84 protein-coding genes and 1 tRNA gene (2 of these 85 only partly in view) are annotated in these 115,343 nt (G+C 44.1%); 50 read left to right on the top strand and 35 right to left on the bottom strand.

Features of this window, described 5'->3' with window-relative positions; genetic code table 11:
* Positions 1-6,980: the 5' portion of a S8 family serine peptidase gene (locus H8744_RS09670; RefSeq protein ID WP_262434632.1), read on the bottom strand. The gene continues 772 nt to the left of window position 1, outside the view; only the first 6,980 of its 7,752 coding nucleotides appear in the window; its start codon is at positions 6,978-6,980; its stop codon lies off the left edge, out of view.
* A gap of 1,134 nt (positions 6,981-8,114) precedes the next feature.
* Here H8744_RS09670 and H8744_RS09665 point away from each other — a divergent pair.
* The 3 genes from H8744_RS09665 to nadD all read left to right on the top strand — a co-directional run bounded on the left by H8744_RS09665 (position 8,115) and on the right by nadD (position 10,209).
* Positions 8,115-8,993 carry a YicC/YloC family endoribonuclease gene (locus H8744_RS09665; RefSeq protein WP_262434631.1) on the top strand — a complete coding sequence of 293 codons (879 nt, stop codon included), beginning with the start codon at positions 8,115-8,117 and terminating at the stop codon, positions 8,991-8,993.
* Between the two features lie 75 nt (positions 8,994-9,068).
* Entirely contained in the window at positions 9,069-9,638 is a 570-nt protein-coding gene (gene gmk, locus H8744_RS09660) for a guanylate kinase (protein ID WP_262434630.1), read from the top strand.
* Positions 9,631-10,209, top strand: a complete 579-nt coding sequence (nadD, locus tag H8744_RS09655; RefSeq protein WP_262434629.1) for a nicotinate (nicotinamide) nucleotide adenylyltransferase — start codon at positions 9,631-9,633, stop codon at positions 10,207-10,209. Before gmk ends, nadD begins: the two co-directional genes overlap by 8 nt.
* 42 nt (positions 10,210-10,251) lie before the next feature.
* Here the strand turns inward: nadD and H8744_RS09650 are convergent, their stop codons facing one another.
* From H8744_RS09650 to mutA, 5 genes are all read right to left on the bottom strand, one after another.
* Positions 10,252-11,292: a linear amide C-N hydrolase gene (locus H8744_RS09650; RefSeq protein ID WP_305067476.1), complete on the bottom strand. Its 1,041-nt coding sequence runs from the start codon at positions 11,290-11,292 to the stop codon at positions 10,252-10,254.
* Between the two features lie 151 nt (positions 11,293-11,443).
* Entirely contained in the window at positions 11,444-13,420 is a 1,977-nt protein-coding gene (gene porE / locus H8744_RS09645) for a PorE family type IX secretion system protein (protein ID WP_262434627.1), read from the bottom strand.
* 470 nt (positions 13,421-13,890) lie between these two features.
* On the bottom strand, positions 13,891-16,005 hold the full coding sequence (locus tag H8744_RS09640) for a DNA topoisomerase 3 (protein WP_262434626.1): 2,115 nt from the start codon (positions 16,003-16,005) through the stop codon (positions 13,891-13,893).
* Positions 16,006-16,257: 252 nt separating this feature from the next.
* Positions 16,258-18,405, bottom strand: coding sequence for a methylmalonyl-CoA mutase (scpA, locus tag H8744_RS09635; protein ID WP_262434625.1), 2,148 nt, complete (start codon positions 18,403-18,405; stop codon positions 16,258-16,260).
* A 1-nt stretch (position 18,406) separates the two neighbouring features.
* Positions 18,407-20,305, bottom strand: coding sequence for a methylmalonyl-CoA mutase small subunit (mutA, locus tag H8744_RS09630; protein WP_262434624.1), 1,899 nt, complete (start codon positions 20,303-20,305; stop codon positions 18,407-18,409).
* Positions 20,306-20,532: 227 nt separating this feature from the next.
* On the opposite strand from mutA, the gene H8744_RS09625 reads away from it, so the two are divergent.
* The 4 genes from H8744_RS09625 (at position 20,533) to H8744_RS09610 (ending at position 27,668) form a co-directional block, all read left to right on the top strand.
* Complete coding sequence (locus H8744_RS09625) at positions 20,533-22,200, top strand: putative transporter (protein ID WP_262434623.1); 1,668 nt, start codon at positions 20,533-20,535, stop codon at positions 22,198-22,200.
* Positions 22,201-22,568: 368 nt separating this feature from the next.
* The gene (locus H8744_RS09620) at positions 22,569-23,891 is read left to right on the top strand and encodes a T9SS type A sorting domain-containing protein (RefSeq protein ID WP_262434622.1); all 1,323 of its coding nucleotides are present in this window, start codon (positions 22,569-22,571) and stop codon (positions 23,889-23,891) included.
* 20 nt (positions 23,892-23,911) lie between these two features.
* Positions 23,912-25,846, top strand: coding sequence for an Omp28-related outer membrane protein (locus tag H8744_RS09615; protein ID WP_262434621.1), 1,935 nt, complete (start codon positions 23,912-23,914; stop codon positions 25,844-25,846).
* A 52-nt stretch (positions 25,847-25,898) separates the two neighbouring features.
* Positions 25,899-27,668 (top strand): choice-of-anchor J domain-containing protein, encoded by a 1,770-nt coding sequence (locus H8744_RS09610; RefSeq protein WP_262434620.1) that lies wholly within the window; start codon positions 25,899-25,901, stop codon positions 27,666-27,668.
* A 114-nt stretch (positions 27,669-27,782) separates the two neighbouring features.
* Here H8744_RS09610 and H8744_RS09605 read toward each other — a convergent pair whose 3' ends face one another.
* Positions 27,783-28,412 (bottom strand): cytidylate kinase-like family protein, encoded by a 630-nt coding sequence (locus tag H8744_RS09605; protein ID WP_262434619.1) that lies wholly within the window; start codon positions 28,410-28,412, stop codon positions 27,783-27,785.
* Between the two features lie 110 nt (positions 28,413-28,522).
* On the opposite strand from H8744_RS09605, the gene H8744_RS09600 reads away from it, so the two are divergent.
* Both H8744_RS09600 and H8744_RS09595 read left to right on the top strand, forming a co-directional pair.
* Positions 28,523-29,905 carry an MATE family efflux transporter gene (locus tag H8744_RS09600; RefSeq protein WP_305067475.1) on the top strand — a complete coding sequence of 461 codons (1,383 nt, stop codon included), beginning with the start codon at positions 28,523-28,525 and terminating at the stop codon, positions 29,903-29,905.
* Positions 29,892-30,470 (top strand): Crp/Fnr family transcriptional regulator, encoded by a 579-nt coding sequence (locus tag H8744_RS09595; protein ID WP_262434617.1) that lies wholly within the window; start codon positions 29,892-29,894, stop codon positions 30,468-30,470. Before H8744_RS09600 ends, H8744_RS09595 begins: the two co-directional genes overlap by 14 nt.
* An 8-nt stretch (positions 30,471-30,478) precedes the next feature.
* Here H8744_RS09595 and H8744_RS09590 read toward each other — a convergent pair whose 3' ends face one another.
* Both H8744_RS09590 and H8744_RS09585 read right to left on the bottom strand, forming a co-directional pair.
* Entirely contained in the window at positions 30,479-31,789 is a 1,311-nt protein-coding gene (locus H8744_RS09590) for a serpin family protein (protein ID WP_262434616.1), read from the bottom strand.
* A gap of 150 nt (positions 31,790-31,939) precedes the next feature.
* A complete protein-coding gene (locus tag H8744_RS09585; RefSeq protein ID WP_305067474.1) occupies positions 31,940-33,301 on the bottom strand; it encodes an MATE family efflux transporter in 1,362 nt (453 codons plus the stop codon).
* Positions 33,302-34,138: 837 nt separating this feature from the next.
* Here H8744_RS09585 and lysS point away from each other — a divergent pair.
* The 3 genes from lysS (at position 34,139) to H8744_RS09570 (ending at position 38,337) form a co-directional block, all read left to right on the top strand.
* Complete coding sequence (lysS, locus tag H8744_RS09580) at positions 34,139-35,866, top strand: lysine--tRNA ligase (RefSeq protein WP_262434614.1); 1,728 nt, start codon at positions 34,139-34,141, stop codon at positions 35,864-35,866.
* Positions 35,867-35,974: 108 nt separating this feature from the next.
* Positions 35,975-36,970: an NAD(P)H-dependent glycerol-3-phosphate dehydrogenase gene (locus H8744_RS09575; RefSeq protein ID WP_262434613.1), complete on the top strand. Its 996-nt coding sequence runs from the start codon at positions 35,975-35,977 to the stop codon at positions 36,968-36,970.
* Positions 36,971-36,999: 29 nt separating this feature from the next.
* Positions 37,000-38,337 (top strand): glucose-6-phosphate isomerase, encoded by a 1,338-nt coding sequence (locus tag H8744_RS09570; RefSeq protein ID WP_262434612.1) that lies wholly within the window; start codon positions 37,000-37,002, stop codon positions 38,335-38,337.
* A gap of 117 nt (positions 38,338-38,454) precedes the next feature.
* Here the strand turns inward: H8744_RS09570 and H8744_RS09565 are convergent, their stop codons facing one another.
* The gene (locus H8744_RS09565) at positions 38,455-41,607 is read right to left on the bottom strand and encodes a T9SS-dependent choice-of-anchor J family protein (protein ID WP_262434611.1); all 3,153 of its coding nucleotides are present in this window, start codon (positions 41,605-41,607) and stop codon (positions 38,455-38,457) included.
* A 160-nt stretch (positions 41,608-41,767) separates the two neighbouring features.
* On the opposite strand from H8744_RS09565, the gene H8744_RS09560 reads away from it, so the two are divergent.
* Entirely contained in the window at positions 41,768-43,549 is a 1,782-nt protein-coding gene (locus tag H8744_RS09560) for a tetratricopeptide repeat protein (RefSeq protein ID WP_262434610.1), read from the top strand.
* An 88-nt stretch (positions 43,550-43,637) separates the two neighbouring features.
* Here H8744_RS09560 and H8744_RS09555 read toward each other — a convergent pair whose 3' ends face one another.
* A complete protein-coding gene (locus H8744_RS09555) occupies positions 43,638-44,144 on the bottom strand; it encodes a DUF5035 family protein (protein WP_262434609.1) in 507 nt (168 codons plus the stop codon).
* Positions 44,145-44,245: 101 nt separating this feature from the next.
* On the opposite strand from H8744_RS09555, the gene H8744_RS09550 reads away from it, so the two are divergent.
* Positions 44,246-44,956: an inorganic diphosphatase gene (locus H8744_RS09550; RefSeq protein WP_262434608.1), complete on the top strand. Its 711-nt coding sequence runs from the start codon at positions 44,246-44,248 to the stop codon at positions 44,954-44,956.
* A 159-nt stretch (positions 44,957-45,115) separates the two neighbouring features.
* On the opposite strand, the gene H8744_RS09545 is transcribed toward H8744_RS09550, so the two are convergent.
* Positions 45,116-45,187, bottom strand: a tRNA-Arg gene (locus tag H8744_RS09545).
* A 221-nt stretch (positions 45,188-45,408) separates the two neighbouring features.
* Here H8744_RS09545 and asnA point away from each other — a divergent pair.
* Both asnA and H8744_RS09535 read left to right on the top strand, forming a co-directional pair.
* Positions 45,409-46,446, top strand: coding sequence for an aspartate--ammonia ligase (gene asnA, locus H8744_RS09540; protein WP_262434607.1), 1,038 nt, complete (start codon positions 45,409-45,411; stop codon positions 46,444-46,446).
* A gap of 24 nt (positions 46,447-46,470) precedes the next feature.
* Entirely contained in the window at positions 46,471-47,133 is a 663-nt protein-coding gene (locus H8744_RS09535) for a uracil-DNA glycosylase (RefSeq protein ID WP_262434606.1), read from the top strand.
* Positions 47,134-47,374: 241 nt separating this feature from the next.
* On the opposite strand, the gene H8744_RS09530 is transcribed toward H8744_RS09535, so the two are convergent.
* A complete protein-coding gene (locus H8744_RS09530; protein WP_262434605.1) occupies positions 47,375-50,089 on the bottom strand; it encodes a putative LPS assembly protein LptD in 2,715 nt (904 codons plus the stop codon).
* Positions 50,090-50,177: 88 nt separating this feature from the next.
* Positions 50,178-50,714, bottom strand: coding sequence for an HD domain-containing protein (locus tag H8744_RS09525; RefSeq protein ID WP_262434604.1), 537 nt, complete (start codon positions 50,712-50,714; stop codon positions 50,178-50,180).
* 74 nt (positions 50,715-50,788) lie between these two features.
* On the opposite strand from H8744_RS09525, the gene H8744_RS09520 reads away from it, so the two are divergent.
* On the top strand, positions 50,789-51,952 hold the full coding sequence (locus tag H8744_RS09520; RefSeq protein WP_262434603.1) for an exo-beta-N-acetylmuramidase NamZ family protein: 1,164 nt from the start codon (positions 50,789-50,791) through the stop codon (positions 51,950-51,952).
* Positions 51,953-51,975: 23 nt separating this feature from the next.
* On the opposite strand, the gene H8744_RS09515 is transcribed toward H8744_RS09520, so the two are convergent.
* Complete coding sequence (locus H8744_RS09515) at positions 51,976-52,767, bottom strand: hypothetical protein (RefSeq protein WP_262434602.1); 792 nt, start codon at positions 52,765-52,767, stop codon at positions 51,976-51,978.
* A 1,242-nt stretch (positions 52,768-54,009) separates the two neighbouring features.
* Between H8744_RS09515 and H8744_RS09510 the strand changes: the two genes are divergently transcribed.
* The 12 genes from H8744_RS09510 (at position 54,010) to H8744_RS09460 (ending at position 66,264) form a co-directional block, all read left to right on the top strand.
* Complete coding sequence (locus tag H8744_RS09510) at positions 54,010-54,858, top strand: Rpn family recombination-promoting nuclease/putative transposase (RefSeq protein ID WP_262434601.1); 849 nt, start codon at positions 54,010-54,012, stop codon at positions 54,856-54,858.
* A gap of 387 nt (positions 54,859-55,245) precedes the next feature.
* Positions 55,246-56,325 carry an efflux RND transporter periplasmic adaptor subunit gene (locus tag H8744_RS09505; protein WP_262434600.1) on the top strand — a complete coding sequence of 360 codons (1,080 nt, stop codon included), beginning with the start codon at positions 55,246-55,248 and terminating at the stop codon, positions 56,323-56,325.
* A complete protein-coding gene (locus tag H8744_RS09500; RefSeq protein WP_262434599.1) occupies positions 56,322-59,375 on the top strand; it encodes an efflux RND transporter permease subunit in 3,054 nt (1,017 codons plus the stop codon). Before H8744_RS09505 ends, H8744_RS09500 begins: the two co-directional genes overlap by 4 nt.
* Positions 59,376-59,398: 23 nt before the next feature.
* Positions 59,399-60,700: a TolC family protein gene (locus H8744_RS09495; RefSeq protein ID WP_262434598.1), complete on the top strand. Its 1,302-nt coding sequence runs from the start codon at positions 59,399-59,401 to the stop codon at positions 60,698-60,700.
* A gap of 61 nt (positions 60,701-60,761) precedes the next feature.
* The gene (locus H8744_RS09490) at positions 60,762-61,793 is read left to right on the top strand and encodes a sensor histidine kinase (RefSeq protein WP_439649377.1); all 1,032 of its coding nucleotides are present in this window, start codon (positions 60,762-60,764) and stop codon (positions 61,791-61,793) included.
* Complete coding sequence (locus tag H8744_RS09485) at positions 61,790-62,596, top strand: LytR/AlgR family response regulator transcription factor (RefSeq protein WP_262434596.1); 807 nt, start codon at positions 61,790-61,792, stop codon at positions 62,594-62,596. Before H8744_RS09490 ends, H8744_RS09485 begins: the two co-directional genes overlap by 4 nt.
* A 685-nt stretch (positions 62,597-63,281) precedes the next feature.
* A complete protein-coding gene (locus tag H8744_RS19035; protein WP_049702064.1) occupies positions 63,282-63,476 on the top strand; it encodes a DUF6597 domain-containing transcriptional factor in 195 nt (64 codons plus the stop codon).
* A 125-nt stretch (positions 63,477-63,601) separates the two neighbouring features.
* Positions 63,602-64,228, top strand: coding sequence for a Type 1 glutamine amidotransferase-like domain-containing protein (locus H8744_RS09480; RefSeq protein ID WP_004315354.1), 627 nt, complete (start codon positions 63,602-63,604; stop codon positions 64,226-64,228).
* A complete protein-coding gene (locus tag H8744_RS09475; RefSeq protein ID WP_004315355.1) occupies positions 64,225-65,157 on the top strand; it encodes a helix-turn-helix transcriptional regulator in 933 nt (310 codons plus the stop codon). Before H8744_RS09480 ends, H8744_RS09475 begins: the two co-directional genes overlap by 4 nt.
* A 31-nt stretch (positions 65,158-65,188) precedes the next feature.
* On the top strand, positions 65,189-65,428 hold the full coding sequence (locus tag H8744_RS09470) for a hypothetical protein (RefSeq protein WP_004315356.1): 240 nt from the start codon (positions 65,189-65,191) through the stop codon (positions 65,426-65,428).
* Positions 65,382-65,801: an RteC domain-containing protein gene (locus tag H8744_RS09465; RefSeq protein ID WP_008770715.1), complete on the top strand. Its 420-nt coding sequence runs from the start codon at positions 65,382-65,384 to the stop codon at positions 65,799-65,801. Before H8744_RS09470 ends, H8744_RS09465 begins: the two co-directional genes overlap by 47 nt.
* A 130-nt stretch (positions 65,802-65,931) precedes the next feature.
* Positions 65,932-66,264 carry a helix-turn-helix domain-containing protein gene (locus tag H8744_RS09460; protein WP_008997282.1) on the top strand — a complete coding sequence of 111 codons (333 nt, stop codon included), beginning with the start codon at positions 65,932-65,934 and terminating at the stop codon, positions 66,262-66,264.
* A 52-nt stretch (positions 66,265-66,316) separates the two neighbouring features.
* Here the strand turns inward: H8744_RS09460 and H8744_RS09455 are convergent, their stop codons facing one another.
* From H8744_RS09455 to H8744_RS09415, 9 genes are all read right to left on the bottom strand, one after another.
* Positions 66,317-67,036 (bottom strand): hypothetical protein, encoded by a 720-nt coding sequence (locus tag H8744_RS09455; protein WP_004315359.1) that lies wholly within the window; start codon positions 67,034-67,036, stop codon positions 66,317-66,319.
* A gap of 4 nt (positions 67,037-67,040) precedes the next feature.
* Positions 67,041-67,961 carry a relaxase/mobilization nuclease domain-containing protein gene (locus tag H8744_RS09450; protein WP_049702061.1) on the bottom strand — a complete coding sequence of 307 codons (921 nt, stop codon included), beginning with the start codon at positions 67,959-67,961 and terminating at the stop codon, positions 67,041-67,043.
* Positions 67,927-68,310, bottom strand: a complete 384-nt coding sequence (locus H8744_RS09445; protein WP_049702060.1) for a MobC family plasmid mobilization relaxosome protein — start codon at positions 68,308-68,310, stop codon at positions 67,927-67,929. The genes H8744_RS09450 and H8744_RS09445 overlap by 35 nt, the downstream gene beginning before the upstream one ends.
* 145 nt (positions 68,311-68,455) lie before the next feature.
* On the bottom strand, positions 68,456-69,421 hold the full coding sequence (locus H8744_RS09440) for a DUF8464 domain-containing protein (protein WP_049702059.1): 966 nt from the start codon (positions 69,419-69,421) through the stop codon (positions 68,456-68,458).
* A 164-nt stretch (positions 69,422-69,585) separates the two neighbouring features.
* The gene (locus tag H8744_RS09435; protein ID WP_049702058.1) at positions 69,586-70,659 is read right to left on the bottom strand and encodes an AAA family ATPase; all 1,074 of its coding nucleotides are present in this window, start codon (positions 70,657-70,659) and stop codon (positions 69,586-69,588) included.
* 5 nt (positions 70,660-70,664) lie between these two features.
* Entirely contained in the window at positions 70,665-70,952 is a 288-nt protein-coding gene (locus H8744_RS09430; protein WP_005802192.1) for a helix-turn-helix domain-containing protein, read from the bottom strand.
* Between the two features lie 131 nt (positions 70,953-71,083).
* A complete protein-coding gene (locus tag H8744_RS09425) occupies positions 71,084-72,007 on the bottom strand; it encodes a hypothetical protein (RefSeq protein WP_049702057.1) in 924 nt (307 codons plus the stop codon).
* A gap of 111 nt (positions 72,008-72,118) precedes the next feature.
* Positions 72,119-73,312, bottom strand: a complete 1,194-nt coding sequence (locus H8744_RS09420; protein ID WP_004315367.1) for a site-specific integrase — start codon at positions 73,310-73,312, stop codon at positions 72,119-72,121.
* Between the two features lie 178 nt (positions 73,313-73,490).
* Positions 73,491-74,387: a hypothetical protein gene (locus H8744_RS09415; RefSeq protein WP_262434595.1), complete on the bottom strand. Its 897-nt coding sequence runs from the start codon at positions 74,385-74,387 to the stop codon at positions 73,491-73,493.
* 147 nt (positions 74,388-74,534) lie between these two features.
* Here H8744_RS09415 and H8744_RS09410 point away from each other — a divergent pair, with 147 nt between their 5' ends.
* The 3 genes from H8744_RS09410 to dnaA all read left to right on the top strand — a co-directional run bounded on the left by H8744_RS09410 (position 74,535) and on the right by dnaA (position 78,449).
* Positions 74,535-75,773: an N-acetylmuramoyl-L-alanine amidase family protein gene (locus tag H8744_RS09410; protein ID WP_262434594.1), complete on the top strand. Its 1,239-nt coding sequence runs from the start codon at positions 74,535-74,537 to the stop codon at positions 75,771-75,773.
* A gap of 9 nt (positions 75,774-75,782) precedes the next feature.
* On the top strand, positions 75,783-76,676 hold the full coding sequence (locus H8744_RS09405; RefSeq protein ID WP_262434593.1) for an MlaD family protein: 894 nt from the start codon (positions 75,783-75,785) through the stop codon (positions 76,674-76,676).
* 351 nt (positions 76,677-77,027) lie between these two features.
* Positions 77,028-78,449, top strand: a complete 1,422-nt coding sequence (gene dnaA / locus H8744_RS09400) for a chromosomal replication initiator protein DnaA (RefSeq protein WP_262434592.1) — start codon at positions 77,028-77,030, stop codon at positions 78,447-78,449.
* 98 nt (positions 78,450-78,547) lie between these two features.
* On the opposite strand, the gene H8744_RS09395 is transcribed toward dnaA, so the two are convergent.
* Positions 78,548-79,288 carry an NADPH-dependent oxidoreductase gene (locus tag H8744_RS09395; RefSeq protein ID WP_262434591.1) on the bottom strand — a complete coding sequence of 247 codons (741 nt, stop codon included), beginning with the start codon at positions 79,286-79,288 and terminating at the stop codon, positions 78,548-78,550.
* A 286-nt stretch (positions 79,289-79,574) separates the two neighbouring features.
* Between H8744_RS09395 and H8744_RS09390 the strand changes: the two genes are divergently transcribed.
* Together H8744_RS09390 and H8744_RS09385 are read left to right on the top strand one after the other, a co-directional pair.
* Positions 79,575-82,112 (top strand): adenosylcobalamin-dependent ribonucleoside-diphosphate reductase, encoded by a 2,538-nt coding sequence (locus tag H8744_RS09390; protein WP_262434590.1) that lies wholly within the window; start codon positions 79,575-79,577, stop codon positions 82,110-82,112.
* A gap of 178 nt (positions 82,113-82,290) precedes the next feature.
* Positions 82,291-84,990: a 4-alpha-glucanotransferase gene (locus H8744_RS09385; RefSeq protein WP_262434589.1), complete on the top strand. Its 2,700-nt coding sequence runs from the start codon at positions 82,291-82,293 to the stop codon at positions 84,988-84,990.
* A gap of 170 nt (positions 84,991-85,160) precedes the next feature.
* Here H8744_RS09385 and H8744_RS09380 read toward each other — a convergent pair whose 3' ends face one another.
* Positions 85,161-85,475 carry a hypothetical protein gene (locus H8744_RS09380; protein ID WP_262434588.1) on the bottom strand — a complete coding sequence of 105 codons (315 nt, stop codon included), beginning with the start codon at positions 85,473-85,475 and terminating at the stop codon, positions 85,161-85,163.
* Positions 85,476-85,712: 237 nt separating this feature from the next.
* Here H8744_RS09380 and folB point away from each other — a divergent pair, with 237 nt between their 5' ends.
* Positions 85,713-86,081, top strand: coding sequence for a dihydroneopterin aldolase (gene folB, locus H8744_RS09375; RefSeq protein ID WP_262434587.1), 369 nt, complete (start codon positions 85,713-85,715; stop codon positions 86,079-86,081).
* 38 nt (positions 86,082-86,119) lie between these two features.
* Here the strand turns inward: folB and H8744_RS09370 are convergent, their stop codons facing one another.
* Complete coding sequence (locus tag H8744_RS09370) at positions 86,120-87,169, bottom strand: metallophosphoesterase (protein ID WP_305067472.1); 1,050 nt, start codon at positions 87,167-87,169, stop codon at positions 86,120-86,122.
* A gap of 325 nt (positions 87,170-87,494) precedes the next feature.
* Here H8744_RS09370 and H8744_RS09365 point away from each other — a divergent pair, with 325 nt between their 5' ends.
* Positions 87,495-88,388: a 1,4-dihydroxy-2-naphthoate polyprenyltransferase gene (locus H8744_RS09365; protein ID WP_262434585.1), complete on the top strand. Its 894-nt coding sequence runs from the start codon at positions 87,495-87,497 to the stop codon at positions 88,386-88,388.
* A 43-nt stretch (positions 88,389-88,431) separates the two neighbouring features.
* On the opposite strand, the gene rfbB is transcribed toward H8744_RS09365, so the two are convergent.
* Complete coding sequence (rfbB, locus tag H8744_RS09360; RefSeq protein WP_262434584.1) at positions 88,432-89,571, bottom strand: dTDP-glucose 4,6-dehydratase; 1,140 nt, start codon at positions 89,569-89,571, stop codon at positions 88,432-88,434.
* A gap of 22 nt (positions 89,572-89,593) precedes the next feature.
* Entirely contained in the window at positions 89,594-90,457 is an 864-nt protein-coding gene (gene rfbA, locus H8744_RS09355) for a glucose-1-phosphate thymidylyltransferase RfbA (protein ID WP_262434583.1), read from the bottom strand.
* Between the two features lie 153 nt (positions 90,458-90,610).
* On the opposite strand from rfbA, the gene H8744_RS09350 reads away from it, so the two are divergent.
* A complete protein-coding gene (locus H8744_RS09350; RefSeq protein WP_262434582.1) occupies positions 90,611-91,177 on the top strand; it encodes a DUF5034 domain-containing protein in 567 nt (188 codons plus the stop codon).
* A 13-nt stretch (positions 91,178-91,190) separates the two neighbouring features.
* Positions 91,191-92,081, top strand: coding sequence for a hypothetical protein (locus tag H8744_RS09345; RefSeq protein WP_262434581.1), 891 nt, complete (start codon positions 91,191-91,193; stop codon positions 92,079-92,081).
* 2 nt (positions 92,082-92,083) lie between these two features.
* On the opposite strand, the gene H8744_RS09340 is transcribed toward H8744_RS09345, so the two are convergent.
* Positions 92,084-92,575, bottom strand: coding sequence for a metallophosphoesterase family protein (locus H8744_RS09340; RefSeq protein WP_262434580.1), 492 nt, complete (start codon positions 92,573-92,575; stop codon positions 92,084-92,086).
* Between the two features lie 54 nt (positions 92,576-92,629).
* Here H8744_RS09340 and H8744_RS09335 point away from each other — a divergent pair, with 54 nt between their 5' ends.
* On the top strand, positions 92,630-94,708 hold the full coding sequence (locus H8744_RS09335) for an RNA degradosome polyphosphate kinase (RefSeq protein ID WP_262434579.1): 2,079 nt from the start codon (positions 92,630-92,632) through the stop codon (positions 94,706-94,708).
* A 65-nt stretch (positions 94,709-94,773) separates the two neighbouring features.
* Complete coding sequence (locus H8744_RS09330) at positions 94,774-97,017, top strand: inorganic phosphate transporter (RefSeq protein WP_262434578.1); 2,244 nt, start codon at positions 94,774-94,776, stop codon at positions 97,015-97,017.
* A gap of 181 nt (positions 97,018-97,198) precedes the next feature.
* Here H8744_RS09330 and H8744_RS09325 read toward each other — a convergent pair whose 3' ends face one another.
* Positions 97,199-97,609, bottom strand: a complete 411-nt coding sequence (locus H8744_RS09325) for a response regulator (protein ID WP_262434577.1) — start codon at positions 97,607-97,609, stop codon at positions 97,199-97,201.
* Between the two features lie 115 nt (positions 97,610-97,724).
* Here H8744_RS09325 and H8744_RS09320 point away from each other — a divergent pair, with 115 nt between their 5' ends.
* The 5 genes from H8744_RS09320 (at position 97,725) to H8744_RS09300 (ending at position 106,028) form a co-directional block, all read left to right on the top strand.
* Positions 97,725-99,362 (top strand): ABC-F family ATP-binding cassette domain-containing protein, encoded by a 1,638-nt coding sequence (locus H8744_RS09320; RefSeq protein WP_262434576.1) that lies wholly within the window; start codon positions 97,725-97,727, stop codon positions 99,360-99,362.
* 357 nt (positions 99,363-99,719) lie between these two features.
* Positions 99,720-100,130, top strand: a complete 411-nt coding sequence (locus H8744_RS09315; RefSeq protein WP_262434575.1) for a DUF6769 family protein — start codon at positions 99,720-99,722, stop codon at positions 100,128-100,130.
* 114 nt (positions 100,131-100,244) lie between these two features.
* Positions 100,245-101,474: an efflux RND transporter periplasmic adaptor subunit gene (locus tag H8744_RS09310; protein ID WP_262434574.1), complete on the top strand. Its 1,230-nt coding sequence runs from the start codon at positions 100,245-100,247 to the stop codon at positions 101,472-101,474.
* Positions 101,475-101,522: 48 nt separating this feature from the next.
* On the top strand, positions 101,523-104,657 hold the full coding sequence (locus tag H8744_RS09305; protein WP_262434573.1) for an efflux RND transporter permease subunit: 3,135 nt from the start codon (positions 101,523-101,525) through the stop codon (positions 104,655-104,657).
* Positions 104,658-104,849: 192 nt separating this feature from the next.
* Positions 104,850-106,028, top strand: coding sequence for a TolC family protein (locus H8744_RS09300; protein ID WP_262434572.1), 1,179 nt, complete (start codon positions 104,850-104,852; stop codon positions 106,026-106,028).
* A gap of 192 nt (positions 106,029-106,220) precedes the next feature.
* On the opposite strand, the gene H8744_RS09295 is transcribed toward H8744_RS09300, so the two are convergent.
* The 4 genes from H8744_RS09295 to H8744_RS09280 form a co-directional block, all read right to left on the bottom strand.
* Entirely contained in the window at positions 106,221-108,077 is a 1,857-nt protein-coding gene (locus tag H8744_RS09295) for a S8 family serine peptidase (protein ID WP_262434571.1), read from the bottom strand.
* Between the two features lie 25 nt (positions 108,078-108,102).
* On the bottom strand, positions 108,103-109,038 hold the full coding sequence (locus H8744_RS09290; protein WP_262434570.1) for a S8 family serine peptidase: 936 nt from the start codon (positions 109,036-109,038) through the stop codon (positions 108,103-108,105).
* A 67-nt stretch (positions 109,039-109,105) separates the two neighbouring features.
* Positions 109,106-109,627 (bottom strand): hypothetical protein, encoded by a 522-nt coding sequence (locus H8744_RS09285; protein ID WP_262434569.1) that lies wholly within the window; start codon positions 109,625-109,627, stop codon positions 109,106-109,108.
* A 501-nt stretch (positions 109,628-110,128) separates the two neighbouring features.
* Complete coding sequence (locus H8744_RS09280) at positions 110,129-111,604, bottom strand: methyltransferase RsmF C-terminal domain-like protein (RefSeq protein ID WP_262434568.1); 1,476 nt, start codon at positions 111,602-111,604, stop codon at positions 110,129-110,131.
* Positions 111,605-111,709: 105 nt separating this feature from the next.
* On the opposite strand from H8744_RS09280, the gene H8744_RS09275 reads away from it, so the two are divergent.
* The 5 genes from H8744_RS09275 to H8744_RS09255 all read left to right on the top strand — a co-directional run.
* On the top strand, positions 111,710-112,369 hold the full coding sequence (locus tag H8744_RS09275; protein WP_262434567.1) for a DUF6249 domain-containing protein: 660 nt from the start codon (positions 111,710-111,712) through the stop codon (positions 112,367-112,369).
* Complete coding sequence (locus H8744_RS09270; RefSeq protein WP_262434566.1) at positions 112,366-112,914, top strand: RNA polymerase sigma factor; 549 nt, start codon at positions 112,366-112,368, stop codon at positions 112,912-112,914. The genes H8744_RS09275 and H8744_RS09270 overlap by 4 nt, the downstream gene beginning before the upstream one ends.
* On the top strand, positions 112,898-113,224 hold the full coding sequence (locus H8744_RS09265) for a DUF5056 domain-containing protein (RefSeq protein WP_262434565.1): 327 nt from the start codon (positions 112,898-112,900) through the stop codon (positions 113,222-113,224). Before H8744_RS09270 ends, H8744_RS09265 begins: the two co-directional genes overlap by 17 nt.
* A 434-nt stretch (positions 113,225-113,658) precedes the next feature.
* Positions 113,659-114,933, top strand: a complete 1,275-nt coding sequence (cls, locus tag H8744_RS09260) for a cardiolipin synthase (protein WP_262434564.1) — start codon at positions 113,659-113,661, stop codon at positions 114,931-114,933.
* A gap of 386 nt (positions 114,934-115,319) precedes the next feature.
* Positions 115,320-115,343 carry the 5' portion of a thymidylate synthase gene (locus H8744_RS09255; protein ID WP_262434563.1) on the top strand. The gene runs 771 nt beyond the window's last position, so only the first 24 of its 795 coding nucleotides appear in the window; it begins with the start codon at positions 115,320-115,322; its stop codon lies off the right edge, out of view.

Genomic DNA, 115,343 nt, shown 5'->3' with positions numbered 1-115,343 from the left:
GCACTTTCCATCTTGGCGATACCGCTTTCATCATTTAATTTCACACTAAATGCATCCCCGTCACTATCCGTCACAGTAACATTAAGCTTCGTTGTAGCTCCCTCTTTTGCATAAATTTTAGAAGAAGGTACTGAAATCTCCGGGGCACCGTTCTTGTCCAGATAAACCGGGTAATTTACCAGTTGTTTGTCCGGATCATTACTCTTTATAACCAATACCGCCTTATTGTCTCTGTCTAAAGGAGCTGTTTCGGCAGCAAGCTTCACTTTAACCGTCTTACTTGCCCCAATCGCCAGTTCACCGGAAGTATCCGGAGTAAGCATTGTAACCCACGAACTACCGGCCTCCTCTTCGATACAAGACATGATATAGCCTACCGAGCCAACATTCTCCTTGAGCAATGTAGCCACATCAAACCATCCATAGCCATCTTGCCATCCCATATAACGGTTGCTTACAACCGCCTCTTCTTTGGTTACAAGTATTGCAGGAGTAATGTATCCTACGGGGTAAGTCACCACTACATGGAATTTCTCATTCGGATGTAGATAGGCAGCCTTTTCCAATGGAATTGTCATAAATAGTCCGTAATTCGGATCCGGTTGTTTGTCCAAATGGTAACTCCCCGAACCGATCACAACCCCTGTCTCTAAATCTTCTCCTTTTACAATCTCGACCTTAAAATCAACGTTTTCCAAGGTCTTAACAGTAGCTGCGGTATAAACATGCGTCAGATTGAATCCCGTTGCAGGCGCTACATAATAAGTGGCGGCTTTATATTGCCCGAATACCGTACCGCTACCATATTGATATACACCAGCGGACGTTTTCGGCATAGCCGGATAATATAACGATTGGTTATATTCCATGTCAACAGGGACATCCAAAGCGTTCAATTCACCAGCTTTGGCCGCTACTTTCATTAAACCTTGACGATCCATTTCAGTAAGGTTTCGGCTCAAAGACTGTTGCTCTCCGACAGACAAAGCACGGTGCCCCATCTCGCTCATCGGATCGACTCCGCCTCCGCCTTGTTCTTCTTCCACTTCACCTTCACCGGTCGGATCGAGTGATATTTCATACCTCAACGGATATGCACCATTGTTGGTAATGGTCATTTCAGCCTCACCTTCATAATCGCTCGCCACATTGCTGACACGAATTTCAGGTTTATCAAAGTCCATAACTGGAGCATCCGTAATACTAACCTTGAACGGAACTTCCACCTTTTCCTTACCTTCAATTCCAGTCACATTAAATGTAATCGGACATTCATAGGTATTGATCGTATAGTTATCTGTTACTAAAACCTTAAACTCTATCGGTGTGACACCAACGGTTATCGAAGTTCCTTCTTCATAAATTCCCCAGCCGATAGTCGTTTCATCAAACCACGGATCGTAATGTTCACCATAGTACCACAGTTGGAGTACAGGCCCGAAATCGGACATCGGTGCATCCATTTCAATGTTATTGATCATAAATGTGGCTGTACCCTGATTGGCAACCTTGAAGAGAACCTCCGGTACTCCCATTGATCCGGCATTCGTTCCAACAACCCATTCAGTTTCTATCTTTTCCGGGAATACAGGTTTCGGCATACCCGTGATATTTAACTCGATAGGCAGATTGATCTTTTCTTTGCCCGGTACGTTCGTATTCAGGATCAGATTGCTTGTGTAATCTCCAGCCATCTTATTGGCCATCACCTTCATATTCACATTTTTAGCACTACCTGTTGCGATTTCTTCGGTCATTACGGGATAGAACTCGATAGCACGACCGAAAGCAACCGTACGTGCAGGAAGGTTTACCCCTTTCGTACCGCCATCGTTTGCGATACCTGCCCAACCAAACATATTATAGATGTCTGCGTCCGGGAATGCGCCCTTGTATTGGAACTTAAATGAACCGTCCTTATTCATAATAACCTGGAAACAGACTCCGCGATTCATCGTATTGCCATACTCCATGAACGAAACGACTGCTCTGTCTTCAGTAATATAATGGAAAGTTCCGGCTGTTCTGGTCTGATCCATGGAATGCATACCCCAGTAGGGTGCAATCATATTCGTATACAACGTCTCTGTTGTCGGGAATTGTGAAGGAGGCTCCGGCCATATCTTATCGTCCGTCTTTTCATTAAATGAGATAAATCCGGAGTTATAGATATACATCTTATTATAAGTCTTGCCATAGAACGGAAAATCAAAAGGCAAATCGACAGTAGTAAAGTCATGCTGCATATAATAAGTCAGATTGTTTTGCTCTCCCAATCCGTTCGTCTCAATGTCCACCCATTCCGCAGAAACATCTTTATTATCAACAGAAGCAGAATAGATGTAATCCACTGATGATTTTCCGTCTGTTGCCGCAGGAGGAAGTCCGATAAACTCGTTAGGAGTAATGGAATATACCAAAGGCTCGTTACCTTCATTCTTTATTTCAAGTACCTTTTCCATGGTAGTCCCACTCTCCATTGTCTCGGTAATGCCTTCCATATTCAAAGCAATGACAGGCGTACCTATGACCTTCGCTACCAAATTAGCGGTTACGGTTCCAGCAGAAGTGACAACCGTCATCACATCAGCTACTTCACCCTCTTTCTCCGTAGGCAGAGTTACCAGAATGTCTTTTGAAAGTCCCGGTTCAATGCTAATCGGAAGACGGGCTTCAAAATTAAATTTCCCCTCAGCCAACGTTACCGAAGTGACGTTCAAAACATCTTTACCCACATTCTTAATGGTCACCGGAAGTTGCTTCACAGCCGTACGGAACACATTTCCAAAATCCACATCGGAAGATGCAAGTTCTACCAGCGGTTTTAATACATCTCCCTTTACCACTGCACGGAAGGTCACATAGGAAGTAGTATGTTTGGGATCATTGCTGAGCAAAACCAACTTATTGGTCAGTTCACCTGCATACATGTCTTCCGTAGCCGCCATTGTGACAGTAATAACCGATTTTTCACCGGGATTGATCACTCCGTTCGCTGGGATCAGTTTGTTAATAATATATTTATCGGGTGCCAGGAATTTCACAGCCGAGCCCGTCCCAATCTTTTTATATAACTGCCCTTCTTCAGTCGGCTCTTTGCCGGAATACGGATCGTCAGAAATTTCAGTATCCGTAAGGGTCATCGGATCTTTCACCTCTATATCATTCAGACCTACAAACAGATTCGATCCCTCACCGAACACAGAGGCCGGTGTGTAGTCGTCATAGAATATTTCTACGTCCCCGTTGCTTGCCAAGGCCATATGGAAACTGACCGGAATATAGTCATTATCATAAACCACTGCCATTACGTTCGTGAACTTCACAACGAACTTACCATCCTGCTTAGCCCATTCCACTTTACTGTTGGCACCCATGATCAGTTGAGTACCATAAGCCATGATCGCACCCATTCCACCAACACAATCGGCAGATGCGGACGGGAACATGCAGAACCGGCCTGTAGCCATAGCAATACCCCCATGGCTGGTTACATAAACTTTATCGTATGTCTCTCCATAATAGGGGAATGAAAAGCCCAAAGAGATTGCTTTCGACCATACATTATCGTCTGTGAACTGGCTGGTTATATCCGTTGCATTTACCAAAGCAGGATTGTTATCATATTCAAAGTCAGTTGCTCCATCCAAATTGGAAATATAAGTATAGCCGAACTTATGAGAAGCCTTTCCCATATCCGTTATAACCTCGTCCGAGAATTTCGGAAATACATATTCCAACGGATAGCTACCCGTATTTGAAATAGTAAATGATTTTTCTATTGGTGTAGCTCCAACCTCAAGTTCTCCAACCTGAATATCGGTCGGGGCAATGACGATCTCGGCCGGGTCGGCAGCAATTCCACGGATGATGAACTGATACTGTACATTATTGCCATCAGTCAGCGTAACCGTACCGGAGTGACTACCTGCCTTTGTCGGTGCATACGTTATTTCCATTGAAGATACCGAACGAGCCGGAAAACCTCCGCTGATATAAGTCGGTGTAACAAACTGGTCGGAAGAAGACTTGATATTAGATGAGGATAACGAACTGCCATAACTGCCATAAAATCCTCCATAACCATTATTGATCACCTCTATTTTAAGTGTCTTTGTCTGCCCTACCAATAAATCACCAAAATCAATGACCTTGGCTGTTTTTAGTTCGGGCTTGTTACCTTTCACTGTCATTGCCACAGGTATAGCCTGTTCCGTCTTGCCGGTTTCATTGGTTTTCAACTTCAGAGAGAATTTATAAGATCCGTTCACCAGTTTCTGGCCATCATTAGAGATCGTTACTTCCTGTTTCTCATGGGCTTTTACCGTACCATTTTCCGGATTCAACACCATCATTGTACTCCAATCCGGATTGAGACTCTTAGCCGTAATATCCCATACAGCCTTTCCACCCATTTCCTCGTACTTACTGTCTACAAGTGCGTCCTTTAATATCATCCAAGTATTTCCAAGATCATTACTCATATAGCTATACGTCGCATAATCGTCCGTCTCGGCTTCTCCCAGTCCCAAAGGATTGACATTTCCTTTAGCAAAGTGCAGTACAATCCAGAATGATTCACCCGGTGCAAAATATAACTGCTCATCCAACGGGACATCAAAGTAGTAAGCAAAATTCCCGGTAAATCTTTGCACTAATTTACTCTTCGTGATGGTACTTCCCTCATAAATCTCTATAACGGGATCTTTCCCGTAACTGCCTCCCACATTCAAGTGAGTCAGGTTGAATCCATCAGGGTATTTATCCGGATCGACCTTAAACCATTGCGCCTGAGAATTGGGCAGATTCAGATCCACATCACCAATATAGGCTACCAATCCCTTGGAAGCATAATTAATGGATAACGGAAAATCCTCGGTCATGAAGTCGGCAGATACCACCGGGTTCTTTGCATACGAAACGATTGACAGGTTACCGTCATATGCCTTCAGTTTGCCCGGATCGGCTTTCACTAACGAGGCAGGCATCACATTGACTGTACGCGAGTAAGATTCCCATTTCAACAGTCCTTCATCTTCATTGCTGATGGTAAACTTATCAGAAGCAACCAAAGAGGAAGCGGCATCCACCGTCATTGATATCGATTGTTTGTCAAGCACCATTTTAGGACCGGAGTTTGTCGTAGCACTCTTTACAGGAGATAATGCCGCTGCATTTCCCCAACGATCCACCGACTTGATTGCGATAAAATAAGTGGTACGTGCTTCCAATCCTTTCAATTCATAAGTAATTTTATCTCCCGACTTCAGGAATTTTGTATCGATGGTAACTGATTCCAGCTTGGTTAGGTCGCTTCCTGAATTAAATTCCTTGTCGCTATAATAAACGGTATGATGATTGACATTGTTATCCGATGCGCCCGGAATGATCCATTCCATCATAATATTATCCTGCGCGGGCAGAAGCGTGAAATCGCTTACGGGTTCCGGTGCTTCGCCATCACTCATTTGCAATGCTTTCCAAGCATCGATATATCCGCTTCCAGCCAACCCCGCATACCGGGGATTATCCGTATAAAGGTCATTTACAGAAGTAACCAGTTGCTCACGCAATGTCTCGTTTGACAAATCAGGTTTCCCGTATTTAGACAGAATCAGAGCTGCAATACCCGACACATGAGGTGTGGCCATGGAAGTACCTTCGTTGTACCCATACTCATTTCCAGGCAAAGTACTCAATACACCTTGCGATGCATCAAAATCCATAAGGCCACCCGGAGCTGTGACATCCACCCAATCACCGTAGTTTGAATAACTGGAAACTGTTTTGTCATAATTCATCGCACCGACACACAATACCTTTTCATAACACCCCGGATAATAATTACCTGTAGACCCATCATTCCCCGAAGAGAAAATACAGAGTCCGCCTTTCAATTTATCGCCACCGCCTTTTGCAGTAAAATAGTCAATTGCATCCAAGACAGCCTGTTCTATGATATCCGGTGCGGGCCACCCCCACGAGCATTGGGCAATCGAAGCACCCATCTCCGCGGCATATACCAGTGCGGCTGCGAAATTGCCATCGCCTGCCCCGGTACGTGAATCGAATACTTGACAAGAAAGCAATCTCACGCCTCCTTGCCCGTTACCACCTGCAACGCCTGAAACTCCGATGCCGTTGTTGTTGACGGCAGCTACCGTTCCGGCAACGTGAGTACCATGATTGTGCGGATACAGTTCCCCTGAATTGGTCACAAAATTATATCCGTATATATCGTCCACATAACCATTTCCATCATCATCCACACCTTTCGTACCGTTCAATTCGGCCTCATTAATCCACATGTTCTCAGCCAAGTCTTCATGCGTAAAATCTACTCCGCCATCTATTATGGCTATCAATACATCCCTCGAACCGGTAGCGAGCTTCCATGCTTCAAAAAGATTGATATCTGCTCCTTTGACGCTACCCGGCATGGAACCATCATTCTGGTAATGCCATTGCAGAGGCAAACGAGGATCGTTAAAAGGCATATCCGATGACGGAGCCTGTGCGTTCATTGCTGCTTTCTGTGCAGGCGTAAGCTTAACATATCCCCCATTCCCTCCGAGAAGTTCCATCGGTATAATGTTTTCAGCGACTTGGATACCGGGAACGGTACTGTAAATCTGCTTTGCTTCGAGCGGATTGACACCCTCATCGAAAGTTATCTCATACCACCTGTCCAGACCAAATTCTTTCCTTTGAGCCTCGAACTTTTCTACATAGGGGAAAACTCTCTTCATCTGTACAGCCTTTACTTTCTGACCGGCTCGATCCAAAGGGGTAATACCCGTTGAAACAATGCCACCGGCAGTCCGCATTCTGGGAGCAGCGGCTACCTGTGCGGCTACTTCCGGTTGAAGCTTCACACGCAACACACCCTTTTTCGGACTTACCGTGGGATGTTGCGCGAATACTGCGCCACTACACAATACGAATAGCAACAGTATCCATTTTTGTAAATGTTTACTCATAAATCACTTAGGTTAAATTAATAATATAGTAAGAAATAAACGCGCGGAAATTAGAAGGGTACCTCTTCTATGAAAAGATATCCGGCTCTTCTAAATAATATAAAAATATCAAATCGAAATAGGGGAAGCTTTTAGACTAAAAAGTATCAGATAAGCTACATTCTTATTCCTTAGCTCCATTCTGAAGCTAAAAAGATGATTCGGGTTAACAGGTTTACTTTTTTCCATAGAGATGTTTTTTCAAAGATGTTTCTTAATATTGTTTGCAAATATAAAAGATTTATTTCATTCGCAAAGGTTCAAGTTCCGTTTTAAGTTTTTTTAATCATAAGACTTCACTTAACGAACTTATAGTGCCTCATGCCATTATTATTTACTTGTTCATATATTACTTACGGGATAGTTTTGTGCTTTTTAAATGCTTTACGGACAAACTATCTTTTTGACATTTTGCTTTTCTCCTTTGCCGTGAGTAGCAATTTACCGGTCAATGGCAAGCATGATTGGAAAAAACGGATTGTAGGGCAACATCGGTTTTTCACTTTGCCAGTAAAATCATTCAAAGTGCTACATAACATGCCGATTGTTTCCTTATTCTTTCCCAATGCATAGAGAGTATATGATTATCGTTGCCTGGCGTCAAAAAGCAGAGCTTCACATTAAGGCGAGAGATAGAGAAAAGAAAGAGAAAAAAGAGCGCTTTTCCGATAAATTAAAGCTTCGTTTGAGGAAAATAGTGATTTCATCTGATGATAATAGTGATCCCATTTGTTGGAAATAGTGATCCCATCTGTTGGAAATAGCGATTTGATTTGCTGGGAATGCCTATTTCATCCGTCAACAAAGGTAATTACATCGACAGTTTATGGCTATTTTACCCCGAAATCAACCTTACGGAAAGCTGATTCGATCGTATTTCAAAAGTACCCGGTCGGCAATTCGGCAGAAACAAGAGCATATTGCTATCTATTTTCAAACTATACTATAAAAAAGAAATGTCGGTCAAACCGTAATTACAGACCCGCATATGGAATAATGGGGCAATGGGAATCTACATTTCAAGCATATTTTTTATACATTCAAGCCATATTCTTAAAATAAACCTGTATTTTTGCAGAAAACAATTTATACGATATGATACAATCAATGACAGGATATGGTAAAGCCATTGCCGAACTATCTGATAAAAAAATAAACATAGAGATCAAATCGCTGAATAGCAAGGCACTGGATTTATCTACGCGTATCGCTCCGACTTATCGCGAAAAGGAGATAGAAATCCGAAACGAAATCTCAAAGAATCTTGAACGTGGAAAAATAGACTTTAGCCTTTGGATCGAAAAAAAGGAGAGCGCAGAAAGTGCTACTCCCATCAATCAGGCATTAGTGGAGGGATATTACAATCAAATTAAAGATATAGCGGACAAATTAAATATACCGGTGCCGACAGACTGGTTCCAAACCCTGCTCCGTATGCCGGATGTGATGACAAAAACGGAGATACAGGAGCTGACGGAAGAAGAGTGGGAAACGGTACATATGGCTGTCATTGAAGCTATCAACCATCTTGTGGAGTTTCGCAAACAAGAAGGTGCCGCACTAGAAAAGAAGTTCCGTGAGAAGATCACCAATATCTCGGCTCTATTGGAGTCGATCGCTCCATATGAAAAAGAACGGGTAGATAAAGTCAAAGAGCGCATCACGGATGCCTTAGAAAAGACATTAAGTGTAGATTACGATAAAAACCGCCTTGAGCAGGAATTGATCTACTACATTGAGAAACTGGATGTAAACGAAGAGAAGCAACGTCTGACGAATCATTTGAAATACTTCCTCCACACGATGGAAAACGGCAACGGGCAAGGAAAAAAACTAGGATTTATCGCTCAGGAAATGGGAAGGGAGATCAATACGTTGGGCAGCAAGTCGAACCATGCGGAAATGCAGAAAATCGTAGTCCAGATGAAAGATGAACTGGAACAGATTAAAGAGCAGGTACTCAACGTAATGTAACCTGTACGCTGTTTCAAAACAGTATAAGCAAGCAATGTGAAATTCAGACAAGATATTTGAATATCAGAATAAACTATGGAGGGAAAATTAATCATCTTTTCTGCCCCCTCGGGGTCGGGCAAGTCTACCATTATCAACTATTTATTGACACAGGGATTGAACTTGGCATTTTCAATCTCCGCTACCAGCCGTCCGCCTCGTGGTACCGAAAAGCATGGGGTGGAATATTTCTTTCTTACCCCCGATGAGTTCCGTAAACGAATCGACGACAATGAGTTCCTGGAGTATGAGGAAGTATACAAGGATCGTTATTACGGTACTTTGAAATCGCAAGTGGAGGAGCAACTGAAGGCAGGGCAAAATGTCATATTCGATGTCGATGTAGTAGGCGGGTGCAATATAAAGAAATATTATGGAGATAAAGCCTTGTCTTTATTCGTTCAGCCCCCAAGTGTGGAGGAGTTGCGTCACCGTCTCACAGGCCGTGGCACCGATGCCCCGGAAGTCATTGAGAGCCGCATAGCCAAAGCGGAATACGAATTGAGTTTTGCTCCGAAGTTCGACAAAGTTATCATCAACGATGACCTTGAAACGGCAAAGGCGGAAGCACTGCGTATCATCAAAGAGTTCCTGCACCGTGACTAAAATAAAAACCGGCATATACAGCGGTTCATTCAATCCGGTTCATATCGGTCATCTCGTCTTGGCAAACTATCTTTGCGAGTTTGAGGGACTGGATGAAATATGGTTTATGGTCAGCCCACACAATCCCCTTAAGGAGCAGGCTGACCTTTGGCCGGACGATGTAAGGCTTCATCTGGTGGAAGTGGCAATTAAGGATTATCCACGTTTTAAAGCCTCCGATTTTGAATTCCACCTTCCCCGTCCGACATACACCATACATACACTGGATGAATTAAAAAAGAAGTATCCGGAACGGGAGTTCAACCTTATCATAGGTTCGGACAATTGGCTTCTATTTCCGCAATGGTATGAATACAAACGTATTATCACAGAGAATCAACTACTTATTTATCCCCGTCCCGGATTCACCGTCTCTCAGGATCAACTTCCTCCGACTGTACGCATTGTCAATTCACCTACTTTCGACATAAGTTCTACCTTCATCCGAAATTCACTCGCTGCCGGGAAAGACATACGCTACTTCCTTCATCCGAACGTATATCAATACATCCAATCCCTGCGGCTGCCCTAACCTAAACTCCCCTCTCCTCTCTCGATTCTTTCTTCTCGATTCTCAATTCATTTCCGGCAACCTGAACAGGAACGTAAATGTCTTGATATCCTTGAAATCCTTATAAGCATCACCGGTATAAACCTCGCCTCCGGTCAGAAGCAACCTCTTAATACTTGCATTCGGGCTAAAATCCGCTTTCTTGATATCAACCCAAAAGAGATTAGGAGTCAGAGTCGATTCAAAATAGTAAACTTTATCCTTCTGGTCGGAAACAGAACGCCACCGCGTGGAAGAGATATAAGGCTTATCCGGAGTAGAAATGCCGAACGGCACGGACACGTTACGAATTACGCTCAACAAACTGGGGACGGCAATCTTAGGATCGGATATCTGCGGAATGGCATCCACATAGAAGGAGGCCCGCACAAAGCGGTCGCTTGAACGGTTGGTGCCGGGCAGCATCTGCAAACCGCCCACCTCTTTCCAATAATCATTGACAGCCAGTTGTAAGTCATATCTTGGAGAATTAGTCATCACCTTATACTCTTTGCCTTCATGAATCTCCAGATAACCATCGATATACTCGAGAATGGCATTATTGCCCGTCGCATCGGAAATGGACATATGCAAAGTAGCAGGTGAACCATTCGGCAAGTGAGGAGCATCGATGCGGAAAGTCTCTTTTTTCAGTTCCTCCACAGCTTCACGCACCGTGGCGAAATTATCGAGGACATACTGAGTCCAGATGCCAATTCCCATAACCGGCCGCGTGTCGCCCGGACGCACATAAATAGATTCGGGCAAAAAGAGCAGGTTAGCCACAAGCCCTTTCTCATTCATGCCATCGCACACACCGATATCATAGGCCGAAGCAACGATACTGCCGTATTTAGAAGTCCAGGTAAGAAAATCTCCCTGATCAAAGCTTGCCCGTTTTATACCACGGGGGAAAAGATAAAGATTGGACTGTATATCTTCCTTCCAATCCATCGTACGTCCCGTCACTATCATATTGTCCGGACCGGCATACACTGCACGGGTACAGGCTTCCGATTGCTGCACGTTCACTGAGAGCGCAGCAGCCAATGCCAATAGAGGCATCACTTGCTTTTTAAACACCATCATCTTCTTTTAATAAATTAATCGTCCAGTTCAACGACCGACCGGGTGGATCGCTCATTCAACTGGCCTTTGTTGATACTACCCTCAACAACAAATGTAGTGATAATGAAGTTTATAAACGGGAAAGATTTTATTGATAAAGCCCGTAAGTGGTACGCAATACTTGGAATTCGGTACGACGGTTGATGGCATTGCATATCTCTTGCTGGTCGAGTGGCAATGTCTTGATGAACTCTTCGGTCAATACATCTCCGATCTTGAGGAAGGGGGCAGACTTCAGTACGGACTTATTGACCACCTTAGGTTTCGACTCTCCATAACCTTTTGCCGTAAGACGGTCATTAGCAATGCCGCCTTTGATCAGATAGCGTACCACCGACTCGGCACGCCTTTGAGACAAACGCTCATTATATGCATCATTGCCTTTATAGTCACAGTGGGCGGCCAGTTCGATGGTCACGTTCGGGTTGTCATTCAACAGACGGATAAGCTCGTCCAGTGCGGTAGTAGAAGCCGGTGTCAGGTCGGCACGGTCGAATTCATAAAAGATATTCTCTATCAGTACCGGACGCGTGATGGATGCCAACGGAAACTCTGCTTCATAATTGCGATCTACCTGCGCAGTATCGGTAGTCAACTCCTGCTTCCCGTTCAGAAAGCCGCGACAAGAGGCCAACATGACATAACGTTGCCCCGGAGTGAGCTGTTGCACGAAAGAGCCATCCTTCTTTACGTTGATTTTCAAATATGTACCGTCATCACCGACTATAGTCACCAAGGCATCAGGCAAAGGATCGCCTTCTTTATCATACACCCAACCCGTAAGGACGTGATTGACTTCGGGAAGTTCAAAACTGTAGATATGATCCCAACCACGGGCATCCCCCCGGTTGGAGGAGAAGAATCCACGCGGATGTCCCGGCTCGAAGGTCATTCCGAAATCATCACTCGCTGAATTCAGGGGTGAACGCATGTTCTCAACTTTCCATTTCCCTGACAGCGTATCCTGTACAGCCCGGAAGATATCAAGTCCTCCCATACCGGGATGGCCGTTGGAGGAAAAGTACAGTTCCCCTTTCGGTCCGAAAGTAGGGAACATTTCATCTCCGGCAGTATTGATTTCCGGCCCGAGATTATCAACATATCCGAAACCATCTTGCACTACATTGATACGCCAGAGGTCAAGTCCGCCATAGCCTCCGGGCATATCGGAGACAAAATAAAGGAAATCACCGACAGGAGACATGGCAGGGTGGGCAACGGAAGAAAGCGAGTCGTTCAATATGGCACACTTGGTCGGTGTTCCCCAATTGGCTCCCGTACGGGCAGATGAATATATTTCGGCATATACCGGTGATTCGGGAGAGGTACGGCAACGGGTGAAGTACATCGTTTTCCCGTCCGCAGAAAAGGTGCAGGCACCGTCTTCATATTCGCTGTTGACTTCCGACTCCAGCGGTTCGGGCTTCTGCCAGTTCTTCTTCTCGTCAAGCTTCGACTGGAATATATCGGCACTTTTCATGCCGGTTATGCCATTCAGGTCATTCCCTTTTGCTTCGTTTCGGGTAGAAGTGAAGTACAGAATATCCGCATCTTCTCCGGCATACATGGGGGAGTAATCCGCACGACGGGAAAAGAAGATGGGGACACGCTTCACGGTATATCGCGTAGGATGCTCCTTCCATTTCTGCGCCAACTGGCAGGATATCAAACCGTTCAATGCCAGCGTATCATTCGGGCGAAAGTCGAGATAAGTCTTATATGAAGCGGCAGCGGGCTTATATTCTCCGTTTTTCCGTTGGCTTTCAGCGAGATAAAAAAAGGTGATCGAATCGGGATAATTGTAACGGATGGCATTCATATAAGCCCCCTTTGCACGTACTGTATAATTGATAAGGCGGTAACAATCCGCCATCTTATAAGCTATCACACCGCGCTGTTTCCGTTGTTTTGCAGGAGTGGCGGCATAAGCCTTTCTATAATATTTCGCGGCATCAAAATACTCACCGCGTGCATAACTTTGCTCGGCTTTCTTCAGACTACGCCCTGCACCACAGGAAGTAAATAGTAAAAGGACAAGTATATAATAAATGAAATTGCGGAACATACTGAATATATAAACTTAAATAGGCTTGATTTATTGTCAGGAAGAAACATAAAAAGCAGTGGCTAACCCGAAACATGGTTCGTTGAAGGAGGGGATAGAGCATTCTTCTCTCGTCTCTTTAGATCGGATCCAAAGAATAATGTTTACATGGACGAGTGTCCGGCATTCCTGATATTCTCCATCACCGGGGACTACCTTGGAGATCACCGATGAAGGGCGGCTTAGTCACCGATGAAGGGGCTGTTCATCACCGAGGAAGAGGTCGTTGATCACCGAGGTAAAATAGCCATCAATATCATCTGATTATCAATGATTTATTTTTTAGATTATTCAATATTATACAAAGTCTTTGCAAGCCACCCTTCCACAAGGGTGAAGAATAATTCTCAACAGATAAAACACAAAAGTAACCTCAGAATATTCAAACGTACCTGACGAGCAAAAATAGAAGTCGCCCGAAATCGACAATATCAACCTTCCGAATCAAAAGACTGACGGAAAGTACATCCGTTCTTCCATTCCGAACAACCGTAAGCTTTATTCCCTTTCAAAATGACGCCTTTCCCACAGACCGGGCATATTTTTCCTTCCAACGAATCAGCGGAAGAAGCTACCGCCACCCCATCCTTTTTTTTCTCTTTGGGTGCAGACAGTTTCCGAACCCGTTTTTTTGTTTCCTTTTTCTCTTTCTCCGGTGCTGCCTGTACCGCCTCCTGGATCGTGATACGACGGTTGGTATTATCGCTCAAAACACTCATCACGATCTCACCTACCATCTGTTTCAACTCTTCCAAAAACTGGCGAGCATTATATGTTTTCTTTTCTATCTCACGAAGTTTCTTTTCCCAGATACCCGTCAGTTCGGCAGACTTCAGCAGCTCTTCATGAATAAGTCCGATCAATTCCACCCCGGTCGGGGTCGCTATCAAGTTTTTCCTTTCCTTACGGATATAATTGCGTTTAAAAAGCGTCTCAATAATAGCAGCACGAGTAGACGGACGGCCTATACCGTTCTCCTTCAACGCATCACGTAATTCATCATTATCGACCAGCTTACCTGCCGTTTCCATTGCCCTCAGCAAGGTCGCTTCGGTATAAGGACGGGGAGGTTGCGTCCACTTTTCCGCCAGATTAGGTATATGAGGCCCGTTTTCGCCTTTCACAAAAGCAGGCAGTACATTTTCCTCTTCACCCTCTTTCTCGTCTGATGCATCATTCACCTCCTTGGCAAAGACTACACGCCAACCCGGGTCAATAATTTGTTTACCCGTCACTTTAAATTCAATCGCATCGACTTCACCCATCACCGTAGTGGTGGATATCTTACAATCCGGGTAGAACACTGCGATAAACCGCCGGGCAATCAGATCGAAAACCTTGCGCTCCATGTCCGTCAGATTCTGCGGATAAACACCCGTTGGAATGATAGCGTGGTGATCGGTCACTTTCGAACTGTCGAACACCTTTTTAGACTTAGGCAGCTTCGTACCCTCAAGCGATGCCGTATGGATTTCATAATCACGCAATCCTTTTAATATAGCAGGACATTTGGGATAAATATCATCACTAAGGAAAGTCGTATCGACACGCGGATAAGTCGTCACCTTCTTTTCGTATAGCGATTGGATCAGTTTTAAGGTTTCGTCTGCCGAATAAGCGTATTTCTTATTACACTCTACCTGTAGGGAGGTAAGGTCGAACAAACGGGGGGCATATTCCTTGCCATCTTTTTTGGCGACAGAAGTCACTGTGAAAGGCAAGTCTTTGATACGTTCCACCAAAGCGGCTCCTTCCTCGCTGCTGGCAATGGGATCGATACCTGGGTTCTCGGTTCGTTTCACCTTTCCACCTGATTTCTCTTCCTCAGCTGCCAGTTCTTCATCGCTCTTACGAATAAGGGCTGAAAAAGTGGTATCCCGATAGACAGTCTTCAGTTCCCAATATTGCTTGGGTTGAAAATTCTCAATCTCTTGTTGGCGATTCACAATCAATGCTAAAGTCGGTGTTTGTACACGCCCGATGGAAAGCACCTGACGGTTTTGCCCATATTTAACCGTATAAAGACGGGTTGCGTTCATACCCAGCAACCAGTCACCGATGGCACGGCTCATGCCTGCTTCATACAAGGGTTGAAAATCGGACTGATCTTTCAATTTGGCAAATCCTTCCTTGATAGCTTCCTCCGTCAATGAGGAAATCCAAAGCCGCTTTACCGGGCAACGAACTCCCGCTTTTTGCATCACCCACCGTTGGATCAATTCTCCCTCTTGGCCGGCATCACCACAGTTGATGATTTCGTCGGCTTGCTGCATAAGGCCTTCAATGATATGGAATTGCTTTTCGTAGGTTGGGTTTTCAATCAGTTTGATTCCGAAACGTGGCGGAATCATAGGCAAACTGCCCAAACTCCACGACTTCCATCCGGCAGAATATTCGTGCGGCTCCTTCAGTGTACAAAGATGACCGAATGTCCATGTCACTTGGTATCCGTTCCCTTCAATATATCCTTCTTTTTTGGTCCTGGCTCCGAGTATGTCGGCTATATCACGCGCCACAGAGGGCTTTTCGGCAATGCAAACTATCATTCTTTATTCATTATTAAACCGTGCAAAGGTAGATAATTTTAAGGTATGGGCAAAAAAAAAGGAGTACCGCTGTACTCCAACCTTTGTTAACCTTAAATCTAATACTATGAAAAACACATTGCAAAGGTAGGGATTTCTTGCAAATTAGCAAACTATGAGGTCATAAAAGCATCAGATACAACATTCTTTAATAAAGAGGGCGAGGCATTTTACAATACCCCGCCCTTATTTTAACATATTAAAGACTTGTTTTTATTCTTCGTCCATCAGGATTTCAAGAATCTGGCAAGCAGCTTTAGCCACCGGAGTTCCGGGACCAAAGATGGCAGCCACACCAGCTTTATAGAGGAAGTCATAGTCCTGCGCAGGGATTACGCCACCGGCAATAACTACAATATCTTCACGACCTAACTTCTTCAACTCTTCAATGATTTGCGGAACCAACGTCTTGTGTCCAGCAGCCAGTGAAGAAACACCTACTACATGAACGTCGTTTTCCACAGCTTCGCGGGCAGCCTCGGCAGGAGTCTGGAACAACGGTCCCATATCCACATCAAAACCGCAGTCAGCATAACCGGTTGCCACAACTTTGGCACCGCGGTCGTGACCGTCCTGTCCCATCTTGGCAATCATAATACGGGGTTGACGACCCTCTTTCTTCGCAAACTTCTCGGTGAGTTCGCAGGCACGCTTGAAGTCAGCGTCACCTTTGCTTTCTGATGAATACACGCCTGATATCGTTCTGATTATTGCTTTATAACGTCCTACTATTTGTTCGCAAGCAGATGAGATTTCACCCAGTGTAGCACGAACGTGGGCTGCTTCTACAGCCAGTTCGAGCAAATTACCCTTGCCTGTCTTCACACATTCGGTGATGGCAGCCAGCGCCTTGTCTACCTCTGCCTGGTTACGGCCTTCTTTCAAACGTTTCAGGTTCTCAATCTGTTCCAGACGAACAGCAGTATTATCGATTTCAAGAATATCGATCGGAGCTTCTTTCTCCAGACGGTATTTGTTCACTCCGACAATCGTCTGTGATCCGGAGTCAATACGAGCCTGGGCACGAGCTGCTGCTTCTTCGATACGCATCTTTGGAATACCGGTTTCGATAGCCTTTGCCATACCTCCCAGCTTTTCAATTTCCTGAATATGCTCCCAAGCACTATGAGCTAATTCATTCGTCAGGGTTTCCACGTAGTAAGAACCGCCCCATGGGTCAACGTTCTTGCAAACATAAGTTTCTTCCTGAATATAAATCTGAGTATTACGTGCAATACGGGCGGAGAAATCAGTCGGCAGGGCAATAGCCTCATCCAATGCGTTGGTATGCAATGACTGAGTATGTCCGAGCGCAGCAGCCATAGCTTCGATACAAGTACGTCCTACATTGTTGAACGGATCTTGTTCGGTCAGCGACCAACCGGAAGTCTGGCAGTGAGTACGCAATGCCAATGATTTCGGGTTCTTCGGATTGAACTGTTTCACGATCTTAGCCCAAAGCATACGTGCGGCACGCATTTTGGCAATCTCCATGAAGTGATTAGTTCCGATAGCCCAGAAGAATGACAGACGCGGAGCGAAAGCATCGATATCGATACCTGCAGCCGTTCCGGCACGAAGATATTCCAAGCCGTCAGCCAACGTATATGCCAACTCGATATCTGCCGTAGCACCTGCTTCCTGCATGTGATAACCGGAAATGGAGATGGAGTTGAACTTCGGCATCTTCTGTGAAGTATACTCAAAGATATCGGAAATAATCTTCATTGAGAATGCAGGCGGATAGATGTAAGTGTTACGCACCATGAATTCTTTTAAGATATCGTTCTGGATAGTACCTGCCATCTCTTCAAGTTTGGCACCTTGCTCCAATCCTGCGTTGATATAGAATGCCATAATCGGAAGTACGGCACCGTTCATGGTCATGGATACCGACATTTTATTCAAAGGAATGCCATCGAACAAAACCTTCATATTCTCAAGCGAACAGATAGACACACCGGCTTTACCTACATCACCAACTACACGTTCATGATCTGGGTCGTAGCCACGGTGAGTAGCCAAGTCGAATGCCACTGACAAACCTTTCTGTCCGGAAGCAAGGTTACGGCGATAGAATGCATTTGATTCCTCTGCAGTGGAGAATCCGGCATACTGACGGATGGTCCAAGGACGAAGAGTATACATCACTGAATACGGACCACGCAGATATGGAGGAAGTCCGGCAGCATATTCCAAATGCTCCATTCCTTCAAGGTCTTCTTTTGTATAAACAGGCTTCACGCAGATGTGTTCCGGAGTCTTCCAGTTAGCTTCGATTCCGTTAGCCTTTTGCCATTCAGCTCCGTTGGCGGGCTGGAATGCTGCGTAGATATCTAAGTTTTTAAAATCTTTTCTCATCTTACTTCAATAATTTAGCGTTGAACTCTTTAAGTGTTTCAAGCACGTTGACACGTACATGGATGAAGTTCTCGATACCGGCTGCTTTCAGCTCTTCAGCACATTCAGGATTACCGGCAACGATAAACAAAGCACGGCCGTTCAGAGCGTTGAATGCAGGAATAGCATACTGTGCATATTCATCATCGCTAGAACAAATCACAACGATATCAGCCTTAGCAGCCATCGCTGCTTCTACACCGGCCTCAACGGTTTCGAAACCGAGATTATCAACTACCTCATATCCGGCACAAGCCAAGAAATTGCAAGAATACTGGGCACGAGCCTGGCGCATAGCCAAATTACCGATAGTAAGCATAAATGCTTTCGGACGTTTACCGGATGCTTCGGTTTCAAGACGTAACGCTTCGAATTCACTGGCAGCACGGTCAAAATTCAGTGTTGCGACATCTTTTTCGCAAGTATCGTGTCCGCCACAGCAACATTTCGCCTCAACCGGTCTCTTGTCACCTGCTTTTTCATTGAAGTTCGGGAATTGATTGGTTCCCAATAGTATTTCGCGACGTTGTGCCACTGCTTTATGACGAGCTTTATTGCTCTCGTTTACGGCAGCCTGAACAGTTCCAGCCTTTACAGCAGCATAAAAACCGCCTTTTTCTTCGACAGACAGGAATAATTCCCATGCCTGCTTAGCGATGGATACCGTTAGGTTTTCAATATAATAAGAACCTGCAGCCGGGTCAATCACTTTATCAAAATGCGATTCTTCTTTCAATAACAATTGTTGATTACGAGCCAGACGTTCGGAGAAATCATCCGGAGTCTCATATGTCTTATCGAAAGGAACAACCGTCATGGAATCCACACCGCCTAATGCAGCCGACATGGCTTCAGTCTGTGTACGTAACAGATTAACATGCGCATCAAACAAAGTCAGGTTAAAAGTAGAAGTTTCTGCATGTATCCGCATCTTGGCAGCACAACGGCATTCACCCTTCGGGCCTTTGTTCTCGCAATCGCGTAGACATTCAGGATTGTATGAAGCCACGATATTTGCCCACAACATACGGGCAGCACGGAACTTAGCGATCTCAAGGAAGTAATTGGAACTGATACCGAAATTGAATTTAATCTTCTTGGCAACAAGTGCAGCAGGAAGTCCGGCTTCGGTCAACTGGGTCATATATTCATTTCCCCATGCGAGTGCATATCCCAATTCTTGAGAGATGTAAGCACCGGCATTATTCAACGTCAAGGCATTGACATTCAGCACACGATATTTCGGCAACTGGGCAGTGGCTTCAATCAAAGCTTTCGCTGTCTGTACCATATCACCCTTTTCCTTGCCTTTGGCCAACATCTTATCGAAGTAGTCATAATTGATAGAACCTTGCAGTTTTGTCAAATCATAATCTTTCTTCTGGAAATAAGCAACTAATAGATTAGCCAGTTCAACCACATGCCCCTGACAAGTAGCAAAGTTTAGCTCTACACATTCCGCACAAATATCTTTCAATAAAGTTTCGATGTACTCGGCATTCAGATCGGATGCTTTTACATGGAAGGAAAGAGAATCAATACCTTTATTCAAGATATCCAACGCCTTTGCATTAGCTTCTTTCGGACATTCTACTTTAATTTCCTGACGAACGAACCACTCATTGTTGTTTTTCTTAGTGCCCCTTAAATAAGGAAATTCTCCGGGAAGAGCATCGGTCGTTTTCAGCCCTTCCAAATCTTCCATTCGATAGAAAGGTTTTACCTTGAAGCCTTCGTTTGTTTTCCAAACGAGTTTCTTCTCAAAATCAGCGCCCTTTAGGTCGGCTGTCACTTTCTCCATCCACTGTTCGGTAGAAACGGGAGAAAAATCAGAGAAGAGTTTTTCTTTACTGTCTGCCATAGTTTATTATAAGTTTAAAATAAGATTAGTAATATCTTTATCTTAATGAATCTTTCTAAGTGTTGTTAATAGCAAGGCAAAGATAGACAAATACTTCAAACGAAATACTTTTTTTAGAGAAAATTCGCACTAAAGGCTTACAAGATGTCACAGATAAATAAAAAAGACGTTTTATTTGATTACCTCCACCGTTATAATTAATTTTGCGGCAATTTATAAAAACTACTATGGATTGGATACAAAATTTATTATGGGACTCCAACTCCGTGGCACACATCGTCTTCCTTTATGCTTTTGTGATTGCCGGCGGGGTACTTCTCGGAAAGATCAAGATCTTCGGAGTGTCATTGGGAGTCACCTTTGTCTTATTCACCGGTATCCTGATGGGACACTTCGGATTTACCGGTGATACGCACATTCTGCATTTTATCCGTGAATTCGGATTAATTCTCTTCGTATTTTGCATCGGGCTGCAGGTCGGCCCCGGTTTCTTCTCTTCATTCAAGAAAGGAGGAATGACATTAAACCTGCTTGCCGTAGGTATCGTAGCTCTGAATATTGCCGTGGCCTTGACAATCTATTTTATTGCTAATGGTCGCATAGAGCTTCCAATGATGGTGGGCATCTTATACGGAGCAGTGACAAACACTCCGGGACTTGGTGCTGCACAGGAAGCGTTAACCCAGCTCAACTATAATGGTCCGCAAATAGCGCTGGGGTATGCATGTGCTTATCCGCTCGGTGTAGTCGGCATCATTGGCTCTATCATTGCCATACGCTACATCTTCCGCGTGAACATGGCCAAAGAAGAAGAGGAACTAAGCAATGCAGATGCCGAGCATCTGAAACATAAACCGCATTTGATGAATCTTGAGGTACGTAATGAGTCCATCAATGGGAAAAAATTGATTCAAGTAAAAGAGTTTCTAGGTCGTTCGTTCGTCTGTTCACGTATCCGTCACGAAGGGCATGTCAATATACCGAACCATGAAACTGTATTCCATATGGGAGACCAACTTTACATCGTATGTTCCGAAGAGGACGCGGAAGCGATCACAGCTTTTATCGGAAAAGAAGTTCAAGTAGACTGGGAAAAGCAAGACACCCCGATGGTGTCTCGTCGAATACTGATTACTAAATCAGAGATTAACGGTAAAAAGTTAGGTGAAATGCACTTCCGTAGCATGTATGGTGTGAATGTGACTCGCGTCAACCGTTCAGGTATGGATTTGTTTGCAGATCCCAATCTGACATTACAAGTCGGTGACCGCGTAATGACAGTAGGAGAACAAGATGCGGTAGAACGGTTTGCAAATGTGTTAGGCAATTCTCTGAAACGTCTGGATCATCCGAACATTGTCACTATCTTCATTGGTATCTTCCTAGGAATTTTCTTAGGAAGCCTTCCGATAGCGTTTCCGGGTATGCCGACTCCGGTAAAACTGGGATTAGCTGGTGGTCCGCTTGTCGTAGCTATTCTCATCGGCCGTTTTGGTTATAAGTTACATCTCGTCACCTATACGACTATGAGTGCCAATCTAATGTTAAGGGAAATCGGTATTGTACTTTTCCTCGCCAGCGTGGGCATTGAAGCGGGTGCAAACTTCGTAAATACGGTGGTTGAAGGTGATGGATTATTATATGTAGGATACGGTTTCCTTATTACCGTAATCCCTTTATTGATAATAGGTGCAATTGCCCGTTTATATTATAAGGTTAATTATTATACGCTAATGGGTCTCATAGCAGGAAGTAATACGGATCCACCGGCACTTGCTTATTCAAATCAAGTATCTAACAACGATGCCCCGTCAGTAGGATACTCAACAGTATATCCATTAACAATGTTTTTACGTATTCTCGCAGGACAAATGATACTACTACTAATGATGTAATAAAAGAAGTACTCGAAATAATGCGCCATGATCTTACTTATAACCTAAGATCATGGCGCATTTTATTATAATCAAAACTGCCTTTATTACCCTTTCCATACCTTAACAACCTTTATTTATAAAACTATCTACACGCAATTTCCCGGCTCTTACCAATAAAAAAACATCTTTACAAATAGCAGTAAAAGCGAAGAATCTAATAAGAAACACTTCATCATACTTCTTAAATTTCCACAGTCAGTTCTATAACAAATTATTTTATTTATCAAACACAAAATGTGTTAATTCGCATTTTATTTCAATTATATTAATTATAATTGCACGTATTTTAATAATTAAACAGTAATCACTAAAAACTTAAAAAGCTTATGAAACGATTATTACTTCTTGCTCTTTGTTTTACAATCAGCTTAAATGTTTCCCTTTTGCAGGCACAGGAACAAACAACATTGTATTATTTCGATGAAATAATTGATGATGATATTCTATTGGGAGGAGGGATTCTCAATGTATCCCCAAATGGAAAATATGCGGTGGGCTATGATGACATCTTCATGGAAACAGGATATGTATGGGATGCAACTAGCAAGAAGCTGGCAATGATAGATACAGGAGCAGGAGAAAGCGTACTGGTAAACGATGTGGATGACAATGGAACAATTCTCGGTTCATTCCAAAATGAAGATGGAATATACTCACCCGGATATTTAAAAGATGGAGAATGGCATTCTTTACCCGTTCCTGAAGACATAAAAGAAAGCAGACGAAAGGATTCTGATTATGCACCTATTGCTCAAGCTTTTTCTGCCGATGGAAAAATCATAGGAGGAACTATTTATTATAATGAAGGTAAGTTCCGCCCTGTTCTATGGATCGATGGCAAGCTACAGGAATTTCCCGATTTACAACTTGAAGGGCAAGGCTTTTACCTTTACGATATCAGTAATGACGGAAGCATCATTGCAGGATGGACAGAGTCTTCAATGGGAGATCGCATAGCAGCAATCATAGTAAATGGAGAATTAAAAAAACTTTATGAGCCTGATATGGAAAATGAAGACCGCTTTTTTCTGGAATGTATCGCAAGCCACGTTGACGCGAAAGGAAATGTAACCGGATATATCACTGATGATGACGCTATCTTACACGGATTCATATATAATGAGAAAGACGGATTGAAATATATATCCGAGGGGCCAATTGGTTGTTCACTTAACGACAATTGCGTATTTGGTTCCATCAGTGTATGGGGAGATGCGTCAATCATTAAAGATGGTGAAGAATCGACACTGAAGGAATTCTTGAAACTCGATACAGACAAATTCATAAGTACGGTAACAGCTTGCTCCGCAGACGCTAAGATCCTTGCAGGAAGTGGAATATGCGCAAATGACATGGGGGCATTCAGTGTACCGTATGTAATTGAATTATCTGAAGAAAGCAGAGGTGAAATAACTTCCATTCAGCAACAGAATGTCGATAAAAACAGTGTCAGTCTAAGTTCAGGCGGTCAATTATTCATTACGGGAAGTTATACGGGAGTATGTGTTTATAGTACTACAGGAAGTTGTGTAACCAAAGATAACCAACAAGGTCATATTATAAATTTAAGCCAACTTCCAAGCGGAATGTACATTGTCAAAGTTGTAAATGGCAATCAGTCCCAGTCATTCAAAGTCTTCAAACGATAATCTTGCTTAATAAATAATTGATGCATCCGGTATTATCCCGGTGGGAAATACCGGATGCTCTTTTCGCACATCCTATGTTCACTATGAAATTCACCATGAAATTTACCATTGAAGCTTTCATTCTATTCGCAACTCTTTGCTGCCACAACCCAATTGCGGCACAAACTTCCACATCAGATATCGAAAGAGTTGATTCCCTTATATTAGGAAATTGCAATATCCCCATCGTAGTCTATGAAAACATATATAATAATAGTCTAAGCGGAGGTGCTGCATTATATTATCCTAAATCTACCATGCAAATGTATAAAGACTGCCAAATAAAAGAGTTATACATAGGTATAGCTAATTATAAGTCGATTGAATCACTGCAAATATTTATAACGCATCGGCTAGAAGAACCATACGACTATATTCAATCTTCCACTATTACGAAAAACAATTGGAATCGGATCACACTCGACCAGCCATTCATACCCGATGGAAAGCCTATCTACATAGGCTACATGATAAAAGGAGCCTCCACATTATGCTACACTGAAGCTAAAGAGGATAATGAAGAATGGATTAATCAACGAGATAATACATGGGAAAAATACGTAAACAGATATAGTGCCGCATTATATGCTATTGTAGAAGGCGGAAGCAAACTTCCCAAACATAACATTCGGTTGAAGAAAGTAAAAATGCCATATTATAGCCTCACCAACACCCCAATATCCTTTGAAGGCAAGATCAGCAACCTGGGGACTGAAACCATCCATAGCCTTGAATATATTTATCAAGTAGGTACAGAACAATATAAAGAAGAATTACAAGGTTTGAATATCAAAAGCCACACGGAAGCACCTTTCCATATAAGCGGATTAAAACTAGCAGAAGAGGGAAATCCTGACCTGACCTTATCCGTAGTAAATATCAATGGATACCCCGACCAAGACATGACAGACAATTCAAGTCGTACCGTCACCCTATTGTGTAGAAATGAATTCACAGAAAGGAAGGTTCTGCTGGAAGTATTTTCTACCGAGCGCTGTTCAAGCTGTCCTTCTGCCCACTATTATTTATCGAAAGAACTCGAAGGAGACCAGCGCGTAATAGAATTAGGCCACCATTCCGGCTTTTATGATGATAAATTCACCATTCCTACAAGCGTTGAATATGAATGGTTTTATCGTCCAGACCGGCATCACGCACCGGCAATGATGCTTGATAGAAATAATATGTGGGAGAATTATCCCGAATATTACGATGTTGAAACACCCGTAATAGAAATCAAAGAAAAAGTATTCCCCACTATTTATGCCAATGCTTTAAAAGCTCCGGCTTTTGCATCCGTTCATTTAAACGTAGAGAAGAATAATACATACGAACGCACGATCAATATACACGTCTACGGGACAGAATTATTACCTCTTCCCCCCAAAGGTAACGAACGTTTATTCCTATTTCTTACAGAAGACAGCGTTTTTTCCACATCACAGGTTGGTTCCAACAAAAGCTTTTATCACCGTCACATTGCCCGAAAAGGCATTACCGGCACATGGGGCGACCCGATAAGCATCGCAGAAGGATTTTCAGCTGATTACAGCGTAGATATTCCTGAAACATGGAATACAGACAATATGAATGTCATAGCTTTCATCGGTAATTATGATCCGGAAAACAGAAACAACTGCCACGTATACAATGCAGAGACATTCAGTTTAAGATCACTATTCCCAACCGATCTGCATCAACAAATTACCGAAGAATTACAAATCATCCGTGAAGGAAGTTTTGTTTGTATCCCCACCGGATATGACAAAATAAAGCTTTACTCCATGGATGGTCAATGCCTGCTAAGTGATTCCGGGAATAAGCAACGTATTTCCCTGGAAAAATTCCCCAAAGGAAGTTATGTCTTATACATAAGCTCAAGAAACAGACAAAAAACCTTTAAGTTAAACCTCTAATAGAAGTAAATAGTTAGCCTTGAATAATATTAATCACTTTATATTGAAGAATATGAAATTAAAGAATCTTTTCGTACTTGCAACATTCACTTTGTCAGTGACTGCTCTCGTTATCTCATCATGTAATAATGAAAACGAGCCCCTGCCCTCTCCACCAGAAGAAATAACAGATCCGAACGAGCCCTACAAAGAAGGCGATGAAATCATATTTCTTTGTGACTTTCAAGATATGGACGAGGTCACAAGCCTGGTAACTCCATATAAATTAGACGGTTTAACTCCTTCCTCCGACATGCAGGAGGTTGGCTTTAGTATAGATAAGTCGTGGTTGTTTAAACTACGCGATAGCTATACCTCCAAGAACTATTTTGCCGGATCAACCTCTAAATTCTCACCTGCCGGCCAAGCGAATGCATGGCTTGTAACCATCCCAATAACCATACCGGCAGAAGGAGAAAGATACGTCCTATCATGGAAGTCCGAATCTTTAAGCCTCGATAAAAGAGACGGACTCAAAGTTTTTATATCTACAAAAGGAGGGAACCCCGAATCGGACTTTCCAACTACTCCGGAATGGGAAATCGAAGAGGAGACAGCCGGAAATTCCGAAGTTATCGATGGCGAATGGGCAGAACACGAAATCTCACTGGAAAAATACGCAGGAAAAGATATCCGGATCGCCTTCGTGAATCAAAGTAACGATAAATACGTACTCTGCATTGACGATATTTGCGTAAAAAAGAAAATGGGGTTTGAACTTCTATCCACTGTTGATAAACAAACGACAGAAGATGCCATAACCATAAAAGGTCTACTGACTGCAAAAACAGAAGAAATTACCGAATATACGGTTCACTATGTTACAGCCGATTCCATCGTACATACGGAACACTACCGGAATCTATCCATTCAGCCGGGTGAAAGCCACACATTCGAATTCAAAGACAAAATGGCTATCGGCACCAAAGGAGAATACGTATCCTACAAGATATGGGCGAGCGTAAAGGATATGGATAAAATAGGTTTGGCAGATTCAATCGCAGCCTTCACATTCATGCCTCAACATAAAATCGTATTGGAAGAAGGTACCGGAACATGGTGCGGATGGTGCCCGTTAGGCATATTATCTATTGAAAACTTACAGAATCTATATCCAGACAATATGATCGCAATAGCCGTACACAATGACGATGCCATGACTGTTGCAGAATATGACAAAGGGCTTCGTTTCGCAACATTCCCCAATGGCATAATCAACCGTAAATACCAATGCCAACCGATGGATGACTCCGGCAATAATTATTCTTTCGAAGGTAAAACCACTTTCCTGAATATGTTTCAACAAGCAATACAGGAAACTCCTTTTATAGAACCCCGCATCCTTCAAGCACAAATCACTGATAATATTATAAAGGTAAAGTCAGAAGTTAAATTTGCTCTCAATCCCCGATCGAACCATTACAGAGTTATCTACGTAATTACTGAGAATGATGTAGAAACAAAAGCCACACAACACAACTATCTAAGTCCCTATAATCTCCCTATCTTCGGAGAATTCGGCAAAGGAGGAAAATTTGGAACAAGTGTCATTAAAGGATACAAATTTCAAGAAGTGGCAAGAGGGATATACCCTTCTTTCAACGGAGCAGACGGGATGCTTCCGGCAAACATCAATTCCAGTCAGACCTATCCGTTGGAATATGAAATAGCGCTCAGCGATGCAACCATCAATAATATGGAAAAGCTTGATGTCACCATTATGATCACCGATGAAAACAGCGGTGAGATTCTGAATGCCGATCAGATAAAAGTTACCCGGTAGCTCGCATTCGGATACGGAAATTAGGACAAGGGCTTTCTCTCCCAATCATTAATATCCCAATCGTATGAAATCTCTTACGACCACTATAGCCTAAGAGATTTCATACGATTGAAATTACAGTTCCAATTTCTTTGCTACAAAACCTTCAATAAATCTCACGGTTCCATCTACCCCCAATACGGAAGAATCAATGCAAAGATGATAGGTGGCAGCCGCTCCCCACGTTTTATAGCTATAATAATTATAATACTCCGAACGTTTCTTATCGGCTTTATCCATCATTCCCTGAGCTTCTTCCTCGCTGATATTATGAATACTGCAAAGTCGCGCAATGCGGTCTTCCCGAGAAGATGAAATAAAGATATTTGCACAACGGGGATGATCTCTCAAAATATAATCAGCGCAACGTCCCACAAACAAACATGATTTGGAAGCAGCCAAATGTCGGATGACATCACTCTGGATTTTAAACAGAGCATCGTTACTCAAACAGTTGGTACAAGGCATCGCCCCGTCACTGATAAAAGGGAAACGCATTCCAAACAATCCGCCTATGATACCTTGAGATGCCTTTTCATCGGCTTTCTCAAAAAACTCCTTGCAAAGTCCGCTCTCTTCCGAAGCCAGCTTGATCAACTCTTTATCATAAAAGTCAATACCCAAACGGGCAGCCAATTTCTCTCCTATTTCTTTTCCGCCGCTACCTAACTGGCGACCGATATTGACGACATAATTACCATTCATAGTACATTTGCATATTGGTTTGAGAACAAACATACGGATTATTTCCGAAATTACCAAATGGTAATTTTTATCTCCCCAATTCGCCTTAACTTTGCAGCATGAAAAAGGAAATGAAAGATAATATCGATTTCGGAAGTATGGACATTTCCACACTCTTCCGTAAATTACTGATCCCAACCGTCCTGGGAATGGTATTTTCAGCCATATTTGTCATTACAGACGGGATATTCGTCGGCAAAGGAATCGGCAGTGATGCATTAGCGGCAGTCAACATTACCGCCCCACTTTTTATGATAACTACCGGAGTAGGATTGATGTTCGGTGTAGGCGCTTCCGTAGTAGCCTCCATCCATCTGTCACATGGGAAACAGAAAGCAGCGGGCATTAATATCACGCAGGCTCTTGTATTCTCATCGCTGCTCATCCTCCTGCTATCGGCACTCTGTTTCTTCTTTATGGAACCGGTTGCACGGTTACTGGGCAGTTCAGACCGCCTGTTACCGGGCGTAACAGAATATATGAGTTGGTATGTACCATTTCTCGTGTTCTATCTCTTGCTCAATGCCAGCATGTTCTTCGTCCGCCTCGACGGAGCGCCGAACTATGCCATGATGTGTAACGCCATCGCAGCAATCGCCAATATCGTACTGGATTATGTATTCATATTCATACTGGGATGGGGATTGATGGGAGCCGCTTTTGCTACCAGCATAGGTACAATGATAGGTGCCGTCATGACATTGGTCTACCTGTTCCGGTACTCCAAGAATATCATTTTATATCCCATCAAAATGAGCCGTAAAAGCATGCAACTGACCTTCCGTAATATCGGCTACATGGTGAAACTAGGCTCATCCGCCTTTGTCAGCGAGGCTTCTATCGCAAGCATGATGCTATTGGGCAACTATGTCTTTATCCGCTATCTGGGAGAAGACGGAGTTGCGGCTTTCAGCATTGTCTGTTATTTCTTCCCGATCATATTTATGGTTTACAATGCCATCGCTCAATCGGCACAACCCATTATTAGTTATAATTTCGGGGCAGGCAGCAACAGACGAGTACACCAGGCTCTCCGCTTATCAATCAAAACCGCACTTGGTTGCGGGGTATTCTTCTTTGTCATGACGGTATTATGCAACCGGAACATCGTTTCTTTGTTTATCGACCGCAGTTTCGGTGCATATGATATCGCTGTGGCAGGACTTCCTTATTTTGCCATCGGATATGTATTCTTTGCCCTGAACATAGTCGGCATCGGATATTACCAGAGCATCGAACGGGCTCACCGCGCCACCATCATCACGTTGCTTCGCGGAATAGTGTTCATGTTGGCCGGTTTCATCCTGCTGCCCCGCCTGCTGGGAGTACCGGGCATCTGGCTTGCCGTACCTTTGGCGGAATTACTGACTTTGCTCTACATTATCGGAATTTATTTGAAAGACCGTTTTCACTCCCGCCAAAGATGCGTATCTTTGCCGCATGGAGACATTTAAAGAAAAGTTCAGGAATAGATATAACCTTTCAGAAACAGACGTTCAAACCCTGTTGAATCACATGGAAGAGGTGTGTTTCAAGAAACGCGACGTAATTGTACGTGAAGGTGCGCGGAACACCCATCTTTACCTGATCCAAGAAGGCATATGGCGGGGGCACTATACGAAAGACGATGTAGACACCACCATCTGGTTTGCCTCCGAAGGTGAGGCAGCCTTTTCAATTTGGGGGTATGCCGACAATTCCCCTTCGTTGATCAGCATTGAAGCCATGTCCGACGGCAAGGCTTATTGTATCTCGGGAAAAAGTCTGAACGAATTGTGTTCCTCCTGCATCGGGCTGGCCAATCTGGGACGCCGGTTAATGGAACACCAACTACTGAGTATGGAGAATTGGTTAATCACCGCCGGTAGCCCGCGTGCCCGCGAGCGCTACCTAACACTGATCAAAGAGACCCCTGAGTTATTACAGCATGTCCCTTTGAAATACATCGCTTCTTATCTTTGGATCACTCCTCAGTCATTAAGCCGGATTCGTGCCGGAATCAGGACGTACAAAGACTGAGGAAAGGCTTACACCGGTTCCATCTCCTTCATCCTTCCGATAAAAAGAATAGCCCCACTCTTTTTCTCTTTTATCATATAGAGGAACGGACGGTTTACAGAAAAATACACCCCTGAACCACCAACCGATTCATCCATCACCACCGCAGTTGCCGCAGCAGCCTCGGTTCCATCTTCCGTGACCGAAACGAATGTCTTTTGCAACACTTTACTTATAGACAACCCATTTTGACGTTCCACCAGCATGTTAGGAAATTCAGCATCAAGGGAGAAAGCTTTCTTCATGCCTAAGGCTTGCAAATCGCCTGTCAGCTCACGTTTGCATTTAAGCGTAAAACTCGGCATCATAAGTTGCACCTCTTTCTCTTCCATTCCTGCTATCCATTGCCGCCATTGTTCCGTCGCAAGTCCGGCAACCAGCGTATCCAAAGCTTTTCCCCAGGCTGGCACGACAATCACCATACTGAACATTCCGTTGCCATAAGGCAATTCTATTAAACTGACATCTTGCGTTTCCAGATACCTGGCATCCAAACTCTGACGCATCATATTGGTTACCATTTCCTTACCATCCGCATTATAAAAATAGTCAAGGACGGTATCCTCCTTATCGAATTTAGAAGTCCATACGCCATTAAAATAGAGAGCATTAATCAGTATAGCGATCGTTTCCCCATCGATGTTTCCCTCTGTAAGCATCGGATTGATACGTCCGTTCGTATGGTCGGAACACCATTGATTGATAGTTATCAAAGCTTCCGGAGACGCAAAGTCCACAGCCGACAGTTCTGCATTATAATAATTCCAGCTATCACTGACAAATCCGTTTTGCAAATGGTACTCATCTCTCACCCATATAGAGTTTGCTATGTTAAGTTCAGTCTTCGGATCGGCCTTTTGCAATCCCCAAGCCAATTTCCTGCAATACTCATTGATAGCTTCTCTGGAATATTCCTTCCATCCAAGTGTGTTTTGCATTTCGGTAAGCGTTGTTCCGTCCGCTCCATTGGATGTCATTGTCAAAGCCAACGTAGCACTGAGGGGAGAAAGGAAAATGTTCTTCTCTTCCTTGTCACTTGCCACCTGACGTAGCAGATCAAACGCAAAGGCATTGTTCCGGTTGGTCATTTCCTGTTCATCGGAAGTAAAAGAGACTTCGTTCCAGTCGATATTTACAGGTTGGAGGTCGAGTTCTTCCTGAGGCTGTTCACCGGGTTGTTCTTCCGGTTGATCTCCGGACTGTTCGGGCACATTGTTTTCATCGGACTGGCAGGCAGTCATCAACAAGCCAATCGCTGCAATAAAAATAATCCGTTTCATAGTAATACTTATTTTAGTTAAACAATGACCACCAAGTGGCTCTATTTCACAAAGATAAGTATTAAAAAACAGATTACCTATTTAAAACTCCATTAATTTCATGCTGTAGCCCTATTTTACTATTTCCCGCAAGACATCCGCTGTTATCTATCACGCCTTCACCGCCATCTTACGGAACTGCCTGAACTGCCACCATAGCATGATTCCCGCTATCAGACTGGCTAAAAGATCGGATACCGGCATACTAGCCCACACTCCCATCTGGCCATAGAAATGCGGAAGGATTAGCAAACAGGGCACCAAGATCAGCATCTGGCGGGTAAGTGACAAAAAGATTGCTTTTCCTGCCATCCCGATACTTTGGAAAAAGTTGGACGCCACCATCTGAAAGCCGACAATAGGGAAAAACATTACGACAATACGAAATCCTTCGGCAGAAAGATTGATCAGCTCCATGTCGCTGGTAAAGATAGAAACGATCAGTTCGGGCACAATCATACCTAATATAAAGCCGGTAGTGGTCACAACCGTAGCACCGATAATTGTCAGCTTCAACACACGTGTGACACGCGAATACTGACGGGCACCGAAATTATATCCGGCAATAGGCTGCATTCCCTGGTTCAGTCCCAACACTATCATGACCACCACGAACACCAACCGGTTGACGATGCCGAAAGCACCGATAGCCAAGTCACCGCCATACCGTTTCAATCCCTGATTGATAAGAATAACGATGAAGCAAGATGCCAGATTCATCAAAAAAGGAGACATTCCGATGGCCAGGGAGTCGAATACGATTTTACGTTTCAGGCGGAAAATACCACGATGGAAGTGCAGAAGTTCCTCTTTGTTACTGAACAATTTGAATTGCCACATCAACGAGATGACTTGCGCCACAATGGTAGCAATCGCTGCACCACGAATGCCCCAGTCGAATACGAAAATGAAGACCGGATCGAGGATGGTATTGATAATAACCGTAGCAATGGTAGCATACATCGCTTTCTGCGGATGGCCAGCCGACCGAAGTACAGCGTTCAAGCCCAAATAGATATGCGTGATGACATTCCCCCACAAAATAACCTGCATGTATTCACGCGCGTAATACACCGTCTCATCGCTACCACCGAAAAAGTAGAGGATAGGATCGAGAAAAATCAGCGTGACCACCGAGAAAGCCAAACCGATGATGATATTCAGCACCAACACATTGCCAAGCACACGCTGTGCCGTGTCATAGTCGCGTTGCCCCAGCTTCACCGAGATCAAGGTCGCTGCTCCCACACCGACCAACGAACCGAAAGCTGCGGCAAGGTTCATCAAAGGGAAAGTCAGTGCAAGCCCCGAAATAGCCATTCGCCCCACACCGTGTCCGATGAAAATACTATCTACCATATTATAAAGAGAAGAAGCCGTCATGGCGATAATTGCCGGAATGGCATATTGCATTAGAAGTTTACCGATGCTCTCCGTCCCCAACGCTGTGGGCGTTTTTTGTCCTGTCGTCATACTTGTTTTCATAAAATTGAGGGTGCAAAAGTAGTGCTTTTTCACGAAGCGGACAAATGAGAACACTTATAATATTTAAAGAATCTGCGAAGTTCGGTCAAAAGGATAGCATAAAGGCCGATTGCATAACACAAATCTTCCGATAAGCACTTTTTACTTACCTGCATTCTCCAGTAATTCATTCAAATAGGGAAATCAATTCAAGACGACACGTAATAATATGCATCAAACCTCCCGACTAAAGAATATTTATACAGTCCTGTTACTTTAAAACCACCTTCATCCATTGTAATGGTTTCGTTTCCGGTGTAAAACGGTTTATTCCTCGGTGAGTAGCACTGCGTTCATCGGTGAGGAACACTGTGTTCATCGGTGAGAAGCACCTCCTTCATCGGTGAGGAAAGCCATGCACCTCGGTGAGGAAGCATCCGCACACCATAAAAGCGACCGATTGAAAGCTATTTCCTCTTAATAAACAGGCAAGCCGGATATGACACATCAGCACAGAAATGGTTCTATTTATATCTTTCCGAGCAATCAAAAGAAGAAAAGCCGAACACATAGTCCCTTAATCGAGCAAATTGCGAGAATCTTGAACTCGTCTAATACGCCCAGAATCAAAAAATACAGTCCACGCTGCCATCCTCCCGTATTTTCCGCATCCAGAGGAGATTAGAATATGCAAAGTGTCAAAACGTTATTCTTCCGACAGCCATTTCCAATCCACCTTCCGACCGTCCTTCAAACCCCACTTCGGCAAATTAGCAGCCCATTGATGCCGGAATATAAAAAATGTTTCGTATTTTTGTCCCAAATATTGAGTTAATACGTAACGAAATGAACCTATTAGAACTAAGTGAACAGGAAATCATCCGACGTAACAGTCTGAATGAGCTTCGCGCGATGGGCATCGAGCCATATCCCGCAGCAGAGTATGTAACCAATGCTTTCTCCACCGATATAAAACAGGAATTCAAAGACGAAGAAGAACCCCGTCAGGTGTCCATAGCCGGACGAATAATGAGCCGCCGCGTCATGGGCAAAGCTTCTTTCATCGAGCTTCAGGATTCCAAAGGACGCATCCAGGTGTATATCACCCGTGATGACATCTGTCCGGGAGAAGATAAAGAATTGTACAACACTGTATTCAAACGCCTGCTCGACTTAGGAGATTTTATCGGCATCGAAGGCTATGTGTTCCGTACACAAATGGGCGAAATCAGTGTCCATGCAAAAAAGCTGACCGTACTTGCCAAATCGATCAAACCGCTGCCAATCGTTAAATATAAAGACGGTGTGGCTTATGACTCGTTTGAAGATCCTGAACTGCGGTATCGTCAACGTTATGTAGACCTTGCGGTAAACGATGGCATCAAAGAGATATTCCTCAAACGCAATAAAGTGTACAATTCCATGCGCGAGTATTTCAACTCGAAAGGTTATGTGGAAGTAGAAACTCCGATCCTGCAATCCATTGCCGGTGGAGCTGCGGCACGTCCGTTCATCACTCATCACAACGCACTCGACATGCCGTTGTACATGCGTATCGCCAGTGAACTGTACTTAAAGCGTCTGATCGTAGGTGGATTCGAGGGTGTCTATGAAATCGGCAAGAACTTCCGTAACGAAGGTATGGATCGCACACACAACCCGGAATTTACCTGTATGGAAATATACGTGGCCTACAAGGATTACAACTGGATGATGACCTTTACGGAAAACATGATCGAGAAAATCTGCCTAGACGTGAACGGTACGACCGAAGTCAAAGTAGGCGACAACATCATCAACTTCAAAGCTCCGTTCAAGCGTGTCACCATGCTCGACTCCATCAAAGAGTTTACAGGCTATGACCTCAACGGACTCAGTGAAGACGAAATCCGTGAAATCTGCAAAAAGCTGAACATGGAGATCGATGAAACGATGGGCAAAGGCAAGCTGATCGATGAAATCTTCGGTGAATTCTGTGAAGGCAATTACATACAGCCCACATTTATCACCGACTATCCGATCGAAATGTCACCGCTGACCAAACGCCACCGCGACAACCCCGAACTGACCGAACGCTTCGAACTGATGGTAAACGGCAAGGAGCTGTGCAATGCCTATTCGGAATTGAACGACCCTCTCGACCAGTTAGAACGCTTCGAAGAACAGATGCGCCTAAGTGAAAAAGGCGATGACGAAGCCATGATCATCGACAAGGACTTTGTGCGCTCATTGGAATACGGTATGCCACCGACTTCCGGAATGGGTATCGGCATGGATCGTCTCGTAATGCTGATGACCGGGCAGACTACCATCCAGGAAGTGCTGTTCTTCCCACAGATGCGACCGGAAAAAGTAGTGAAGAAAGACCCGGCTGCCAAATATATGGAACTGGGAGTTCCCGCAGATTGGGTGCCAGTCATCCAAAAAGCTGGCTACAACCTCGTTGAGGACATGAAGGATGTCAATCCGCAGAAGCTTCATCAGGACATCTGCGGCATCAACAAGAAATACAAATTGGAGTTGACGAATCCAAGTGTGAACGATGTAACCGATTGGATAAAAAAAATCAATTAGAAACGAAAAGCGAAGAGTGAAAAGTGAATAACGGGTTGCACTGTACTACCCTACCACTTTTCACTCTTCACTCTTCGTTTTTCACTTTTCACTATATATTATAGTAATATGAAACTACCTGGTAAGATAGCGATAATGGGCGGTGGAAGCTGGGCCACAGCCATAGCCAAGATGTTTCTCTCACAAGAGGATTCCATCAACTGGTATATGCGCCGTGACGACCGCATAGCCGACTTCAAACGGCTCGGACACAATCCGGCTTACCTCACGGGCGTGAAGTTCGACATGAAACGCATCAATTTCAGTTCGAACATCAATGACATTGTGAAGGAATCGGATACACTTGTCTTTGTCACCCCCTCCCCTTACTTGAAGGCTCACTTGAAAAAGCTGAAAACCCGCATTAAGGATAAGTTCATCATTACCGCCATCAAAGGAATCGTCCCCGATGACAATCTTATCGTGTCGGAGTACTTCACGAAAGAGTATGGCGTGCCGCCCGAGAATATCGCTGTATTGGCAGGTCCCTGCCACGCAGAAGAAGTGGCTCTGGAACGTCTCTCCTACCTCACCCTTGCCTGCCCCGACAAAGACAAAGCACGCATCTTTGCCCGCCGCCTGGGAAGCAGCTATATAAAAACTTCCGTCAGCGATGACGTTGCGGGAATCGAATACAGCTCCGTACTGAAAAACGTCTACGCCATCGCAGCAGGCATTTGCAGCGGACTGAAATACGGTGATAACTTTCAAGCCGTACTCATCTCCAACGCCATTCAGGAAATGCGCCGTTTTCTCGACACAGTTCATCCATTGAACCGAAACGTAGACGAATCTGTTTATCTGGGGGACTTACTGGTGACGGGCTATTCCAACTTCAGCCGTAACCGCACATTCGGCACCATGATCGGCAAAGGATATTCGGTGAAGAGCGCCCAAATAGAAATGGAAATGATAGCTGAAGGATACTACGGAACCAAGTGCATCAAAGAGATAAACAAGCATCACCATGTGAACATGCCGATACTCGATGCCGTATACAATATCCTGTACGAACGCATTTCACCCATGATCGAGATCAAGTTGCTGACTGATTCATTCAGATAAAAAACTATAAATGCAAAAGACATAGAGTTATGATCAAATTAAACATTGAAAAGACATTCGGATTCATCTCCAAAGAATCTGTAGATGCCTACGCAGCAGAAGTAAAAGCTGCACAGGAAACATTGGAGCAGGGCACTGGCAAAGGGAATGATTTTCTGGGATGGCTGCATCTGCCGTCGTCTATCACTCCTGAACATCTGGCCGACTTGAAAGCGACCGCTCAGGTATTACGCGACAACTGTGAAGTGGTTATCGTTGCCGGCATCGGTGGTAGTTACCTGGGAGCGCGTGCCGTGATCGAAGCTCTGTCAAACAGCTTCACCTGGCTGCAAGACAAAAAGACAGCCCCGGTAATGATCTATGCCGGACACAACATCAGTGAAGACTATCTGTTCGAATTGACGGAATACCTGAAAGACAAGAAATTCGGTGTAATCAATATCTCTAAATCGGGCACTACTACCGAAACCGCCCTCGCTTTCCGCCTGCTGAAAAAGCAATGCGAAGACCAACGCGGCAAAGAAACGGCACGAAAGGTAATCGTTGCCATCACCGACCCTAAAAAAGGTGCGGCACGTATCACAGCCGACAAAGAAGGATATAAATCATTCATCATCCCCGACAACGTAGGCGGGCGTTTCTCCGTACTTACCCCGGTAGGTTTGCTGCCAATTGCCGTTGCCGGATTCGACATCGAGAAATTGGTTGCCGGTGCTGCCGATATGGAGAAAGCTTGTGGCGCACACGTACCGTTCACCGAAAATCCTGCCGCCATCTACGCTGCTACCCGTAACGATCTCTATAAAAACGGAAAGAAGATCGAAATCCTCGTTAACTTCTCTCCGAAGCTACACTACGTAAGCGAATGGTGGAAACAGCTGTACGGTGAATCGGAAGGTAAAGACAACAAAGGTATTTTCCCGGCAGCCGTTGACTTCTCTACCGACCTGCACTCCATGGGACAATGGATTCAGGAAGGCGAACGCACCATCTTCGAGACAGTGATCTCCGTAGAAAAGGTGGAACACAAGCTGGAAGTACCTACAGATGAAGCCAATCTGGACGGCTTGAACTTCCTTGCCGGTAAGCGTGTTGACGAAGTGAACAAGATGGCTGAATTGGGAACCCAATTGGCTCATGTGGACGGTGGCGTACCTAACATCCGCATTGTACTTCCCGAACTAACGGAATACAACATCGGTGGCCTTATGTATTTCTTCGAAAAAGCATGCGGCATCAGCGGCTATCTGCTTGGCGTAAATCCATTCAACCAACCGGGCGTGGAAGCATACAAAAAGAACATGTTTGCATTGCTGAACAAACCTGGATACGAAGAAGAATCAAAAGCCATACAAGCAAGACTGTAAAAGAAGAAAAAAAGAGCTATAGCAAGAACGTCCGGGCAGAATCAAAAAAACGCCCGGACGTTTCTATTTCCGCCCGGACGTTCCATTCGCATGAACCGGTACTACTACCGGTAATTCTTATTTCACTACAATCTTATGAGTTTCAACCGTAGATTCGGTCTTCACCTTCAAGAAATAAACTCCTTTGGCGAATCCCGTCATATCAACTTCCGACATGGATTCATCGATGACTTTTACGGAAGCTCCGTTGATGGAGAACAATTCCGCCTCGGTAAACTCACCTGAGATATGCAATCTATCAACGACCGGATTCGGGTAAACACTTATTCGGTTCTTCTTTTCCGGTGTTTGGATGGAAGAGAGAATCTTACCATTGATTAGCAAAGAAATATTCGGCATTCTGGCACTGTTTCCACTCTCTACGGATGAAGTATAAGGTGCATCTTCACTGATATAATATCTTGTACGTCCCTCTCCAAGTACGTCTTCATCTGTCGTATAAAGGAAATTATTACCTTTGTATTTTGTGAATTCCTCACCGGTACGTTCCACAAACACACACAGATTCTTTCCTGTATACTTGAATGGCTCATCCAAGTCAATTAACAACACATTATTCTGCTGATCCAGCGATACACTTCCATCAAATACTTTCGTAAACTCTTCATCGGGTACATAGGAATCCTTAAGATTATCCATATCCGTATTAGCCAACCATACGCGAATCTTCACATCCTGTGCCGCCACTCCGAAATTAGGAGAAATATAATAATAGTAAACCAGCTTCTCTATGGTACCTTCAGAGAATTTCAAATCAGAAGGCAAGTACAATGTTTGGGAACGGCTGTATGGCATATCGGTGGCAAACGGACAGTTCGGAGAAAATGACATTTCAGCCTTCGAGCCTACATACTCCCAACTCAATTGATCTCCGGATAGGACTTCCACACTCAAAGCCGGTGAAACATCATTGCCCGCATTGGCATCTCCTTCAAGTACTACACGACCATTCAAATGTTTCTGTCCGGTCTGTGGCATGGTAGCCTTTACTTCCACCGTCAGTGTTTGTTGAGGAGCCAATTCACGGTTTACATTGTTTGCTCCCAACACATTCAAGTCTTCGTCCACAACTTCCACCCGATAAGTAGATACATTTTCAAGTCCTTCGTTGCGTACCGTCACTTCATATGAAGTCGCGTCATTCTGCACAGGAGCCGTGAGACCTTTGATTACAATAGCTTCCATATCTTTAGCGAACGATTCCCGTAACGAAATATCCGTAATCTGGATCATCCACTGGTCAGGATCGGAATAACATTGGAACCCGATATGATACTCTCCCGTTTCATCCACCTTGAAACTTGCGGCAACTTCCTGGAAATCTTGATCATTCAAATCTGTATAATCACCGATGACCTTCACCATTGCATCGTGGCGGGCATCCGTACATAAAGTAGCCCTGAATTTCTCCTGTGCCAAATCTCCTCCCAGACGTACCCGGAACTTCAATATGTAGCTTTTACCTGCCTCAAACGTAAACGGAGCAGAGAAGAACCACTCGTCCGCTTGAATATATGGAGGTTCATCATAATTATAAACGTTATATTCGAGGAACCAATCTTTCGTTGCCTTATAATTATTGCCAAACTCCCAAGTATAGCCATCACCGTTTGCATCCTCGATGATCCATAAATTACGTAAATCTTCCGTACTGAAATCACAACTGTAGGGCAGGCTCATTGAAGCATCACCGATAAACAGCTTATTTGTTTCTGCCGGTTTACCCTCTCCGCCAACCGTCTTCGGGATGATCTGGTAATAATAAGCACTGAACTTATTTATAGACTGATCCACATAGGAAGTCTCTGCCAGATCCTTCGCCACTTCTTTCTTATCGGGGTAACGAATTACGTCATATTTAAGGCTTGCTACATCCAACCAACCTCCGTTGACCCCTGTAGTAGGTGCTTTCCAGCTGATATGTGCCTCATTTTTATCATCTTCTTTTATCAGTAACGGTTCTGTAACAGCAACGGGAACATCCTGACCGACAAATGTCTGGTCTGTTTTTACTGCTTTTCCCTCTCCGACTTCATTAAACGGAAGCAATTTATAAGCCACATAACCGTTTTGTTTCAATTGATCCGTCCAATCTGCTTTCGCACCGGGCACAGGATTATCGATGGTATGTACCAGTTCTTCTCCTCTATATATTTCAATTTTAGAAAGAGTGGTCAACTCATCACCTGCAACGGTATATTCCGGGTTTACCCAAGATAAGCTGACCGTCAAGGCACCCTTTTCACCCGGCTCAATCAACAAATCTTTCACAGCTTCAGGCGCATCCGGTTCCACCGAAGCAGTAGGCACATATAAAGCGACTATCTCGGCATTATTTCCCAACGGATCGATAATACGGGTAGCTTCTCCGCTTTCCATGTCGATAGTTGCCAAGAAGCCGTTACCGTCTTCCGTAAAGCCCGCCCAATACAAGGTATTATCTTCCTTGTCAAAATCCATAGACTGCAAATACATGGGAAACTCATTCGTGAAGCCAACACATTCCACATATTTTTCATCTAGCATGATCTGGCACAAATCCCCATCCTGGCTGACACCGAACATATTGCCTTTATTATCTGCCGCCAATGTAATCAAATCATAGCTAAGTGCAAATACTTCTTTGAAATCTCCCGTCTTCAAGTCTATTGTATATAAGAAGGTAGCTTCGGCATCAGAATTATACCCAACAGCATACATTGTTTCAGTAGTATAATTATAAGTCATATCCATGAAAATAGGATCATTTTTCTCATAGGCCTTTAGCTCTTTTTCTTCACCGGTCAACAGATCCACCGAAACAAACGAAATAGGAAAAGTAAAGGACTTATGCTGCATATACATTATCCCATCCACACCTGCACCGGAAGATACATCTACTTCTGAAAAGTAATGGGTGGTAAACTGAGTAGGATTCGTCAAAGGAAATGTCCCCAGACCCGGCACATAATCCTCAGTTTCATCAACGATAAGAAATCCCCATAATTCCTTATTGCCATCGATTTTCATCATTGAAGCACTGGCGTGCTTTCGTTGATGAGTGGAAGAAAGGGTTCTCCAACCTTTCTTTTGCACATCAGAAGCACCCGGGTATTTTAACCCCATCGCATCACGTTTTCCGGTTTTACTTTGCAATTGCGCATATGCGCCAACATTACCCAATGTCACCATCAAAGCAAAAACAATCAAATAAAGATAGTATTTCTTCATAATAATATATATTGGTTTTGTGCCAAAAGTACGCATTTACCGAATAGCACAAACATTTTCTTAGTATACAAAAGGTAACGAAAATGGTAAAAGCATGAAAATAATGCCATTTAATCGAAGAAAATAACGATATTTGCAAAAAGGACATCCGGAAACACTTATGACAACCTACAAAACAATACACATCTATTTTTTCATTTTCTTCTTGCTTCCCATACATCTTTATGGCAAAGAAAAGACACATCAAGACAGTATCAAACGATTTGATTCCCTCTGTGTTGAAATAACCGAGAACCAAAATATAGACATAACCAAGACCGATTCTCTAGTAAATGAATTATCAGCTCTTGCGCAAAATTTAGGAAACGATCCGGAGTTTCGTTCGCGAGTCATTTATCATCAGGTTTCTTCTTCGTACATCTCCGAGCAGATTCCACAACTGGAAACACAAGATATACGCACCGTCATGCAACACTGCGATAGCGTCCATCATCCTTTTGAATACGGTCTGCTGTATTTTTCCTTATCGATGGTCAAAAACCTCTCCAATGAATATCCCGGTGCCTTGAACTGCGGACTGAAAGCATTGGAATTTATGGAAAAGGCAAACAATCAGGAATACATAGCGAAAATCAACTACTCCATCAGTAATCTATTCAAGACAATAGGCGAATACAATAACTCTATCACTTATGCACGCAAATCATTGAACTATTATGAGGCACAGCAAAAAAAGAAAGAATGCCTGAGTACATTACTGGGCATCTATACAACAACGTATTATTTAGGCGAGAAAGAGAAAGCGATCCGCCTCATAACAGAACTTCTCCCTGCAATAGAGGCAACGAATGATACCTATCTCCAATTAGCAGCCTATACTAATCTCGGTTCGTGCCTGGCTCAAAATGAACAAAAAGATTTGTCATTCAAATATTACCGAAAGGCATTGGAACTTTCGAATTCTATAAACAATGAATATGCTAAAATATCAATCCTCCAAAATATAGGTGGCTATTACCTACGTATCAATCAAGCCGACTCCTGCCAGAAATACCTGAAACAGGTAAAAAGATATTATCTCCGGCACAACATACCGAATCGACTGATGGGAACCTATGTGGGACTCGCCCTCTCTTTTTCGCAAAAGCACCAATTCGACAGTGCTTTCCACTATTTTACCGAATATGATTCTATCCGAAACTTATTACTGGACAATGAGCGACTCTCTCTCGTCAACCGGACAGAGGCTAAATATATGTTGGCGAACTATCAGAACCAGCTCAAACTGGCACAAGATGAATATATAATAAAAAAGAAGCAAACAACCATTGTCATACTGTCGGGAACCGGAATTATCCTCGTCATACTGTTGACTTTACTGATTGTCATCAAACAGAAAAAAATCGTATTCCAACAGAAAGAACTGAAAGAGATGGAGAACAGGCAACTGAATGAAAAACTGCTTCATGAAAAGAACCTTTCTCAACTCCAAAAGCAGGAATTCACTCAAACGATCGATTCAAGAAACCGGGAAATCAGTACTTCCCTCTTACTGTTATCCAACAAGAACCTTGTACTGAGTAAAATACTCCAAATGACAGAGAGCTGTGATGGACAAAAAAGCGATATCGAGAAATATAGAAAGGAAGTGGAAGCACTGATTAAAAACTGTTTAAGTTTCGATGAAGAGTGGAATGAATTCAAGCTTCACTTTGAACAGGTACACCCTCTTTTCTTCACAAAGCTCAAACATCTATCGAAAGACATGACAGAAAACGAATTACGGCTTTGCGCCTATATAAAGATAGGAATGAGAGCCAAGGAAATAGCACAACTTCTGTCCGTTTCGCCTGACAGCGTGAAAATGAGCCGTTATCGGCTAAAAAAGAAACTTGACATTGCCGGTGAGACATCCATAGACGATTTCCTTCGCAATCTCTGAAATAAAAGATTATTGCCCCCGTCTATCTTCATCATCGACATAGAACCCGGTATGCACTCAAAAATAAAGCTCCGTATTCCGGCTCGACCTATCTTCCGATTGCAATGAAAGAAGCCTCTTCCACCTCTTCCGTTTTCAATTCTATTTCTTGCTGGGCACCATCACATTCAGCTCTCGAGAACAGATAAAACGAAAGTATGGCATCTTCATCAGTAACCGATTGTACCCGTGCCTTCACCGTCACTTCCACTTGTCGAACACCGTTTTCGAATCCGACAATCCCTTCCTCCAATTTAGTAAAGTTCTTGTCTGAAGAGACACCCTGAACCGGCAACTGGAAATCTTCGATATATAACTGTTCCTGTTCCTCCTTTACGATAAAAGTGTTCAGATCTTCTCCGTTCCCATCCAATTTCAGCGAAACGGTGACTTCATCATTCACTTTTAGTACAGGCAGAACCTCCATCTCACGACTGTAATCAACCGGATTATCATTAATGAAGAACCCCGTTATCTCAATAACAGGACTCTCAGCCGTGTCCGAACATGAAGCTAAGGTCAATGGCAATAGCGATGCAAGAAGTAGTTTTTTCATGTAACACAGTTCTCTTGTTTCCGCTACAAAAATACACATTATATCCGAATTTGCAAAAAAAGCGTAACTTTGCAGTTAGAAAATCAATAGATTCACAGAAGATGTTCCAAAAAGAAATACATTTAAAAGCCGTACTATTCGACATGGACGGCGTTCTATTCAATTCTATGCCTTACCACTCCGCTGCCTGGCATGAAACGATGCAAGCCCACGGGCTCAACCTCAGTCGTGAAGAAGCATATCTGCATGAAGGACGTACCGGTGCAGGCACCATTAATATTGTCTGCCAACGTCAGTTCGGCCGCAACGCTACTCAAGAGGAGATAGAAAATATTTACCGGGAAAAAAGTGAAGTATTCAACCGTTACCCTGAACCTGAACCTATGCCGGGTGCTTGGGAATTATTGCAAAAAATAAAAGCAGCCGGCCTGATACCGATGGTAGTTACCGGTTCCGGACAACGTTCATTGTTAGACCGCCTTGAACATAATTTCCCGGGAATGTTCCACCAAGAACTGATGGTGACCGCTTTCGATGTAAAACATGGCAAGCCCGATCCGGAGCCTTATCTGATGGCATTGGAGAAAGGAGGGTTGAAAGCCAACGAAGCAGTCGTAATAGAAAATGCTCCTTTAGGTGTACAAGCAGGTGTGGCAGCCGGCATCTTTACCATAGCTGTCAACACCGGCCCTTTGGATGACCAAATATTACTGGACGAAGGGGCCAATGCATTATTTCCATCGATGCAGGCACTCTGCAACGGATGGGAAAGCTTCATCGAAAGCATTGAACAGAATATCGATAGGAAGTAATCTCAAAATAACATATAATCAATTTAGACGACCGGAATAACATAAGCAGGCAAATAACGCATGGATGAGATGCACACAGGATACAGAATATGCTTTGCACGGTAGTCATGAAAAAAGCGCTAATGCATTTTATAATAAAATGAATCAGCGCTTTTATTGTAGCCCCGAAGGGAATCAAACCCTTATCTTAGGTACCGGAAACCTACATTCTATTCGTTGAACTACAGAGCCGGGTTACTTTAGCGGGGACAAAAATAGACAAAAACTTCCTATTTTCCTAAATCTTTTCCTTTTTTTTGTTTATATTAGCTCTGTCGATGGAAGGGACTATGTATTATTTTGCAAGCCATAACAGAGAAACATTTATCATATTGACATTATTTCGAAGTATATGCATTACACATATCAATATTATTCCTATCTTTGCCGACAAATAATACAACTAAAGGCTTATGAGTTATCTTATAAAACCACAGAATTACAAACCTCTGTTAGACTTGAAGCAGACCGAACTCGGAATTAAACAGATTAAAGAGTTCTTTCAGATGAATTTATCATCCGAACTGCGTCTGCGTCGTGTCACCGCCCCACTTTTTGTACTTAAAGGAATGGGTATCAACGATGACCTCAACGGTATTGAACGTCCGGTTTCCTTCCCTATCAAAGACCTGGGAGACGCCCAGGCGGAAGTTGTACACTCGCTCGCTAAATGGAAAAGGCTGACACTGGCCGAATATCACATAGAACCCGGGTATGGCATATATACGGACATGAATGCCATCCGTTCGGACGAAGAATTAGGCAATTTACACTCTCTCTATGTGGATCAATGGGACTGGGAACGTGTCATGACAAACGAAGAACGAACTGTAGAGTTCCTGAAAGAAATAGTGAATCGCATCTATGCAGCCATGATCCGAACGGAGTACATGGTATACGAAATGTTCCCACAAATCAAACCTTGCCTGCCTAAAAAGTTGCATTTTATCCATGCAGAAGAATTACGCCAGATATATCCCGACTTGGAACCTAAAGACCGTGAACACGCTATTTGCCAGAAATACCGAGCGGTGTTTATCATCGGCATCGGTTGCAAGCTAAGCGATGGCAAAAAACATGACGGACGGGCACCGGACTACGATGATTATACGACGCAAGGACTCAATGACTTACCCGGACTCAACGGTGATCTTTTGCTTTGGGACGATGTATTAGATCGTTCCATCGAATTATCGTCCATGGGTATCCGTGTCGATAAGGAGGCATTGTTACGTCAAGTGAAAGAGGAAAACCAGGAACAACGCCTGGAACTTTATTTCCATAAACGCCTGCTGAATGACACGCTTCCTCTCTCGATAGGTGGTGGTATCGGACAATCACGCCTCTGCATGTTCTATTTGCGTAAAGCCCACATCGGAGAAATTCAAGCCAGCATCTGGCCTGAGGAGATGCGTAAAGAATGTGATGCACTCGACATACATCTTATATAGACATCTATCTTATACAATTATACTATGAACGTACAAATTGAAGAGAGCTGGAAAGCTCATTTGCAACAAGAATTTGAAAAAGACTATTTCCGTACATTAACCGAGTTCGTTCGAAACGAATATAGTCAGTATGCTATTTATCCTCCGGGAAAGCTGATATTCAATGCTTTCAATCTTTGCCCTTTCGACAAAGTAAAAGTTGTGATTATCGGACAAGACCCTTACCACGGCCCGGGGCAAGCACACGGCCTGTGCTTTTCCGTCAACGATGGAGTACCTTTCCCGCCATCCCTTGTCAATATATTCAAGGAGATCAAGGATGATACGGGCATGGATGCCCCCACAACGGGAAACCTTACTCGTTGGGCAGAGCAAGGTGTATTGTTGCTCAATGCAACGCTGACCGTACGCGCACATCAGGCGGGTTCGCATCAACGTCGCGGATGGGAAGAATTTACCGACGCAGCCATCCGGGCTTTAGCCGAAGAACGGGAAAATCTGGTATTCATACTCTGGGGTGGTTACGCACAACGAAAAGGGGCTTTTATCGATCGTAACAAGCATTTAGTGTTAAGTTCCGCACATCCTTCTCCCCTTTCTGCCTACAACGGCTTCTTCGGAAACAAGCATTTCAGCAGGACGAATGAATATCTAAAGGCTCATGGGCAAACGGAAATTAATTGGTAAATAGCAGGGAAGATCTAAAAGTCTACCACTCATTTGCTTTTACAGGGATTCTACGAATTATATGGCTTTGGAAAATTAAGCGCCATATAATTCGTAGAATCTTTATATATTATATTATAATCCATCATTTCCTACTCAATCTCTTATATAATTATCCAAAAACAGGCTATTTACCAAAGAATAGTATAAACAAACGAGAGGGACTTACAGCTGTCTCCATTAGACTGGACAGCATCTCTTATCAATACCACTGTATATTATTCTGCGTCTGGCTTCTCTGTTCCCACTTCAAATCCTGAAGGATGCTTGCATTGGCACTGATCCTGAAATTGTAGTATTTCCAACGTCCGAAAGGCGACAAACTTGCGGACATACTGAAGCAGTGCAAATCACGGGTAATAGTCATTGAAGTCTGAGTGATTTCCTTCGCTTGGAAATCATATCCCGTGTTAAAAGTAACCTGCCAGTTATTTGATAACTTCACATTACCGGAAGCATTTAAGTTATGCGTATAAGAGAATGGATAACGCATCGAATTCACATTTATCGGTTTAGAACGATCCTCACTGATATTAAACGAATAGTTTATACTCAATGACCATGGCATCTTAAACACCTGATAACCGTCAGCATCAGCTTCAGCCTTCTTTACTGTTTTTTCATTGCTTCCGGAATCCTTTCCAATCACCGAATCATCCTCCTCCCCATCACCGGATTGGCCATCCTCATTTCCCTTCTGGTCTTCATCATCTTTCGACCCGAACAGTTTTTTCCAAGTGTCGTTATTGAAAGTATAGTTAAATGAAGAACCCCATCCGGAGAAACGTCCGAATCGACCATAAGACCATTCAGTACGATTGCCTGTCGTAACATTACCATTCTTGTCGAACGTATAAGCATATGTGGCAAACCGGGCATTCATATTAAAGGTATAACTCTTGGTCAGTTTCAATCGCAGGCGCAAACCTAAATCGCTCCACTGCCTTTCCTTGGCTGCCATATCATATGAAAGAGAAGCACCCAGTTCATCTATCAAACTAATTTTCTTCAGAGAATCCTTCCTGTTCTTATACTTCATCTCAATGTTATTCGACAGGTCGAAGCTTACTATCCCCTGCTTAAGGCGGGGAGCCGAACCGAACTTCTGCTCCGTATAAGGAGAATAATACTGCATGTTTCCATTCCGATCCTCATGCTGTTCCCAATACTTCGAAAAGCCCGGTGCCCCACTGATGCTAATCTGCGGAGTAACGACATGACGAATCTGAATTTCCTTTTTCTTCATAAAAAGAGGTTTGTACATACCATAGAGTTTTGTACTCAACCCAAGAGACATGCTATAATTGGCTACACGATGAAATCCATAAATCGTATCCGTGGGATTCCACCGCCCTTTATCATCATCATATTCTCTTTCGATCTTCTTTGTATACCACCGTTCAGTGTAGTTGAAGGTCGGAGTCAGATTGAAGTATTTGAAAAGGCTGAAAGTCGCACTAATAGGAATTAAATGCTGCATTGCATTTTGCCAGTCTTTGACGAGATTAGATTTAAACAGCAGATTGTCTTTTGTCTGTATCGTGTTTGTCAAATGGCCGGTATATTGGATAGAAATCTTTTCATACCATCTTTCTGCCCCGGTAGCTTTCTTACGCTTGAAAGGAAATCGACGTGTCAGTGAAATATTAAGGTCGGGCAGAGTGACAGCTATTGAAGAGTCCTTCATGTTCTGCGAAATATTGGTAGTACCCGAGAGTGTCAGCCCTATTCCCGGAAATGTGCGGGAATAACTGATACTTGACGATTTCATATTTTGCGTCAATAGCTGAGAATTGTAAAGGTTATTAAGATTAGAACGTTCGTAACTACTGGTTGACAGGTTTACGCTGGCAGAAAACGTAGAGTTAGGATTCGCCTTGGGATCTTGACGATGATTCCAAACAATTTTGAAGTCTTTGGCAACAGTATAGTCCGGCATGTTCTTATCTCCTTGTTTGGTCACCTGATAATCTGCCATCAACGAACCGGAGAATTTATATCGTTTATTATAATTCGTCTCCACTCCCAACCGCCATGATCCTTTGGTAAAGATGTCTCCGGTCAGTCTCAAATCCATCATATCACTGATGGCAAAATAGTATCCACCATCCGACAAGCCGAATCCACGTGCCGAGTCGTCCATATAAGACGGCATGATAAAACCGGAAGAATAACTGCTTGAAAAAGGAAAGAAGAAAAACGGCACTGCCAATGGCAACGGTACGTCTTCCACCACCAGATAGGCGGGTCCCGTAACCACATTCTTTTTAGGGCGTACCTTGGCTTTCGTCAATTGAAGATAAAAGTGGGGATGGTCATGATGGTCACAGGTCGTATAACGCCCGTTCTGCATGAAAAGCTCGTCATCCGCTCCTTTTTTGGCATTGTTACCCGTCACATATCCTTCACCCTGCTGGCTGACCACATTGTTAATGATTCCCTTCTTACTCTTGAAATTATACCGGATGGCTTCCGTATCGTAAGAAGTATCCCCGTCCTTGAATACAGGTTTCCCTTTTTCCACTCCTAACGTATCTTTCACGCCACGTGCATAAACCGTGCTGCTATCCATATTCATGGTAATTATTTCAGCACCGAGTTCTATTTTCTGGTAATTCACCTTTCCATCTCCATACAGATGGGCAAAACCACCCTCCTCAAAAACGATGGAGTCATTAGCTTCGTAGACAACAGGAGAATCAAGTGGCTGTTTTTTCTTCGGGCGGCTTATTACCAGCGAGTCGGTTCTTACTGAATCGGATTTCAAAGAGTCTGAAACCATAGGCTTAGGAGGATTCATATCTTCCCTGCCGGCTTCCCTGTCCCGGCGGCGCTGTGACATGGCATCGTCGGAAAACATCAGTAAGATGAACAGTAGTATGATTGATATTAATGTATTTGCTTTCAATGGCGTCATTCACTAAACGTTTACGCTTGAAGGGGCAAAAGTACACAATCTTCATCAATTATACACTGGAAACTCCCTTTTTAATTATTTTTTAGTGCTATAAAAACAGGTCACACCAATGATTAAAACGCGTTAGACCTTCTTCACCATATTTGGCAATACTCTTGCGGGCACCGTCTACCGTCTTCTCCTTTTCAAGGTGCGTCTTGGAAAAAAACTTATCGGCAAAACATATTACCTGTTCTTCCAGACTGACCGGCAACATGTCACGATGGGGAACCGGCAACTGCTGCCGGAGTATCTCGTCCAGTGACAAACCGGCTCCGGTGTGCCTTTCGCATACAAGCGCATGACGGGGGAAACCGGCCTCCCGAACCAGTTCGGCACCCAAATAACCGTGTGCAATATAAGGTGCTGTTCCAAAGCAAAAGATGGGAGCAGCGTCGGTCAGGAATATACCGATATCATGCAGCATACCGCCTTCATGGAGGAAAACCTCATCCAGATTTAACTCCGGATGCTTACGGGCTATCTCTAAAGCTTTATCAGCCACCGACCGGCTATGGGCTAGCAGAATCTTTTTCAATTCGTTCTCCTGTGGGTAATATTTATCAATTAAATCGAGTGGTCTCATAACTTCATCTGCTATAACTTGTAATAATCAATACAATTGGATATTTTTGTGCAATATTACTAAAAAATACCGAGATGTATCGCAAAATAACTTTCATTCTTGTCTGCTTGTTCGTCACCATCGTTTCTGCATGGGCAGAAGGTGCAGTTACTACCGGAGCCGAACGCACGGAAGAGTATCTCCCCTTGCTAAAAGGAAAAAGAGTGGGACTGGTCATCAACCATACCTCCATCGTTGGTGATGAACAAACCTGCCTGCTGGACACCCTGTTACAACTAAACATCAATGTAGTCAAAGTGTTCGCTCCCGAGCATGGCTTCCGGGGAAACGCTGATGCGGGCGAAACGGTGAAGGATAGTAAAGACACCCGTACGGGAACACCGATCATCTCACTCTATGGGAATAATAAGAAACCTACCGTAGGACAAATGCAGGACATCGACATCCTGGTATTCGACATACAAGATGTAGGAGCGAGATTCTACACCTATATCAGTACGATGTATTACGTTATGGAAGCCTGTGCAGACAATGGAAAAGAACTGGTCATTCTGGATCGCCCCAATCCCTGCGACCATATAGACGGGCCGATATTACGCCCGGCTTTCCGCAGTTTTGTGGGAATGTTGCCTATCCCCGTGCTGCATGGGTGTACGATAGGCGAGCTGGCACGTATGGTCAACGGAGAAGGATGGATCAACAAAAACCCGGAAGCTTGCCGTCTGACGGTAATTCCCATGACCGGTTGGCAACACGGGCAACCTTATTCCCTCCCGGTAAAACCTTCACCAAACCTGCCGAACGACCAATCGATCCGGCTATATGCCTCTCTCTGCCCTTTTGAAGCAACCCGTATCAGCGTAGGCAGAGGAACAACGTTTCCTTTTCAAGTATTAGGCGCACCGGACAAGAAATACGGGTCGTTCACTTTCACTCCACAATCGCTTCCCGGATTCGATAAGAATCCGATGTACAAGGATCAAGCTTGCTATGGGGAAGATCTTCGGAGAGTCAACAATGTGGATGGATTCACATTGCGATATTTCCTCCGCTTCTACTGGAAATCGGGGGAAGGAGCTAGTTTTTTCGACCGTACACGCTGGTTCGATCTACTAATGGGGACGGATACGGTGCGAAAAGCCATCCTTGCCGGAAAAAGCGAAACGGAAATCCGTGCCGCATGGAAAGGAGAATTGCAGAAGTACAAGGAAATGAGAAACAAGTATCTGCTGTACTAGGTTGCAGCAACCAACTTTCACGCTCATATCAGCAAAGCCGCTATCTCCGGGGATAAAACGATGTTTCCGTCTGCCTCAACGACAATAAAATTGGCGTTATACAATGTATTAACGATGTGATTATAAGTGATGCTCCCCATGCCCCGGATGCGTTTCAACCTGTTCCATCCATTTTGAGCGGTATATTGCAGAAGCTCGCGTACCGTTGTAATACCCATTTCCGTATGCAAAACACAGTAAGCATGCGTCTCGAAAAGCTCGGACAGGGGTGTTTTCGTGGGATCGGCCGCATCGTACTTGCTGAACCGGAGCTTCATAAGCTGTTTACGGTAAGAGGAGATTCGTCCCGGATTCTCACCCAAGCGTCGAAGAGTGGAGCTATATATCGACATGGCCTGTGCGTGCGTCATCTGGTAGCGTACGGCTACCCTCGTGATAGGTTCGCCTAAAGAGATGGCAAGAAAAATTTCCCGTTGGCGATCGTCAGTAATGAGTGCGCCCAACTCTTTTATAAGGATGGTGAATAATGGCTGATACAGTTTGTGTGTTTTCAGTAGGAATAGCATATCGTCATAGTCGCTGAGAATTACTTCGCGTTCCCAGTCCTTTTCTTTGATGAGTTTGTCCAAGTACTCGTCGCTCAACTCTTTTGTTCGGTGGGCATTCAATAAGCGGATCACAGTGTCTTCGTCCAGCATCACAGTGTTGTCAATGGTCGATGAAACAATGTAGCCCATGCATTTCCATCCCCGGAGAGTAGATTCGGCAATACCGTGTTTTTCCGACAAGAGTTTCAGACTCATCCAGTTAGCCATAGACTCTCCTTCCTGCTGACGGGGTGCAGAATTTACGCATTCCCCTGATAACGCAGCGTAATGTTCTTTTGTTTGGTTTGTTCATACCTCTTGAATATTTATGAACACCCGCTACCTGAATATACAGCTCTGTATATAAAAGAAGTCGGGCGCTGAGTTCATATTTATCCGGCAAGAGGTAGTACCAATACCCACAGAACTTAATAAATATGTTCACACGCCCGACCCTACGTCGTCCGTGCAAAACAATTTATTGAAGTTCTGTTTTATTGCTTTAATGAAATTTGGTACTTTTCTTGCCGCAAAAAACGTTTCAACGAGCCGCATTTCTCTTCGGCTTTCAAGAGGCAAAGATAGGAAATACTATGGGAACAGCAAAAGAGTTGGCAGAATATTTAAAGTTAGTGATGAATAGGATGAATGTGGGGCTGTCCGTATCCGAAAAACCCTTTTTGTAGTGTGATTATCATATGATAGTGTATCTGTTGCATGAAAATCGACTAACGATCTGTGGTCAATTGCCACAGCAAACACAGCAACACCGAACTTTCTTTTTCATTGCATAATCGGGGAATATACAGCATAATGTTCCCGAATCTGCTTCATGAGTAACCAGTCTCTCTCGGACAAAACTCGTAATAGCATCCTAAAAGGCTGTTTCCGAGGTAAAATGATACTAAAATGCGGATGGAATAGCCTTATCCAACAGATGGAACAACCATTTCCAACGAATGAAATAACCATTTCCAGCGGATAAGATAATAATATCCAGCAAATGAAATAACCATATTCAACAAACAGAGTAACCTTTTTCATTAAATCAAGGCCAAATTCCTTCGGAAGACAGTCTTTTTTCTACTTTTTCTCTCTATTTCCTCTCTTCCGACGAAGCTTTTCTTTTTGACGAAACGAAGCCAAAATCCCATTATATTTACCATTCGAGAAGAGCGGGAGAATATACCTCCCTCCGCGCAGCTTATTCCTTCGTTTTACTGACGAAATGAAAAATCGAGATTGCCCTACAATCCGTTTCTTATGATTCTTCCTACCATCGACCGGAAAATCGCTACTCACGGTAAACGGGAATAGCAATCTGTCAAAAAGACACATGCTTAGATACCACTAACGACACGACAAACAAAGAATGTAACGGTTTATAGTTTTCTCTAAAAATCACGTAGCTTCTGCAACCGTTATCGTAAATAATGCGTATCTTTGTTTCAGTTTAAACAGCAATTGATTATGAAATACTTAGATCCTAAGGCAGACCTGACCTTCAAACGTGTATTCGGTGAACATCCCGACTTGGTAATGAGTTTATTGAACGCCTTGCTTCCGCTTGCTCCTGAAGAGGAAATAACAGATATTGAATACCTTGCCGCTGAAATGGTTCCGGAGAATCCCTTACGTAAGAACAGCATTGTCGATGTCCGCTGCAAAGACAAAAAAGGGCGGCAGTTTATCGTAGAGATGCAAATGATCTGGTCGCCCGAGTTCAAGCAGCGTGTCTTATTCAATGCTTCCAAAGCGTATGTGCGTCAGATAAACGCTGGGGAGCAGTATGAATTATTACAGCCGGTATATTCCCTAAATCTGGTCAATGAGATTTTTGAGCCTGAATTGGAAGGATATTATCACCACTATCAGATGATCCATGTGGAGAATTCGGACAAAGTGATAGACGGCCTACAACTGATATTCGTAGAGTTACCTAAATTCAGCCCGCACAGCTATTCCGAGAAAAAGATGCAGGTTCTTTGGTTAAGGTATCTGACGGAAATCAATGAACGTACCCGCGAAATACCCAAAGAGTTGCTGGACAATCCGGAAGTAAAGAAAGCAGTAAGCGCTTTGGAAGAGTCAGCTTTTACCGAAGCACAATTGCTGGGATATGAAAAATTCTGGGACATTATCAGTGTAGAGAAAACGCTATACAATAGTGCGGAAAGAAAAGGGATGGAAAAGGGGATGGAAAAGGGAAAAGCTGAAGAGCAACTCCTTATTGCCTCCAACATGAAAAAGCAAGGCATTTCAGCCGCAATCATCTCCCAATGTACCGGATTGCCTATAAAAGATATAGATTTAATTTAGAATATCAACATAATTACCGTTTTGTTTCCGAAATGCCTGGAGTGGATTGCAGAAACAAAACGTCTTAGCAGTTTAACGGTTTAGCCCACTAAGAACGAACAGATTGCATCACCTTTCGTGTATAGCATTTGTTCGTTCTTTTTCGTTACCGTTAAGGATTTCCAATATCAGGACTTTACATATTCAACCTCTTAGATTCTGTTTCCGCTTTTCCATTTCAAGCTCGGCTCTTTTATGAAGATACATCCTCTCGCATACACACGGAGCCAATCATAAACAAAGATATCCGGTTTCATCCTCCAATTTTCCGGTTTCAGGAAATAACTCCCTGAAGTACAAAACCACACTACCTATCTTTGAGCTAAATAACTAAAAGAACAACAGATAATGAAAACATTCGCAACGCCTGCATTAATGGCTATTATTATGATTTCTTTATTCTCTTCCTGCAAAAACACAGGAAATAAGGAAACCACTCCGGTTCCCATCGTCTACACATCCCAAGTCACATCTCAAACGGAAGAAGGGCTAAAAGAGTTTTCGTTCATTGCAAAACCGTTCCGCTCGTCCGAACTTTCCTTCCGCGTGGGAGGTCCCATATACCATTTCGATGTATATGCGGGCAATTACTACCGCCAAGGTGAAGTGATCGCAGAAATAGATCCGCGTGATTTCCGTATCCGCAAAGAACGCACGGAAGCTGTTTACCAACAGGCGAAGGCCGAGTATGAGCGAGTAAAGGCTCTTTATGAGAAAAATAATTTGGCCGCAAGCGTTTACGAAAAAGCGCAAGCAGACTACGTGTCCGCCAAAACAGCTTTTGAAACAGCAGTAAACGAACTGGCAGACACACGACTCATTGCTCCTTTCAACGGTTACGTGGGGGAAGTCTTCATCGAAAAATTCCAAGACGTGAAAGCTACCCAACCCGTCATCTCATTCATTGATATCGACCGGTTAAAGATAGAAGCCTACGTGCCGCAGGAAATTGCCTTCCAATCATTTCAGCCCAAAGAGGTAGAGCTATCTTTTGATGCCCGGACTGACACTACTTACAAGGCACAAGTGGAGGAAATCTCCCGCAATACGACACGGAACAACCTTTCTTATCTGCTGACAGCGTTGCTTCCGAATAAGGACGGACAACTATTGGCAGGCATGTCCGGTAAAATTCTCCTTCAGACAGATCCAAGCCAACAAAGGAACCAAGTTGTCATTCCGCAAACAGCGCTCTGCCACCGCCCTTCCATAGGCAACTACGTTTGGGTGGTAGATCAGGAAACAAAGAAAGTAAACCGAAGAATCATCACCTTGAATGAATTGCTTCCCAACGGAAAAGCCTCCGTCTCCGAAGGTCTGAAAGCAGGAGAGACAGTAGCTGTCAGCGGATTACGTTTCCTTTCGGAAGGGACAAGCGTGGAGACAAAAACGAATAGAATAAATGAACCTGCGATAGCTAAAAGATGAAACTAGTCAAATATTTCTTGCAGAAAAAGCCGGTTACGATTCTACTATTAGTACTGATACTGGCGGGGGGACTGTTTTCCTACATCAAAATGGGAAAATTGGAAGATGCCCCTTTTACAATCAAACAGGCTTTGGTGTTGACTCCCTATCCCGGAGCATCACCTTCGGAAGTGCAGACACAGGTGACGGACGTACTCGAAGAGGCCATTCAGTCACTCGGTGAATTATATTATTTGAAAACCGAAAACCGTGCAGGACTCTCTAAGATCACCGTTTACGTGAAGAAAGAGATCCGAGCCGAAGATATGCAACAACTTTGGGACAAACTGCGCCGAAAGGTAAACGATGTCCAAGGAAAACTTCCCGCAGGCGCGGGAACTTCCATCGTCAACGATGATTTCGGTGACGTACTCGGGGTGTTCTACGGACTGACAGGTAGCGGATATACTAACCGGCAATTGGAAGAGCAGGCCAAATTGATAAAGAATGAATTGCTCAAAGTGAAGGACGTGGCGAAGATCGAAATATATGGTGTACAGACACCGACAATCGATATCACGGTCAATCCTTCGATGATGTCGCAAAGCAATATCACGACAGCCGACATCTCCCGCGCTTTTAATGCACAGAACAAAGTGACGGATGCAGGCGGCATTGAAACCAGCGCGAATCGTATCCGTATCGAGTCCACCGGAAATTTTTACTCTTTGGATGATATCCGTAATCTCACCATCGTTTCCCGAACCGGGGAGCATTTTCGCTTGGCGGATATCGCGGACATCCGGGAGAGTTACCAAACTCCGGCAAGCAACCTGATGAAAATAGACGGAGAACCTGGCATCGGAATCGCTATTTCCACCGTTCCTACGGGGAATGTGGTGGATATGGCCGCACTGGTAAAAGAAAAGATCGATTCATTCAGGGAGACGATGCCTGAAGGATTTGAACTGGTATCTATTTACGACCAAGGATATGAATCGGACGTGGCAAACCAGGGATTCATACTGAATCTGATAATCTCCGTAGTTACGGTGGTCGCTATCCTGCTGTTCTTCATCGGCTTTAAAAACGGAATACTGGTAGGCAGCGGATTGATATTCTCCATCTTTGCCACTTTGATCGTAATGTATGCTCAAGGCATAGCACTTCAACGAATGTCGCTGGCGGCCATTATTATTGCTATGGGTATGCTGGTAGACAATGCCATCGTAGTTTCCGATTCTGCTTTGGTGAACATGCAGCGAGGAATGCGCAAACGGGTGGCGATACTTAAGGCTTGTGGGGCTACCGCCTTACCGCTTCTGGCGGCAACGTTTATAGCGATCTTGACATTCCTGCCTATCTATTATTCACCGCATATCACAGGGGAACTGTTATCGTCACTGGTGGTGGTCATCGGTGTTTCGCTCATGTTCAGTTGGGTGTTCGCATTGACCCAAACTCCTTTTTTCATACAAGAATTCGTACGTCGTCCTCGTCCGGAGGAATTAAAAGGCGAATTGTTCTCAGGTAAAGTATACGACCGTTTCCGGCAATCGTTGCGATTCGTCATCCGGCACAAGTCTGTCACGATAAGCTGCCTCGTCGTATTACTCGTTGCCTCGGCTGTAAGTTTCCGGTACATTCCGAAAGTGTTCGTACCCGCACTCGATAAGCAATATTTCACTGTCGATATGTGGTTACCCGAAGGTACACGCATTGAGGAGACTGAACGCATAGCTACAGAAATATCCGATTATATAGAAAAGAAGGAAGAAACGGAAACAGTATCAACCTTCGTAGGACGGACTCCACCACGTTATTACCTGTCGAATGTTGCTTTCGGCCCCCAATCGAACTACGCACAAATCCTGGTGAAATGCGAGACTTCTAAATTATCCCGAAAACTCCATGCCGAACTACAGGAAGAGATACCGGCACAATTTCCCGAACCGTTTATCAAAGTAAACAAATTCGAGTTAAGTCCGCTAACGGAGGCTGTCATCGAAGCCCGTTTTCTAGGACCTGATGCTGCAGTACTCGATTCACTGACCGGGCTGGCACTGGAAGTGATGCGAAACAATCCGAAAGTAGACCATGCACGAAACGAATGGGGCAATATGGCATTGATGATACGTCCGGTATACGATCCGGTGAAAGCAGGCGCTCTGGGCATCACGAAGTCAGCGATGATGGAGTCGGTAAAATCCATCAATGACGGACTTCCCGTGGGCATCTACCGTGACCGGGAAAAACAAGTCCCCGTACTGCTGAAATCTTCAGGGGCAAACGTACAGGATGCCGAATCGCTAGGTGATTTTGCCGTTTGGAACGGAGACCGTTCCGCACCCTTGTCACAAGTCACAAAAGAGATCGAAACAACTTGGGAATATCCGCAGATACGAACCTACAACCGACAATTGTCAATGGCAGCCATGTGTGGTGTCCGCCCGGGACATACGATGGCAGAGGTACATGGAGAAATCCGCAAAGAAATAGAGGCCATCCAATTGCCCGAAGGATATACCTTCTTTTGGGATTCCCAATATAAGGATCAAGGGGAAGCCTTACAGGCGATTGCCAAGTTCTTTCCGCTCGCATTCTTATTGTTAGTGGTAATATTGGTGGCTTTATTCGGTAATTTCCGCCAACCGGTGATCATACTTTGTGTGTTACCCTTGTCGCTTATCGGTGTGGCAATAGGAATGTTGCTGACAGGATTCGATTTCGGATTCTTCCCGATAGCCGGATGGTTGGGATTATTGGGAATGATCATCAAGAATGTGATTGTGCTGATTGACGAGATCAATGCCCTGAAACGTAGCGGAATGCCCGTTTACGAATCCATCATCGAAGCTACCGTGAGCCGTACGCGCCCGGTACTGATGGCGGCAACGACCACCATCTTCGGAATGATCCCGTTGCTATGGGACATCGCTTTCCAAGGAATGGCGGCAACAATCATCTTCGGATTGACCTTTGCCACGCTGCTTACGCTGTTCGTAACGCCAGCACTCTACGCTCTGTTTTATAAAGTAAAACCAAACTCAGCCCCTCTCCCGCGGAGATAGGAAAGAGTTATAATTATACCGATATGAAGAAATTTATCCTATTCAACCTCATACTTCTCTGCTCCCTGTACGTACAGGGGCAGAGCCAACTGCTCGAACAATACAGAGCGATGGCTCTCGACTATAGCCATGACCTGCACGCTGCGGAAAAGAATATTGCCGCCAGTATGGAGGTGGAACGTTCCGCACGTGCCGACCTGAAACCGAAACTCTCTGCCGATGCCAATTTCCAATACACAGGCAATCCGATGGAACTCAATATCGACTTGCCTTCCATGTCGGCTCCCCTCACCTTCCAGGGCCGTGACCTAAAGTACGGGGCATCGCTTACCCTACTGCAACCGGTTTACACCGGAGGACAACTGCTCGAGTCCATCCGTTTGGCACGCCACCGCCAATCACTTGCCAACGGACAAGCTGATGTGCTTCGTTCTTCTGTTTGTTATCAGACAGATATTCAATATTGGAATACCGTAGCACGGAAAGAAATCGTTGGAGTAACCGCTGATTTCCGCGAATCGGTCGCCTCGCTGGCACAAACCATCCGCGAGCGTGTGGATGCCGGGCTGGCAGACCCACAAGATTTACTCATGGCGGAGGTACGCCTCAACGATGCTGATTACCAGTTATTGCAAGCACAAAATAGTTTTGAGACGGGGCGTATGGCATTAAACTCGCTTATCGGAGTGGCATTGGAAGCGCCTACGGAAACAGACACAACCATCCCGCAGGTAAAATGGGCATCGGATTCATTGCTGGCTGCGGATGGAAGCTTCCGTCCTGAACTCCGCATGGCACATGATCAGATACGTATTGCCGAAAGCTCGTTAAAGCTGAACGATGCACGTTTCAAGCCGAAATTCTATGTCGGTCTGGACGGCAGTTATTCCTCACCGGGATATAATTTCAAATCGGATCTCGATCCCAATTATGCTGTCTACGCCAAACTGTCCGTCCCTCTTTTTGAATGGGGAAAACGGCGCAACGAGAAACGTGCCTCAAAGCTTCGTATCGGCATGGCAAACGATAACCTCAACCGCGTACAAGATGACATCCGACTTGAAGTGCAAACCGCACGTGTCTCGCTGATACAAGCATTGGAACGTGTCCGGCTCAGCGAAAGCTCTCTTGAAAAGGCAAAAGAGAACGAACAGAAAGCTTTGGAAAGATATACGGAAGGACGTATTTCCATCGTCGAAGTGATTGATGCGCAGACGTACAGGCAAACGTCACAAGTAAATTATGTGCAGGCACGCGCTGCTGCACAAATCCAATATTCGGCGCTCCTGAAAGCAACAAACCGATATAATATGGCAAGTAGATAGTCCCGTTATTTGCAGCACTCCGATAAAAAAAGTAACTTTGTCCCAAAAGCATCTTTATGATATGAACTTCCGGTTGAAAGAATCTCTACTTTATACAATACTGTTCTCTGGGTTGGGAATATTTTCGTTTCTGTTGTTGGTAAATCATTCCCAACTCTCCGAACGGGTGTCAGACACCGTTTCTTCACTGGGTGCTTTGATCTTTTGCCTGATTGCTTTCAACCTACTGGGCTATTGCACTTTGCGTATCAGTTCATGGGTAGACAGGCAATATGCACTGCACATCCGTAACCGTTGGAAGATTCTTATCGTTTACACCAGTGTGATGCTCCTTTTCCTGTTGGTAAACTATAGCTTGCTGGTTTCCGCCAAACTCTTGGTAGGAGCCGCACATCCTTTCACCTTTCCGAACGGAGGCGGACGGATTCTTACTCTGGTCTGGCTCGTAGAATTGGTTATTCTCGGACTGCTGCTTGCCAATCGCTCCATGAAAAGGACGTTACATCTGCAAATGCAAGCGGCAAAGCTCCAGAAAGAAAACGATGCCGCGCATTACATCGCTTTGCAAAATCAGCTCAATCCACATTTCTTATTCAACAGCCTCAATACGTTGATCGCAGAAATAGAGTATAACCCGGTAAATGCGGCACGGTTCACACGCAAGCTTTCCGATGTCTACCGCTACGTACTGCAGTGCCAGGACAAATCACTGGTGCCCCTATCCGATGAACTGGCTTTCCTGCAAGCCTATCTTTTCCTGCATGAAGTACGCTTGGGATGTTGCATCACTTGTCGTCAGGAACTGGCTCCCGAATACCAAGAGTGCCTGCTACCACCGCTTACACTGCAATTGCTGGTGGAGAACGTCATCAAACATAATTCCATATCGATGGGAAAACCGATGCAAATCAATATTTATACAGAACCGGGCTATCTTGTCATAAGCAATCCGGTTCGCCCCAAGAAGAGCAATATTCCTTCGGGTGTCGGACTAAAAAATCTTTCAAATCGGTATAAACTGATGCTGGGGAAAGATATTGTTATCGATAGCAATCCTGAAATATTTACCGTAAAAGTACCATTGTCATTATGAAGCCAACTATTGATTCCACCGCTTCGAATGCCGCTCTACGAGCCGTTATCATCGAAGACGAATTCCCTGCTGCCCGTCTGCTTGCCTCCACGTTGCGACGTCTGCGTCCGCAATGGAACATCACCACACTTCCCGGGAATATAGAAGACTCCGTACATTGGTTCAATTCGAACCCTCATCCGGAACTTATTTTCCTGGACATCCAACTATCCGATGGAAATTCTTTCGATTTTCTGTCACAGGCACGTCCTACGTCGATTATTATCTTCACTACCGCTTACGATGAGTATGCTGTCAGAGCTTTCAATGTCAACAGCATCGATTACATACTTAAGCCTGTGGATGAATCCCGCTTGTTGGAAGCTATCGTAAAATACGAAACGCTGATTGGAGGTTCGTGTTCTCCCCGGCCTGCCGACTATCTTGAAAACCTCCTTGAAAGTCTGCAAGCACCGGTCAAACGCTATCGCACTCGTTTCCTCATTGCAGGGGCAGATCGTTACCGGCCATTGTCCGTAGACGACATCGCTTATTTCTATAGCGAGAATAAGATCACCTTCGCTGTTACCCATACTGCCCAGGAATACACCATCGATCTTTCACTGAACAAACTTATCGAGCAACTCGATCCCGACCAATTCTTCCGTGCCAACCGGCAAATGATAGTGGGCATTCATTCCATTGCCCACATAGAACCCTATTTCAATGGCAAAATATCCGTTACCGTCAAGCCTCGGCATAAAACACTGGTAACTATCAGTGAAGAAAAAGTAACCGCTTTCAAACTATGGCTCAATTTCTGAGTTTCCTTTATACTTGCAGAATTTGTTTTGGAGTATGTTACCTATACAAATATAGCTATCTGTTTTGTTACTCCAATGAATGCAAGTAACAAAACAAACGCATTTATATTAAACTAAATAAGAAGACAAGGAAAATAAAGGAAATCATACACTACAAAGATAAAGAACTAAGTATAAACACATTATATTTAATATTTCATCTCTTTCTTTCTCCTCTTCCACAACTGCCAAGAATTGATTATGTTTTGCCACATATTATACATACAGCATAATATAACTCTGATTATCAAAGCAAAAGCCCACCTATTACTAATAGTGGGTAACAAAATAGTAACAAAAAAACGAAGAAATCGCTTTGCGGTGGGCTTCATGTGCAAAGGTAACAAAAGCTCTCTAACCATAAAAGCAAAACTGGCGAAAAGAAGAATACTGTTTTTCTTTTCGCCAGCATATATAATTTGCTGTCAATAGAAATTAGTTTAGTCCGTTTTGGATATATAGACAAAAACACAAACTAAACTTGTGTTTATAATAACTTTTTCAACTTATCTATGACATATCTTCCAATGCAGAGAACTTTGAATGATTTAGGCAACAGATATTTGGATGTTTTAATTAGAATGTCCCTTTTTTACACCTAATATCTATCTAAGAAATCTTACTTTTGTTTGATAATTAAAACAGAATGGAGAAAATTCAAGTAATACAACCTACCAAATTGCTCGCTCCTTATATAAAGCAATATTGGTTTTTAAGGATAGATGATGTAAAGCAAGGCTTTCAACGTTCTATCCCGGCAGGTTGTGTAGCACTTGTTTTTCATAAAGGGAACAAAATTATTTCTTCTTTTCATAAGGGAACGCAGCCACATTACAAATAGGGTAAATTTCAATAATGGATTGTTTTGATGAAAAAAACTCTTCAATATTTAGACTTACTGACATAGGGCTGTCATAGAAGACGCTATCTTTGTATCAAAAAGTATTCAACTTAATATTATAGAATATGAAAAGATTATTTTTATGCTCATCATTTGCTGATGTTGCTAATCTATTTGTCGATTGTGCCAAAGAAGATTTGCAAGGGAAAATTATAGCTTTTATACCAACTGCAAGCCTTACAGAACCAATACGATTCTATGTAAAAAAGGGGAAAAAGGCTTTAGAAGAAGCAGGAATGATTGTTGAAGAAGTCGAGATTACCCAACTGCCCAAAGAGGAAATATCTTCTATATTACATAAATGCGATTATATCTACATAACAGGTGGAAATACATTTTTCCTTTTGCAAGAGTTAAAAAGAAAAGGTGTTGATAAAATTATATCTAAACAAGTGAAATTGGGTAAACTGTATATTGGGGAATCTGCCGGAGCAATAATAGCCTCTCCCGATGCAGAATATATGAGAAGTGTGAATTTTGATCCAATAGAAAAGGCTCCTGAATTGAAAGACTGTACTTCTTTAGATTTGGTCGATTTTTATACGATTCCCCATTATGGAAATTTTCCATTCAAGAAAAAAGGTGAAAAGATAGTTCAACTATATAATGAGAAGTTGCAGCTTATTCCTATAAGTAATAAACAAGCTGTTATTATTGAAGATTCAAATATTCAAATTAAAGATGCAAAATGAATAGAATAGACCGTATTTCTGCTATATTGATTCAGTTACAATCGCACTCGTTAGTGAAAGCACAGCAAATTTCAGAACGTTTTAATATAAGCATTCGCACCGTATATCGAGATATAAGAACATTGGAAGAGGCAGGCATTCCTATCATAGGAAATCCCGGTATTGGTTATTCACTTGCAGAAGGATTCAAATTATCTCCTCTAATGTTTACTCAAAAAGAGGCTTTGTCCTTTTTGATTGCAGAGAAATTAGTACATGAACTAACTGATTCAAATAGCAACGAACATTATAAGTCTGGAATAGAAAAGATTAGGTCTGTCATGCGTTTTGCAGACAAAAATATGTTAGAAACAATGGAAAAGTGCATGTCTGTATTGGATACTTATAAATCATCTACCTATAAACCTGATATTCTTTTACTTATTTTACAAAGTATATACCAAAAAAGAATTATTGAAATATCTTATTTGGGAAGTAATGCGTTAAGTGTTTCAGAACGAAAGATTGAAGCTGTTGGAATTTTCTTTTCGAGAACTAACTGGTATCTAATAGGCTTTTATCTTCCCAAAGAAATCTATCTTACATTTCGGATAGATAGAATTCAAAAAATGCACATTCTTAATGAATTACAATCACGGGAGCATCCTCCTTTGGAAAAATTCATACGCGAGTTTTATGATAAAGAAAAATTACATGAAATCGTTATAAGAATAGAAAAGAATAAAACCTCCATAATGAATGATGATAAATATTATTACGGATTAACATCTGAGAAAGAGATAGGGGATATGTTTGAACTTCATTTTCTAACATTTTCAATCAGTAAGTTTGCACATTGGTATCTGTCTTTTGCAGATAGTGCAACTATAATAAGACCAGATTCTTTAAAATATGAAGTTAAAAATATTATCAATAACATTTCTATTTGATTGCTGTCAAATAGTATTTTTAATCGACTCAATGAAAAAAATATTCGACCAAAGATTTTTCCGCTTATTGTCGGAATGCTCACAACGTAAAGTGTCTGCATCTGAATTTGCAGAAGCTATCGAAGAATTGGCGACCCATGTAGCCAATTTTAGTATCAATGAGCAGGATTACAACGTTTTACTACGTTATTTTTCCTTTGGTTTGCACCGTCTTAAATCGTATCGTGTACGGTTTGAGCAAGAAAAAAATGCCCCATCTGCATCTAATTGATGAAGCGATAGGACTTTTGAACACTGAAATACGCCTTATCGAGTGGCGCATCAAATACCCGGAACAGCTACAGCAACGTATCAACAAACAGCCCCTTTCCCCTCTCTATCTCGCAGACAAGACAACCCTTATCAACATCATGGAAATGGTAAGCGGTCTGTTCCTCTCCAAAAACATCGTGTATCAGAACGGCAAGCCCGCCTACTTGGTGGACTTGGCGAAAGCCTTTGAATGGCTGTTCAACATCAAGATAGGCGACTGTTACCAAAAACATGAGGACGTGATAAAACGAAAGCCGGGCAAACTGACCGGGTTTCTTAATGGATTGGTAGAACTTATCAAAAAGGAACATGACAAGAAAGGATATAGATAATCAGTGACTTATGATTTATTTATAGGGGATTCCATTAGTTCCCCCGTAATTTCTTTGCGCCTATTTTCTGAACTTTGCTTCATCAATTGATTGACAGACAAGAATGTATAATCAGAAAAATGAAGCAATCATGTATATAGACAATGACGATTTCAGCGTATGGATGCAGAAGCTGTACGCCAAGCTGGAAGAACTCTGCAAGGATGTACGGGTACTACGCAATGCGGACAAGGTACTACCCGAAGATGACAACCTATTGGATAATCAAGACTTGTGTTTATTATTCAAAGTAAGTATCAAAACTCTGCAACGCTACCGGGCTATCGGTGCGCTGCCTTACTTCACTATCAGCGGAAAAGTGTATTACAAGGCTTCCGATGTCCGGGAGTTTATTAAAGAACGGTTCAGCGTCACCACGCTACGCCAGTTCGAGAAAGAACACTGTACGAAGAAAAAGAAGTGAATCTGAAAAGCCGGAACGGTGAATGTACTTCATCTGTTCCGACTTTCCCCGTTTATGGCTTACCCAACTTATCGGCTTCTTTCTTTAGCTGTTCGGCTTGCTCATTCAACAGCCTTGCACGTTCCAGTGCTTCCGCCTGCTTTTGGATGCGATATTCAAAATCCATCACTGAATCGGTCAAACTTCGGATAAAACCGTTATCCCGTTGCCACTTGAACTTGTTTTCCAGCATATCAAAAGTTTCCCCGTCTGCCTGTCCTTGCATCAGCAAATAGCGGTATTTCATATCGTTGTCCTGCAACTGCTGCATACGTTCAGCCAAACGGACATTCAAGAATATGGAAACGGAACAGACGACCAGCACTGCCGAAAAAACAAACAATCCCGGACGAATCCAAGAAGCGACCTTGTTGTAAATCCGTTGATAGAACGGTAAGGGCGTAGCTTCCTCTTTATCCGTCTTGCAAGAGCCCAAAGTATCAATCATTACCTTGAAACAACGGTAGGTTTCCAATGTTATTTTCTTGGTGTCCTCTATGTTCTTCTGCTGACCTTGCATCCTGCTCCTTATGTCGTCAAGTTGGCTTTGAATAACCCGCAACTTTTCTTCGGGAACAGCCGAATTACTGTGCAGTTCCGACAACGCTTGTTCGATTGCTCCCAGCCGTTCGAGAGTTTCCTCCCGACTGGCTGGCGTTGCCTGTGCTTCCTGCTTCTCTTTCAGTTCCGTAACCATAGAGAGAAGCCCCTCTAAAATCAAATTATCTTCCATGTCTTTACTGTTTAAGTTGTTTTTTCTTTTTCTTCTTCTTTCTCAAATTAAAATTAGGTTCTTCATCCACTGGGGGAGAAGAAGCAGAAAACAGACCGAGTGAACCTGTTATCAACGGACTGTCAGCCTTGTCCGGTGCAGGTGCTTGTTCCCGAACGGGTGCGAAAGTTGTTTGCCGTTGGCTTTCGGCAACATTCATTCCTGCATCCCCGAAACATTTATCCAGTTTGGAAAAACTGAAACTGCGGTCTATCTCCGACCCCTTGAACGTGTATTCGCCTTTGGAAAAGGATATGCCCTGTATCTCGTCAGTCTGTCCCTTTCGTTTGAACTGGATAGTGATACCCTTTTCCGCTAACCTGTGCTGCAACTGCTGCCAGTTACGGGATTTGCCGATTTCATTTTTCACAGCCGTGTAAATCTCGTATTTTGATTTGTCCGGCTCTTTCAATCGGTGCTGCTTCACCTGCTCTTTTCCCTCGGCGAAATAAAGCCCGTGTTTGGCTTTCAGCTTCTTGCATACCTGTTCGTTACGATACATGTCGTTCCTGTCCGAAATGGTCTTGCCGTTATTGTCTATGCGGTTGAACACGATATGCACATGTGGGTGTTCCCGGTCTTGATGGCGCACGATGATATACTGCGTATCGGTGATTTTCATTTCACGCATATACTCCTGCGCAAGCTGTACCATCTTCCCATCTGTCAATTTGGGCGCATCCACTGCCGAATAACTCAACGCAATATGTCCGACAGGCTTTTTCAAGTCGGGATTCATCCCGGTCTGCATACAGAAGCTGTGGATTATATCTCCCCGGCTTTCAGTCAGAACCCCGTCCGCATGAAGCAAAACCGCCTGCTCCTTGCCAAGCACATAGTTCACACAGCCCTTAAACCCGCTTCCCTTTTTTATTTTTCCAATCATCTGACAAATGGTTTATGATTTCAATAATCCGGTTTTTGAGCTTCACCAGTTCCACCGCCACCAGTGCGAAACCTCCGGCATTCGCCCGGTGCGCCAACTGGTTGATGTTGTTGGCTTCCCCTGCCAGTTTGCGGATGGTGTCCGCATCCTGCCTGTTCAGCCGGGGTATGACCTCTACCGAAACAACCGCCTGCCTTACATACTCACTGACACGTAACCCAGCTTCCCCGGCTCGCTTTCTGATGGCGTAATACTGCAACTCGGTCAGTTTCGTACTGACAACCCGTTGCTGCTTCTCTATCCGTTTCTTTGCCGGACGTCCCCCCGGCTTATCCTTTATATTCGTCATAGGTTTTTACATTTAAATGGTATCTTAAAAATTGCGACCAACAGGAGAAATTTTCTTTGCGGTGAGCAAAGCAAGGTAGTTTCGGTTTACCGAAACATAACCTTGCTCTCCAAATAAACCGCCAGCCGTTGGTAGTCCTGCCGGATTAAATGCCCCTGCCTCTCTTTTGTCTTGGGGCGGCACGTTGTCCGGTTTCCTGCTTCGTTTCCTGCACTTGGCTGGCTGCGTTTTTCTGTTCCTGCTTCCTGCCGCACAGATAATCGTTCAAGTCCGAATATCCCCTATAATTGTGCGAGAAGTCACGCACACGGTAGGGGTATTCCAATTCGATAGCCCGTGTCGCTTCATATCCAGCCTTGTCATTGTCAAGCATACAGTGGATGCGTTCATACGGGTACAGCACGTCAATGGCTTTCGACACATTGGCGGTAGAGTTAAGAATGGCATAATCCTGCCTGTCAAGGTCGGGTATGGTCGGACAGTTCCTCATGCGGAGCGTAAGGAAAGAGAGGTAGTCCATGAAACCCTCGAACACCAAACACTTCTCCCTCGGCTCTCCCTGCTGCCGTATATGGGTGATGTCTTTCGGGGCGATGCAGCCTTTGAAAAAGGAATTGCGAACCTCGTAACCTCCTGCCATGTTCGGGAAACCGATAGCAAAGAACGGTCTGCCATTATTGGTAAAATGGAGTTCCTTACATTCTCTTTTTGCCAGTTCGACATTGATACCCCGTCCCTGCAAGTAACGGAGCAATGCCGGATGGGTAAGGTCACGGACTTCCAAATGCTGGAAGCTCGGTTCTGTCCTACGCTGGGGAAAAGAAAAACTGACCGGACGGACGTGCGGTGTCTGTTCCGCTATCCGGTTTAAAAGGTATGGCAGGCTGTCGGAACAATAGAGTTCCTTTGCCAGTGCGATGATGTTACCGCCCTTGCCTGCGCCAAAGTCATACCAAAGGTTGCGGTCAGTGTTCACCTTGAAAGACGGTTCGTGTTCCTCCCTTAACGGTGATTTGTACCATAAACCGTTACCCTGCTGCTTGACAGGAGAGTAACCTAAACTGTGCAGATAGTCTGCGATGGGTATTTGTTTCACATCTTCGATGTTCATAACATTTTCTTTTTTGGGGATAAAAAAAATAGTTGAAAAGTGCGCCAGTCCTGTTTAGTCCGTTATATATACACCCGTACCATACTAAACCTGCCTGTTCCGATACAGGGAAATAGTAAGTCCGTTCCTCTTGTATATACACCCGGACTAAACCAAACTGACTTTTAATAATGGAAATCGGGATTATAGCGGTAGCCCTTGCCCTCTTTCACAATCATGCGCTTGTTCACAAGAAACTTGTTAAGCGACACAAGAACATTGCGTCCACGCTCGTAACCGATACTCGCATAACCCTGTTTCAATGCCGCTATGACATTGGAATAGCCTTGTACCACCTGCTTGCCGAAACCGTTCTCCAACGCTTCCCGGTGTTGCCGTTCAGTCAGTTCCGCAAGCGAAAAGTTCCTGTCCTGCTTAGGTTGTTGGAATACATAATCATCCACGATTTCGGGTAAAGCGTTGTCATTGATACGGAATGCGAACGGGTCAAATTCCCGGTCACGTATGTGCATCGCCTTTACCTCGCTTATGTTGCCGTCCTGCTGGCTTTTCGTGATTTGCAGGACGGTTTCAGCCTTGTTGTTCAGTTCCGTACCGATATGCCCCCTTGTGTTGTCATCCCCCTTATTCAAATGCAGTACAGTGTGGATATGCAGGTTATATCCGCTTGACCAGCGCATCAAGAGGTTGATTAGGTCGGTTGATTCGCTGGGGCTGTTGATGTCATACATCAAGTCACGGATTCCGTCAATGATGAGCAACCCCACATCGGGCATATTTTCAAGCATATAGCCGATAATCTGTTTCCGCTTGTCGGGGGTCTGCTCCCTTAGCACGATGAAAACAAAATCGTCCCTGTCCTTGTCGGTAGGCAGTCCGGCAAGTCGCAAAATACGCTCCATGACCTTATGGCAATGGTATTTGCTCTGCTCGGTATCTACATAGAGGATTTTCCGCTTGTTCGGTGGCAGATATGCCGAATACTTCAGTACCTCGTCATTCTTCAACGCTGCCGCAACGATGGCGGAAATGTTGAATGTCTTTTTGCTCTTGGCTTTTCCTGTGGATGCGCTGAAATTACCCAGCGTGCCAATGGTAGAGCCGTTCACCCAGAGTATTTCGGGCGGCACTTCGTAAGTGTCCGTCACCTTTAGATGGATGGTTTTCCAAAGGGCTGCAAAATCCTCTTTCTGCATGGTGACATCCTGCCCGGCTTCTGTCGCTTTTCTATTTTCCATAGCCGCTATTTCTTTAAGGGACGGTTAAGGATATATTTCTGCGCTTCCTGCTCTATCTGCGCCTGCGTCTTCACCGGGTTCTGACGCAACCACGCTTCTAATTCCGCTTTCTCAAAATAAAGCATTTTGCCCTGCGGCTTGTAATGGGGTATCAAGTTACCCGAAGTCAGCTTGTACAGGTAACTTTTTGAAAGGTTCAAGAACTTGCTCGCTTCATCAAAACTAAGCACATTCTTTGAAAGGAACACTAAATTTTCGAGTTCTGCAACTCGCTTCTCAATACTTGTTTCCATATAACAAAAGTATTTGCGTTAGACAATATGGAGTGCATGCCCTCCAGTTTCTTGTAATCGATTACGGGGGCAAAAGTATTGAGGAATAGCTTGATAGTGGATTAAGCTATGTTTGAGGTATTAACCTATTCTTAAAGTTTTTTCAGTTGTTTGATATAATTGCTGATGGTTACATAATCTTTTTCATGTTCCACCCCTTTTACATAATTGGCGGCTGTGGCTAAATCACCTTGATTCAGATATTTATCTTTCTTTATATTCTTCGTAACAAACAACTTATTCTTTGCTATAACAGATTGCCAGTTAGGTGTTATCAAACCACGATTGCTTAATTCCGAAAAAAGAAAAGCTACCTGCCTGTTGTTATTAGACCTAAATATAACTTTTGGCTTACAGGAAAGTATTGCTTTCAAATCTTCAAAAGTCATAGGAGCATTGAAAATTTCCACTTCATTGATACAATCCACCAACAATGCTATTTGTCTGTCGTTTAAAATAGACTTAAACGGATTTTCTGTTTCAGCAATATGGGAGATAATTTTAGGCTCTTGGCATTTATCTTGAATTGGTTGCGGCTCTTTCTGTTGTGGCTGCATTTCCGCTTGCACCTTACTTTCTTTCTTTTTTCGCAAGTACGCAGAATATTTTTCCAATACAACAGTTTTAACTATTACAGAAAAATAAGGCAGTTCTTCATCATAAACCGTATTATCTTGCTCATACCGGGAATAATCAAATGAAAGAGGATTAAACGACATGTATTTTCTTTTCTCATCGGATTTCAAGGATTCATAAAAACCGCTTTCCCAAAAGAAATCAGATACAGAATAAAAATATTGAATATCATTCAACACAGAATAACGAATATATAACTGCACCAACTCATCAGTGGTACGAACATATTCTTGCTGTTCCAGTTTATCAGCCTGTTCTGCGTCGAAATATAAGGACTTAGAGGCAATATTATCTATCATAACTTGGCTGGCATGATTGATACAGCGATTGAATATACCTTGTATATGGTCGAATTTTATTTTCAGTTCTTCTTCTGTCATAATAATCTATGTTTCAGTTAGTAGAAACAAAGATATATTTTTCCGGCTAAACAAAGACAAAAAAAGAAAGAAAGTACGGTAACTGTGATATAACCATACTTTCTTTTTAAATCAGTCCGTCAAATTCGGTATCAAACTTATAGCTTCTTCTTTTTTCTTATCGACAATCTTCGCATAAATTTGAGTTGTGGCAATATTTTTATGTCCTAACAATTTGCTAACTGTGTACAAGTCAGCCCCCAATGTAAGCATCATGGTAGCATGGGTATGCCGGGCAACATGAAACGAGATATGCTTAATAATCCCTGCGTCTTTCGCCCATTTTTGAAGTATTTTATTTATAGTTCCCTCATGCGTCAAAGGAAAAATCAAATCATCGCCTTTTGCTTCATTTTGTTGCGGCAACCACTTTAACGCTTCATCGGATATAGGCAGATAAAGCGGTTCTTTTGTTTTCTGCATCTTTATTTCAATTCTTATTCTTTCACCGCTTTTCTGCAAATCGTTCCACTTCAATTTTCTTATATCGCTTACACGCAGCCCACACAAACAACTGAAAAGAAAGGCTTGTTTCATTATCTCATACTTGCACTCTGTCCCGATAAGCCGCTTCAATTCCTCTATTGTCAAATACTCCCTGCGGCTGACTTCCGCTTTTACCTTACTGGCAAAATCAAACTCTTTCGTTGGATTGACCGTAATAATCCCCTCTTTATAGGCTCTATTTATAGCGGTACGCAGCACCCCATAGTAAGCAATAACGGAATTATTACTTAATACACCCCCAGCCTTTAACAAACCAAACTTGCTTGCTTTCTTCGCTTGTTTCAAGAAATCCACAAAGCTATTTAAGAAGTCCTTATCTATATCACGAAAAGCTATGTAATCCCCTCTGAACAACTTTAGTTCACGGATGGTATTACCAACAGTCTTTTCATAGTTCAAGCTGCCACGTTCTTTAGATTGGCTTCTCATGTTCATTAAATAATCAATCACATTCGCTTTTGACTTGTTGGTGTTCTGAAAACCGTGTGCATCATTTTGTAACTCCACTATCCTCTTACTCTGAATCGCTTTTGCAAGAGCCAATGTAGCTTCGTTCTTCGCCTTATCCTCCCTCGTTTTTTCGGGTATAAGGTACAACTTCAAAAATTCATATTGCCGTTTACCGCCAACATAATTTTCTTTTCTAATAACATCACCTGTATAATAGTCCAAATAAATAGACTGGTTGCCATTGGCAAGCTGCTTGAATCTAATCCTTACAGGTTCTTTCAATTTAACTTCTTGTTTTTTCTTCGCCATAATTATGTTCTTATTTTGTTACCGATACAAATATAGCGATTTGTTTTGTTACTCCAATGAATACGGGTAACAAAATAGTAACAAAATAAAGGCATTTATTAGACTAAACAAGAAAACAAGGAAAATAAAGGAAATTACACTCAATAAACATAAAATACTAAATACCAATATCTTATATTTAATATTTTATCTCATTTTTTCTCTTTTTCCACAACTGACAGCTGTTGATGATGTTCTGCCACAGGACATAACTTCCCGGCCCAACGGACGAAAGAGGATTGAGATAAGTATGCGCCATCCAAATGGCAAGAATCGTATTCTTCTGTCCAAGAGCCTGGCCTCCGCTGATACGGTCATCATAAATGCTCCCCAACGTCTTCCCCAGAAAAAACTGCACACAACAAGCAACCAAAGCAGCCAATGCAATCAGAATTTCCGTCCATCCGTCCGCTGGATCGTTTATCAGTGACGAAAGAGTCTGCGCTGTCACAATTGCCAACGAAACGGCCCATAAATAAAAAGCAAGTTCATGATAAGCCAATAATGCATGATGCACCCTCGGAACGAACTTCTGCAACAACCAAGCAGTCAGAAAAGGACAGATAAGCAATGGAAACACTTTGCTGAGAATCAAAAAGAATGAATCCCAAAAACTGATATCGGCATGGGCTTCAATCAACGGAAAGATGATCGGAACGGCAATCGCAGCACCGATATTGCCAAGTAACGTATAAGTAGTCAAACTGGCGGCACTCCCCCCCAATTTGGAAGTGATTACCGCTGCGGCCGTAGCCGTAGGACAAATAATGCAGACCATCGCCCCCTCTGCAACGATTTTATTAAACCGGCAAAGCAGCAGATAGACGGCAACCGATCCGAATATCTGGATCATAAGTAACCAAAGATGAAGAAGTTTTGGCTTCAGATCCTGCGGAGACACCTTACAGAAAGTTAGTAACAACATGGTAAATATAAGTATCGGTGTCAGAAAAGAGAGACTGATAAAAAACGGATAACCGATTGCCCCCGCCAACATGGCGATAGGCAATGTCCAATTCTTCAAGAACTTAAGCATCTTCAAATTGTTTATTATTCAGAGATGCAAAGTAACAACGAATCATTGAAACAATCACCATGGAATATGGAAAAAAACTCAAAACTTAATAGGGAATAGCGAGTTTTCAACAAAATTCTGCTACATTTGCACCGTCATTACAATAAGATGAAACGTCATAGACCCAACATATTATTACTATCAGTCTGCCTTTGGCTACTCAGCTCCCCGCTCTGCATCGGTAGCACATGGGCTAAAGACTTTGTTGTCGTGATCGATGCCGGACACGGTGGTCATGACCCGGGAGCCATAGGCAAAATCTCGAAAGAGAAGAATATCAACCTGAATGTTGCACTCAAACTGGGAAATCTGATAAAACAAAACTGCAACGATGTGAAAGTGATATACACTCGCACCAAGGATGTCTTCATCCCTTTGGACAGACGTGCCGAAATTGCCAATAACGCCAAAGCCGACCTGTTTATATCTATTCATACAAATGCACTAGCCAATAACCGGAGCGCCAAAGGAGCCTCGACTTGGACGTTAGGTCTCGCCAAATCGGATGCCAACCTGGCAGTGGCACAACGGGAAAACTCGGTGATACTTTATGAAAGCGACTATCAGACACGTTATGCAGGCTTCAACCCCAATTCCGCTGAGTCTTATATCATATTCGAGTTCATGCAGGACAAATATATGGAACAAAGCGTACATTTGGCCTCTTTGGTCCAGAAACACTTCCGCCACACTTGCAAGCGGGAAGACCGAGGCGTGCATCAAGCAGGATTCCTCGTCTTGAAAGCAAGTGCCATGCCAAGCATATTGGTTGAACTTGGATTCATCTCTACGCCAGAAGAAGAACGATACCTTAATACAGAAGCAGGATCGAATACCATGGCAAAAGGTATCTATCATGCTTTCCTAACTTATAAAAGGGAACACGAAATCCGTCTGACCGGTACAAGCCGCACAATTATTCCTGCTGAAACGGATGAAGAAAATGCTGAAAACGAACCGGTCATTGCCAACCAAAGTGAAAGCAAATCCGACATTCCCTCTCCGAAAAAAACTTTAACGGCACAAGCAGAGCCACAGCGCCCGATTCCCGTGGAGAACGGAACAATTGATGAAGAGATAACGTTTAAAATACAAATATTGACCTCTTCAAGTCCCCTGACGAAAAGTGACAAACGACTGAAAGGACTGAAGAATGTAGATTATTATAAAGAAGGAGGATTATACAAATACACTTACGGTGCTTCTCCCAACTATAATAAAGTGCTACAAACCAAACGTTCTATTACTGATAAATTCAAAGACGCTTTTATCATCGCCTTCCGTAACGGGGAGAAAATGAATATCAACGCAGCAATCGCAGAATTCAAAAAGAAACGAAATAAATAGAAGACAGTGATGAAATACATTACAAAAGAAGTCCGTATAGGAATTGCAGGAATCGTTGCCCTGTTTATACTTGTTTACGGTATCAACTACCTGAAGGGGATCAACATGTTCAAACCTTCAAGCTATTTCTATGTTAAATTCCATAATGTAAACGGACTGGCCAAGTCGAGTCCCGTATTTGCCGACGGTGTACGTGTCGGGATCGTACGCGACATTTATTACGATTATAGCCAACCTGAGAATGTAATTGTAGAAGTAGAACTGGATACCGAATTACGTATTCCGAAAGGCAGCTCTGCCGAACTGGTAACCGAATTGATGGGTGGCGTCCGAATGAACATTCTATTAGCCAATAATCCACGGGAAAAATATGCCGTTGGCGATACTATTCCAGGTAGCCTAAGCAATGGGATGATGGAAAGTGCAGCCGCGTTAATCCCCCAAATTGAAAAGATGTTGCCTAAATTGGACTCAATCATGACTTCCCTCAACACGATCTTGTCTGATCAAAGCATTCCCGCTACTTTACATTCAGTGGAAAAGATGACTGCTAACCTAGAAGAAGCCAGCGGACAGTTTAAAGTCTTGATGAAAAGGGACATACCTCAACTTACCGGTAAACTGAACACACTTGGAGACAACTTTATTGCCATCAGCAGCAACCTGAAAGAAATTGACTATGCCAACACTTTCAAAGAAATTGAGCAAACGCTGAATAACGTAAAAATAATTACAAATAAGCTGAATAGCAAAGACAATACTGTAGGATTGTTACTAAACGATCCACAATTATATAACAACTTGAATGCAACAACAGCCAATGCTGCCAGCTTATTGGAAGACCTGAAAGAACATCCGAAACGGTATGTACACTTCTCGTTATTCGGTAAAAAAGACAAGTAGAAAATGACCGTTAAATAGAATTCATCTAAATAATAGATATCATAGTTAGCAGTGTCAAATATTTCGGAAAGTCCATAGACAGACTGAGATAAATAAATAATAGGGAATCTTAGATTGAACCAATAACCCTTACTCGATAGCAGCTTAATAATCTTATAAACAAGGTATTATAAAAATGCAATAGCCCCTTCACTGGGGCTATTTTATCGGATTATCATAAGTTACTGAAAGTAAAGGCATTATTATTTTGATGAGAAATACAAGAAAAAAGGGATTTGTTTTTCTCGAATAAGATTCCCAATTTTGCAACCGTAGAAGTTTTGCTTTATTAATAAATGTATTATAGCCGTTATGAGTGAATCCAACCATGTCGGACTGTGGAACCGCTGTCTTGATATCATAAAAGACAATGTTCCGGATTCGACATACAAAACTTGGTTTGTCCCCATTGTTCCGTTAAAATATGAGGACAAAACGTTAATCGTACAGGTACCCAGCCAGTTCTTCTATGAATTTCTGGAAGATCAGTTCGTGGACCTGCTGCGGAAAACGTTGTATAAAGTCATAGGCGAAGGCACCAAGTTGATGTATAACGTAATGGTTGACAGGACTTCAGTGCCCAATCAAACGGTAAACCTTGAAGCCAGCAACCGCTCAGTGGCTGTGCCACAAAGTGTAATTCGCAATGGTGGCAATAAAGCCCCCAATCTGTTACATGCACCGGCACCACAAGATTTGGATCCACATTTGAATCCTAATTACAACTTCGAGAATTTCATTGAGGGATATAGCAACAAACTGTCAAGAAGCGTGGCCGAGGCCGTAGCCCAAAATCCGGCAGGTACAGCCTTCAATCCTCTGTTTTTACACGGTGCTTCAGGGGTAGGCAAAACTCATCTTGCGAATGCCATCGGAACCAGGATAAAGGAATTATACCCCGAAAAAAGAGTCCTGTACGTATCTGCACATCTTTTTCAAGTGCAGTACACTGATTCTGTCCGCAATAATACTACGAACGATTTCATTAACTTCTACCAAACAATCGACGTACTGATCATAGATGATATTCAGGAATTTGCAGGTGTAACAAAAACGCAGAACACGTTCTTTCACATCTTTAATCATCTTCATCAAAACGGCAAACAACTGATACTGACTTCCGACCGCGCTCCTGTATTGCTACAGGGAATGGAAGAGCGTCTTTTGACACGTTTTAAATGGGGCATGGTAGCCGAACTGGAAAAGCCTACCGTAGAACTGCGTAGAAACATTCTTCGCAACAAGGTTCACCGGGACGGATTACAGTTCCCACCTGAAGTAATAGACTATATCGCTGAAAACGTCGATGAAAGCGTTCGCGACTTAGAAGGTATCGTCATAGCCATCATGGCGCGGTCAACCATCTTCAACAAGGATATAGACTTGGACTTAGCGCAGCATGTGGTTCGCGGTGTGGTACGCAATGAAACGAAAACTATCAGTATCGAAGACATATTAAGCACAGTCTGCAAACATTTTGGTTTGGAGGGAAATGCCATTCATACAAAGTCAAGGAAAAGAGAGGTTGTTCAAGCACGTCAAGTAGCCATGTATCTCGCTAAAAACTATACCGATTATTCTACCTCGAAAATCGGTAAATTTATCGGAAACAAGGATCATGCAACCGTACTTCATGCTTGCAAAACCGTAAAAGGGCAATGCGAAGTAGATAAAAGTTTCCGTTCCGATCTAGAGAGTATAGAAGCATCCTTAAAGAAAAAAGGCACCAATTAAGCAAGTATCCTCTTTCTCCATTCAATTCAAAACGGTACAAACTAACCTACTTATTTTTAGAAACAGCATTAGTCTGTACCGTCTGTACGGTGAGATTACTAGATAAATCCCTGCTGGCGTAAGACTTTCAAAAGATTTTCAGACATGAATTCATTATCTTTCTTTGTATACCGGACATCCGTAAATACCTGCGCCAATGTTTCTTTATTATTCTCCTCTATAAACTGCTTGTTTTCGGGCAAAGACTCTTTATAGGCATATAGTCTATCAATATCTGCTTCCGTGTAATCATGATACCGTTCTGTATGAACGGCAGCCTCCACAGGCAAACGATCTACTTGTGCAGGAATACCATCGGGATAACCGACCGTTACGGTAGTTACCGGAAATACAAGTTCTGGCAATTGCAGGACATCTATGATCATTTGTGGATTATAGGTGGTAGTTCCCAAATAGCAAATCCCCAAACCAGCCTCTTCAGCCAATGTACAAAAAGTCTGTGCCACCAATAAAGTATCCATCGCTGCATTCATAAAAGACATCAGATTATTATATCCCGGCACCGCCTTTCGCTGCTCACACCATTTAGTAAAACGGTGAAAATCTGCGCAAAATGTAAGCACTACCGGTGCCCCTTTGACCATTGGCTGGTTGAAATGTGCCGGAGAAAGTTTCTCCTTCATTTCAGTATCACGTGTGACAATGACGCTGTAAAGCTGCATTCCCCCCATTGTAGAGGCGCGGAAAGAAGTCTCAAGCAAATCATTTAACAAATCAGAGGAAATATCTTTTTGTAAGTACTTCCTAATCGTTCTCCTGTTCTTAACTATCTCAATCATCACTTTTTTTATTGCAAAGATACGAAAAGAAAATCTATTCCACCATCTTCATAAAATAGATTAATTTTCTTTTTGGAAAACTTCAAGCCATGAACAAACGAATCATCCAATTGTTTTTCAATTGCTTACCATTTGAAAGCGGAAAACTTTTGATTGATCAACAAATAATCCCGTTTTTATTTTGATAAACCAAAAAACATTCATAGCTTTGCAGTCACGTTTGTTAATGATAAGCACTCTTCTACACATAATACTTATTTATAAAGGAATTTAAGACACTTTCATCGTGGATAAACAAATCTATTCTTACGAAGAAGCTTTTGAAGAATCTTTACGATATTTTCAAGGCGACGAACTGGCAGCGAGGGTTTGGGTAAACAAATACGCAGTCAAAGACTCTTTCGGGAACATCTATGAAAAGTCTCCGGAAGATATGCATTGGAGAATTGCCAATGAAGTGGCACGCATCGAATCTAAGTATCCTAGCGGACTTAGTGCTGAAGAACTTTTCAAGTTGTTAGATCACTTTAAATACATTGTTCCCCAAGGTAGCCCGATGACGGGTATCGGTAACAATCATCAGGTGGCATCACTTTCTAACTGCTTCGTAATCGGTGTGGACGGCTCTGCCGACTCTTATGGCGCGATCATCAAAATCGATGAAGAACAGGTGCAACTGATGAAAAGACGCGGTGGCGTAGGTCACGACCTCTCGCACATCCGACCGAAAGGATCACCGGTAAAGAATTCAGCACTGACTTCTACAGGACTGGTACCCTTCATGGAACGTTATTCCAATTCTACCAGGGAAGTTGCACAAGACGGTCGTCGTGGTGCTTTAATGTTAAGCGTTTCCATCAAACATCCGGATTCAGAAGCGTTTATTGACGCAAAAATGACAGAAGGAAAAGTGACGGGTGCCAATGTATCGGTCAGAATGGATGATGCCTTCATGCAAGCAGCCATAGATGGAAAGCCCTATGTACAGCAATATCCTATCGACTCGGCCAATCCGACAACCACCAAAGAGATCGATGCTTCCACTTTATGGAAGAAGATCGTGCATAACGCATGGAAATCAGCCGAACCTGGTGTGTTGTTCTGGGATACTATTATCCGCGAATCCGTACCGGATTGCTATGCAGACTTGGGCTATAAGACAATATCAACCAATCCCTGTGGCGAAATACCTTTGTGCCCTTATGATTCTTGCCGCTTATTAGCAATAAATCTATATTCATATGTAGTCAATCCTTTCAAACCGGATGCCTATTTTGACTTTGACTTGTTCAAAAAACATGTGATACTGGCTCAACGCATCATGGACGACATCATCGATCTGGAACTTGAAAAGATCGAGCGAATCATGGAGAAGATCGACACCGATCCCGAAACAGACGAAGTGAAACGCACCGAACGCGATCTTTGGAGTAAGATATATAAGAAGAGCGGTCAGGGAAGACGTACCGGTGTAGGCATTACAGCCGAAGGAGATATGCTTGCCGCCCTCGGACTGCGTTACGGAACAGAAGAAGCCACGGAATTCTCTGAAAAGATCCATAAGACAGTAGCACTCGGGGCTTATCGTTCATCGGTAGAAATGGCTAAAGAACGCGGAGCTTTCGAGATTTACGACACAGAACGCGAGAAGAACAATCCATTCATTAATCGTCTTCGTGAGGCTGATCCTGAATTGTATAAGGATATGGTTAAGTTCGGCCGCCGCAATATTGCATGCCTTACAATCGCACCTACCGGAACCACAAGCTTGATGACGCAGACCACCTCGGGCATTGAGCCGGTATTCCTACCCGTATACAAACGCCGTAGAAAAGTAAATCCGAATGACACAAACGTGCGTGTGGACTTCGTAGACGAAACAGGAGATGCATTTGAAGAATACATCGTATTCCACCATAAGTTCGTTACTTGGATGGAAGCCAACGGGTATGATCCGGCCAAACGTTACTCTCAAGATGAGATTGACGAACTGGTAGCCAAATCACCTTATTATAAAGCTACTTCCAATGATGTGGACTGGCTGATGAAGGTCAAGATGCAAGGTCGTATCCAAAAGTGGGTAGATCACTCTATCAGCGTGACTATCAATCTGCCGAATGATGTAGACGAAGATTTGGTAAACCGCCTATACGTCGAAGCATGGAAATCGGGCTGTAAAGGTTGCACGGTATATCGTGACGGCTCGCGTTCGGGGGTGCTGATTTCGGCCAAACCGGAGAAGAAAAACGAGCTACCTCCTTGCAAGCCACCCACGGTAGTCGAAACCCGTCCCCCCGTACTCGAGGCCGATGTAGTGCGCTTCCAAAACAATAAGGAGAAATGGGTAGCCTTAGTAGGTCTGCTCGATGGCCATCCTTATGAAATATTTACCGGTTTGCAAGATGACGATGAAGGCATATTTATTCCAAAGAGCGTTGTTAGCGGACGTATCATCAAGAATGTAGATGAAAACGGAAACAAACGTTACGACTTCCAGTTCGAGAACAAGCGCGGATATAAAATGACCATCGAAGGCCTGTCGGAGAAATTCAATAAGGAATATTGGAACTACGCTAAACTGATCTCCGGAGTGCTTCGTTATCGAATGCCTATTGAGCAGGTAATCAAACTGGTAGGTTCATTGCAATTAGACAGCGAAAACATCAATACCTGGAAGAACGGTGTGGAACGTGCCTTGAAAAAATACATCACGGACGGCACGGAGGCTAAAGGAAAGAGATGCCCGAACTGTGGAAACGAAACACTCGTTTACCAGGAAGGTTGCCTGATCTGCACGACATGCGGAACTTCCAGATGCGGTTAGACATCCGGCAACCAATCATCCAAAAGGAACCTTCGGGTTCCTTTTGATGTTTAACAGCACATCAACACAAACGTTTGCAGAGGAATTTAAAATGGTTCACCAACCTTAGGTACATAAAATATAAAAAGAATGTCTTATACTTGCACAATCAATCGTTTATAATCAAAATCTAATATATATGATAGTATCATTTAATATTGAGTATCGTACCAACTGGGGGGAAGAGGTCAGAATATCCGGTTCCCTTCCCGAATTAGGTAATGAAAATTCAGAACGTTCCATCCCCCTTCATACTGTGGATGGAATACATTGGACAGTTGAAACGGAAATCCACCAGCCCGATGGATTTGTGGACTACAGTTACCTTATCTGGCAAGACGGTAAAGTTGTTCGCCGGGAATGGGACAGTTTCCCTCGTAGACTTTACCTTTCAGGCGACAGTAAGAAGAAATACCGTATCGATGACAGTTGGAAAAACTTACCGGAACAGCAATATTTTTACAGTTCCGCATTCACCGAGTCACTGTTGGCCCATCGAGACAGAACTGAAGCGCCCAAAAGCTACAAGAAAGGATTAATGATAAAAGCCTATGCTCCACGCATTAATGAGAACTACTGCCTAGCGATCTGTGGTAATCAAAAAGCATTGGGCGATTGGAACCCTGATAAAGCTCTATTGATGAGCGACATCAATTTTCCGGAATGGCAGATTGCAATGGATGCTTCCAAAATCAATTTCCCTCTAGAGTATAAGTTCGTTCTATATAACAAGAAAGAGAAACGCTCTGAAGCATGGGAAGACAATCCGAACCGCTATATGGCCAACCCGGAACTGAAAGCTAACGAGACGCTTGTCATAGGCGACCGTTACGTTTATTTTAACATTCCTGCATGGAAAGGTGCGGGGGTAGCGGTACCGGTATTCTCGTTGAAATCGGAAAAAAGCTTTGGAGTAGGTGATTTCGGTGATCTGAAACGCATGATCGACTGGGCGGTTAGCACCGGCCAGAAAGTAGTTCAGATTCTGCCGATCAATGATACCACCATGACGCATACGTGGACGGACTCTTACCCGTACAATAGCATTTCCATCTATGCCTTCCATCCCATGTATGCCGATCTTAAGAAGATGGGTACATTGAAGGACAAAGAGGCTGCGGCCGCTTTTAATAAAAAGCAAAAAGAATTGAACGAGCTTTCGGCCATCCATTACGAGGATGTCAACAAGACAAAGTGGGAGTATTTCCGCCTTATTTTTAAACAAGAAGGAGAGAAAGTGCTTTCCTCCAAAGCATTTCGCACATTCTTTGAATCAAATAAAGAGTGGTTGCAGCCTTATGCCGTTTTCAGTTATCTGAGGGATGTTTATAAGACCCCCAATTTCCGCGAATGGCCACGCCATACGGTTTACGATGCGGAAGAGATAGAAAAGATGTGCCAACCCGATTCGGTGGACTATCCCTATGTTTCCATCTATTTCTACATTCAGTTCAACCTCCATCTGCAATTGCTCGAAGCCACTACCTATGCCCGTGAACACGGTGTCGTACTGAAAGGAGATATTCCTATCGGCATCAGCCGCAACAGTGTGGAAGCATGGACAGAACCTTATTACTTCAACCTCAACGGACAGGCAGGGGCTCCACCCGATGACTTCTCTGTAAACGGGCAAAATTGGGGATTTCCGACTTACAACTGGGATGTCATGGAGAAAGACGGTTATCGCTGGTGGATGAAGCGTTTCCAAAAGATGGCAGAATATTTCGATGCCTACCGTATCGACCATATCCTAGGTTTCTTCCGCATTTGGGAGATTCCGATGCATGCCGTCCACGGGCTGTTAGGCCAGTTCGTACCTGCATTGCCAATGAGTCGCGAAGAGATAGAAAGCTACGGATTGGCTTTCAGGGAGGAATTCCTGAAACCTTATATACACGAGTATTTCCTGGGGCAACTTTTCGGTCCTCATACCGATTATGTGAAACAGACCTTCATTGAACCAACCGATCAATGGGAAATCTACCGTATGCGACCGGAATTTGATACGCAACGCAAGGTTGAAGCCTACTTTGCAGGAAAAACCGATGAAGACAGCGTATGGATTCGTGATGGACTTTATGCCCTGATAAGTGATGTACTGTTCGTACCCGACCGCCAGGACGCCAACAAGTATCATCCACGTATCGGAGTGCAACACGATTTCATCTACCGTTCGCTGAACGATTGGGAAAAAGCGGCTTTCAACCGTTTGTACGACCAGTATTATTATCATCGGCATAATATCTTCTGGCAACAACAAGCGATGAATAAGCTTCCTCAACTGACACAATCGACACGAATGCTGGTATGTGGCGAAGACTTGGGCATGATCCCCGACTGCGTGGCATGGGTCATGAACGACCTGCGTATCCTCAGCCTTGAGATCCAGCGAATGCCGAAAGATCCTTCCCAAGAGTTCGGTCATCTGAACGACTACCCTTATCGTTCCGTATGTACGTTCTCAACACACGATATGTCGACTTTACGCGGTTGGTGGGAAGAAGACTACCAACAGACACAACGTTATTACAACACCATGCTGGGACATTATGGCGCGGCACCAGCCATAGCTACGCCCGAATTGTGCGAGGAAGTGGTACGCAATCATCTTTACAGCAACTCTATCTTATGCATCCTGTCTCTACAAGATTGGCTGTCAATAGACGAAAAATGGCGTAATCCGAATGTTCAGGATGAACGGATCAACATCCCCGCCAACCCACGTCATTACTGGCGCTATCGTATGCATCTGACACTGGAGCAGTTGATGAAGGCTGAAAGCCTGAATGAAAAGATCAAATCCCTCATTAAGCAGACAGGAAGAGATCCCGAAAAATAAGAACATAAATTCCTAAAAGACAGAGCATACTCGATCGAGTAACATCTGTCCGATTCCACGAATTTCATGGTTTAAACATATGGAAAAACCTTGAGACTCGTGGAATCTGCGTTTAAGGACATAGATAGCAGCTTATAACAACCTTACATGCCATCAAAGTTACTCCGTTATCACTTTGGGGCTTCATGCTGCCATCCTTCACTTTGAAGAGCAACTTGCAGCACACCATATCCACAACCAATGGATACTTGCCACCACCTTACACTTGCCATCTGCATGGCAGCTACGCCCTTCTTTCTAAAAGTGATGCCGCAATTGGTAGCACAAAAAGGCTTAATTACACTTCCGCGAATAAAAAAGCGATCAAGCGTGTAATGATATTTAACTCTCCCATCTCCAGTAAGACGGAAACCACAAAGATATAACCAATTGAAAAACAATATATTACAATCAAGTTTTACCTCGGTGACCAACGACCTGTTCATCGGTGAGGAAGGGGCTGTTGGTCACCGATGAAGAAGCCCTTGGTCACCGAGGTCGAACCCATTGCTCACCGACCAGATAACAGTGTCAATAATTAGTCAAAGAAAAAGCAAAAAAACGAAGGGAGATCGACAAAAAAAATCTTAAGCATTCACATCTTTTCCAACCATTCCTTACTGAAAAACGGAGCATTTCATATACATTTGCGAGAGACAATCAACTTTAATTTAAACGTACGCATGAGAATCAATTCCAGTCACATACTTTTAGAAAACATACGCTTCTTCGCCAATCATGGAGTAGCAGCACAGGAAACCACGATTGGCAATGAATTTACTATCAACTTAAGGCTGAAAGTGGACATTGCACAGGCTGCCGAGACCGATGAGATAGAAGATACCGTCAGCTATGCCGAAGTACACAGAATCCTGAAAGAAGAAATGGACATCCCCTCCCGGCTGCTGGAACATGTTTGCAAACGTATAGCTGAAAAGCTCTTCAATGAATTTCCGGCAATTAGCGATATAGAAATCAAACTCTCAAAAAGGAATCCACCGATGGGAGCTGATATTGATAGCGCAAGTGTGGAAATCCAATGCACCAGATAAAAGGAAGCTCCCGGAAAAGATAGATTCAAGAATCAACGCTATTTAAGGCGATGCAACGTTATGATCACCACTTCAGCGGGAGCCCCGAAACGAATATTCTTATTCGAAGTTCCGATGCCATTGGTAACAATCATCGGGACTTTTGCCGTATTATACAGCAGCCCGGTGAGAAAACGATCTCCATAATGTGAAGGAATGATGGGGGCATATCCGAAGATACGTACCTGTCCGCCATGCGTATGACCCGCCAAGGCAAGATCCGTATTAGTCACTGCCACATCCTCCACATAATCGGGAGTGTGAACCAGCAAGATCACAAAGTCCGAAGGTGAAAGTGCCAACGTAGGCGACTTGCCATTCTGTTTCAGATCAAAAGGGTTGCGTACCCCTGCAAGCAGTATCTGCTGCCCGTCACGACGAAGCGTATCGACACGGTGTTCGAGCATATGCATTCCGTAGCGTTTCATCTCCCGGAGAATATCGTCATGACACTGTTCATAATCATTATTTCCCATTACGCCATAAGTACCCAAAGGTGTTTTAACCCGAGACAGAGCCTCAAACAGTTCAGGAACATACTCGCATCCTTCATGGTAATCACCTCCCATAAGCAAAACATCTGCATTTTGGGATTGCAGAAACGAAACAAGTCTTTGTAACCTTTTCCCCGTAAAAAGACTTTTATAATGCAAATCGGAAATAAACGCTATCCGGAAACCATCAAAGGCTTCTGGAACATCCCGATGAGTAAAATCATAATTCATCACCCGTTCCACTCCTTGCTTAAGGGTAGAAAGTGAAACCTCTGAACTGGTAATTACCGTTCCCGGTGCTACCCCGGCAGGAACAAGCTCCGCTTTAGACCGGGTAGCTGTATTCTGAACCTGCTTCTTCGGCTTCCGGCGTTGCAAATCCTTCAATTGTGAATGATCCGGTGTAAAAAGTGCCGCGGCATAATCCGAAGAGTCCGGTCGGATGGAATCCGTAATCAATGCCGGAAAGGTGTTAGAAGAAAGTAGGTTCTTCTTTGATTTACAGGAAGTGAAAATCAAAGGAAGCAAACACAGAAAACATATTACTTTTCTCATCATTGAAATATTTTAAATTAATTAGAATCAGCTCAAAACTCCCTCTTATTCATGCTTAATCCGGTCCCTTTTAACTTACTTTTCGGCCTGTCTTTTCATTTCATGCGTTGCATAGCCCACTATGTCACCCTATAGAACGAGCAAGGTTCCAAAAAGAGTTCACGACAAAGACTATGCATCAGCGTTAAAAACAGACAATCATCTACGCCATGTTAATACCGGACAAAATAAAGACAGACTCTTCTCGCTTTTGTCGCTTCATCCCATCAAGATTCTTTGGAATAGAAGGGGACAAAGATAAGGAATTTTGAAGTATCTTTGCCGCATGGAAGAAATAAAACGAAATTCATTACACGCTTGGGTCCTTGCCGCACGCCCTAAAACATTGGCAGGAGCCGCTACTCCGGTGCTTGTCGGCACGGCATTAGCCTATGCCGACGGACAATTTCAATGGATACCTGCATTGGTCTGTTTTCTATTTGCCGGACTGATGCAGATAGCCGCCAACTTTATCAATGATCTTTTCGATTTCCTGAAAGGGACAGACCGGGAAGACCGTCTGGGACCAGAACGGGCATGTACCCAAGGATGGGTATCACCCGGTGCCATGAAAAAGGGAATCATAACCACTGTCGTTCTGGCATGCCTTATCGGAAGCACCCTGCTACTCTATGCCGGTTGGCCGTTGATCATAGTCGGTCTATTATGTGTAGTATTTGCCTTTTTCTATACAACCGGCCCCTACCCTCTCTCCTACAATGGCTGGGGAGATGTATTAGTGATTGTTTTTTTCGGCTTTGTCCCCGTAGGAGGAACTTATTATGTTCAGGCATTAGGGTGGACACCGGATGTAACCATTGCTTCTCTCGTCTGCGGGCTGATCGTAGACACACTGTTGGTAGTAAATAATTATCGGGATCGTGATGCAGATGCACGAAGTGGAAAGCGTACCGTAGTGGTTCGTTTCGGAGAGCCTTTCGGGAGATATCTATACTTAATATTAGGAGTAGCAGCAACCGTACTGGGGGTGTTTCTTTTATCAAGCACATGGCTTTCCGGGATACCTGCCTTACTGATCTACCTGATACTTCACATCACGACCTGGCGAAAAATGGTGAAGATTCATAGTGGTAAAAAACTGAACAGCATACTAGGTGAGACTTCACGTAATATGCTGTTGATGGGAATACTCATTTCAGTGTGGCTGATCCTGTTATAAATGCAACCCATGAGATAATTTGTTCGTCACTAATCTCTTCTGATCAGCGTTTGCTATACATTCTTTCGTAATAATTCTGGTAATCACCGCTGGTTACTTCTTCCACCCATTCCTGGTTGTTGAGATACCAGTCGATTGTCTTCACGATTCCCACTTCAAATTTTGTTTCAGGGTACCATCCCAAAGCATTCATGATTTTAGTCGGATCGATAGCATAACGTTGGTCGTGGCCAAGGCGATCCTTTACGAAAGTAATCAAATCTTCGTTGATCCAGTCTATTGCGATTTCCCCATTGGCATCTTTTTCCTGTTTCTTCAGTACCTTGCGATAGGACGGATTTTCCGTCATCAACCGGCGAATCGTAGCAATTGTCAGTTTCACGATCTCAAGGTTAGTCTTTTCATTATGACCTCCTACGTTATAGACTTCACCCTCTTTCCCCTGACGTACCACCAGGTCGATCGCTTTACAGTGATCCTCCACATAAAGCCAATCGCGCACATTGCTACCGTCACCATAAACAGGAAGTTTCTTTCCTTCAAGAATATTCTTAATAATCAATGGTATCAGCTTTTCAGGGAAATGATACGGGCCGTAATTGTTGGAACAACGGGTAATGGTCACAGGCATTTTATAGGTATCATGATAAGCCATTACCACCATGTCGGCACTCGTTTTGGATGCACTATACGGACTATGGGGACAAAGAGGAGTCGTTTCATGGAAATAACCCTCTGCTCCCAAAGAACCATACACCTCATCCGTAGAAACCTGATGGTAGCGAACTCCTTTACGCCAAGTAGGATAGCCATTTTCATCTTTCCCTGTCACCCAAGCGCGACGGGCAGCATCCAGCAAATTCTGTGTACCCAGAATGTTGGTCATAAGGAACAGCTGCGGATTTTCAATGCTGCGGTCCACATGGCTCTCGGCAGCGAAATTCACGATATAATCAAACTTATACTCGCCAAACAAACGGTCAGCCAACTCACGGTCACAAATATCACCTTTAAAAAAAATGCAACGGTCATTATCTATATCATTTGCAATAGTTCCCAGATTACCGGCATACGTCAGCGCATCGAGTACTACCACACGGATATCATCGTGTTTTGCCAAAATGTACTTCAAGTAATTCGCCCCGATAAAACCGGCAGCCCCAGTCACAAGATAGGTTTTCATATTATCTTTATATTTTAATTATTTATTTAGCTAAATCCAAAAGGTACTTACCATATTCCGTTTTGCCCAGTTTTTCACCAAGCAATCTAAGCTGACCGGTAGTGATCCAGCCGTTCCGCCAAGCGATCTCCTCGATACAACTGACATAAAAGCCTTGCCTGTTTTGAATGGTTGCAACAAAATTGGACGCTTCCAGCAGACTATCACAGTTTCCGGTATCCAGCCATGCAAAGCCACGTCCGAAAAGTTCTACCTGTAAGGTACCTTCTTCCAAATAGATTTTATTCAAATCTGTTATCTCATACTCTCCACGGGCGGATGGCTTCAAAGAAGCGGCTTTTTCGACTACGGTAGCGTCATAAAAGTAGAGTCCCGGCACAGCATAGTTGCTCTTGGGTTCTGACGGCTTCTCCTCCAGAGAGATCACTTTTCCCGTTTCATTAAATTCGACCACCCCGTATGCCCGCGGGTCTTTCACATAATATCCAAAGATACATGCTCCTTTTTCAATGGCTGCCGCACGATGCAGCATTGTCGAAAATCCTTGTCCATAGAACATGTTATCTCCCAAAATCAGACATCCCGGCTCTCCGCCAAGAAACTCGGCACCTAATACAAACGCTTGTGCCAAACCATTGGGATGTTCCTGGACTTTGTATTGAAAGGACATTCCCAACTCCTCACCCGTTCCTAAAAGATCACGAAACATGGGCAGATCACGGGGAGTGGAAATTACCAACACCTCGCGAATTCCAGACAGCATCAGTGTGGAAAGCGGATAATAAATCATCGGCTTATCATATACCGGCATTATCTGCTTCGATATAGCCTTTGAGAGTGGATAAAGCCGGGTTGCACTTCCACCGGCAAGTATTATTCCTTTCATATACAATTGTTTTATATAATTACATGTGGCAAAGTACGGAAAGAATTTCGAAATGACAAAATAAAAAGACAACTGTATATGCAATAATCTGACTTTTTGTGCATTTATAAACTATACGGCATTGCCAAATCCACTTACAATCTATCAAGGCTTATGAAACGACACTCTCTACAAATAATCATGCTTTTGCTGCTTCTCAGTACATCTGCTATGACTTGCGACGAATATGACGCAGAAACGATGTGGGAAACCCGTCCCTGCATTCTGACTAATGTCGAAATCCATTCTTGGGATAACGAAGGGGAAATGCCACAAACGCCTACCAACGGACGAATAAAAAAAGAAGCTTACATACTTGAAATCAGGCTATTCTCCGATGCCGACACTTTTCCTGAAGACTGTCCCCAAAACATATTATATCTTTTAGAAGATGGAATTACAGAATTAAACATATATACCGAAGAAACTTTTAATGAAGAGTTCCCCAAAGGAGCAAACGTAACCTCCTGTTTTCAGGATTATCCCATCTCCCTTACCCGATATCAAATAAATGACATCACGAGTCAACAAGACACCATCAAATATATGAAACCTGTCAACCAAATTTTCAAAGCATTGACAACCATCCCTCAGCCGGGCATACACCGCTTCAGCATCGAACTGATCACATCCAGTGGTAAAAAGGCAGAATACAAAAGTGATGATGTAACTCTCTATTAAAAAAGAAAGAACGATGAAACAAATTTACCTTCTCATAGCACTATCATGCCTGTTCTTGATGGCTCAAGCACAAGACAACTTGTCGATCCCAGCACCTCAAAAGTCCAATAAGCTGATCCAAATAGATCTTAGTGGCGGAGTAAACTTTGATCTGACCCATAGAGTAAAGTCCAATGTTGTCACTGTGCTTTCAGATAGGAAAAGCACCATCCCTACTATGGATATGCGCTTGCTACATTTTTTTTCTAAGCATTGGGGATGGTATTTCGATCTTAAGCTTAAGATGAACGGAGATGAAATAAGAGATTGCCAAGCAGAAGTTTGTCGCCCGTTTGAAACAAACTATTATATTAAGAATTACGCCCGGGATATAGACAGTTACTCAAAAGTCACCACTACAGTCGATTTTGGAGCGACATACCGGATTGAAAACACCCATTGGGCATTTTATCCCAAAATAGGAATAGGTTTTAACTCAATGAACCGTCAGGACATCTCGGCCAGATTAAAAGGGAAAGGCACGAATGAACTTTATAACATATATACTTCCAATTATTCAGACTACCAAAGTTTAGTGACCATCGTGGAGTTATCTTTAGGCATGAGCATAAATTATAAAGTAAGTACCCGATGCTATTTGTTTGCCGACATAAACTATATGCAACCTTTACAAAACACCAAAATAGGTTATGTAGAAACCAATTCCTATAGTAAGGAAGTCCGGAAGCACCACATCTTTGGAAGCACCACTCTCGGCCGGGAACTTAATTTCAGTGCGGGAATCGGCTTCCCGATCTTTCTGCATAAAAGTGTAAAAAGGCCAAAGAAGCCCCAAAAAGAACGGATGAAAGATATTATGGAATATAAACGAAAGACTTTCGGACTCTTCCCCGGAAACAAGTAATATCAACCGGCCAGCTCTATCACCTCCAAATCCTTAAATGCTCCATTGTCTATCACAAACCGTACCATGGTACGCACTTTGTGAAATCCCGACATACCCGCTGCTCCGGGATTGATATGCAGCATATCCAGCGTCTTGTCATACTTCACTTTCAAGATATGCGAATGCCCGCTAATGAACAATTTCGGCGGACGTGTCATCAGACTTCCGATAATAGAAGGATCATACTTCCCGGGATAGCCACCGATATGCTTGATCAGCACTTCGGCACCGTCCACGGTAAAACGATTCACTTGCGGAAACATCTTACGAATCTCCTGTCCGTCAATATTCCCATAAACGGCACGAAAGGGACGGAAGGCCGCCAACTTTTCGGCTATTTCCACAGAACCGATATCTCCTGCATGCCAGATTTCATCGCAAGGTTCAAAATATTCCAGGTACTTTTCATCCCACCAAGCATGCGTATCCGACAATAATCCAATTTTCATCATAGTTTCTTTGTTTATGTGGACAAAGGTAACTATATTTGGGCAAATCTTAACGCAATGGAAAACAAATATCATTACTTTAAACGGGATATAAGTTGGTTATCTTTCAATTATCGCGTATTGCTGGAAGCGGATGACGACCGCTTGCCAGTCTATGAACGTATTAATTTCATTTCCATATACTCCTCCAATCTGGAAGAATTCTATAAAATCCGAGTAGCCGACCACAAAGCCGTAGCCTCCGGTGTCACACAAAGTGATGAAGAAACCGTGCAATCGGCCGCAAAGCTGGTAGAAGAAATCAATCAGGAAGTGAACAGGCAACTGGAGGACCGTGTCCGCATCTATGAACACAAAATATTGCCTGCACTCCGAAAGAACCACATCATCTTTTACCAAAGCCGCAATGTCGAACCTTTCCACCAGGAATTCGTACGCAACTTCTTCCGGGAAGAGATATTCCCTTTCCTCCAACCCGTACCGGTAGGCAAAGACCAAGTTGTATCTTTCCTCCGTGACAACCGACTCTATCTGGCGGTCCGCCTATTCATGCACAACACTTCCGAAAACGATCCGGAACATGTGCAATACTTTGTGATGAAGCTTCCCTATAGTAAAGTGCCCCGCTTCATCGAATTACCCAAACAAGGCAATGATTACTATCTGATGTTCATTGAAGATATCATCAAAGCAAACATCGGGCTAATTTTCCCCGGGTACGATGTCGATTGCAGTTATTGCATCAAAATTTCCCGCGATGCCGATATCCTGATCGAAGATGCCACAAGCACTGCCGACTTGGTAGAGCAAGTGAAAAAGAAGATAAAAAAGCGTAAAATAGGTGCCGTATGCCGTTTCGTATACGACCGGTTTATGCCACAGGACTTCCTCGATTTTCTGGTAGATGCTTTCCAAGTAAACCGGGGAGAGCTGGTTCCGGGAGACAAACACTTGAACCTCGAAGACCTGCACCGACTTCCCAATCCGAATAAAGCATTGCGCTGGAGAGAAAAGCCCAAGCCCATGAAACTGAACTGTCTGGATGAAAAAGAGTCAGTTTTCAACTACGTCCAGCAAAAAGACCTGTTATTGTATTATCCTTACCATTCGTTCGAGCATTTCACCCACTTCCTCTATGAAGCCGTCCACGACCCGCAAACGCAGGAAATCATGGTAACTCAATACAGGGTAGCAGAGAACTCGGCCGTCATCAACACACTCTTGGCAGCCGCCCAGAACGGAAAGAAAGTCACGGTATTCGTTGAACTCAAAGCCCGTTTTGATGAAGAAAACAACCTTGCCACTGCCGAAATGATGAAGTCGGCAGGCATCCGCATCCTTTATAGCTTACCCGGACTTAAAGTCCACGCCAAAGTAGCTTTGATCCGTCGAAAGAACCCAACCGGAGGCAAATCCTGCGATTTTGCTTACATCGGTACCGGCAACTTTAACGAAAAGACCGCTACACTGTATGCAGACTGCGGACTGTTCACCTGCAACCCGAAAATAACGAAAGACCTTTATAACCTTTTCCGCACGTTACAAGGGAAAAAGGAAAATCCTAAATTCAGTACGTTGCTCGTAGCCCGTTTCAACTTGATACCCGAACTGAACCGTCTGATCGATCATGAAATAGAGCTGGCGGAAAAGGGACGGGAAGGCAGAATTATACTGAAGATGAACGGCCTGCAAGATTCCCATATGATCGACCGTTTGTATGAAGCCTCGCAACGCGGAGTAAAAATAGACCTGATCGTCCGGGGTATCTGCTGTCTGATACCGGGACAAACCTATAGCCGAAACATCCGAATCACCCGCATCGTCGACTCCTTCCTGGAGCATGCACGTGTATGGTATTTCGGTAATGACGGTAATCCTAAAATCTTTTGTGGTTCGCCCGACTGGATGCGGCGCAACCTCTACCGTCGCATCGAGGCAATAACACCCATACTCGATCCCGACCTGAAAAAAGAAATGACCGACATGCTGGACATCCAACTCTCCGACAACCAAAAAGCCTGTTTCGTGGACGACAAGCTCCGCAACGTCTTCAAACATAAGACGAAAGGAGAAAGTGTACGGGCACAATATACGTTTTATAATTACCTGAAAAACAAAAATGAAACAGGTTTGTAATATGTATGACATTTCCCTGCAATACGAAAATCCGTCCTTTGCAGCCAGAAACAGATTACATATTTATGGAGACAATTTATCTTTGCATCGTCATCTTTTTATTTGCGCTCGCCATATTCGACCTCATGGTCGGAGTCAGTAACGACGCTGTCAATTTTCTGAACTCCGCTATCGGAGCCAAAGCCGCTTCCTTCAAAACAGTGCTGTTCATAGCCGCTATCGGTATTATGATCGGTGCATCCCTGTCCAACGGGATGATGGAAATCGCCCGTAACGGCATTTATCAACCGGAGCATTTCTACTTTGCCGAGATCATGTGCATATTACTTGCCGTGATGCTGACAGATGTTGTCTTGCTCGATGTATTCAATTCGATGGGAATGCCGACTTCCACCACCGTTTCGATGGTATTCGAATTATTGGGAGGTACGTTCGCCTTGGCTCTCATCAAAGTACATAATAATGATGACCTCGGATTGGGGAACCTCATCAACACGGACAAAGCACTTTCCGTCATTATGGCCATATTCGTTTCTGTCGCCATCGCTTTCTTCTTCGGTATGGTAGTACAATGGCTGGCACGTATCATATTCACTTTCAATTATAAGAAGCACATAAAATACAGTATCGGCCTGTTCGGTGGCATCGCAGCCACAGCCATCATCTATTTTATGCTCATCAAAGGGTTGAAAGACAGTTCATTCATGACAGCCGAGAACAAGCAATGGTTACAGGATAATACCTTGATGCTGGTTGGATGCTTCTTTGTCTTCTTCACAATATTAATGCAAATACTCCATTGGCTAAAGATAAATGTATTCAAAGTAGTCGTATTATTAGGCACCTTCGCACTGGCACTGGCATTTGCTGGTAATGACCTTGTGAACTTTATAGGTGTCCCCCTCGCTGGATATTCTTCTTTTACGGATTATATGGCAAACGGAACGGGAGCCGGTGCAAACGGATTCTTGATGACTTCCCTCTTAGGCCCTGCTAAAACTCCGTGGTATTTCTTGGTCGCTGCGGGTGCGGTCATGGTCTATGCGCTTTGCACGTCGAAAAAGGCTCATAACGTCATCAAAACATCCGTCGATCTGTCCCGCCAGGACGAAGGAGAAGAGAGCTTCGGCAGTACCCCTATTGCCCGCACATTGGTACGCATCAGCATGACATTGGCAAACGGCATCTCCAAACTTATTCCCGACAATGCGAAAAAATGGATCGACACACGATTCCGCAAAGATGAAGCCATCATTGCCGATGGCGCAGCTTTCGACCTCGTACGGGCATCGGTCAATCTGGTATTGGCAGGTCTGCTCATCGCTTTGGGTACCTCACTGAAACTGCCGCTTTCGACCACGTACGTTACGTTCATGGTGGCCATGGGTACTTCCCTAGCCGACCGTGCTTGGGGACGTGACTCCGCAGTCTACCGCATCACAGGCGTCCTCAGCGTTATCGGTGGATGGTTCCTCACCGCTGGAGCAGCCTTCACCATCTGTTTCTTCGTTGCCATGATTATCCATTTTGGCGGCTCGGTAGCCATCGTCATACTCATAGGGCTGGCAGCCTTCTCACTCATCCGCAGCCAGATCATGTTCAAGAAGAAAAAAGAAAAGGAAAAAGGGAATGAGACTTTGAAGCAGCTTATGAAAGCTTCCGACAGCGAAGAAGCTCTGCAACTGATGCGCAAGCATACCCGCGAGGAACTGACCAAAGTGCTGGAATATGTAGAAAATAACTTCGAGTTGACAGTCACTTCATTCTTACACGAGAATTTACGCGGACTGCGCCGTGCCATGGGGTCTACCAAGTTCGAGAAACAGCTCATCAAGCAGATGAAGCGTACGGGAACGGTAGCCATGTGCAAGCTCGACAACAACACCGTACTCGAAAAAGGGCTTTATTACTATCAAGGCAACGATTTTGCCAGTGAACTGGTCTACAGTACCGCCCGTCTTTGCGAACCTTGTCTGGAGCATATCGACAATAATTTCAATTCCCTCGACGCGATCCAAAAAGGTGAATTCGGAGACGTAGCGGAAGATATAACTTACTTGATTCGCAAATGCCGCACCAAGTTGGAGGCAAATGATTACAACAATTTCGAAGAGGAAATACGCCGTGCCAATGATCTCAATGCACAACTCTCTCACCTGAAACGTCAGGAATTGCAGCGCATTCAAAGTCAGTCGGGCAGTGTGAGGGTAAGTATGATCTACCTGACCATGGTTCAGGAGGCGCAAAACGTAGTGACCTACACGATCAACTTGATGAAAGTGAGCCGCAAATTCCAAATGGAAGGTTGACGCCAGGCCACAAACATGGATCGAAGGCAAAGCCTTGTATGGAAATAAATCAGACACGGACTTCACGGGTTATGCGGTTGCTATATATATTAAATAATGTATATAGTAGCCGTGTGATACGTGAAGTCCGTGTCTAAATCATTAAATAACAAAATATCCGGTATATGTCTTACCTACATCATCACCACTTCAGTTGCGGGAAATATTTCGATAAACAATTTCTCAAGATGCTCAGAGTGATCGGCTTAACCAATACTTCGGATGCACCACATCGCATCGCATTTTCCTTGTCCGCACTGAATGCGTAAGCGGTCTGCATGATGATAGGTATTTCGGTATCTTCTTCTCTGATAATCTTAGTCGCTTCCAGACCGGTCATTATCGGCATTTTGATATCCATAAGGATAGCATGTGCTTTTCCCTTGTTCTCATGATACAGATTTACGATTTCCTCCCCGTTACGCGCCCACAGGATATCACACTTCTTACCTATGATGGCCTTGATCAGCTTGAAATTGCTATCATCATCCTCAGCCACAAGGATCAGTGGCCGGAAATCTACTATCTCTTGTACTCCTTCTCCGTTCTCCATTATCTCGATTTTTTTATAATCTCCATTTCAACAGCATATATTGCTATTCAGCGCGCAAGTTATAAAAAAAAATAATATAAATGATTATCTTTGCGCCTCAATTTAACGAACATATATGATTTCAGTAGACGGACTTGCCGTAGAATTCGGCGGAACCACCTTATTTAGTGATATTTCTTTTGTAATTAACGAAAAAGACCGCATCGCCCTGATGGGGAAAAACGGTGCCGGGAAAAGTACGCTGCTCAAAATACTGGCCGGGGCACGCCAGCCGACACGCGGTAAGATCTCCGCCCCCAAAGAGTGCGTCATCGCCTATCTGCCCCAGCATCTGATGACGGAAGACGGCAGGACGGTTTTTGAAGAAGCCGCGCAAGCTTTCGCACATCTGCATGAGATGGAGGCTGAGATAGAACGATTGAACAAAGAACTCGAGACACGTACGGACTATGAAAGCGACAGTTATATGGAGCTGATCGAGAACGTATCTGCATTGAGCGAAAAGTTTTATTCGATCGATGCCACCAATTACGAAGAAGATGTGGAAAAGTCATTGCTGGGCCTTGGATTCAAACGAGAAGACTTCAACCGGCAAACGAGCGACTTCAGCGGAGGCTGGCGGATGCGTATCGAATTGGCTAAACTGTTGCTACAGAAGCCGGACGTGCTTTTGCTGGACGAGCCTACCAATCATCTGGACATCGAATCCATCCAATGGCTGGAAGATTTTCTTATCAATAATGGCAAGGCGGTGATCGTCATCAGCCACGACCGGAAATTCGTAGACAACATCACCACGCGCACCATCGAAGTGACCATGGGACGAATCTATGACTATAAAGTAAACTATTCCCAATATCTGCAACTGCGTCAGGAGCGGCGTATCCAACAACAAAAGGCTTTCGACGAACAGCAGAAATTCATTGCCGAGACCAAAGAGTTCATCGAACGTTTCAAGGGAACCTACTCTAAAACGCTGCAAGTGCAGAGCCGTGTGAAAATGCTGGAGAAGTTGGAATTGCTGGAGGTGGACGAAGAAGACACTTCCGCTTTGAGGTTGAAGTTCCCTCCTTCACCGCGTTCGGGCAGTTATCCGGTCATTATGGATAATGTAGGAAAGAGTTACGGTGACCATGTAGTGTTCAAAAATGCATCGTTGACGGTTGAACGTGGAGATAAGGTAGCTTTTGTCGGCAAGAACGGAGAAGGTAAATCTACTTTGGTGAAATGCATCATGAATGAGATCGACCATGAAGGTACTCTGACTTTGGGACACAATGTCCAGATCGGTTATTTTGCTCAGAACCAGGCTTCTCTGCTGGACGAAAACCTGACCGTTTTCCAGACCATCGACGATGTAGCGAAAGGTGAAATACGAAATAAGATTCGCGACCTGCTGGGTGCTTTCATGTTCGGAGGCCCGGAAGAGTCGATGAAAAAGGTGAAAGTGCTTTCCGGTGGCGAACGAACCCGTTTGGCAATGATCAAACTATTGCTCGAACCGGTCAACCTGCTGATTCTCGACGAGCCTACCAACCATCTGGACTTAAAAACAAAAGATATCCTGAAACAGGCATTAATCGATTTTGACGGCACACTGATCGTGGTGTCGCACGACCGTGACTTCCTTGACGGACTGGTAACAAAGGTGTATGAATTCGGAAACCAAAAGGTGAAAGAACATCTGTGCGGAATATACGAATTCCTCGAGAAAAAGAAAATGGATTCTCTGCAAGAGTTGGAAAAGAAGTAATAATAGCAGACATATCCCGCTCATAAAGACACCCCGAAAACCCCGGCAACGATGAGGAGGTCGTTCCTCGGTGAGGAAGGCCCCCTTCATCGGTGAGGAACGATGCCTTCATCACCGAGGAACGGGGTGTTCATCACCGAGGTACAAACGGGTCAATAAGATGCTATACAGCAATAAGTTACAAATTCGCCACCTACATAACGCACTTCATCGGCAAAAAATCGCATTATTCAATAAATCTACACATTTCCCACGTCTATTGTCATCCTATTCATTCAACGTCCCTGAAATTTTCCAGTACTGATATTTGCATATCCGCTATGCAGGAATTATCTTTGTAGCGTTAATTTGCAAAGGATGAGGAACAAGTGGTACATAATTTGCCTTTTATTCTTCGTCAGCATCATCATGCTGGCCGTGCCAATCATTCCCCATCACCATCATGCAAACGGGCTGATCTGTATGAAGCATGATGTCAAGCCGGAGGCGCAATGTCCGGCGCACAACCATCACCAGCACAGTGATTCCTGTTGCGACAGCGAATGCCTGACACGCTTCAGTTCGCCTGCGCCTACGATGCAAAGCGATTTCAGTCCACATTACGTATTCATAGATACGCTGTTTGCCGATCTACTCATTGATCATCTGCTCCGCCCCTTGGAGAAACAGCTCAATAACGAATACGTCTACCGAGAATCCCTCCACGGCACGAACATCACCCGTGCCTTTGCTCTGCGTGGGCCTCCCTCACACACATATTCAGCTTAAGCAGGCAGTGTAACCACTACTTTGCAAGACAGTTGCACCCTCAAGTCTCTACTTTTGCAGGGTGAAATGTGACATATACCAAAAACGAATCATTTAAGAATCATAGCATAAATCATGAAGAAATTTATCTTTATGGGAGTTCTGGGACTGTTTATTCTCGGCTCCTGCAACAGTAAATCAGCCCATGACCATGAAGGACATGATCATGGCACGGAGACTCACGAACACGAAGGACACGATCACGAAGGACATGATCATGGCAGCGAATGTAACGGCCATGACGGTGAAAACAAGGAGAAACAAGGAGGCACGGAAGGGCACAGTGACGAAATCATACTGCCGAAAGCTAAAGCTGAAGCAGCAGGGGTGAAAGTCAGCGTGATCGAACCGGGTACCTTCGAACAAGTAATAAAAACCAGCGGACAAGTGATGGCGGCACAGGGTGATGAAAGTGTGGCCGTAGCTACCGTAGCCGGTGTGGTAAGCTTTCACGGGAACGTGACAGAGGGCATGAGCGTCGGTAAAGGCACTACCCTGCTCACCATTTCCTCTAGCAATATTGCCGATGGCGATCCGGTACAACGCGCCCGCATCGCTTACGAAATATCGAAAAAAGAATACGAGCGTATGAAAGCCTTAGTAAAGAACAAGATCGTATCGGATAAGGATTTCGCACAGGCCGAACAGAACTACGAAAACGCCCGAATCAGCTACGAGGCGCTTGCCAAAGGCCATACCAAAGGAGGGCAAGCCATTGCCTCTCCGATCGGGGGATTCGTAAAGAACATCTTAGTGAAAGAGGGCGATTATGTCACCATCGGCCAACCGCTGGTCAGCGTCACTCAGAACCGCCGCCTTTTCCTGCGGGCAGAAGTTTCCGAAAAGTATTATCCTTACTTGCGTAGCATCGGATCGGCAAATTTCAAAACTCCCTATGACAATAAGGTGTACGAGCTGAAGGAGTTGCACGGACGTTTGCTTTCCACAGGAAAATCAGCGGGAGACAATTCATTCTACGTGCCGGTTACATTCGAATTTGACAATAAGGGAGACATCATCCCCGGCTCATTTGTAGAAATATACCTCCTGTCCTCCCCTATGGAGAACGTCATCTCCCTGCCGCGCACGGCTTTGACGGAGGAGCAAGGACTGTTCTTTGTCTATCTGCAATTGGATGAAGAGGGATACAAGAAGCAGGAAGTAACCTTGGGTGCCGACAACGGTAAAAACGTACAGATACTCTCCGGAGTGAAAGCAGGCGATGCGGTAGTCACCAGCGGTGCCTACCAAGTAAAGCTGGCTTCGGCAAGCAATGCGATACCGGCACATAGTCATGAACACTAAAAAAAGCAGTGAAAAGTGATTCACTCTTAACTCTTTACTTAAAAAGTTATGTTAAACAAAATCATACATTTCTCACTTCAGAACCGCATTCTGGTGCTTGTGGCATCAGTGCTGTTACTGATCGGCGGAACTTATACCGCCATGAATACGGAAGTGGACGTTTTCCCTGACCTCAACGCGCCTACGGTAGTTATCATGACCGAAGCCAACGGCATGGCGGCCGAGGAAGTGGAACAATTGGTCACTTTCCCCGTAGAGACTTCTGTAAACGGTGCTACGGGAGTACGCCGCGTACGTTCGTCTTCCACCAACGGATTTTCCGTTGTCTGGGTAGAATTCGATTGGGGGACAGATGTTTATCTGGCTCGGCAAATCGTTTCGGAAAAGCTCGCAGTAGTCAACGAATCACTTCCTTCCAATGTAGGAAAACCGACATTGGGACCGCAATCATCCATTTTGGGTGAGATGCTGATCATCGGACTCACGGCCGATTCCACTTCCATGCTCGACCTGCGCACCATTGCCGATTGGACGATCCGTCCGCGCCTGCTCTCAACGGGAGGTGTGGCACAGGTTGCCGTACTGGGTGGCGACTTGAAGGAGTACCAGATACAACTCGACCCGGAAAGGATGCGCCATTACGGAGTGTCTATGGGCGAAGTGATGGCTGTCACCCAAGACATGAACCTCAACGCTAACGGAGGCGTGCTTTATGAATATGGCAACGAGTACATTGTGCGTGGGGTGCTTTCCACCGACAAAGTAGACCAGCTGGGCAATGCAGCGGTGAAGAGCATTAACGGTGTGCCCGTCTTGCTCGAAGACATAGCGGATGTGGCCATAGGTCCGAAAGCTCCAAAGCTGGGAACAGCTTCCGAACGCGGCAAACCTGCCGTGCTGATGACCGTTACCAAACAACCTGCTACCAGTACGCTTGACCTGACTGCCCAATTAGAGGCTGCACTTCAGGACTTGCAAAAGAACTTACCGGCAGATGTAAAGGTGTCCACGGACATCTTCCGACAAAGCCGTTTCATTGAAAGTTCCATCGGAAACGTGAAAAAGTCGCTGTTCGAAGGAGGTATCTTCGTGGTGATTGTCCTCTTCCTGTTCCTTGCCAATGTCAGGACAACTATCATCTCACTGGTTACACTGCCCATCTCACTGATCGTTTCCATACTGACATTGCATTATATGGGAATGACCATCAATACGATGAGCCTTGGCGGTATGGCAATAGCCATCGGATCATTGGTAGACGACGCCATCGTGGATGTGGAAAATGTGTATAAGCGTCTGCGGGAGAATCGCCTGAAACCAGACAGTGAAAGGCTTTCGGTCATCGAGGTCGTATTCAATGCTTCCAAAGAGGTACGTATGCCTATCTTGAACTCGACACTGATCATAGTAGTGAGTTTCGTACCGCTTTTCTTCCTGACAGGAATGGAAGGACGCATGTTAGTTCCGCTGGGCATTGCTTTCATCGTGGCACTGTTTGCCTCCACGGTGGTGGCACTGACGTTAACTCCGGTTCTCTGTTCTTATCTGCTGAAGGGCAAGAAGACAGAAAATTCCTCCTCCGGGAAAAACGGAGAAGCTCCGGTTGCCCGTTGGCTGAAAGGAATCTACTCCAAAACCCTCGTATGGGTGATCCGCCACAAACGGATCACATTGGGAGGAACCATCGCCTTGTTCATCGTGGCATTGGGCTTCTTCTTCACTTTGGGACGTTCTTTCCTGCCGCCTTTCAATGAAGGCTCGTTCACCATCAACATCTCTTCTCTGCCGGGCATCTCACTGGAAGAAAGCGACAAAATGGGGCACCGGGCGGAAATGCTTTTGCTAAGCATCCCCGAGATACAGACCGTGGCACGCAAAACAGGACGTGCGGAATTGGACGAACACGCCCTTGGCGTAAATACTTCGGAGATCGAAGCACCGTTTCAGCTGAAAGACCGTTCAAGAAGCGAACTGGTTGCCGAAGTACGGGAGAAACTCGGAACCATCACCGGAGCAAACATCGAAATCGGACAGCCGATCAGCCATCGTATCGATGCCATGCTGTCGGGTACGAAAGCCAACATCGCCATCAAACTTTTCGGGGACGACCTGAACCGGATGTTCACTTTAGGCAACGAAATAAAAGAAGCGATCGAAGGGATTCCGGGCATTGCCGACCTGAACGTGGAGCAGCAGATTGAACGCCCACAGCTCAAAATCACACCGAAACGTGAGATGCTCGCCAAATATGGCATCACCTTGCCGCAATTCTCGGAATATATCAACGTGGCATTGGCAGGGGAAGTCATCTCACAGGTATATGAAAAAGGAAAAGCGTTCGACCTGATCGTTAAAGTAAAGGATAGCTTCCGGGACGAAGCGGAGAAGATACGCAACCTGATGGTCGATACATCGGATGGCAAGAAAGTGCCTTTGAGCTATGTGGCAGAGGTGGTTTCCGCCATGGGGCCGAATACGATCAGCCGGGAGAACGTGAAACGGAAGATCGTGATATCGGCCAACGTAGCCGACCGTGACCTGCGCAGTGTGGTGAACGACATCCAGGAGAAGATAGATTCTTCCGTGAAACTGCCGGAAGGGTATCACATCGAATATGGTGGACAGTTTGAAAGCGAACAGGCCGCCAGCCGCACCTTGGCGTTGACATCGTTTATGAGTATCATCGTTATTTTCCTGCTACTCTATCATGAGTTCCGCAGCGTGAAAGAATCAGCGGTCATCCTTATCAATCTGCCGTTGGCACTGATCGGGGGAGTGTTCGCACTGGTCGTCACCACCGGAGAAGTCAGTATTCCTGCGATCATCGGATTCATTTCGCTATTCGGAATTGCAACCCGGAACGGAATGCTGCTCATCAGCCATTACAACCATCTGCAACAGGAAGAGGGGTTGAACGTTTACGACAGCGTCATCCAAGGCTCACTCGACCGGTTGAACCCGATCCTGATGACCGCACTTTCCAGTGCTATGGCTTTGATACCGCTGTCTCTTAGCGGTGACCTTCCGGGGAACGAGATACAGAGTCCGATGGCGAAAGTTATCCTGGGCGGTCTGCTCACTTCCACTTTCCTGAACGGATTCATCATTCCGATTGTTTATCTCATGATGCATCCTCGTGATCTTCCGCTTTCCGCGGAGGAAAGTACACCAAGCGATGAATAGCAGGTTTGAAGCCCCTTTGCAGGGTGTTAATAGTCATCGAATTGGACATTAATACCCAGCGTGTTGATCTTTAATGGCCAGCGTGATGAATATTAATGATCAACACGCTGGAAATAGATAGCTGTCGAACCGAGTATAGTAACTCTGGAAATGAGGTATAAACTTAATTAAACGAACGAATCATAAAGAGAAATGAAACGAATAACGATATTGACCGCCACACTCCTCCTTTTCGCAGGAGTAAAGGCTCAAAACAGCATAGAGCAGGTGCTTCGCAACGTCGAATCGAACAATAAAGATTTGCAGGCGAACTCGCAACTCATCTCTTCACAAAAGATGGAAGCAAAAACGGACAACAACCTTGCTGATCCCACCTTGTCTTATGCCCACCTCTGGGGAGCTAAAGACAAGAACGAGACGATCGGGGAACTGGTTATCTCGCAAAGCTTTGACTTCCCTACCCTCTACGCCAGCCGGGCAAAGTTGAACCGACTGAAAAGCACCACCTTCGACGGACAAGCCAGCGCTTTCCGCCAAGGCATTTTGCTACAAGCAAAAGAGGCATGCCTGGATCTTATCATGCTTCGCCAACAGCAACAAATCCTACAGGAGCGTTTGCGTAACGCGGAGGAACTTGCCGCAATGTACAAGAGACGCTTGATGACGGGAGATGCCAATGTCATCGAAACCAATAAGATAAACCTTGAACTATTAAACGTAAAAACGGAAGCAACCTTGAATGAGACTGCTCTGCGCAATAAGCTTCAGGAGCTGACCACACTCAACGGCAACATCCCCGTCGTATTCGAAGAGGACGCCTACCCGGCTGTCATCTTCCCTTCGGACTACCAAAGGCTCAAAACGGAAGTCCTTGCTGCCGACCCGACCCTACAGGCACTTGCCAGCGAGAGCGCAGCGGCCCGCAAACAGATAGGTGTCAACAAGCAAGGCTGGCTACCGAAACTGGAACTGGGCTACCGAAGGAATACGGAAACAGGCACGCCATTCAATGGAGTGGTCGTGGGATTCTCCTTCCCCATTTTCGAGAACAAGAGCAAAGTGAAGATAGCGAAAGCACAATCCCTGAATACCGACTATCTAAGGGAAAGTGCCACCATGCGTGCCGAATCGGAGATAGCACAGCTTTACCGTGAAGCACAAACGTTACGGACTTCAATGAACGAATACGAACAGACCTTCCAAGCCCAACAGGACTTGGCATTATTGAAACAGGCACTTACAGGAGGCCAAATCAGCATGATAGAGTACTTCGTTGAAGTATCCGTGGTCTACCAAAGCAAGCAGAATTATCTGCAACTGGAAAACCAATACCAAAAGGCGATGGCGAAGATTTATAAGAATCAGTTATAAGTTTTTGAACTTTGCAGCTGATCCCCCACTTCATATCCTAAATAATTGAAACTTCCCCCGGCAGCTATTGAAATGTAGTTCATGCACGTCAATAGCAGCCGGGGGAAGTTTTGTGTTTCGATACAATCGCAAGCTACACTATAAGCTTCCGCAATAAACATCCGAAGCCCCTTTTATTCTTCACACCACTCCTTAATGTTCAATACGAACCACTTGCTTTATGATATCATTTCCCGTCACTACATTCAGATAGTAGGTTCCTTTGGGCAGGTCGGAAATATTCATCTGCAAAATTTCTTCTTCCGAAGTACCGTTAACCGTACGGACAAGACCGTAATCGTTATATAGCATAAGCTTTACCTCGTGCAGTGAAGAACTATTCTCTTCCATATCCACTTTGCGGATAGATACGAAGTCGCTTGTAGGGTTGGAAGATGTCACCCTGTAAGGAGGAGTAGAATAAAGAAAGGGTGACATACCTTCATCTTTATAAGCCGAAATTCCATTCTTATCGACCATGTAGTTTAACGATGTAGTCTTGGTACATTGACTAAATACCGAACACGTCACTATTCCTATATAATTATCGTTGGGCAATGTCACCTTCAAACGGTGCGGGGAATCTATTTTTGTAACATCTATATCATCCGTATCCCAAGGCTTTACCGGAGGAAAAGGATCGACTGGCGGATCAACCGGATAAACAGAAAAGGTACTAGGTTGAATGGATATGGAGTCACGAATTGTCGATGATTTCATACACGAGGGTACTTTTATCAGTGATGAATTCGTTATCAAGTCTTCAGATTCCAAAATTGCATCTGTTTCTGTCTTAGAGTCCGGAGAGCGCCGGCATCTCCAATATACGATTGTTTCTTCGGGAATATCTCTCATGCTTCGACCATTATTGTCTATCGGATCCGCATAAATCGCAAATCTCTTACTTCCATTAGGTCCTCTGCTGTCCGACAGGAATTCCATGTCCACCTTTTCCTTTTCCCGAAGAAGCAAAGTTTTTCTTTTTGCGTACGTTTTTCCATTAGCATGTACCACCGCTTCGATCCAATATCCGAAAGAAGTCCCTTTTACCGTGCTGACCCGGATGGAATCCCCTTTTTGGGAATCGATATCCACATTGTCCGAAACATTCCAACTGAAGGTAGCTCCATAAGGGAGGTACCCGATACGGTGAGCTTTAAGACCGCAACAGGAGATATGACCACTGCCTTCAACATCCAGTACAGAAGATATGTTTTTGGTAAATTGCTTGATCAATACATCATCATAGCATACTTTAGCAGTCAGCGTAGTAGATTTTCCACAATCCCTGGTCAATATCCTTGCCACCGAGTCGGCTGGATTAGTCAGAGTGAAGTCAGATGAAGAAGAACTCCACACTACCCTTGCTTTACGAGGCAAGTTGTTAATCATATAAGTATAGGGATCATTTTCAACAAGTGTTGATTTTTGGAATTGTATCATTCTCAGCGCATCATATGCATCCACTATGCCATATCCCACTTGATCATTCCACTTTCCGTAAGTCCCGTTAGTAGAAAAAGTATGTCGGCTTGGCTTTTGGCAAGTCTGGCATAGTATTTTCTTCAGTTGGGTTCGTGTCAAGTTAGGATTAACGGACAGCATTAAGGCCGCTACTCCGGATACATGAGGGGTGGAAGCGGATGTCCCGGTAAAATTCTCATAATCGTTATTTTGCGTCGTGGTGTAGATTTGTACTCCCGGGGCTACCAAATCCAGATCACTGCCATAATTGGAATCTTCCCACCGTGCCCCGTTTTGCCAAGAAGCTCCTACAGAAATTACATTGGGCAGAGAAGCTGGATAATTTAAGGTGGTGGAATTGGAATTTCCGGAGGACGCTACGATAATACACCCTCTTCCGTCACGGCCTTGAGTAGCCATCTTGTTGATTTGAGTTGTCAATTTTGCATCATGTGACTTATCGTTTCCCCAAGAACAGTTGATAATGTCGGCTCCCATTCTTTCCGCATATTTCAAACCTTCAATAGTCCAATCATCATTTTCCACAGTGGAAGCTATATTAATATATCGATCATAAAAAAATACGTATAGGTATGATTTTGCAATGGGGAGCCACTCCTGTGATTCCTTGATTATTATCCACTGCTGCAATGATTCCGCTACACTTGGTTCCGTGCGTATCTCCGGGTTTTGGAGCGCCATTAGTGCCCGTTACATTGTCCGTTACCGCATTAAACCCCTTTAGAAGATTCGCTTTAAGATCTGAATGGGTGAGTTCTACACCATCATCCAATACAGCAATCTTTATATCCGGTGATCCCTTACTTATTGTCCAGGCTTCTTTAGCAAAAATACCACTCCCTTCTGTACTTTCCAAAGGCCATTGAGAAGATGTAGAACTTTTTTCAACAAAACGCATGAAATCAGGCTCAGCACAAGTTACTCCTGATTGTTTTGCCAATAAATTACAAACCCCGATGCAGTCCGGATTCGAAATCAGAATTCGATGAAAGTAGCCGATACCACTGGCACTAGGTTCTGTTCTTATTTCTCTGTTTTTGATCTCTAAATGGTCAAGTAGTTCTTCTATCTTTATACTTCCATCAGTATTTACAAATAGCATACCATACAAAGCATGTATTGATTTCTTATCATCGCAATACACTGGAAAAGCTTCCGCTATTTCCTCTCGACTCTCCAAAGCGGACAATTCGGCTAATCCTTTGATTTTAACGAAAGAGAAAGATCCCGATCTACAATCCATGACGAAACTCAGCGAGGAATAATGTTCTTGTAAAAAGCGCTCTTTAGCTTCTATCGTTGCTTGTTCCGTAAAACGAACGTATCCCAAGGTATCTACCAACTCGTAACAAAGTTCCCCATCAGTTCCATCAGTTCCTACTGAATAGCAGGTTGAGAAATGTATGTCATCCTCATTATTACACCCTGCAACTATCCCTACACTAAGTAGAAGAAACAGTTTTAATATTTTTGTCGTTTTCATCATAATTTTAATATTAAAATAAAATAGCGTTAATCAATAACAAGCAAATGCAGCAATTTATATTGCAGCATTATTTTCTACACATAATAATATAATCAGGAGAATGGCAAATAGATGTGGTTGTCTTAACACATTTGTACTCAATTTCACCTTTATCTTTTTTATTTACTACTACCCCTACTCCCGGACCGATACCATCTATAATCCCAAACGTTTCCTTTTTGCCCTTTATAGAATAAGAATGTTCCAACAAAGAATTACCATTTTCAGTCTCGGAAAAGCGATATTGCTTATTTTGGGCTTGATATGGCTCTTGTATAAAAATAACCATGTATCGTGAATAATCAATGCTCCGCAAATATTCCCAGCCTTCCTCCCCCTCAGCATCCGGGGATTCGGCCTTACAATCTTCCAATTCTTCAACAGAACACACCACACATGGTAAATCCAAACTCCGTGATAAATTCATAGTCATAGTAGACTGTATTAGCTCTACGATGCCAAACGGTTCATTGTCATTTTCACAACTACTGGTTTCCATACCAAGTAGAAAAATAGCGCATAACAGCGTTAAAACCTTCACTTTTCTCATAATAATTAAAATTTGAATTGATAGCTTAACAATTTCGACCTTTATTCAAAGCATATTAAATCCCTATTCCTTGAATAGTTACAATTTCGTCTTAAGGAAAAAAGAGCTTATATATCCAAAAATAAGATCGCACGAAATACTTTTTTTGATTAGAGATCATTAAATGAGTAAGTAACCAAGAATTATACCCTTTACCTTTAAAGGGCAATAAATAGAGCATTAGACAGAGTTTACTCGGGCAGCAGTCTGGTTTATTAGTATAAATAAGATTTTTAAACAAAGGCACCCATCGTTCCTTTTAATTAAATTCTTCAAATATATGTAATAATTAATAATAAAGCAAACGTAGGGAGGGAATTATCGTTGACATTTACTATTATTAACGTCAAACCTGATGCACTTTCGAAAGGTGATTTAAAAACAACCTGCCAATTTGAGCATTGTTAAGAGGTTTGGCAGGTTCTATTGGTTACGAATAAAATACCGGGAAATGGTGAAGTGTCACCGTACAGATGACACTTCAAGTACTTTCACCTCCTCTGGCAGATAACCACTACGGATACGCCACTCTTGAGGATAAAGGTTATTGGCACGGTTGCCTATATTCTTCACGAATCCGAGAGGCACGAATTTATATGTGATCAGGACATAACCGCGGGGAGTCGTTTCGGACAAAGAAATGGCTTCTTTCCGTAGATAGGCGATCGCTTGTTCGTAGGTGATTTCTTCCGTTGGAAACGATCCTTTTTCCAGAACATTGCTCATGGCAAGGGCATGGGTAGGGATAAGGTCTTTTCCTTTTACCTCGGCCAAGGGAGTGCCGGATTGCACCATACGCAGAGTTTGCTGTAAACCTGAAAGGGTTCCGACCTGCTCCTTGGGAAAGGCGGTGATGGTCGTACCGGAAATGATCAGTTCATACGCTTCAGGAGAGACAAGCCAGCTTTTGACGATTGCCAACTGCTCTTTAGTGATCTGAGGAACGGACATTTGCGCCTTGCCTGCCGATGTTTTTTTACGGGACGGCTTGCCTCCACGGGACACATTCACCGGAACTGCACGGCTTGAACCTTTGTAGTGATCGGATGAAGATGGGGCTTCACCGGATTTGCGAAGGAGTGCAAGGAAAAAGCCTTCCCCTTTGGTCTTATGAGGCAGGAAGCGATAGACGGGAAAGTCTGCCCCGCCAAGAAGGTTGCCGGTAATCCCCCATTGGGAGGATATTTCCAACGGAAGCACCTCGGCACCGAATTCGTTACAGATCCATTGCAGATTTTCTTCATCCTCTTTCGTATTGTACGTACATGTACTATAGATAAGGATGCCACCCGGCTTCAAGCAGGGCCATATATCGGCTATGATGCGCTGTTGTCGCTGCCAACAGATTTCCACATTTTCCGGGCTCCACTCTCCTACAGCTACCGGATCTTTACGGAACATCCCTTCACCGGAACAAGGCACATCGGTGAGAATCACATCAAAGAAATCTTCAAGCGGGGCAAAGTCTGTCGGATCATTATTGGTCACAACTACTCCGGGATGCCCCCATTTCGTAAGGTTCTCGGCAAGTATCTGCGAACGGTTACGGATCACTTCATTGGATACCAACAAACTGCCTTCGGGCAGCAAACTCCGGGCATGGGTGGACTTGCCTCCGGGAGCAGCGCAAAGGTCGAGCATCACAACCGGCTCTTCGGGGAGATATTGCTTCAATGCTTGCTCCACGAACATGGAGGAAGCTTCTTGTACGTAGTAACACCCGGCATGGAACAAGGGGTCGAAAGTGAACGTGAGGCGTTGGTCAAGGTAACGTCCGGTTCGGCACCAAGGAACGGAATGCCCGGGAACGGCCGCCTTGGCGGCATTCATTCGAATACTGACGGGAGCGTTCTCGCTCATGGAGGCGGACAATTCCGCGAATTCATCATCGCCCAACAAGGCTCGGGTATAGGCTATAAAGGAAGCTGGTAGTTTCATTTTCTTCTGTTAATCCCTGCAAATATCAAAAATATTTCGTCTCTTTGCAACTTTCCGGCATCCTATCTACGTCTAACGGACAAAGAAACAAAAAAAGAACCAGATATGAAACAGATCTTAATCACATTGACCTTAATGCTTGCCGTCTGCTCGCTAGCGGCCCAAAAGAAAACAGTGCTTTACGCGGACAGCAACTCTCCAAAAGGAATAAAAACAGTTGTTGCGAAAACGACTCCCTCGAAGGATTCCACTTATACGCCCGATTACACGGACACGCCCGACACAGGCGTGACGGTAGAGAGCGACATGGAGGACGCTTCGGACACGGTCGATATGGATGCTTACGATGATGTCCACAACATCAACCTGATCCGGGCGGATCTGCTCAAAGACATTGGCAGTGCCGCCGGTGCAGGCATCGCTCTTTCACTGTTCATACTGCTGCTCATTTTCGGCTTCCCGATATTCGTCATCTTCATCGCATTCTATTACCGCTACAAAAGCCGTCGCGACCGCTACAGACTGGTCGAGAAAGCGATCGCTTCCGGACAGCCTATCCCGGACAGCATCCTCAAAGAGAGCCTGAATGCCGATACCACTTCGAAGGGGATCAAAAACATCTGCTTGGGCATCGGCTTGTTCATCTTCCTTTGGGCGTTCACCAACAGCTTTGCCATGGGGTGCATCGGGTTGTTGATCATGTTCACCGGCATCGGCCAGTATCTCGTGGGTCGCAAACAGAAACCTACGGACGAAGAGAAATGAACCGGCTCAATGACATATCGTTAGTCGCACAGGTCGTGGTGTTCCACAACACCAAGGCCTTCGACCAGTTGGTGCAGAAGTATCAAGGGGCCATCCGACGCTTCTTCCTCAACTTGACATGCGGCGACAGCGAATTGAGCGACGACTTGGCACAGGATACGTTCATCAAAGCGTATACGAGCCTCGCATCTTTTAAAAATCTTTCAAATTTCCCAACGTGGCTTTATCGCATTGCTTATAACGTATTTTATGATTATATTCGCAGCCGGAAGGAGACAATGGGGTTGGAGTCCGGTGAAGTAGACGTCTTCAACAGCGTGGAACAGGAAAACGTGGGACAACGGATGGACATCTACCAATCACTCGGCAAACTGAAGGAAATGGAACGTACCTGCATCACGCTCTTTTATATGGAGGACGTGAGCATCGATAAAATAGCAGGCATCGTGGGGATTCCTGCCGGGACAGTGAAAAGCCACCTGTCGAGAGGAAAAGAAAAGTTGGCAACGTATTTAAAACAAAACGGGTATGATGGAAACAGATGACAAACTGGTCCGGGAATTCTTGGCCGGACAGAAACAAGAAATAGCGGACAATGGTTTCAGCCACCGGGTAATGCGCAATCTGCCGTGCCGCATCAACCGTTGGTTCAAGATTTGGAGCGTGTTCATCACGCTCGTAGCGATAGTGCTGTTCTTCGTATTCGACGGATTGCAAGCCGTAGTCAATACGTTGCGCGATATATTCGTCTCGATGGTACAAAGCGGGGCGCACAGTTTCGATCCGAAATCGCTGATCATTGCCGTCGCGGTACTCCTCTTTCTGGCAGTCCGCAAAGCGTGGTCGATGGAATGACGAAGAAGAAAAAGCCGAGAAAGCTTGCTTTTTATCAATCGATGTCGTATATTTGTCAACGTAATACAATCATACATTCACATTAGTATGAGGGAGAAGAGGGAAGCGAAAGCTTTCCTCTTTTTTGTTTGCCCCAGTCATGAAAGCTTCCCTGCAAAGGCTCTGAAAGGGTTTTCAAAGAACGGCATCGACTCAAAAAGACACCGCCATTTCACAAAAATGAAACCGTCATCCGACCAGTTTGCCTATTTGAAAAATCCTTTTTCATCCTAAGATAATTTTTTATCTCCCTAACGGACGGCAGCTTTCATCGGATGTTATCGAAAGAGGCCGTGTTCTGTTAAAGTATAATAAAACTGCTCTTGACAAAAAAGTGGCTCGAACAGAGAAGTTGTATCTTTGTTTCATCGTAAACTAAATAATGACGCAAAGTTTTGAAATCATATATAATTAGTATACTGTTGCTCTTGGCAATAGGCCACCTGAAAGCAGACGAAATCGATAGTCTATTGGTGCAACGGCAAGACACGGCAGAATTGTCGAGCGAGCAGATGGTACTCAACTTCCTTCAGGAATCGGGTATCCCGATCACTTACGGAAACCAAGTAAAACTATTGACCAGCGGACGTAAAAAGTTTCAAGACCTTTTCGAAGCCATACGGGGCGCAAAGCACCACATCCATCTGGAATATTTCAACTTCAGGAACGATTCGATAGCCAATGCGCTCTTCGACCTGCTGGCAGAAAAAGTAAAGGAAGGCGTAGAGGTGCGTGCCTTGTTCGATGCTTTCGGCAACTGGTCGAACAACAAGCCGCTGAAGAAACGACACCTGAAAGCCATACGCGAGCGCGGCATAGAAATCGTCAAGTTCGACCCGTTCAAATTCCCCTACATCAATCATGCAGCCCACCGCGACCACCGGAAAATCGCAGTCATCGACGGGAAAATAGGATATACCGGGGGCATGAACATAGCCGATTATTACATCAACGGACTCCCGAAAATCGGCACATGGCGCGACATGCATATCCGCCTGGAAGGCCCGGCGGTCGATATCTTGCAAGAAATATTCCTGACGATCTGGAACAAAACGACCGGGCAAAACATCATGGGCGAGGAATATTTCCCCGAACCGACGGCTCCGGCAGACAGCCTCGAAGGGATAACCGTAGCCATCGTCGACCGTACTCCGAAGAAGAATACCCGCATGTTGAGCCACACGTATGCCATGTCCATCTACGCGGCCAAAAAGAATGTACGGATTGTCAATCCTTACTTCGTCCCTACTTCCTCCATCCGCAAAGCATTGAACCATGCCCTCGATAAAGGTACGAAAGTGGAAATCATGATCTCTTCGAAAGCGGACATCCCTTTCACACCGGATGCATCACTCTATAAGGTACATAAGTTGATGAAGCGGGGAGCCGATATCTATCTCTACAACGGAGGTTTCCACCACTCCAAGATCATGATGGTGGACAAAAGCTTCTGCACGGTCGGCACAGCCAACCTGAACAGCCGCAGTCTGCGCTATGATTACGAAACGAATGCCTTCATCTTCAACAGAAAGTTCACCGCACAGCTAGACAGCGTGTTCGTAGCCGATACGATGCATTGCACAAAGTTGACACCCGAATTATGGAAGAAGCGTTCACCGTGGAAGAAGTTCGTAGGATGGTTCGCCAACCTGTTCACCCCGTTCCTGTGATGACTAAGGCGGCAGCGGACACATAGAGCGGCCGATCGTTCGCCTTGATGCGGAATCAATGGAAATCTTTTGACATAAAACCGTCCCGGGACTGAGGGAGTTCTTCCTCACCGGTGAAGGGGGCGTTGATCACCGATGAAGAGGCCCTTCATCACCGAGGAAGAGGGCGTTGATCACCGAGGTAAAAGGGGGGGGTATCACGAACACTGATTACCAATCACTTAAGTCTGCCGCTTGCTATTACCGCGCAGATGCCGGGAATAAAATATTTTTGACATTTCTCAAGCTGGAGGTTCGGTATACAGATCACTGAACCCGTCACATTTTGCGCAAAAAGTAGACGTGAGAAATATTATTTTCAATTAAATAATCCTACCTTTGCAGGCATGAAACAGTATTTAGACTTACTT

Source organism: Jilunia laotingensis, assembly GCF_014385165.1.
Lineage (GTDB): Bacteria > Bacteroidota > Bacteroidia > Bacteroidales > Bacteroidaceae > Bacteroides > Bacteroides laotingensis.
This window is presented reverse-complemented; position numbering and strand designations above follow the sequence as displayed.

Bases quoted from the DNA above. Each gene is read 5' to 3' on its own strand.
- H8744_RS09665 (WP_262434631.1), top strand. From the start codon at position 8,115: ATGATACAATCAATGACAGGATATGGTAAAGCCATTGCCGAACTATCT.
- gmk (WP_262434630.1), top strand. From the start codon at position 9,069: ATGGAGGGAAAATTAATCATCTTTTCTGCCCCCTCGGGGTCGGGCAAG.
- H8744_RS09650 (WP_305067476.1), bottom strand. From the start codon at position 11,292: ATGCCTCTATTGGCATTGGCTGCTGCGCTCTCAGTGAACGTGCAGCAA.
- porE (WP_262434627.1), bottom strand. From the start codon at position 13,420: ATGTTCCGCAATTTCATTTATTATATACTTGTCCTTTTACTATTTACT.
- H8744_RS09640 (WP_262434626.1), bottom strand. From the start codon at position 16,005: ATGATAGTTTGCATTGCCGAAAAGCCCTCTGTGGCGCGTGATATAGCC.
- scpA (WP_262434625.1), bottom strand. From the start codon at position 18,405: ATGAGAAAAGATTTTAAAAACTTAGATATCTACGCAGCATTCCAGCCC.
- mutA (WP_262434624.1), bottom strand. From the start codon at position 20,305: ATGGCAGACAGTAAAGAAAAACTCTTCTCTGATTTTTCTCCCGTTTCT.
- H8744_RS09625 (WP_262434623.1), top strand. From the start codon at position 20,533: ATGGATTGGATACAAAATTTATTATGGGACTCCAACTCCGTGGCACAC.
- H8744_RS09620 (WP_262434622.1), top strand. From the start codon at position 22,569: ATGAAACGATTATTACTTCTTGCTCTTTGTTTTACAATCAGCTTAAAT.
- H8744_RS09615 (WP_262434621.1), top strand. From the start codon at position 23,912: ATGCATCCGGTATTATCCCGGTGGGAAATACCGGATGCTCTTTTCGCA.
- H8744_RS09610 (WP_262434620.1), top strand. From the start codon at position 25,899: ATGAAATTAAAGAATCTTTTCGTACTTGCAACATTCACTTTGTCAGTG.
- H8744_RS09605 (WP_262434619.1), bottom strand. From the start codon at position 28,412: ATGAATGGTAATTATGTCGTCAATATCGGTCGCCAGTTAGGTAGCGGC.
- H8744_RS09600 (WP_305067475.1), top strand. From the start codon at position 28,523: ATGAAAGATAATATCGATTTCGGAAGTATGGACATTTCCACACTCTTC.
- H8744_RS09595 (WP_262434617.1), top strand. From the start codon at position 29,892: ATGGAGACATTTAAAGAAAAGTTCAGGAATAGATATAACCTTTCAGAA.
- H8744_RS09590 (WP_262434616.1), bottom strand. From the start codon at position 31,789: ATGAAACGGATTATTTTTATTGCAGCGATTGGCTTGTTGATGACTGCC.
- H8744_RS09585 (WP_305067474.1), bottom strand. From the start codon at position 33,301: ATGACGACAGGACAAAAAACGCCCACAGCGTTGGGGACGGAGAGCATC.
- lysS (WP_262434614.1), top strand. From the start codon at position 34,139: ATGAACCTATTAGAACTAAGTGAACAGGAAATCATCCGACGTAACAGT.
- H8744_RS09575 (WP_262434613.1), top strand. From the start codon at position 35,975: ATGAAACTACCTGGTAAGATAGCGATAATGGGCGGTGGAAGCTGGGCC.
- H8744_RS09570 (WP_262434612.1), top strand. From the start codon at position 37,000: ATGATCAAATTAAACATTGAAAAGACATTCGGATTCATCTCCAAAGAA.
- H8744_RS09565 (WP_262434611.1), bottom strand. From the start codon at position 41,607: ATGAAGAAATACTATCTTTATTTGATTGTTTTTGCTTTGATGGTGACA.
- H8744_RS09560 (WP_262434610.1), top strand. From the start codon at position 41,768: ATGACAACCTACAAAACAATACACATCTATTTTTTCATTTTCTTCTTG.
- H8744_RS09555 (WP_262434609.1), bottom strand. From the start codon at position 44,144: ATGAAAAAACTACTTCTTGCATCGCTATTGCCATTGACCTTAGCTTCA.
- H8744_RS09550 (WP_262434608.1), top strand. From the start codon at position 44,246: ATGTTCCAAAAAGAAATACATTTAAAAGCCGTACTATTCGACATGGAC.
- asnA (WP_262434607.1), top strand. From the start codon at position 45,409: ATGAGTTATCTTATAAAACCACAGAATTACAAACCTCTGTTAGACTTG.
- H8744_RS09535 (WP_262434606.1), top strand. From the start codon at position 46,471: ATGAACGTACAAATTGAAGAGAGCTGGAAAGCTCATTTGCAACAAGAA.
- H8744_RS09530 (WP_262434605.1), bottom strand. From the start codon at position 50,089: ATGACGCCATTGAAAGCAAATACATTAATATCAATCATACTACTGTTC.
- H8744_RS09525 (WP_262434604.1), bottom strand. From the start codon at position 50,714: ATGAGACCACTCGATTTAATTGATAAATATTACCCACAGGAGAACGAA.
- H8744_RS09520 (WP_262434603.1), top strand. From the start codon at position 50,789: ATGTATCGCAAAATAACTTTCATTCTTGTCTGCTTGTTCGTCACCATC.
- H8744_RS09515 (WP_262434602.1), bottom strand. From the start codon at position 52,767: ATGGCTAACTGGATGAGTCTGAAACTCTTGTCGGAAAAACACGGTATT.
- H8744_RS09510 (WP_262434601.1), top strand. From the start codon at position 54,010: ATGAAATACTTAGATCCTAAGGCAGACCTGACCTTCAAACGTGTATTC.
- H8744_RS09505 (WP_262434600.1), top strand. From the start codon at position 55,246: ATGAAAACATTCGCAACGCCTGCATTAATGGCTATTATTATGATTTCT.
- H8744_RS09500 (WP_262434599.1), top strand. From the start codon at position 56,322: ATGAAACTAGTCAAATATTTCTTGCAGAAAAAGCCGGTTACGATTCTA.
- H8744_RS09495 (WP_262434598.1), top strand. From the start codon at position 59,399: ATGAAGAAATTTATCCTATTCAACCTCATACTTCTCTGCTCCCTGTAC.
- H8744_RS09490 (WP_439649377.1), top strand. From the start codon at position 60,762: ATGAACTTCCGGTTGAAAGAATCTCTACTTTATACAATACTGTTCTCT.
- H8744_RS09485 (WP_262434596.1), top strand. From the start codon at position 61,790: ATGAAGCCAACTATTGATTCCACCGCTTCGAATGCCGCTCTACGAGCC.
- H8744_RS19035 (WP_049702064.1), top strand. From the start codon at position 63,282: ATGGAGAAAATTCAAGTAATACAACCTACCAAATTGCTCGCTCCTTAT.
- H8744_RS09480 (WP_004315354.1), top strand. From the start codon at position 63,602: ATGAAAAGATTATTTTTATGCTCATCATTTGCTGATGTTGCTAATCTA.
- H8744_RS09475 (WP_004315355.1), top strand. From the start codon at position 64,225: ATGAATAGAATAGACCGTATTTCTGCTATATTGATTCAGTTACAATCG.
- H8744_RS09470 (WP_004315356.1), top strand. From the start codon at position 65,189: ATGAAAAAAATATTCGACCAAAGATTTTTCCGCTTATTGTCGGAATGC.
- H8744_RS09460 (WP_008997282.1), top strand. From the start codon at position 65,932: ATGTATATAGACAATGACGATTTCAGCGTATGGATGCAGAAGCTGTAC.
- H8744_RS09455 (WP_004315359.1), bottom strand. From the start codon at position 67,036: ATGGAAGATAATTTGATTTTAGAGGGGCTTCTCTCTATGGTTACGGAA.
- H8744_RS09450 (WP_049702061.1), bottom strand. From the start codon at position 67,961: ATGATTGGAAAAATAAAAAAGGGAAGCGGGTTTAAGGGCTGTGTGAAC.
- H8744_RS09445 (WP_049702060.1), bottom strand. From the start codon at position 68,310: ATGACGAATATAAAGGATAAGCCGGGGGGACGTCCGGCAAAGAAACGG.
- H8744_RS09440 (WP_049702059.1), bottom strand. From the start codon at position 69,421: ATGAACATCGAAGATGTGAAACAAATACCCATCGCAGACTATCTGCAC.
- H8744_RS09435 (WP_049702058.1), bottom strand. From the start codon at position 70,659: ATGGAAAATAGAAAAGCGACAGAAGCCGGGCAGGATGTCACCATGCAG.
- H8744_RS09430 (WP_005802192.1), bottom strand. From the start codon at position 70,952: ATGGAAACAAGTATTGAGAAGCGAGTTGCAGAACTCGAAAATTTAGTG.
- H8744_RS09425 (WP_049702057.1), bottom strand. From the start codon at position 72,007: ATGACAGAAGAAGAACTGAAAATAAAATTCGACCATATACAAGGTATA.
- H8744_RS09420 (WP_004315367.1), bottom strand. From the start codon at position 73,312: ATGGCGAAGAAAAAACAAGAAGTTAAATTGAAAGAACCTGTAAGGATT.
- H8744_RS09415 (WP_262434595.1), bottom strand. From the start codon at position 74,387: ATGCTTAAGTTCTTGAAGAATTGGACATTGCCTATCGCCATGTTGGCG.
- H8744_RS09410 (WP_262434594.1), top strand. From the start codon at position 74,535: ATGAAACGTCATAGACCCAACATATTATTACTATCAGTCTGCCTTTGG.
- H8744_RS09405 (WP_262434593.1), top strand. From the start codon at position 75,783: ATGAAATACATTACAAAAGAAGTCCGTATAGGAATTGCAGGAATCGTT.
- dnaA (WP_262434592.1), top strand. From the start codon at position 77,028: ATGAGTGAATCCAACCATGTCGGACTGTGGAACCGCTGTCTTGATATC.
- H8744_RS09395 (WP_262434591.1), bottom strand. From the start codon at position 79,288: ATGATTGAGATAGTTAAGAACAGGAGAACGATTAGGAAGTACTTACAA.
- H8744_RS09385 (WP_262434589.1), top strand. From the start codon at position 82,291: ATGATAGTATCATTTAATATTGAGTATCGTACCAACTGGGGGGAAGAG.
- H8744_RS09380 (WP_262434588.1), bottom strand. From the start codon at position 85,475: ATGAACAGGTCGTTGGTCACCGAGGTAAAACTTGATTGTAATATATTG.
- folB (WP_262434587.1), top strand. From the start codon at position 85,713: ATGAGAATCAATTCCAGTCACATACTTTTAGAAAACATACGCTTCTTC.
- H8744_RS09370 (WP_305067472.1), bottom strand. From the start codon at position 87,169: ATGAGAAAAGTAATATGTTTTCTGTGTTTGCTTCCTTTGATTTTCACT.
- H8744_RS09365 (WP_262434585.1), top strand. From the start codon at position 87,495: ATGGAAGAAATAAAACGAAATTCATTACACGCTTGGGTCCTTGCCGCA.
- rfbB (WP_262434584.1), bottom strand. From the start codon at position 89,571: ATGAAAACCTATCTTGTGACTGGGGCTGCCGGTTTTATCGGGGCGAAT.
- rfbA (WP_262434583.1), bottom strand. From the start codon at position 90,457: ATGAAAGGAATAATACTTGCCGGTGGAAGTGCAACCCGGCTTTATCCA.
- H8744_RS09350 (WP_262434582.1), top strand. From the start codon at position 90,611: ATGAAACGACACTCTCTACAAATAATCATGCTTTTGCTGCTTCTCAGT.
- H8744_RS09345 (WP_262434581.1), top strand. From the start codon at position 91,191: ATGAAACAAATTTACCTTCTCATAGCACTATCATGCCTGTTCTTGATG.
- H8744_RS09340 (WP_262434580.1), bottom strand. From the start codon at position 92,575: ATGATGAAAATTGGATTATTGTCGGATACGCATGCTTGGTGGGATGAA.
- H8744_RS09335 (WP_262434579.1), top strand. From the start codon at position 92,630: ATGGAAAACAAATATCATTACTTTAAACGGGATATAAGTTGGTTATCT.
- H8744_RS09330 (WP_262434578.1), top strand. From the start codon at position 94,774: ATGGAGACAATTTATCTTTGCATCGTCATCTTTTTATTTGCGCTCGCC.
- H8744_RS09325 (WP_262434577.1), bottom strand. From the start codon at position 97,609: ATGGAGAACGGAGAAGGAGTACAAGAGATAGTAGATTTCCGGCCACTG.
- H8744_RS09320 (WP_262434576.1), top strand. From the start codon at position 97,725: ATGATTTCAGTAGACGGACTTGCCGTAGAATTCGGCGGAACCACCTTA.
- H8744_RS09315 (WP_262434575.1), top strand. From the start codon at position 99,720: ATGAGGAACAAGTGGTACATAATTTGCCTTTTATTCTTCGTCAGCATC.
- H8744_RS09310 (WP_262434574.1), top strand. From the start codon at position 100,245: ATGAAGAAATTTATCTTTATGGGAGTTCTGGGACTGTTTATTCTCGGC.
- H8744_RS09305 (WP_262434573.1), top strand. From the start codon at position 101,523: ATGTTAAACAAAATCATACATTTCTCACTTCAGAACCGCATTCTGGTG.
- H8744_RS09300 (WP_262434572.1), top strand. From the start codon at position 104,850: ATGAAACGAATAACGATATTGACCGCCACACTCCTCCTTTTCGCAGGA.
- H8744_RS09290 (WP_262434570.1), bottom strand. From the start codon at position 109,038: ATGATGAAAACGACAAAAATATTAAAACTGTTTCTTCTACTTAGTGTA.
- H8744_RS09285 (WP_262434569.1), bottom strand. From the start codon at position 109,627: ATGAGAAAAGTGAAGGTTTTAACGCTGTTATGCGCTATTTTTCTACTT.
- H8744_RS09280 (WP_262434568.1), bottom strand. From the start codon at position 111,604: ATGAAACTACCAGCTTCCTTTATAGCCTATACCCGAGCCTTGTTGGGC.
- H8744_RS09275 (WP_262434567.1), top strand. From the start codon at position 111,710: ATGAAACAGATCTTAATCACATTGACCTTAATGCTTGCCGTCTGCTCG.
- H8744_RS09270 (WP_262434566.1), top strand. From the start codon at position 112,366: ATGAACCGGCTCAATGACATATCGTTAGTCGCACAGGTCGTGGTGTTC.
- H8744_RS09265 (WP_262434565.1), top strand. From the start codon at position 112,898: ATGATGGAAACAGATGACAAACTGGTCCGGGAATTCTTGGCCGGACAG.